The 115,343-nt window shown below is 68.3% G+C and carries 90 protein-coding genes and 1 tRNA gene (1 of these 91 cut by a window edge); 46 read left to right on the top strand and 45 right to left on the bottom strand.

What is annotated here, in order from left to right:
- The first annotated feature begins 63 nt into the window (after positions 1-63).
- On the top strand, positions 64-429 hold the full coding sequence (locus KRR26_RS19510) for a tetratricopeptide repeat protein (RefSeq protein ID WP_217080514.1): 366 nt from the start codon (positions 64-66) through the stop codon (positions 427-429).
- Positions 430-481: 52 nt separating this feature from the next.
- Here KRR26_RS19510 and KRR26_RS19505 read toward each other — a convergent pair whose 3' ends face one another.
- Positions 482-1,120, bottom strand: a complete 639-nt coding sequence (locus KRR26_RS19505; RefSeq protein WP_217080513.1) for a hypothetical protein — start codon at positions 1,118-1,120, stop codon at positions 482-484.
- 353 nt (positions 1,121-1,473) lie between these two features.
- Here KRR26_RS19505 and KRR26_RS19500 point away from each other — a divergent pair, with 353 nt between their 5' ends.
- Positions 1,474-2,184 (top strand): alpha/beta fold hydrolase, encoded by a 711-nt coding sequence (locus KRR26_RS19500; protein WP_217080512.1) that lies wholly within the window; start codon positions 1,474-1,476, stop codon positions 2,182-2,184.
- A gap of 5 nt (positions 2,185-2,189) precedes the next feature.
- Here the strand turns inward: KRR26_RS19500 and KRR26_RS19495 are convergent, their stop codons facing one another.
- Positions 2,190-3,092, bottom strand: coding sequence for an AraC family transcriptional regulator (locus KRR26_RS19495; RefSeq protein ID WP_217080511.1), 903 nt, complete (start codon positions 3,090-3,092; stop codon positions 2,190-2,192).
- A gap of 186 nt (positions 3,093-3,278) precedes the next feature.
- Here KRR26_RS19495 and KRR26_RS19490 point away from each other — a divergent pair, with 186 nt between their 5' ends.
- Genes KRR26_RS19490 through KRR26_RS19480 form a run of 3 tightly spaced genes read left to right on the top strand, consistent with a single transcriptional unit; the run spans position 3,279 to position 4,657 of the window.
- Complete coding sequence (locus KRR26_RS19490; protein WP_199723668.1) at positions 3,279-3,446, top strand: ribbon-helix-helix domain-containing protein; 168 nt, start codon at positions 3,279-3,281, stop codon at positions 3,444-3,446.
- Positions 3,436-3,792, top strand: coding sequence for a VOC family protein (locus tag KRR26_RS19485; RefSeq protein ID WP_120202444.1), 357 nt, complete (start codon positions 3,436-3,438; stop codon positions 3,790-3,792). Before KRR26_RS19490 ends, KRR26_RS19485 begins: the two co-directional genes overlap by 11 nt.
- 7 nt (positions 3,793-3,799) lie before the next feature.
- The gene (locus KRR26_RS19480) at positions 3,800-4,657 is read left to right on the top strand and encodes a class I SAM-dependent methyltransferase (protein ID WP_217080510.1); all 858 of its coding nucleotides are present in this window, start codon (positions 3,800-3,802) and stop codon (positions 4,655-4,657) included.
- 90 nt (positions 4,658-4,747) lie between these two features.
- Here the strand turns inward: KRR26_RS19480 and KRR26_RS19475 are convergent, their stop codons facing one another.
- Positions 4,748-7,105, bottom strand: coding sequence for a hypothetical protein (locus KRR26_RS19475; RefSeq protein ID WP_217080509.1), 2,358 nt, complete (start codon positions 7,103-7,105; stop codon positions 4,748-4,750).
- 297 nt (positions 7,106-7,402) lie between these two features.
- On the opposite strand from KRR26_RS19475, the gene KRR26_RS19470 reads away from it, so the two are divergent.
- Positions 7,403-8,167, top strand: coding sequence for a hypothetical protein (locus KRR26_RS19470; protein ID WP_120202438.1), 765 nt, complete (start codon positions 7,403-7,405; stop codon positions 8,165-8,167).
- A gap of 44 nt (positions 8,168-8,211) precedes the next feature.
- Here KRR26_RS19470 and gcvA read toward each other — a convergent pair whose 3' ends face one another.
- Positions 8,212-9,162, bottom strand: coding sequence for a transcriptional regulator GcvA (gcvA, locus tag KRR26_RS19465; RefSeq protein ID WP_217080508.1), 951 nt, complete (start codon positions 9,160-9,162; stop codon positions 8,212-8,214).
- A 144-nt stretch (positions 9,163-9,306) separates the two neighbouring features.
- Between gcvA and KRR26_RS19460 the strand changes: the two genes are divergently transcribed.
- Positions 9,307-10,053 (top strand): FMN-dependent NADH-azoreductase, encoded by a 747-nt coding sequence (locus KRR26_RS19460; protein ID WP_217080507.1) that lies wholly within the window; start codon positions 9,307-9,309, stop codon positions 10,051-10,053.
- A gap of 308 nt (positions 10,054-10,361) precedes the next feature.
- On the opposite strand, the gene KRR26_RS19455 is transcribed toward KRR26_RS19460, so the two are convergent.
- Positions 10,362-10,619 (bottom strand): transposase, encoded by a 258-nt coding sequence (locus KRR26_RS19455; protein WP_120202432.1) that lies wholly within the window; start codon positions 10,617-10,619, stop codon positions 10,362-10,364.
- 650 nt (positions 10,620-11,269) lie between these two features.
- On the opposite strand from KRR26_RS19455, the gene KRR26_RS19450 reads away from it, so the two are divergent.
- Positions 11,270-13,081 carry a hypothetical protein gene (locus KRR26_RS19450; RefSeq protein ID WP_217080506.1) on the top strand — a complete coding sequence of 604 codons (1,812 nt, stop codon included), beginning with the start codon at positions 11,270-11,272 and terminating at the stop codon, positions 13,079-13,081.
- A gap of 127 nt (positions 13,082-13,208) precedes the next feature.
- Here KRR26_RS19450 and KRR26_RS19445 read toward each other — a convergent pair whose 3' ends face one another.
- Complete coding sequence (locus KRR26_RS19445; RefSeq protein WP_217080505.1) at positions 13,209-14,840, bottom strand: hypothetical protein; 1,632 nt, start codon at positions 14,838-14,840, stop codon at positions 13,209-13,211.
- Between the two features lie 575 nt (positions 14,841-15,415).
- Here KRR26_RS19445 and KRR26_RS19440 point away from each other — a divergent pair.
- From KRR26_RS19440 to KRR26_RS19430, 3 genes are all read left to right on the top strand, one after another.
- Positions 15,416-15,802 carry a hypothetical protein gene (locus KRR26_RS19440; protein ID WP_217080504.1) on the top strand — a complete coding sequence of 129 codons (387 nt, stop codon included), beginning with the start codon at positions 15,416-15,418 and terminating at the stop codon, positions 15,800-15,802.
- Positions 15,803-15,905: 103 nt separating this feature from the next.
- Positions 15,906-16,502 (top strand): carboxymuconolactone decarboxylase family protein, encoded by a 597-nt coding sequence (locus KRR26_RS19435; RefSeq protein WP_120202425.1) that lies wholly within the window; start codon positions 15,906-15,908, stop codon positions 16,500-16,502.
- On the top strand, positions 16,499-17,473 hold the full coding sequence (locus KRR26_RS19430) for an RNA polymerase sigma-70 factor (protein ID WP_217080503.1): 975 nt from the start codon (positions 16,499-16,501) through the stop codon (positions 17,471-17,473). Before KRR26_RS19435 ends, KRR26_RS19430 begins: the two co-directional genes overlap by 4 nt.
- 132 nt (positions 17,474-17,605) lie before the next feature.
- Here the strand turns inward: KRR26_RS19430 and KRR26_RS19425 are convergent, their stop codons facing one another.
- The 6 genes from KRR26_RS19425 to KRR26_RS19400 form a co-directional block, all read right to left on the bottom strand.
- Positions 17,606-20,755: an efflux RND transporter permease subunit gene (locus KRR26_RS19425; RefSeq protein WP_217080502.1), complete on the bottom strand. Its 3,150-nt coding sequence runs from the start codon at positions 20,753-20,755 to the stop codon at positions 17,606-17,608.
- 22 nt (positions 20,756-20,777) lie between these two features.
- Positions 20,778-21,935, bottom strand: a complete 1,158-nt coding sequence (locus KRR26_RS19420; protein ID WP_236068793.1) for an efflux RND transporter periplasmic adaptor subunit — start codon at positions 21,933-21,935, stop codon at positions 20,778-20,780.
- A 5-nt stretch (positions 21,936-21,940) separates the two neighbouring features.
- Positions 21,941-23,308, bottom strand: coding sequence for a TolC family protein (locus tag KRR26_RS19415; protein ID WP_217080501.1), 1,368 nt, complete (start codon positions 23,306-23,308; stop codon positions 21,941-21,943).
- A 317-nt stretch (positions 23,309-23,625) separates the two neighbouring features.
- Positions 23,626-24,432, bottom strand: coding sequence for a LytR/AlgR family response regulator transcription factor (locus tag KRR26_RS19410; protein ID WP_120202413.1), 807 nt, complete (start codon positions 24,430-24,432; stop codon positions 23,626-23,628).
- On the bottom strand, positions 24,429-25,619 hold the full coding sequence (locus KRR26_RS37665; protein ID WP_217080500.1) for a sensor histidine kinase: 1,191 nt from the start codon (positions 25,617-25,619) through the stop codon (positions 24,429-24,431). Before KRR26_RS37665 ends, KRR26_RS19410 begins: the two co-directional genes overlap by 4 nt.
- A 140-nt stretch (positions 25,620-25,759) precedes the next feature.
- Positions 25,760-26,095, bottom strand: a complete 336-nt coding sequence (locus KRR26_RS19400; RefSeq protein ID WP_217080499.1) for a putative quinol monooxygenase — start codon at positions 26,093-26,095, stop codon at positions 25,760-25,762.
- Positions 26,096-26,267: 172 nt separating this feature from the next.
- Between KRR26_RS19400 and KRR26_RS37660 the strand changes: the two genes are divergently transcribed.
- Positions 26,268-26,846, top strand: a complete 579-nt coding sequence (locus KRR26_RS37660) for a DapH/DapD/GlmU-related protein (RefSeq protein ID WP_120202406.1) — start codon at positions 26,268-26,270, stop codon at positions 26,844-26,846.
- A 112-nt stretch (positions 26,847-26,958) separates the two neighbouring features.
- Here KRR26_RS37660 and KRR26_RS19390 read toward each other — a convergent pair whose 3' ends face one another.
- The 4 genes from KRR26_RS19390 to KRR26_RS19375 form a co-directional block, all read right to left on the bottom strand.
- Entirely contained in the window at positions 26,959-30,039 is a 3,081-nt protein-coding gene (locus tag KRR26_RS19390; RefSeq protein WP_217080498.1) for a hypothetical protein, read from the bottom strand.
- Between the two features lie 587 nt (positions 30,040-30,626).
- Positions 30,627-31,763 carry an FAD-dependent monooxygenase gene (locus KRR26_RS19385; RefSeq protein ID WP_158611388.1) on the bottom strand — a complete coding sequence of 379 codons (1,137 nt, stop codon included), beginning with the start codon at positions 31,761-31,763 and terminating at the stop codon, positions 30,627-30,629.
- A complete protein-coding gene (locus KRR26_RS19380) occupies positions 31,760-32,371 on the bottom strand; it encodes a TetR/AcrR family transcriptional regulator (RefSeq protein ID WP_147422872.1) in 612 nt (203 codons plus the stop codon). The genes KRR26_RS19385 and KRR26_RS19380 overlap by 4 nt, the downstream gene beginning before the upstream one ends.
- 204 nt (positions 32,372-32,575) lie before the next feature.
- Positions 32,576-32,788 carry a cold-shock protein gene (locus KRR26_RS19375; RefSeq protein ID WP_120202399.1) on the bottom strand — a complete coding sequence of 71 codons (213 nt, stop codon included), beginning with the start codon at positions 32,786-32,788 and terminating at the stop codon, positions 32,576-32,578.
- Between the two features lie 244 nt (positions 32,789-33,032).
- Between KRR26_RS19375 and KRR26_RS19370 the strand changes: the two genes are divergently transcribed.
- Entirely contained in the window at positions 33,033-33,695 is a 663-nt protein-coding gene (locus tag KRR26_RS19370; RefSeq protein ID WP_217080497.1) for a glutathione S-transferase family protein, read from the top strand.
- Between the two features lie 55 nt (positions 33,696-33,750).
- Complete coding sequence (locus tag KRR26_RS19365) at positions 33,751-34,263, top strand: hypothetical protein (RefSeq protein WP_217080496.1); 513 nt, start codon at positions 33,751-33,753, stop codon at positions 34,261-34,263.
- A gap of 99 nt (positions 34,264-34,362) precedes the next feature.
- Here the strand turns inward: KRR26_RS19365 and KRR26_RS19360 are convergent, their stop codons facing one another.
- The gene (locus KRR26_RS19360; RefSeq protein ID WP_217080495.1) at positions 34,363-36,789 is read right to left on the bottom strand and encodes an Ig-like domain-containing protein; all 2,427 of its coding nucleotides are present in this window, start codon (positions 36,787-36,789) and stop codon (positions 34,363-34,365) included.
- A 189-nt stretch (positions 36,790-36,978) separates the two neighbouring features.
- Complete coding sequence (locus tag KRR26_RS19355) at positions 36,979-38,295, bottom strand: DUF1254 domain-containing protein (protein WP_217080494.1); 1,317 nt, start codon at positions 38,293-38,295, stop codon at positions 36,979-36,981.
- A 568-nt stretch (positions 38,296-38,863) separates the two neighbouring features.
- On the opposite strand from KRR26_RS19355, the gene KRR26_RS19350 reads away from it, so the two are divergent.
- Together KRR26_RS19350 and KRR26_RS19345 are read left to right on the top strand one after the other, a co-directional pair.
- Entirely contained in the window at positions 38,864-39,385 is a 522-nt protein-coding gene (locus KRR26_RS19350; protein WP_217080493.1) for a hypothetical protein, read from the top strand.
- 178 nt (positions 39,386-39,563) lie between these two features.
- A complete protein-coding gene (locus tag KRR26_RS19345; RefSeq protein WP_147422871.1) occupies positions 39,564-39,917 on the top strand; it encodes a hypothetical protein in 354 nt (117 codons plus the stop codon).
- A 224-nt stretch (positions 39,918-40,141) separates the two neighbouring features.
- On the opposite strand, the gene KRR26_RS19340 is transcribed toward KRR26_RS19345, so the two are convergent.
- Positions 40,142-40,226 (bottom strand) — tRNA-Tyr (locus KRR26_RS19340).
- A 351-nt stretch (positions 40,227-40,577) separates the two neighbouring features.
- Complete coding sequence (locus KRR26_RS19335) at positions 40,578-40,937, bottom strand: hypothetical protein (protein WP_120202389.1); 360 nt, start codon at positions 40,935-40,937, stop codon at positions 40,578-40,580.
- 177 nt (positions 40,938-41,114) lie between these two features.
- Between KRR26_RS19335 and KRR26_RS19330 the strand changes: the two genes are divergently transcribed.
- Both KRR26_RS19330 and rlmN read left to right on the top strand, forming a co-directional pair.
- Positions 41,115-42,353: a radical SAM/SPASM domain-containing protein gene (locus KRR26_RS19330; protein WP_217080492.1), complete on the top strand. Its 1,239-nt coding sequence runs from the start codon at positions 41,115-41,117 to the stop codon at positions 42,351-42,353.
- A gap of 631 nt (positions 42,354-42,984) precedes the next feature.
- Positions 42,985-43,983, top strand: coding sequence for a 23S rRNA (adenine(2503)-C(2))-methyltransferase RlmN (rlmN, locus tag KRR26_RS19325; RefSeq protein WP_217080491.1), 999 nt, complete (start codon positions 42,985-42,987; stop codon positions 43,981-43,983).
- A gap of 146 nt (positions 43,984-44,129) precedes the next feature.
- On the opposite strand, the gene KRR26_RS19320 is transcribed toward rlmN, so the two are convergent.
- Positions 44,130-44,948 carry a class I SAM-dependent methyltransferase gene (locus KRR26_RS19320; protein WP_236068790.1) on the bottom strand — a complete coding sequence of 273 codons (819 nt, stop codon included), beginning with the start codon at positions 44,946-44,948 and terminating at the stop codon, positions 44,130-44,132.
- Entirely contained in the window at positions 44,941-45,402 is a 462-nt protein-coding gene (locus KRR26_RS19315) for a hypothetical protein (protein ID WP_217080523.1), read from the bottom strand. The genes KRR26_RS19320 and KRR26_RS19315 overlap by 8 nt, the downstream gene beginning before the upstream one ends.
- Before the next feature lie 321 nt (positions 45,403-45,723).
- Between KRR26_RS19315 and KRR26_RS19310 the strand changes: the two genes are divergently transcribed.
- A complete protein-coding gene (locus KRR26_RS19310) occupies positions 45,724-47,070 on the top strand; it encodes a hypothetical protein (RefSeq protein WP_328707171.1) in 1,347 nt (448 codons plus the stop codon).
- Here the strand turns inward: KRR26_RS19310 and KRR26_RS19305 are convergent.
- Positions 47,058-50,006 (bottom strand): GON domain-containing protein, encoded by a 2,949-nt coding sequence (locus tag KRR26_RS19305; RefSeq protein ID WP_217080489.1) that lies wholly within the window; start codon positions 50,004-50,006, stop codon positions 47,058-47,060. The two genes, KRR26_RS19310 and KRR26_RS19305, sit on opposite strands and share 13 nt — an antisense overlap.
- 1,118 nt (positions 50,007-51,124) lie before the next feature.
- Between KRR26_RS19305 and KRR26_RS19300 the strand changes: the two genes are divergently transcribed.
- A complete protein-coding gene (locus KRR26_RS19300; RefSeq protein WP_217080488.1) occupies positions 51,125-51,565 on the top strand; it encodes a hypothetical protein in 441 nt (146 codons plus the stop codon).
- Between the two features lie 543 nt (positions 51,566-52,108).
- Here the strand turns inward: KRR26_RS19300 and KRR26_RS19295 are convergent.
- From KRR26_RS19295 to KRR26_RS19280, 4 genes are all read right to left on the bottom strand, one after another.
- On the bottom strand, positions 52,109-53,383 hold the full coding sequence (locus tag KRR26_RS19295) for a hypothetical protein (RefSeq protein WP_233576640.1): 1,275 nt from the start codon (positions 53,381-53,383) through the stop codon (positions 52,109-52,111).
- Positions 53,384-53,726: 343 nt separating this feature from the next.
- Positions 53,727-55,238, bottom strand: a complete 1,512-nt coding sequence (locus KRR26_RS19290; RefSeq protein WP_217080487.1) for an alkaline phosphatase family protein — start codon at positions 55,236-55,238, stop codon at positions 53,727-53,729.
- Positions 55,239-55,394: 156 nt separating this feature from the next.
- Positions 55,395-57,332, bottom strand: a complete 1,938-nt coding sequence (locus KRR26_RS19285) for an amidohydrolase (RefSeq protein ID WP_217080486.1) — start codon at positions 57,330-57,332, stop codon at positions 55,395-55,397.
- 612 nt (positions 57,333-57,944) lie between these two features.
- Complete coding sequence (locus tag KRR26_RS19280; RefSeq protein ID WP_217080485.1) at positions 57,945-59,087, bottom strand: FAD-dependent oxidoreductase; 1,143 nt, start codon at positions 59,085-59,087, stop codon at positions 57,945-57,947.
- A gap of 47 nt (positions 59,088-59,134) precedes the next feature.
- Between KRR26_RS19280 and KRR26_RS19275 the strand changes: the two genes are divergently transcribed.
- Positions 59,135-59,866, top strand: coding sequence for a TetR/AcrR family transcriptional regulator (locus tag KRR26_RS19275; RefSeq protein ID WP_236068788.1), 732 nt, complete (start codon positions 59,135-59,137; stop codon positions 59,864-59,866).
- 223 nt (positions 59,867-60,089) lie between these two features.
- On the opposite strand, the gene pru is transcribed toward KRR26_RS19275, so the two are convergent.
- Complete coding sequence (gene pru, locus KRR26_RS19270) at positions 60,090-60,617, bottom strand: fruiting body development fimbrial-like coat protein PRU (RefSeq protein WP_120202196.1); 528 nt, start codon at positions 60,615-60,617, stop codon at positions 60,090-60,092.
- Positions 60,618-61,280: 663 nt separating this feature from the next.
- On the opposite strand from pru, the gene KRR26_RS19265 reads away from it, so the two are divergent.
- The 4 genes from KRR26_RS19265 (at position 61,281) to ftsZ (ending at position 74,104) form a co-directional block, all read left to right on the top strand.
- A complete protein-coding gene (locus KRR26_RS19265) occupies positions 61,281-62,138 on the top strand; it encodes a cell division protein FtsQ/DivIB (protein ID WP_217080484.1) in 858 nt (285 codons plus the stop codon).
- A 43-nt stretch (positions 62,139-62,181) separates the two neighbouring features.
- Positions 62,182-63,417: a cell division protein FtsA gene (gene ftsA / locus KRR26_RS19260; RefSeq protein WP_120202192.1), complete on the top strand. Its 1,236-nt coding sequence runs from the start codon at positions 62,182-62,184 to the stop codon at positions 63,415-63,417.
- 365 nt (positions 63,418-63,782) lie between these two features.
- Complete coding sequence (agmC, locus tag KRR26_RS19255; RefSeq protein WP_217080483.1) at positions 63,783-72,563, top strand: adventurous gliding motility protein AgmC; 8,781 nt, start codon at positions 63,783-63,785, stop codon at positions 72,561-72,563.
- A gap of 308 nt (positions 72,564-72,871) precedes the next feature.
- Positions 72,872-74,104 (top strand): cell division protein FtsZ, encoded by a 1,233-nt coding sequence (ftsZ, locus tag KRR26_RS19250; RefSeq protein ID WP_120202188.1) that lies wholly within the window; start codon positions 72,872-72,874, stop codon positions 74,102-74,104.
- Between the two features lie 4 nt (positions 74,105-74,108).
- Here the strand turns inward: ftsZ and KRR26_RS19245 are convergent, their stop codons facing one another.
- Positions 74,109-74,504 carry a hypothetical protein gene (locus tag KRR26_RS19245; protein ID WP_233576611.1) on the bottom strand — a complete coding sequence of 132 codons (396 nt, stop codon included), beginning with the start codon at positions 74,502-74,504 and terminating at the stop codon, positions 74,109-74,111.
- 123 nt (positions 74,505-74,627) lie between these two features.
- Between KRR26_RS19245 and KRR26_RS19240 the strand changes: the two genes are divergently transcribed.
- Genes KRR26_RS19240 through KRR26_RS19235 form a run of 3 tightly spaced genes read left to right on the top strand, consistent with a single transcriptional unit; the run spans position 74,628 to position 77,026 of the window.
- A complete protein-coding gene (locus KRR26_RS19240) occupies positions 74,628-75,977 on the top strand; it encodes an acetyl-CoA carboxylase biotin carboxylase subunit (protein WP_120202183.1) in 1,350 nt (449 codons plus the stop codon).
- A 42-nt stretch (positions 75,978-76,019) separates the two neighbouring features.
- Positions 76,020-76,232 (top strand): biotin/lipoyl-binding carrier protein, encoded by a 213-nt coding sequence (locus tag KRR26_RS36895; protein WP_120202181.1) that lies wholly within the window; start codon positions 76,020-76,022, stop codon positions 76,230-76,232.
- A 23-nt stretch (positions 76,233-76,255) separates the two neighbouring features.
- The gene (locus KRR26_RS19235) at positions 76,256-77,026 is read left to right on the top strand and encodes an enoyl-CoA hydratase/isomerase family protein (protein ID WP_120202179.1); all 771 of its coding nucleotides are present in this window, start codon (positions 76,256-76,258) and stop codon (positions 77,024-77,026) included.
- Positions 77,027-77,059: 33 nt separating this feature from the next.
- On the opposite strand, the gene KRR26_RS19230 is transcribed toward KRR26_RS19235, so the two are convergent.
- Complete coding sequence (locus tag KRR26_RS19230; RefSeq protein WP_120202177.1) at positions 77,060-77,653, bottom strand: response regulator; 594 nt, start codon at positions 77,651-77,653, stop codon at positions 77,060-77,062.
- Positions 77,654-77,746: 93 nt separating this feature from the next.
- The gene (locus KRR26_RS19225; protein ID WP_328707170.1) at positions 77,747-79,576 is read right to left on the bottom strand and encodes an FHA domain-containing protein; all 1,830 of its coding nucleotides are present in this window, start codon (positions 79,574-79,576) and stop codon (positions 77,747-77,749) included.
- A 174-nt stretch (positions 79,577-79,750) separates the two neighbouring features.
- Here KRR26_RS19225 and KRR26_RS19220 point away from each other — a divergent pair, with 174 nt between their 5' ends.
- The gene (locus KRR26_RS19220; RefSeq protein WP_233576601.1) at positions 79,751-81,259 is read left to right on the top strand and encodes a rhomboid family intramembrane serine protease; all 1,509 of its coding nucleotides are present in this window, start codon (positions 79,751-79,753) and stop codon (positions 81,257-81,259) included.
- 18 nt (positions 81,260-81,277) lie between these two features.
- On the opposite strand, the gene KRR26_RS19215 is transcribed toward KRR26_RS19220, so the two are convergent.
- Together KRR26_RS19215 and KRR26_RS19210 are read right to left on the bottom strand one after the other, a co-directional pair.
- Positions 81,278-82,141, bottom strand: coding sequence for a hypothetical protein (locus KRR26_RS19215; RefSeq protein ID WP_217080482.1), 864 nt, complete (start codon positions 82,139-82,141; stop codon positions 81,278-81,280).
- Between the two features lie 5 nt (positions 82,142-82,146).
- Positions 82,147-83,457 (bottom strand): hypothetical protein, encoded by a 1,311-nt coding sequence (locus KRR26_RS19210; protein ID WP_217080481.1) that lies wholly within the window; start codon positions 83,455-83,457, stop codon positions 82,147-82,149.
- 265 nt (positions 83,458-83,722) lie between these two features.
- Between KRR26_RS19210 and KRR26_RS19205 the strand changes: the two genes are divergently transcribed.
- The 4 genes from KRR26_RS19205 (at position 83,723) to KRR26_RS19190 (ending at position 89,017) form a co-directional block, all read left to right on the top strand.
- Entirely contained in the window at positions 83,723-86,026 is a 2,304-nt protein-coding gene (locus KRR26_RS19205; RefSeq protein ID WP_120202367.1) for an ArnT family glycosyltransferase, read from the top strand.
- Between the two features lie 65 nt (positions 86,027-86,091).
- Positions 86,092-87,000 carry an ABC transporter ATP-binding protein gene (locus KRR26_RS19200; protein ID WP_407931727.1) on the top strand — a complete coding sequence of 303 codons (909 nt, stop codon included), beginning with the start codon at positions 86,092-86,094 and terminating at the stop codon, positions 86,998-87,000.
- Entirely contained in the window at positions 86,997-87,803 is an 807-nt protein-coding gene (locus KRR26_RS19195; RefSeq protein WP_120202166.1) for an ABC transporter permease subunit, read from the top strand. The genes KRR26_RS19200 and KRR26_RS19195 overlap by 4 nt, the downstream gene beginning before the upstream one ends.
- A 167-nt stretch (positions 87,804-87,970) precedes the next feature.
- Positions 87,971-89,017 carry an SPFH domain-containing protein gene (locus KRR26_RS19190; protein ID WP_120202164.1) on the top strand — a complete coding sequence of 349 codons (1,047 nt, stop codon included), beginning with the start codon at positions 87,971-87,973 and terminating at the stop codon, positions 89,015-89,017.
- Between the two features lie 24 nt (positions 89,018-89,041).
- Here KRR26_RS19190 and KRR26_RS19185 read toward each other — a convergent pair whose 3' ends face one another.
- Together KRR26_RS19185 and KRR26_RS19180 are read right to left on the bottom strand one after the other, a co-directional pair.
- Positions 89,042-89,575, bottom strand: a complete 534-nt coding sequence (locus KRR26_RS19185) for an FHA domain-containing protein (RefSeq protein WP_217080480.1) — start codon at positions 89,573-89,575, stop codon at positions 89,042-89,044.
- Between the two features lie 67 nt (positions 89,576-89,642).
- Positions 89,643-91,412 carry a chromosome segregation protein SMC gene (locus KRR26_RS19180; protein ID WP_236068785.1) on the bottom strand — a complete coding sequence of 590 codons (1,770 nt, stop codon included), beginning with the start codon at positions 91,410-91,412 and terminating at the stop codon, positions 89,643-89,645.
- A 30-nt stretch (positions 91,413-91,442) separates the two neighbouring features.
- Here KRR26_RS19180 and epmA point away from each other — a divergent pair, with 30 nt between their 5' ends.
- The 3 genes from epmA to KRR26_RS19165 are packed head-to-tail and all read left to right on the top strand — an operon-like array spanning position 91,443 to position 93,888.
- Positions 91,443-92,450: an EF-P lysine aminoacylase EpmA gene (gene epmA / locus KRR26_RS19175; RefSeq protein ID WP_120202157.1), complete on the top strand. Its 1,008-nt coding sequence runs from the start codon at positions 91,443-91,445 to the stop codon at positions 92,448-92,450.
- Positions 92,447-93,187 carry a lysophospholipid acyltransferase family protein gene (locus KRR26_RS19170; RefSeq protein ID WP_217080478.1) on the top strand — a complete coding sequence of 247 codons (741 nt, stop codon included), beginning with the start codon at positions 92,447-92,449 and terminating at the stop codon, positions 93,185-93,187. The genes epmA and KRR26_RS19170 overlap by 4 nt, the downstream gene beginning before the upstream one ends.
- The gene (locus tag KRR26_RS19165; RefSeq protein WP_233576594.1) at positions 93,184-93,888 is read left to right on the top strand and encodes an inorganic pyrophosphatase; all 705 of its coding nucleotides are present in this window, start codon (positions 93,184-93,186) and stop codon (positions 93,886-93,888) included. Before KRR26_RS19170 ends, KRR26_RS19165 begins: the two co-directional genes overlap by 4 nt.
- A gap of 57 nt (positions 93,889-93,945) precedes the next feature.
- On the opposite strand, the gene KRR26_RS19160 is transcribed toward KRR26_RS19165, so the two are convergent.
- Complete coding sequence (locus KRR26_RS19160; protein ID WP_120202153.1) at positions 93,946-94,539, bottom strand: MmcQ/YjbR family DNA-binding protein; 594 nt, start codon at positions 94,537-94,539, stop codon at positions 93,946-93,948.
- A gap of 127 nt (positions 94,540-94,666) precedes the next feature.
- On the bottom strand, positions 94,667-95,968 hold the full coding sequence (locus tag KRR26_RS36890; protein ID WP_236068784.1) for an energy transducer TonB family protein: 1,302 nt from the start codon (positions 95,966-95,968) through the stop codon (positions 94,667-94,669).
- A 124-nt stretch (positions 95,969-96,092) separates the two neighbouring features.
- On the opposite strand from KRR26_RS36890, the gene KRR26_RS19150 reads away from it, so the two are divergent.
- Both KRR26_RS19150 and KRR26_RS19145 read left to right on the top strand, forming a co-directional pair.
- A complete protein-coding gene (locus KRR26_RS19150) occupies positions 96,093-97,538 on the top strand; it encodes a nicotinate phosphoribosyltransferase (protein ID WP_120202151.1) in 1,446 nt (481 codons plus the stop codon).
- A gap of 14 nt (positions 97,539-97,552) precedes the next feature.
- The gene (locus KRR26_RS19145) at positions 97,553-98,527 is read left to right on the top strand and encodes a nicotinamidase (protein ID WP_120202149.1); all 975 of its coding nucleotides are present in this window, start codon (positions 97,553-97,555) and stop codon (positions 98,525-98,527) included.
- A gap of 22 nt (positions 98,528-98,549) precedes the next feature.
- Here KRR26_RS19145 and KRR26_RS19140 read toward each other — a convergent pair whose 3' ends face one another.
- From KRR26_RS19140 to KRR26_RS19130, 3 genes are read right to left on the bottom strand one after another with little or no spacing between them, the layout of a single operon-like run.
- Positions 98,550-99,662, bottom strand: coding sequence for a glycerate kinase (locus tag KRR26_RS19140; protein ID WP_120202147.1), 1,113 nt, complete (start codon positions 99,660-99,662; stop codon positions 98,550-98,552).
- A gap of 2 nt (positions 99,663-99,664) precedes the next feature.
- Complete coding sequence (locus tag KRR26_RS19135) at positions 99,665-100,147, bottom strand: YkgJ family cysteine cluster protein (protein WP_120202145.1); 483 nt, start codon at positions 100,145-100,147, stop codon at positions 99,665-99,667.
- Positions 100,148-100,207: 60 nt separating this feature from the next.
- On the bottom strand, positions 100,208-101,494 hold the full coding sequence (locus KRR26_RS19130) for a class I SAM-dependent rRNA methyltransferase (protein ID WP_120202142.1): 1,287 nt from the start codon (positions 101,492-101,494) through the stop codon (positions 100,208-100,210).
- Between the two features lie 104 nt (positions 101,495-101,598).
- On the opposite strand from KRR26_RS19130, the gene KRR26_RS19125 reads away from it, so the two are divergent.
- Together KRR26_RS19125 and KRR26_RS19120 are read left to right on the top strand one after the other, a co-directional pair.
- On the top strand, positions 101,599-102,093 hold the full coding sequence (locus tag KRR26_RS19125; RefSeq protein ID WP_233576590.1) for a hypothetical protein: 495 nt from the start codon (positions 101,599-101,601) through the stop codon (positions 102,091-102,093).
- A gap of 116 nt (positions 102,094-102,209) precedes the next feature.
- A complete protein-coding gene (locus tag KRR26_RS19120; RefSeq protein ID WP_217080477.1) occupies positions 102,210-102,752 on the top strand; it encodes an FxsA family protein in 543 nt (180 codons plus the stop codon).
- On the opposite strand, the gene KRR26_RS19115 is transcribed toward KRR26_RS19120, so the two are convergent.
- Together KRR26_RS19115 and KRR26_RS19110 are read right to left on the bottom strand one after the other, a co-directional pair.
- Positions 102,724-104,415, bottom strand: coding sequence for a FecR domain-containing protein (locus tag KRR26_RS19115; protein WP_217080476.1), 1,692 nt, complete (start codon positions 104,413-104,415; stop codon positions 102,724-102,726). The two genes, KRR26_RS19120 and KRR26_RS19115, sit on opposite strands and share 29 nt — an antisense overlap.
- Positions 104,402-105,154, bottom strand: a complete 753-nt coding sequence (locus KRR26_RS19110) for an RNA polymerase sigma factor (protein WP_328707169.1) — start codon at positions 105,152-105,154, stop codon at positions 104,402-104,404. The genes KRR26_RS19115 and KRR26_RS19110 overlap by 14 nt, the downstream gene beginning before the upstream one ends.
- A gap of 153 nt (positions 105,155-105,307) precedes the next feature.
- Between KRR26_RS19110 and KRR26_RS19105 the strand changes: the two genes are divergently transcribed.
- Entirely contained in the window at positions 105,308-106,492 is a 1,185-nt protein-coding gene (locus KRR26_RS19105) for a DUF7107 domain-containing protein (RefSeq protein ID WP_120202360.1), read from the top strand.
- A gap of 4 nt (positions 106,493-106,496) precedes the next feature.
- Here KRR26_RS19105 and KRR26_RS19100 read toward each other — a convergent pair whose 3' ends face one another.
- Positions 106,497-107,501, bottom strand: a complete 1,005-nt coding sequence (locus KRR26_RS19100; protein ID WP_236068782.1) for a class I SAM-dependent methyltransferase — start codon at positions 107,499-107,501, stop codon at positions 106,497-106,499.
- Positions 107,502-107,624: 123 nt separating this feature from the next.
- On the opposite strand from KRR26_RS19100, the gene KRR26_RS19095 reads away from it, so the two are divergent.
- Genes KRR26_RS19095 through KRR26_RS19085 form a run of 3 tightly spaced genes read left to right on the top strand, consistent with a single transcriptional unit; the run spans position 107,625 to position 110,038 of the window.
- Positions 107,625-108,386: a crotonase/enoyl-CoA hydratase family protein gene (locus tag KRR26_RS19095; protein ID WP_120202132.1), complete on the top strand. Its 762-nt coding sequence runs from the start codon at positions 107,625-107,627 to the stop codon at positions 108,384-108,386.
- 56 nt (positions 108,387-108,442) lie between these two features.
- The gene (locus KRR26_RS19090; RefSeq protein ID WP_120202130.1) at positions 108,443-109,588 is read left to right on the top strand and encodes a cystathionine gamma-synthase; all 1,146 of its coding nucleotides are present in this window, start codon (positions 108,443-108,445) and stop codon (positions 109,586-109,588) included.
- A gap of 3 nt (positions 109,589-109,591) precedes the next feature.
- Positions 109,592-110,038: a MaoC family dehydratase gene (locus tag KRR26_RS19085; RefSeq protein WP_120202128.1), complete on the top strand. Its 447-nt coding sequence runs from the start codon at positions 109,592-109,594 to the stop codon at positions 110,036-110,038.
- Positions 110,039-110,113: 75 nt separating this feature from the next.
- Here the strand turns inward: KRR26_RS19085 and KRR26_RS19080 are convergent, their stop codons facing one another.
- Positions 110,114-111,481, bottom strand: a complete 1,368-nt coding sequence (locus tag KRR26_RS19080) for a pyridoxal-phosphate dependent enzyme (protein WP_120202126.1) — start codon at positions 111,479-111,481, stop codon at positions 110,114-110,116.
- Between the two features lie 280 nt (positions 111,482-111,761).
- Here KRR26_RS19080 and KRR26_RS19075 point away from each other — a divergent pair, with 280 nt between their 5' ends.
- Both KRR26_RS19075 and KRR26_RS19070 read left to right on the top strand, forming a co-directional pair.
- Positions 111,762-112,802 carry an aminoglycoside phosphotransferase family protein gene (locus KRR26_RS19075; RefSeq protein ID WP_217080475.1) on the top strand — a complete coding sequence of 347 codons (1,041 nt, stop codon included), beginning with the start codon at positions 111,762-111,764 and terminating at the stop codon, positions 112,800-112,802.
- 25 nt (positions 112,803-112,827) lie between these two features.
- Entirely contained in the window at positions 112,828-113,862 is a 1,035-nt protein-coding gene (locus KRR26_RS19070) for a nucleotidyltransferase family protein (protein WP_217080474.1), read from the top strand.
- A gap of 7 nt (positions 113,863-113,869) precedes the next feature.
- Here the strand turns inward: KRR26_RS19070 and KRR26_RS19065 are convergent, their stop codons facing one another.
- Positions 113,870-115,343, bottom strand: the 3' portion of a protein-coding gene (locus KRR26_RS19065; RefSeq protein WP_217080473.1) for a hypothetical protein. The gene runs 44 nt beyond the window's last position; only the last 1,474 of its 1,518 coding nucleotides appear in the window; its start codon lies off the right edge, out of view — the gene reads right to left on this strand; it ends in the stop codon at positions 113,870-113,872.

The raw sequence follows: 115,343 nt of genomic DNA, 5'->3' as shown, positions 1-115,343 counted from the left end.
CTCACCTCTGTTCGCCGACTACACACTTATAGGGACACGACCCTTGCCGAGGACCGGGGCGACTTGAAAGGGGTGCTGGTTGGATTCGAGGAGTCGCCACTGGCGCTGGCCTTGACCTTGAAGGATCCGACCGGCGAACGGGAGGCACGCGCCAACCTGGGCCGGCTCCATGTGCGATGCGAGGACTCGGCGGCGGCCCTCCCGTTCCTGGAGCAGGCCCTGGCCAATGCGGGAGCGCACGAGGACTGGCTCACCGTCGTGGAGGTGCTCCTGGACTTGGGGAGGGCCTATGCCTTGCGAGGTGAGCCGGCGCGCGCCGAGGCACCGCTTCACCGCGCTCGGGCGCTGGTCGCGGACCGCGGGATGATGCCTCGCTCTCGCAAGTGGAGCAGGCCGAGCGTGAGCTGGGCGCCAAGGCGCGCGCTCTGAGAGGTTGCCCGGTGGGCCCTCCGGACTCACGCAGGTCCGGAGGGATGTGTCCTCATTCAGTGAGGGAGGGCACCGTCCCCTCCCTGCTCTCGTTCTGGCTCGCCGTCGCCGGTCCCCGGGTGGCGCGGTTGACGGCGCTCCGGGCGACATTCCCGGCGCTATCCTTGTACGTCACGTGGGTTGTGATTGCGTCCGCCGTGAAGGACTCCACCAGGGTCGCCGTTTGATGTCCGGCCGGGCTGATCAGCTTCCAGGTCATCTCCTGTCGGGCCGAATCCCAATGTCCTTCGAATTCGTTGATGAGCCCAATCGACGAGAAGTACCAGCGGCGATAGACGTCCTTGTCCGTGTCATATCCATAGACGATGGAGTACTCCTCGCGCGTTGAGCCGTTCGAGGTCTGGCCGTTGACGCGAATGAACTGGCCATGGAGCTGCTGTTGGCCAACCGCCTGTCCCGTGAAATGAGCGCCCTGCGGGGATTGGGCGCTGGGCGCGACCTGGATATCGAGCGCCCAACTTCCCACCCACGGGGCAATCACCTGCAACTGCACGGGAGGGGGATTGCCCGCGTAGGGGAGCTGTTCTACCGACGCCACATGAGGCGCATGCGCCGCGCAGGACGTGGCTGACGCTGCCAGCGCAATCAGAAAGAGGCTCAGGGGCGACGCTCGAAACGGGGGAAGGCTCACGGGTGCATGTCTCCTGGAACGCATGTCCTGACTCTGCCTCGCGCTCATCGCGCGAGCTGGAGGCACGCCCCCGGGGGGATGCCGCACCCGGTGTGGGTCGTACGCTCCGCGCGCGCAACCCACACCCTGGCCGTGCCATTCCCGTCATCGGAGAGGAGCCGCTCGGCCGCGCTGTTCTCGCGGGCGGTGGGTTGCCTCGAACGATCACGTTTTGTTCGTTTCAGCCACGTTCGAGCGAGGAACGGACGTGGTTCATTGACGGTGTTGAGAGTGATTGTTACGCCAGGGTCGCAGCTGGGATTGCGAGCGGATGTTTGTGTTTTCGGGCAGGGTGACGTTGGAGAGGAGAGCCGATGTCGGGGTCGAACGCGGACGCGGTCAGCATTGTTTTGGTTCACGGTGGGTTCGTTGATGGTTCGGGCTGGGCCGGGGTCTATCGCATCCTGGCGAGCCGGGGCTTTCGGGTCAGCGTCGTTCAGAATCCGACGCTCACCTTGGCGGACGACGTCGCTGTCACGCATCGGGCCATCGCGGCGGCGGGGGGCCCCGTGTTGCTCGTGGGTCACTCCTACGGAGGGGTGGTCATCACGGAAGCCGGCATGCATCCCCAGGTGAAGGGGCTCGTCTATGTCGCCGCGTTCGTGCCTGACCGCGGCGAGTCGGTGTCCAGTCTGATCAAGGATCCACCTCCCGGCGCCGCCGTGCCGCCCATCCTGCCGCCGCGTGACGGGTTCTTGTTCCTCGACAACTCCAAGTTCCACGCCGCGTTCGCGGCCGACCTCGACGCGGAGACGGCTGCGTTCATGGCCGCCTCGCAGGTCCCCTGGGGCGTCGGTGCGCTCTCCGGCGCCGTTTCCGAGCCCGCGTGGCGCCACAAGCCCAGCGACTACCTGGTCGCGACGGATGACCACATGATTCCGCCGCCCGTGCAGCGCATCATGGCCACGCGCGCTGGCTCGACCAAGACGGAGATGCCCGGCAGCCACGCGGTCTATGTCTCTCAGCCCAATGCGGTCGCGGAGGTGATTGGCGCGGCTGCGAAGCGCCTGGGCTCCGGTCGGTAATGGTGTCAGCTCGGGCGCTGGCGCCGCCATGCGCCCGGGCTTGTCCCCACCGCGCGCGTGAAGGTTCGCGTGAAGTGACTTTGATGGGCGAACCCGCAGGTGATGGCGATCTCTTGCAAGGACTGCGTGGACGTCGCGAGCAGGTGTCGGGCCTTCTCCAATCGTCGTTCCATCAGCCAGCGGTGTGGTGGCTGCCCGGTGGTCTCGCGAAAGGCGCGAGCGAAGTGACGCTCCGAGAGGCCGCAGGAGCGGGCCAACTCGGCGAGCGACACCGCGCCGTCCAGTCGTGAGTCGATGAGCTCCTTCACCCGCCGCGCGTGCCGTGGGCTCAGGCCGCCGCGGAGGTTCGTGCGCGCCGCGCGGAAGGCTCCATAGGCGCTCGCCAGATGCGAGACGAGGGCCAGCGCCACGTGGTCGGCGTAGAGCGAGCTGACCTCCTCCGGCGCCGCGAGGGCAGGGCGCAGGGAGAGCAACAGGTGCCGCACGACAGGGTCCGAGAAGCCAACCCCGGGTTCGTGCCGCAGGTCGTCGAGCGAGGGCGCTCCTGCGTCCACGGCGTAGGCCCCGAGCGAGTGCCGTGGCAGGTAGATGCTGACGTAGTGAAACGGCCCCACGTACTCCGAGGTCAGCTTCGAGCGCAGGTCGACGATGCCCGCGTGTCCCGCATGGAAGTTCTCCGGTTGGATCCAGCGGTTCTCCGCGCGCATGGCGCCACGCGGCCGTTCGCGCAGGTGCAGCGTGAGGACGTAGGCCTCGCTGCGTGGCTCCGCGCCAGTGACGAGCTCATTGGGGGCGTCCGAGCGGAACTCGCCCGCGATCAACTTCGAGCGCTGAAGGACTCGGGATTCGAGCTGGGTCGCGAACGTGAAGGGCCGGTCAACCCGTTGCGTCGAGCGTGAGTCCATCATCCCGTGCGTCTCCGCGGAACCCTGCGTGACGGGGAATCCTACCTGTACACGACATCTGCGTAAACGTGGGGTGCCCTTCGACGGCGCGACCAAGGATGGACATGGCGCGCTCCTTGTCCCCTCGAGGGAGGAGCACCTCGCCATTTTTGCTTGATGCTAGAATGCTAGCACCCTAGGTTGATGGGCATGGCAGGGGACGTGAAGCAGTTCAATGTGTATCTACCGAACGAGCTGATTCGCGAGCTCAAGCACCACGCCATCGAGACCGAGCAGTCGCTGTCGGCGCTCGTGGCCGTGGCGCTCCGCGACTATCTCGACACACAGCGCCGCAAGAGGAGACCGCATGGCAACTGACGGCATCGAAGGGCTGCTCATCGAGACGCACAACTGGGGCAAGACCGTCGCGTTCTGGAAGGCGCTGGGCTACGAAATCGAGTTCGAGACCGACCATCACTCGGGCCGGTTGCGCCATCCCGCGGGAGGGCCCTATCTCTTTGTCGCCGAGCGGCCGCTCGACCAGGTGCTCAAGGTGGTTCCGGCGGTCTCCGTGAAGGATGCCTCGCGGTTCTCGCCGCCCAGCTCCGCCACGGTCCTTCATCCATTCGAGCCGCAGCATTGGCCCGCGCTGGAGATGTTGCTCGCCGACCCCGATGGTCGAGATCTCAGCGTTCAGGCCCCACTGCCGGCGTCACGGGGATAGGCACGCCATGTCTCGCAATCCCAAGGTCGATGCCGAGAACACGGCGGTGCGCGTGGCCCTGTGGCGGGCTCTGCACGTCCAGGTGGATTCTCCGCCCCATGTGTTCCATGACGAGCTGGGCCTCTCGCTGGTCGCGCCGGAGCCGGGCTGGCAGGCGCGGCCGGACATGAGTCCGTTCACGCGTCCCTTTCGTGCCTCCATCGTGGCGCGCGCTCGCTTCATCGAGGACCTCGTCGAAGAGCATGCCGCGCGTGGCGTCGAGCAGTACGTCATCCTGGGCGCGGGCCTCGACACCTTCGCCCAGCGAAGCCCCGAACTGGCTGCCCGCCTGCGAGTCTTCGAGATTGACCAACCCGGTCCGCAAGAGTGGAAGCGTCAGCGCCTTCACGCGCTCGGCCTGGGCGTGCCACCGTTCTTGCGCCTCGTGCCGGTCGACTTCGAGGCGGGAGATGATTGGTGGGCGCGGCTCGTGGAGGCGGGCTTCGATGCCGCGAAGCCGGCGGTCGTGGCCTCCGCGGGCGTCAGCATGTACCTGACCCGAGAGACCATCGCGGCCACGCTCCGTCAGGTGGCCACGCTCGCCCCAGGCTCGACGTTCGCGATGACCTTCATGATGCCCATTGAGCAGGTGGCCCCGGACGTGCGCCCCTCGGTCCAGCGCGCGGCGGATGGCGCGCGCGCGAGCGGCACGCCGTTCCTCAGCTTCTTCCTTCCGGAGGAGATGCTCGCGCTGGCTCGTGAGTCCGGCTTCCCGACCGCGCGGCACGTGTCCATGGCGACGCTCGCGGAGCGCTACTTCTCTGGGCGGAGCGATGGCCTGCGTCCGCCGAACAACTCAGAGGAGTTCCTGGTCGCGACGACGTAATCGCAGCCGGCGGAGCGACGAAGGCGGGGCTGCCCATTCCAGCAAGAGACGCCAGCGGGAGGTGGCGGTCCCCGCGAGTCCTCGCCGCTCTCAGTGAGGTGTCTGCAGCGGCTTGCGCTCCTTCACGCAGATCTGGATCAGCTCCAGCACGCTGAGCCGGGTGCCATCGACCTCGAACTTCTGCTCCTTGAAGTCCGGGTAGCGGTTCTCGAGGATGCGTCCCTCCGCGATGCACTCGTTGAGCTTCGTGAGCGCCTCGTCCTTGCGGCCCGAGGAGAGGAGCGGCTTCGCCGAGTCGTAGGCCTTCTTCGGTCCTTCCTGGAACCGGAGCTGCACATCGGCGCGCTTCTGGGGCTCCTGGAGCGCGTCGGCCTTCTGCGCGCATTGCGCCATCACCTCTTGCGGCCGAGCCGGGACACCCGCCACGAGCACGTCAATCGTGGCGAGGCTGACGTTCTCCTTCACCATCCTGGCGCCGTCCTCCTGGCAGGCCTTGAGCTTCTCCAGCGCGCCCGCATACAGCTCCTTGCGCTTGCGCAGGTCCGCGGAGGCTGCGGCGGTCTCCGCGGCCGTGCTGGCGGCGGCCAGGGCCTCGGCGGTCATCCGGCGCAGCGCCCGCGCCTGCCGGGCGAACTCGAGCGACTCCATCAGCTTCTGCACCTCGGTGCGCGCCCGCTCCGCGTAGGACGCGTAGCCCGCGTCCTGGCGCACCAGCTCCGCGCGCGCATCGAACAGCTTCACGACCTCCTCCATGTTCTTCGTGGCGGTCTCGACGTCACCGTCGGTCGAGGAGACCAGCTTCGCGGCGTCGATGGTCTGCTTCGTCGTGGCGATTCGCTCGGTGAGCTGCACGCGGGCGTCCGCGGCGGCCATGACAATCTTCCGCCGGTTGATGCGGTCGCTCAGCTCCGCCATGCGCTCCTTTGTCTCCTTGGCATAGATGGCATAGTCGCGGTCCTTCTTGACGAACGCGACGCCCGCCTCCAGCACCACGCCAATCTGCTGGACTGCCTTCTCGGCCTCTTGGACCTGCGCCTCCGAGGGCTTCGGCTGCTGGACCTGGGCCACCATCGCCGTCGCGTTCTTCCGCGCCTCGTCGACCTTCGCGCGCTGCTGCAGCAGATCGACCTCGTACCGGCGGCGCTCCAGGGTCGCGCGGCCATCCTTCAGGAGCTGGCGCGCCTCGGCGGCGGACGGGCTGATGGCGGGGTTCCGTGGCTGGACCGTCTCCAACGTCTTCTCCAGGACGACGAGCGCCGTCTTCGTCTCTTCGAACTGCTCGGCGGTCGCGGAGCGCTTCTCGATGTTCCGCAGAGCCTGGGTGACCTCGGCGCGCGCCGCATCGAGGCTGCGGACCTGGAGGGCCACCTCCACCTCCGCCAGCGTGTTCTTGACCTCGGCGATGTACTGCCCGATGGGCTGGCTGCGCGAGGCCTGGGGTTCGTACTTCTCCACCAGCTTGCGGACGACGAACGCCGCGGTCTTGGCCTCGGCGAACTGCTCGGGTGTGGGCCGCTTGGCGCGAAGCGCCTTGGCGGTCGTGATGAGCTCTTCGTGCGCGGGACCCATCTCCGCCTTGACCCGCGAGACGCCGGCCTGCACCACGAGGTCATCCATCTTGCGTCGGGCCTGCGCGAGTTCGCCGCGCGCCTTCTCCGCCTCGCCGCGATACGCGCGGTCGCGCTCCTCCAGCGGCTTGCCTTCGTCGAGCTGCTTCTGCAACGCCAGCACCGCCTTGTCCGCGGCGCTGAACTTCTCATCCGACCACGCCGGGGCCAACTCGGTGAGGGCGGTGGACAGGGCCTTGCGGCGCTCGTCCAGGAGGCCGCGCTGCTGCTGGGCGGATTGCTGCAGCCACTTGTCGTCGAGCGTCTTCGTGTGCCGGGCGATGGTCGCATCCACCTCGCCGAGGTAGGTGGCGAACTTGGGATCCTGGCTCGTCAGGGACCGGTTCTCGTCGGCCAGCTTCTTGAGCGAGGCCACCGCGGCGCGGGTCTCATCCATCGACTTGGCGTCGAGGTCCTTGTCGGCGAGCTTCGCCATGCGCTCATTGAGGGGCGCGAGCGCTGCGTCGATGCGTCGGCGGGAATCGAAGATGTGAATCTTGGCGCGGCGCTCTTCGACGTACTCGCGCTGCGTGCGCAATTGCTTGCGTGCGACGAGGACGGCCTTGGCGTAGTCGAGGTCCTGCGTCTCGAAGTCCACGCCTGCGTTGAGCGCGTCCTTGAGGGCCTCCACCGCCGCGACGGCTGCGTCGAGGTCCGCGTTGCTCGGCGGATCCTTCTCGATGCGCTGAACCGCCGTGGCGAGCGTGGAGCGAGCGCTCTCCAGTCGCTTCGATGCGTCCTCGACAGACTTCGCGACACCCGCCTCAGGAGGCGCGGCCACGGCAGCGGCGGAAGCGAAGGTCAGCAACCCAATCAACACCAACACGGGGGGACGTACCATTCGCGGCAACTTACTACGGCGACGGTGATGTGACGGGAGTTCCGTGTGCCTCCCGCACTTTGTGTGGTGCCCATCCATCCACTTCCGGATGGGCGACTGCGCCCGGCAGGCGCGTCGTGGCAGGCGAGGGCGGCAGTGAAGCGAGCGAGCGTTCTTGCTGCCCAGGAGAATTCCGTTCATGGCCTCAAGGGCAGTGGGTGGCTCCTTGCTGCTCAGTCCCGAGGGGTGTTTCTCCGGCGGGGGCGGATCCGCTGTGCTATTCGGCTCGTCGCACGTCATCCTGACCTGGAGTCCGCCATGCGAAGCCTGATTGTCTGGACCCTGCTGTTGTTCTCCACGACTGCGCTGGCGACCGAGACGCGGTTGGTGGTGAGGGCGCGTGCCCGGGATGGCAAGTTCATTGGGACGACGATGGGGGGCGTGCGGGTGGTGTTGAAGGACGCGCAGTCTGGCCAGGTGTTGGCCAGCGGCGTCACCGCCGGCTCGACGGGCAACACCCAGACGCTGATGAAGCAGCCGCAGGCGCGCGGGGCGCCGCTCGCGGACGAGGCCTCCGCGAAGTTCACGGCCACGGTGGACATCACCGAGCCGCTGCTGGTGACGGTGGAGGCTTCGGGGCCGCTCGCGCAGCGGCAGGCGCTCGTCACGAGCACGACGCAGGTGTGGCTGCTGCCCGGAAAGCACATCGAGGGCGATGGTCTCATCCTGGAGCTGCCGGGCTTCGTGGTGGATGTACAGACGCCGTCCGCGCACGAGTTCCTGAAGCTCGGGGCAGACAAGAAGCTCACGGTCCCGGTTCGGACCAACGTGACGCTGATGTGCGGTTGCCCGACCGAGCCCAAGGGACTCTGGGATTCCAGTCGGTATGAGCTGGAGGCGACGGTGAAGTTCAACGGGAAGCCACTCACCCAGTTCCCGATGAAGTTCGCTGGGAAGACCAGCACCTACGAAGGCACGCTGACCGTGCAACAACCCGGAGCCTACGAAGTCACGGTGACCGCCTACGACCCCGCCACGGGCAACGTCGGAGTGGACGCCACGACCTTCATCGTCGAGTCGTAGGCGAGCGATATCGAGGCCGCCATGTCGAGGGGGCTGGTTGGGGCTCAGCTCCGACGGGATGTGTCTGGCTTTGGCTTGCTCGCCGGGCGCTGGGTTCGTGACTCCCGAGCCTCCAGCAGCTTCGCTTCGGCGAGCAGCCACTGGCGCACACGCCCCAGCCGCTCGGCGTTCCGTGGCGTGTCCACGTAGACGAGGTGATACGCGAATCCCTCCAGCTCCGGCCCGAATGGTTGCACGAGCACCCCGCTTGCCAGCTCCTCGGCGACGAGTACGAGGCTGACCATCGCGATGCCTTGTCCGGCAATCGCTGCCTGGATGGCGTGCGACTCCTCGGAGAAGCGCAGCTCGCCGCCGGGGGCACGGTAGCGCCGCCCGATGCTCGCGAACCACCGGCTCCACGTGGGTGTCGCCTCCTCGACGCGACGCCACTCGAAGTGGATGAGCGGGTGTCGGCCAAGGTCCTCCTGGCCGCGCACTCCCAATCGCGGACTGCACACGGGCGCGAAGCGGTCCTGGCACAGCAGCTCCGAGCGCAGGCCCGAATGGGCTCCTCGTCCGTAGCGGATGGCCAGGTCCACGTCTCCGGAACGTAGGTCCACGGCTTCATCGGAGGCGTGAAGTCGCAGGTCCAAGCCGGGACACGCGGCCCGGAACGCGGGCACCCGCGGCACCAGCCACTTCGACATGAACGCGACCGTGGAGGTGAGGGTGAGGACGTCCTGTGCGGGGGGGGCCCTGAGCGCGTCGATGCCACGCACCAGGGTGTCGAAGCCTTCGCGCAGCACCGGGAACAGCGCTCTCCCTGCTCGGGTCAGGGCCACCCGACGAACGTGACGCTCAAAAAGCTGGAGCCCCAGCCACTCCTCCAACTGACGCACCTGGTGACTGATGGCAGTGGGCGTCACCGAGAGTTCCTCGGCGGCCTTCTTGAAACTGAGCTGCCGTGCGGCCGCCTCGAAGGCCCGCAGCGCTGACAGAGGTGGGAGGTCCCTCATGACGCACCAACGGATGAATGTAGTTCAGCCATTGCCTGAGGAATACGCGTTTGTCAGCAATGTGGCCAGCTCCTATTTCCCCGGGTGTCCGGTCCGCTCGATGGATGAGCGGGCCTCAACCGAAACCACCGTTGGAGACATTCCATGGCCACGATTCTTCATCTCGATTCGAGCGCCCGCGCAGGCGGGTCCGAGCAGACGCCCCATGGTTCGCATACGCGTCGCCTGTCCTCCCGCTTCGTCGCGGGCTGGCGAGCGGCCCGTCCAGGCGACACCGTCGTCTACCGGGACGTCGGGCAGGCTCCGCCCTCTCCTGTGACGGGGCGTTGGATTCATTCGGCCTTCACCCCTCCCGCGAAGCGGGAACCGTGGATGACCGATGTGCTCGCCGAGAGCGACGCGCTGGTGGATGAGCTGCTCGACGCGGACCTCATCGTCGCGGGCGTGCCCATGTACAACTTCAACGTGCCCGCGCAGTTCAAGGCATACATCGACAACATCGTCCGCGTGGGACGCACCTTCGGGTTCGACCGCTCGCGAGCCGGCGACCCCTACTGGCCGCTGCTGACCGAGGCGCGCAAGAAGCTCGTCATCCTGAGTTCACGTGGCGACTTCGGCTATGGGCGCGGCGAGCGAATCGAGGCCATGAACCACGTGGAGCCGAGCATCCGCACTGCGTTTGGTTACATGGGCATCACGGACGTGGACTCCGTGGCGATCGAGTACGACGAGTTTGGCGGTGAGCGCCTCAAGCACTCCATCGCCCAGGCGGAGGACCAAGTGGATGCCCTCGTGGCCCGGCTGCTGCGGGAGTGGGCGCCACGCGTGATGCGTCCCGCGGTGCTCGGACAGCTCGAAGCGCGAACGCTTGACGTCTCCAGTCCGTCGTGACGACCGCTCTTGTTCACTTCCGCCGTGCATGGCGCTCCCAGGCAACAGGCTCGAAGGGCCTATGCGCTCTCCGCCCGCGCGGCACGGTGGAAGCTGTCTGAAGACATGCGCTTCGTGAGCTGACTCGATCCTCCTCGACACATTCACTCGGGGCTGCCGAGACTCTGGCGTCCGCATCAAGTTGGAGCGTGCGACGCCCAGCACCCGCGTCACCGCGCTCACCGCATGCACTCCAGCTTGGACAAGGCCGCGGGCGATAGCAGTTTTTCGCGCGCCAAGGCAATCGCGTCCCGCAAGACTTCCACCTCCTACGTCTTCTTGCCCAACAGTCGCTGTAGCTCGCGCACCCGTGCCTTGAGTGTCTGCATCTCGGACTCGGGCACCACGGCCTCGCCGGCCTTCAGCCCCGACACGCTCCCGGCCTCCTTCAGCTGCCTCCAGCGGAACGGCTGGCTGGGATTGACGCCGTGCTTGCATGCCACCACAGACACGCTGCTGCCGGGCCCCTTTGCCTCCGACAGCATCTCCTGTCGAGTAGCGCCGTCGCCGTCCTCCTGGCTCTCCACGCCCCGCCTCCGGCGCCTCTTCTTTCGCCTTCCTCTCCATCATCAGACTCGCTTTCTATCCGAACGAGCCTGTCCGCCTCTTCAGGGGGCTACACCACTCCGATTGCGCGTGCCTGCCTACCTCACTGTCCGCAACGGTCGGCGCTCGGTCAGTCCATCCCTGCGCCGTCATGGCCTCAGGTCCACTGTCTGAGGCCGTGCGGGAATCACGAGCGTTGGTTTAGGATGTCGCGAGGCATTCGAGCAGTCGGGGACGTTTCGTCGTTCTATTGCGGATGTCGGGACGCTATCTGTCGCATCGCAGTCGAGAGGGTACGTCCCGACGCATCCAGTGAGTAGGAGATGCCGTGTCCGGGGTCGCGCCGAACGAAGAAGTCGTGACGAGGGTCGCAGGCCGGCTGTTTCTAGACTGCTCCGTGGCTCCTGGCATTGCGCCACGGACCTCCGCCAGTGAGCGCGCTGGTGGGTGGGGGATGACCGGGGCCGAAGGCGGCGTTCCCGGAGTGCGCCCCTCCAGCGCTCGGGTCATCGCAACCATGCTCGCACTCCTATGTGCCGCCTGTTCGAGTGAGCCATCGGAGCGACCCCCAGCCCGTCCTCCGCTCCTTTCCATGGCCCCATCGCCCGGCGCATCAGCACTTCCTTCGCCCGTGCTCGCCGCGCCGGCGCAGTTCTTGCCAGCGCCCAGCACGCCGCCGAGTCCTTCGCCAGCGCGCCCCCCCGGACTGCTTCTTACCGACCCCGCGGAGTTGATCCTGCTGGAGCAGCAGGGGCTGTCTTTGGGGCGGCAGTTGGGCGCTCCGGGTGAGGACGCACAGAGCCTCCTCAAGTCGCCACGGTATGCGTCCTTTGTCTCGGTCATCGAGCGCGACATGACCGAGTTGTCCAGTCGGGACGGCATCGCCCTCAATCAGTTCCCGCTCGACCCCAAGCGTGTGAACTACGTCTTCAATCCGAAGTGGCTGCGCGCGCCCGGCGCCAGCTTCCAGTTGGTGGGCGTGGTCAACCGACTCGACATGCGCTTTGCGACGCCCAAGGAGTGTGGCCAGCTCCGGCTCATCTATCGCCTCTCTTTGCAGCCGCAGGGCCGGCCTGTCGTCCGCCTCCCATTGACGATCAACGTCATCCGTCCGTTGCCCATGGGGCCGGGCGGGAGTTGCAAGGCGATTGCCCGGCAGTGGCTCGCGCTGCCGGAGAACGCCTCCGAGAGAATCGCCGCGGTGGCGCGGCTGGTGACCCAGCTGCCACCGATGAGTCGCCTCGAGACGAACTTCCAGAACCTGCACGGGCCGGGAACCCCCGATGCGGATGATCATGCGGAGTACGTCCTCAGGTCCTTCGATGTTCGGTCGGATCGCCTCGTGCCGCGGCTGCTGCTCAACACGCCTCGGGCGGATCTCAACCCGATGGAGCAGAAGGCGCTCGCGGACTGGATCGCGAAGAGCTTCTTGGACATCGACTCTGGGCGCGCCGTCATCCCGGACAGGTTCTTGGCCACGCGGGCCATCTCGGTGAGCCCTCGAGGACTCTCCAGGCCCGCCAATCGTGTCTTCAGCGCTCTCTTCAAGGCGGAGCTGGATTCGGGCGCGTTCGCGAGCCTTCCCTATGCCAACGCGAAGCGGGTTCGTTCCCCGCGAGGACTGCTGCGACGGCTGGACGGCTTCACGTGTACGGGCTGCCACCAGAGCCGGTCCGTGGCGGGCTTCCACCTCCCCGGCGAGGAGCGCGATCCGAATCAGACATTCAATGCCCTCGCGGTGGGCGTCTCGCCGCACCTGCACGAGGAGCTCGGCTGGCGCTCCCGGATGCTCGCCAGCGTGGCGGCCGGGACATCCTTCACGGAGCCGCGGCCGTTTCCCGAGCGCGCCTCCTCGGCTGGCATCTACGGCTCGCATTGTGGGCTCGGAGACCCAAGCTTCGCCGACTGGACATGCATGGCCGGGCTCGAGTGCCGCGACAGTCACCACGACGAGGTCGGGTTCTGCGCGCCCACGATGCGGACCGCCGGTGACGCCTGTGAGAACGCGCGGGTGGTGGCACGCCCGGGAGCGAGCGGCGACCAGATCGTCGCCGATTCGCCCGAGGTGTGTCAGGGGCAGCCCCCTGACGCCATTCCGTGCATCGCCAATCATTACGGGTTCCCGCGCGGATTCTGCAGCGTGGCCTGCGCCCGGCCCGGTGCACGCTGGGGGTCCTCGGTGTGCACGTCCATGCTCGTCTCCAGTTATGAGCAGGTGTGCTTTCCCCTGGATGAGCCGATTGAAGAGTGCGTCCGGAAGCGAGGGCTCGTGGCGGGCATGGCTTCGCGCGCCTGCTCTGTCGATGAACCCTGTCGCGACGACTATGGTTGCGGCCGATACCCGGGCAGTGCCCCTGGGACAGGGGCCTGCGTTCCGCCGTACTTCTTGTTCGATTTCAGGGTCGACGGGCCCAGGCCCGATCGCTACCTGGCTTCGCAGTGAAGAGGCTGATAGCTACTGTCTGGCCCTCCGAGCCCGTCTCGGTGGGAGGATGCAGTGGCGCTCCAGCAAACCGTGTGCGTTGTCCTCACGAGTCTCATTGGGCGCGTCCGCACATGGAGCGCGCTTGTTATTCGTAAAGTAGACAGGTTTCACACCAGCGCTCCGAAGTCTTTCGAGGGGGCCAAGGCGCAACGGGTTCTCCTTCCTGGCGGGCCAGGTGATGCCTGAAGTGGTCGTCGAAGGCCTGTCGGATCACTCCCTTCAGTCGCAACCCCAGCAGGCGGGAAAGGTGTTTCTCGTCTCCGCTCCAGGAGAGCGCTTCGAACGCACTCTTGGGCGCGCGTCCATTCTTCGACCTGGGAGGTGTTCCCCCTGGCGTGGCAGGCACCTTTGCGAATCCGTTCAACCACAAGGCGCGCTTGTCCTCGGCATTCAGTCCTGCGAGACACCGCAGGGCCGCATTGCGAATTTTCATGTCGGATTCATCGATGAACAGACGCCAGAAGGCATCCCGTCGCTCTCGCTGGCCAGAACGAAGAAGTCCGGCGATGGCCAGGAGGCGAAGGCCATGAATCTCGGCATTTGACAGTGTCTGGAGTCGATCCACCCATCCTGGCCCACTCTCGCCCAAGGTGAGCAGCCCGGCGAGCGCAGGAAGTTGTACCAACGGGTCCGTTGCTCGAAGTGCCGCCTGGAGCACGGGTTGGTCCTCCGCGGTTGGAGGCTGAACCATGAAGTGCGCGAGGACTCGACGAAGGAGCTCCATATTCTGGGGGTATCGCAAAGCAACGAGCGCCCAACGTGCAGCGGCGGCCGGTTCGTGCTTTCGGAGCTGTTCGTACAGGATGAGTCGCACGTCCAGCGCCATGCCGAAGTCACAGAGATGTCGGTACAACACACGGTGCCGGGCAACTTCCCATTCCCCTAGCAGCTCCACCGCACGCGAGAAGAACATCGGGGGCTCGACTATCCCTCGCGGTGCGATGTGCGGGACATGCGCTGCCTGCACGACACGGTCAAGACGATGCAGCAGTCCTTCTTCTCCCCAATGTGCGAGGAGTTCATTGAAAGGGAGCAAGAGCCCCTCTGCGGCCTCGTGATGGATGGCACTCGAAGTGCGTGCTAGTTGCGCCACCACTTCGCAACCTGCCCAACTGAGTCTTTTCAGCAGAGCCCTCAATCTCTCGTCGCTCAGCCCCTTGCTCCATTCACGGAGCAGTTGCCACGCTTCGGGGCGGCCCCAGTGGACGAGTGCGACACGGGTGTTGATCGTCACGTCCTCGGAGTCGCCTGCATCCGGCGCCTCCATCAGATGTCGGTCGAACTGGTGCCAGTGCTCGAACAGCCACGTCTCCATCTCAAGGGGCTGCGGAACATCGAAAGGAAATCCGAGCAGCCTGCTCCTCTCTTCGGGAGACAGTCGCAGCAGCGCCTCCTTCATGAGGTCGTCGAAGGACTCGAGCTTCGCGAAGTCGAAAAGCATGCTCAAGCTCAATTCCGACGCATCCTGATGGGTAGTCTGCTGACCCAACTGGATGAACTCGTGGCTTGGGAGAGCGAGGCCGAACCTTTTGGCCACACGTAGAGCATTGACACGGACGTGATAGGACTCGAGAGGGTCGAAGATCAGCTCGCGTAGGATCGGAAGCTGCTCAGCGCTCCCGAAGACGTCGAGCAAGGAGAGGTAGCGAACCTTCACCCGGGAGTCAGTGGACTCTGGGGATGAACTCTTGATCAGAGAAACGAGCTGCGCGGCCATGCTCTCGCGCGAGGACCACACCATCTGGGACTGCAGGGGCAATTCCAACGCCGAATTGGGACCGGCTGGCGAGACCGACCGCGAACGCGCGGGATGTTCCCGGCGACCGTAAGGCAGGAAGTCGCTTCGCGCAATCTCATCGGGCGGCACACCGCGGGCCTCGTGTTCCTCAGGGCTCCAATGCCGCCGCACCAGGTCGTGCCTTGGATGGTGGCCGCGCATTCCTCGCTGGCCCCTCGGACACGGCATCGCACCTGCACTGGGCTGCGATGCCGCTGCCGCCGTGTGTCACGGTGGCGGCGGTTCTTCGAGTGAGGCTCCTTCATGCGAACGCAGTGGCTCATTGCGGTGTGGCTCTTCACCTCACATTTTTGTCCGCGTGCCGAAGTGCACCGCCCCTGTCTGACTCGAGTGGGGCTGACGCGCCACTTCCTGAACTCTTTGGCCCCGTGACGTGGGACTCCACGGAAGCCTCGCTGCGGGCCCGCCTCCCCGAAGCCACTATCTACAATCGCGACTTTGATTCCCAAGCGGCCCACACGGTCGGCGTTCTGCGGTGGGGCGGCGCTCGGCTGATGCCCTTCGGAAGTGCCCGCGTGCGCCTGATGCGGCGGGGTGGATTGCCCACGGGCGTGCTCGTCGTCGAGCACATCGACAATCCGGCGGCGACGTGCCCCACGGAGTGGGACGCGTTCGCGGACTGCGCGAAGCGGTTGGAGGAGGAGCGGCGAGCCCTCGTCGACTCCCTCGCGGAGACGCTGCGTCGCCGCTATGGCCCAGGGCGCGTCGATCCTCACTTGGGTTCCGATGAAGTGGAGGGCCAGGACCCCCGGCAGTTCGCCCTGTCGTGGACGCGCCCGGGGTACACGCTGGAACTGGGGACCGGCCAGGAACCCTCGGGGCACTCGGAGTGGACCGTTCGGCTCATGGCCATCCGCGACCCGGAGTGCCCGTTCCTGTGAGCGGGCTGGCCGGAAAATGCGCTTCGAAATGGGGTGTCACAACGTTGGCGCGCCCGGTGTCTTCAGGTCGAAGCAATCCGACGCTGACACCCGGAGACGTGACATGTCCTCGAACAGGATTCCCCCGAAGCAGATCACCGGCCTTTACGGCGCCATCGTGAAGATGTTCGCCCAGCGGATGTTCGGCCTGGTCCCCAAGGCTTTCGGTGTGCTGTGGCACAACCTGCCAGTGCTCAAGGCCCAGATGGGGTTCTCGCAGAAGCTCCATCAGTGGCGCGCATGCGATGAGAGCCTGAAGTCTTATGCGCACATTGCGGTGGCCTCGTTGGTGGGCTGCTCGTTCTGCTTGGACCTCAACTACTTCATGGCCCGCAACAAGGGGCTGGACTTGGACAAGGCGCAGCAAGTCCCGCAGTGGCGGCAGTCCAACGCGTTCAACCTCCTGGAGCAGGAGGTCTTGGAGTATGCCGAGGCGATGAGCCAGACCCCTCCACGAGTGACCGATGAGATGGTCGCGAGCCTGCGCGCGCAGCTCGGTGACTCCGCGCTCATCGAGCTCACCTCCATCATCGGCTTCGCCCAGATGACGACCCGCACCAACACGGCGCTGGGCATCGAGGCCGAGGGCTTCTCCGCGGCCTGCGGCCTGAAGCCCAAGGGCCTGCCGAGCGCACAGTTGGGAGTTGTGTCCGCGTCATGACGGCCTCTGGGCGCCCGCCGTCGCCTGGGGTAGCGCCTCCCGGCGACGCACCCGTCTCGGCCTCCTCGCCTGAGGAGGCCCAGGTTCCACCGAGCGCGGAGGCTCACTTCTCCTCCCATCGCAGCCTGCTCTTCACGGTCGCGTACGAGATGCTCGGCTCCGCGGCCGATGCAGAGGACGTCGTGCAGGAGGCATGGCTGCGATGGGCAGACATCGGGGATGCGGGCCGGGCCGAGGTGCGCGACCCGCGCGTCTATCTGGTTCGAATCGTCACCCGGCAGGCTCTCAACCGACTGCGCACACTGGCGAGGCGCAAGGAGGACTACGTCGGCGAGTGGCTCCCCGAGCCGTTGCTGACCAGCCCCGATGTCTCCGAGGACGTCGAACTCGCGGAGAGCGTCTCGATTGCGATGCTCACCGTGTTGGAGACGCTCACTCCGGCCGAAAGGGTGGTGTTCGTGCTTCGGGAGGTCTTTGACCTGCCATACGACGAGATCGCCCCGATGCTCGACAAGACCCCCGCGGCCATCCGGCAGATCGCCCACCGCGCGCGAGAGCACGTGGCCGCGCGGCGACCGCGGATGCAGGTGGACCGCGCGGAGCAAGAGGTCGTCCTTCAGCGGTTCCAGGCCGCGGTCCATTCGGGCGACTTGCAGAGCCTGCTCGATGTTCTCGCCCCGGACGTGGTGCTGGTCGCCGATGGCGGCGGCGTGGTGGCGGCGGTCCTGCGTCCGCTCGTCGGTGGCGCCCGGGTGGCCGGAGCGCTCTCTCGCTTCTCCAAGGTCGCCGTGGACGCCCAGGTCTCGACGGTATGGATCAACGGTGCGCCCGCGCTGCGGGTCGACGTCGCTGGCGAATTTGACACCGCCATCAGCGTCGTCGTCGAGCGCGGACGGATCTCCCGGATCTACGCCATGCGGAACCCACACAAGATGGGCCGGCTCAATCAGCAGGTATCCCTGAGCCGGTAGCGTGCAGGACGCAGCAGCGCCCGAGCCGTCGAGGGGCTCGGGCGCTGACGCGGAGAGCGCGCAGCCCGTGATGGGGGCGCCTCTCCGAGCGTGCCTTGGGCAGACACTGTCCGGAGAGGCACTGCCCCAGCCTCAGGCCTCCCCCTCCACGGGATGGCGCATGCCCTGTTGTCCGCGGACGAGGCGGCTCGCCAGGTCGCGCAGCTTCTGCATCAGCACGTACAGGCCCGGGATGAAGACGAAGTTCACCCCGGTGGACACGAGCATCCCGCCAAACACCGCCGTCCCCAACGAGTTGCGCGAGGCGGCGCCCGCACCCTGCGCGGTCATCAGCGGCACCACGCCCAGGAGGAAGGCAATCGACGTCATGAGGATGGGGCGCAGCCGCACCTCGGCGGCCTCCACCACGGCGTCCACGGTGCTCTTGCCGCGCCCGCGCAGCTGCTCCGCGAACTCGACGATGAGGATGGCGTTCTTGCTCGCCAGTCCCACCAACATGACGAGCCCCAACTGGCAGAACACGTCATTGGCGAACCCGCGCAGCAGTTGGAGCCCCAGCGCGCCCAGGATGGCCAGGGGCACGGAGAGGATGATGACGAGCGGCAGGCTGAAGCTCTCGTACTGCGCCGCGAGGACCAGGAACACGAACAGCAGGCCCAGTCCAAACATGACCTGCGTCTCCGCGCCGCTCTGCCGTTGCTCCTGGCTGACGCCCGTCCACTCGCCGACCATTCCCTGCGGAAGGGTGCGCGCGGCGAGGGACTCCATCGCCTCCATGGCCTGCTCCGAGGACACGCCCGGTGCCGGCTGGCCGCTCAGGTCCGCCGAGCGAAAGAGATTGTGGTGGCGGATGACCTGCGCGGAGACCGTGGGCACCACCTTCACTAGCGACTCCAGTGGAATCATGTCTCCGCTGTCGCTGCGCACATAGAAGGCGCTGATGTCTGTCGCGCTGTCTCGGAACTGCTGCTCGGCCTGCACATAGACGCGGTAGGCGCGGCTCGCGTAGTTGAAGTCATTGACGTACTGACTGCCCAGGTAGACCTGCATCGTGCTGAAGATCTGCTCGATGGGGACGCCGAGCGCCTTGGCCTTCTGGCGATCCACCTCCACGTCCAGCAGCGGCGTGTCCGCGTTGAAGCCGGAGAAGACGCCGCGGAGCCGTGGCTCCTCACTCCCCTTCGCCATCAGGTCCTGGACCGAGGAGGCCAGCGCATCCAACGAGTAGGTGCCCGTGGTGTCCGTGACGACGAACTGGAATCCACCAACGCCGCCCACCCCCCGGATTGCCGGAGGCTGCAAGGGGATGACGCGCGCGCCACCGATGCGACCGAGCGGTGCCCGCAGTCGCTCCACGAGCGCGGCCACGGACTGGTCTGCTCGTGGTCTCTCCGGCCAGGGCTTCAACGAAACGAAGATGTTGGCCATGTTGGAGCCCGTGCCGAAGGCCGAGAAGCCGCCGTTGGCGAAGATGGCACGCACCTCGGGCTGTGCCTTGAGCACCGCCTCTACCTGCTCCATCACCTTCTCTGTCTGGGTCAGCGACGTCCCCTCCGGACCCAACACGGACACGAGCAGGTAGCCCTGGTCCTCATCGGGGATGAATCCTAGCGGCGTGGCTCGGATGAGCGCGACCATGGCGCCGATGCACAGGAGGAAGGCCACCAGGACGATGACCGGGCGCTTGAGCAGCCAGCGCAGGCTGCGGCCGTAGGCGGCCCGCATCCCATCGAGCACCCGGTCCACCTGGCGGAAGAACGCCCACTTCTCGCCCGACGAGTGCGCGAGCATCCGCGCGCTCAGGGCGGGAGTCAGGGTGAAGGCACAGAAGGTGGAGATCGCCACGGACGCGGCGATGGTCAGCGCGAACTGGCGATAGATGGCGCCGGTGGTACCTGGGAAGAGCGCCACCGGGACGAACACCGCGACCAGCACGATGGAGATGGCGAGAATCGCCCCCGCCACTTCGTGAATGCCCTCGCGAGCGGCGCGGTCCGCGGGCAGCTTCCGTTCCACCATGATGCGCTCGATGTTCTCGATGACCACGATGGCGTCATCCACCACGAGTCCTGTGGCCAGCGTCAGTCCGAAGAGCGTGAGCGTGTTGATGGAGAATCCCATCCACCGCACGAAGACGAAGGTGCCCACCAAGGAGACGGGGAGGGTGAGCGCGGTGATGAGGACGCTGCGCCACCCATGCAGGAACAGGAAGATGACGAGGATGACGAGGAGGATGGCCTCCACCAGCGTCTGCAGCACCTCATGGACGGTGGCGCGCACGGCCAGCGTGGTGTCGGTGCCCGTCTGGAGCTGCAGGCCCGGAGGGAACTGCTTGGACAGCCGCTCCAACTCCGCGAAGACGGAGTCACGCACGTCCAGGGCATTGGCCGTGGGCAACTGGAGGACGGCCATGCCCACCGCCTGCTTTCCACTGAAGCGCAGCAGCGTGCTGTAGTTCTCCGCGCCCATCTCCACGCGCGCCACGTCCTTCACGCGCACGCTCTGGCCGTCAGGCTGGCGCATGAGGACGATGTCGCCGAACTCGGCGGGCTCCACCAGTCGGCCCCGGGCGCGCACCGCGAGCTGATAGGGCTGCTCGTTCGCGGACGGAGGTTGCCCCACCTGTCCCGCTGCCACTTGGAGGTTCTGTTCCTGCAAGGCACGCGTCACGTCCTGAGGGGTGAGCTTGCGCCGAGCCAGCTCCGTGGGGTCCAACCACAACCGCATGGAGAACTTGCGCTCGCCGAAGATGCGCACGTCGCCCACGCCACGCACACGCTTGATGGCGTCCTTCAGGTTCACGTCCGCGTAGTTGCTGAGGAACTTGGTGTCGTAGCGGTCGTCCGGACTGAAGATCGCCACGGACAAGAGAACCTGGTTGGACGCCTTGCTGACGACCACGCCTGTCTGGTTCACCTGGGAAGGCAGGCGCGCTGCGGCTCGGCTGACGCGGTTCTGCACGTCGATGGTGGCCACCTCGATGTCCCGTGTGGGCTCGAAGGTGAGGGTGATCTGGCTGCTGCCGTCATTGCCGCTGCTTGACGCAATGGAGCGCATGCCCTCCACTCCGTTGAGCTCCTGCTCCAACGGAACCGTGACGGCGCTCTCCACGACCTCCGCGCTGGCGCCCACATAGTTTGCGATGACCGTCACCTGCGGTGGGGCCAGGTCTGGGTATTGGGCGATGGGGAGCGTGGTGAGAGCAATGGCTCCTCCTAGCGTGAGCACGATGGAACAGACGCTGGCGAAGACAGGTCGGCGGATGAAGAAATCGATGAACATGGCGCGTTCGAGCTCCCAGGCTTCAGTGCCGGCTTCCGGTCAGGGCGCTGTCTTCAGGAGGGGCCATCCGCGTCGCCTCGGCGCGAGGCGCGGACGGTGAGGTCTTCAGCGTCACGTCCATCCCGTCGCGCAGGGCGTGCAGCGACGAGACGGCCACGAGGTCCCCCGCGTCGAGTCCTCCCTCCACGACATAGGACTGGTCTCCCAGGGGCCCGAGGGTGATGGGGCGGCGCGCCACCACTGTCTTGTCTCCGTTCTCTCGGATCACCAGCGCGAAGGGCTGGCCGCTCTGACGGACCACCGCGAGCGCTGGGACCAGCAAGGCCTTGCGGACGGAATAGACGATGCGAGCGCGCACCAGCTCTCCGGGGCGCAGGCCCAGGGTGTTTCCAAAGGCAGCCTTCACCTCGACCAACTGCGTGCGAGGGTCCGCCTGGGGCGCGATGAAGAACACCGTGCTGGTGAGCAGCACCTGACCCCGAGCGTCGAGCACTTCCAGGGTGGTGTCTGGCTTCATCGCGCGGGCGCGATGGGACGGAATGGCGACGCTCACCTCCAGGAGGTCCGCCTGGGCCACGCTGGTCAGCGGTGTCGAGGCGCTGACGAAGTCACCCACGCGCACCAGCACGTCCCCCATGGTGCCCGCAAAGGGCGCGCGCACCGCATGGAGCTGGAGCTGCACCTGCCGCTGCGCCACCTGTGCGGCGGAGGCCCGCGCGGCCGCTTCAGCGGCCTCCACCTGGGCCTTGGCGCTCTCCAACTCCTGCTTGCTCGCGAGCCCCTCCGCGTGGAGCGCCTCGCTTCGAGCGAGCGTGCGGCGGGTCAGCTCCAGGTTCACTTTCGAGGCGCTGAGCTGGGCTTGCGCGCTCTCGAGCGTGGCCACCTCTTCGCGCGCGTCGACCTCCACCAGCACCGCGCCTTCAGCCACCTTCTCGCCAGGGCGCACGTGGATGCGGCGAACGTACCCCGCCACCTGTGGCAGCACCGTGACGCTCTGCCTCGATATCAGCGAGCCCAGGTACTCGCCCGTATCCCGCACGGGCAGCGGGGCGATGGAGACCACCTCGACTTCGCGCGGCGGGGCCTTGGCTGGAGGGGCCGTTGTCCCTGAGCAGCCAGCCAATGCGACACCCACCACCCCAATCCATATCGACTTCATCCGCGCCTCACGGGAATTCATCCACATCACCAATCGCACCGAGCCTCCGTCAGGAATGCGGCCAGGCGTGCCTGGACTCGCTCGAAATCACGCAGCACCAGATTCAGTTCCGCCTGTCGCAGGGCCGCGCCGCTCTGAACCAGGTCGAGACTCCCGCCACGGCCCATCTCAAAGGAGCGGCGAGTCAGCGCATCGGTCCGGCTCGCGAGGTCTCGGGATTCCGCCGCCGTCTGGCTCAGCGCCTCGGCGACGTCCACCGCGCGACGGGCCTGCGTCACCTCCAGCGAGGCGTCGCGACGGGCTCGCTCCAGCGCCATCTCCGCCTGCGTCACCACGCCCGTCCGCTCGCGCATCAGCCCGCCTCTTGCTCCTCCCTCCCAAAGCGGCACCGCCAACACGGCGGCGACGTTCCAGGTGGAGAACCGGCCGAAGCCGGGGTCGGTGGTGAGTCCGTAGAGGGTGCTGGTGATTCCGAGCGTGGGCAGATACCCCGCGGATGCCTGACGCCGGCTGTCGCGCGCGGACTCCACCTGGGCCCGCGCCGCCACGAGGTCCGGCCTCGCGTCCAACTGCGCCAGCGGTGCGCACTCCTGCCGTGTCTGCTCCACCAGTCCCTGGAGATTGAAGGTCGGGGCGACGCCCACGGCATGGTCGAGGCCCAACGTGAGCCCCAGCGCCTCGCGCGCCCGACGCAGCTGCTCGTCACCCGAGATGAGCGTGCCGCGCGCGACCGCGACGTCCTGGCTCACTCGCACCTCGTCCAGGGAGTTGCCCGTGCCAAGCTCGACGATGCGTCGCGTGAGGGCCTCGCGCTCCAGGGCCTGTTGAAGGCCCACGCGGTTGATCTCCGCGGCGCGCTCGGCGGCCACCGTGGCCACCAAGGCCTGCGCCAGTCCCAACGTGAGGCGACGTTGAGCGTCGTGGAGGCTCGCGGTCGCGCCCACCTCCGCGGCCCGCGCCGCGGACAGCCCGCGCCACGCCCCCACATCCACCACGGTTTGCGTCAACGTCGCGGTGACGGTGCCCAGTGGCGACGAGGGGGCTCGCGTGCTCGTGCCAGTGTTGGCGCCCACGGGCGTGTCTGGGTGGAGCACGTCCGTGGCCACGCTGGCTTGGACACGCGCGTTGGGCAGCAAGACAGACAGGGCTTGTCGCCATCGGCCACTGGCACGCTCGACCTCGGCCTCCGTGCTCCGGAGGTCCGTGGAGCGCTCGCGAAGGAGTGCCAGCGCCTCGCCCCACGTCGTCACCGAGCGGGCCGCTGGGGGCACGGGCGCGAGCATCGCGTCCTCCACCCGGGGCTGGGCGAAGTCCGGTGGATGCGCGGAAGGGGAGGGCTCGGATGGCGTCGACGCGGCGACGAGGGCGAGGAGAAGGACGGTAGGAGTGGCCATGCGCCAGACGTGGAGAGAGGAAGGTCGCCACGGAGGAGACGGGTGACATGCGCGGCATGGCGGCCTCCGTGTTCGGCTGAGACGGGAGGGACAGTGCCTTCGTGGGCGTCACGTGGGCGGAGTGTTCAGCCAGTGAGGCGGGGCGCGCGGTGAACCGGCACCCGCGTGCGGCGAATGGGCCAATGGCTCCGCGCACCTGGGCCGCGATGATCGCGACGCATGGGCCGCACGGAGGCCCAGGGACTCAGGAAGAAGTGTCTCCCCGCCCCATCGGGAACCTCCGTTCACGATAGGTGACGTGGCCCGGCCCGCGCGGCTCAGCGCAGGTTCTGGAACTTCTCTCGGTGACTGCGCGCCACGCGCAGCTCCGCGCCACCCGTGAGCACCACCACGAGGTCCCTGCGTCCCTCGCTGCGCAGCTCGCGGATGCGCCGCGAGTTGACGATGGCCGACCGGTGGATGCGCATGAAGCGCTCCGGATCCAGGCGCGCCTCCAGGCTCTGCATCGTCTCGCGGTGGAGGTACGCCTTCCCGCCCGCGTGAATCTGCACGTAGTAGTCGGCGGCCTCGATGTACTCGATTTCATCCACGTCGAGGAACACCACGCGCCCCGTGTCGCGGATGGCGAGGCGCCGCACCCAGGGCTCGGTGGGGGCGGGAGGCGGGGCCGGAACGGACGTGTTCTCGCGCTCGCCATAGGTGGAGAGCACGGACATCAGCCGCTGGCTGAGGTCGGACATCCGCGCGAGGCGAATCTGGGCCTTGGCGCGACCGACGGCGTCGTGGAAGCGATCGTCGCGAAAGGGCTTGAGGAGGTAGTCGAGCGCGTGGATGTCGAAGGCGCGCAGCGCATAGCGGTCATACGCGGTGACGAAGATGACGGCCGGAACCTCACCCGGGTCGAGCCGGGCCAGCACCTCGAAGCCGTTGAACTCCGGCATCTGCACGTCCAGCAGGACGAGGTCCGGCCGTTGCTCGCGGATGAGGCGCACGGCCTCCTGTCCATGGCCCGCCTCGCCCACCACCGTGACGTCCGGATCCGTGGCGAGCAACAGGCGCAAGCCCTCGCGAGCCAGCGGCTCGTCGTCCACCACGAGCGTCCGAATGGCGGCGGCCACGTTCATGTGCCGCGCGCCTTGGGCGAAGCGACCAGGAAGGGCAGCTCCAGGCGGGCCCGTACTCCACCCTCGACGCGATTCTCCATCGTGAGGGTGTGGCGCTCCCCGTGGAGTTGGAGCAGCCGGGCTCGCACGTTGGCGACGCCGATGCAGCCTTCTTTGTGCTCCCAGCCGGGCGCCAGCCCGGGGCCATCATCGAGGACCTCCAGGACGAGCCATGTGCCCTCGCGCGACGCACGCAGCTCCACGCGGCCGGGCCCGGAGCGCGGCGCGAGCCCATGCTTGATGGCGTTCTCCACCAGGGGTTGGAGGATGAGGCTGGGCACGAGCGCGCCGAGCGTCACCGGCTCGATGGCACGGACCACCTGGAGTCGGTCCTGGAAGCGGGTCTGCTCGATGTCGAGGTAGCGCTCCAGGAAGTCGAGGTCCTCATGGAAGGGGACGTGCTGGCGCCCTGTCGTGTTGAGGGCCATGCGCAGCAGCTCGCTGACGCCGGTGAGCATGCGGATGGAGCCCGCGGTGTCCTGCTTGCGCACGAGGACGGAGATGGCGTTGAGCGTGTTGAAGAGGAAGTGCGGATGGAGCTGCGCGCGCAGGGTGTCGAGCTGGGCGTGGACCAGGCGCGTCTCCAACTGGGCCTGGGCCAGCTCGCCTTCCCGGTAACGGCGGTGGTACTCGACGGCGTACCCGACGGAGAGGATGCCGCCGTAGATGAGCAAGCTGATGATGCAATACTTGGCCATCATCAGCGGCAGGAGCTGGCTCAGGGGGTTCTCGAGGTACCACTTCTCGCCCGCGGAGCGAGAGGCGCAGTAGACGAGCGAGACGTAGGGGACCAAGAGCGACAAGAGGGCGCTCAGGTGGACCGCGAGGCTCCGAGGCCAGACGTCGCGCTCCAACTGGAAGCGCCGCCCGAGCGTGAGGATCAACGGTGTGGCGAACGCCCAGAACTGCCAGGGCGGCACCTGCATCAACAGGGCGCGCGCGAACGTGTAGCTGGGGTCCTTGCTCTGCGCGAAGGCCCAGGCATGCGTCGAGGAGATGAGGCCGGGCACCGCGAAGATGAGCATCATCATCGGCAGGCGGCGCAGGTGGGTACGCAGCGCGGACGACGCCGATGTTCCGGACTCCGACCGGAGGTTCGCGACGGAGGGCAGCGAGACGGAGCGCACGGTGGGAGAAGTGGATTCCACGGCCCGCGGATTCTAGCCGCGAACTGGAGCCGCGCCTGGCCCCGTGCAGCCAAGGGGCTCCAGGATGCAGCCAACGGGTTCGCTTGCCTCCCCCAAGAGGGAGCAGGTTGCGCCAAGCGGCGGGTGCGCGCCGCGCGACATCACAAGGGCATGTTGACCGCGACGCCCTCGCGGCCGGTCGCCCACTCGCGAATGTAGGCGTTGAGCGCCCCGAAGAAGGTGATCGACACCAGCTCCGCCGCCGCGAACAGCTCACCGAGCAGGGGCGCGACATGATTGTTGTGTGTTTCGGCCGCGTCCGCGTCGACGTACTCCTCGATGATCGAATAGTGGCCCGGCTTCTGCGTGACGAACCACTGGTAGCGCAGCGTCCCTGGCTCGGTCGTGACGGCGGCGGCCAAGGCCCGGGCTACCCGCACGAACTCTGCCTCGCTGCTGGTCCGGGCTTTGAACTCGCAAATCACCGTCAGGCTCATCCGGTTCTCCCGCGCGGGCCGCGCATGATGGAAGGGCGGCCGAGTCGTAACACCCGGCATGTACGAAGTCGCTGAATAACGCAGGCGCGGGCCGTTGCTCCTCGGCGCACGTCGTGGCGCGAGCCCGTTTTCTGCGCTGGACGTGGCTGCGGGCGATGGAGAAGCTCGCGGCATGCCCATCGACCGCCTCATGCGCATCCACAGCCCCGAGTCCCTCGCGAGAGGGGAGCGGGCCTTCAGCCCCGAGTTCAAAGCGATGAGCGAGCGGGTGCTGCGGGCCACCGAGCTGACGTCGCGCCTCAACGTCCTGCCGTTCGAAGACGAGGCGGGCAAGGCCGAGCTGTTCGAGAAGATCCTGGGCCGCCCGCTCCCGAAGCGCGTCACCATCTATCCGCCGTTCTACACGGACCACGGCCTGAATCTGGAGCTCGCCGAGCGGGTGTTCATCAATCAGGGCTGCACGTTCCTCGACTACGCCGGCATCCGACTGGGCGAGGGCGTGATGATTGGCCCGAAGGTCACCTTCATCACCGTCAGCCACCCCGTGGACCCAGGGGACCGGCGGTTGTACCTCACGGGCGCACCCATCGAGGTCGCGGAGAACGCGTGGATTGGCGCGGGCGCGACCCTCTTGCCCGGCGTCAAGATCGGGCGCGACGCCGTGGTGGCGGCCGGCGCGGTCGTCACCGACGACGTGCCCGCCGCGAGCCTGGTGGCCGGCACCAAGGCGACCGTGCGGCGACGGTGGTGATGCGCCATCGCCTCGGGTGAGCACCCAGGCTCGTCAGGAGTCACCCGAGACAGATGGCTGGCTTTGCCATGGCAAACCCGGTGTCGAGGCCGTCACCGGGGCCACGTGGCGGCTACTTGTTCAGGACCCGAAGCTCCTTGGTGCTCCCCACGGCCGGATCTCCAAACACAGCGTCCGAGGCGGTGACGTTCCCTGTCTTCCCTCCCACGACGTTCCAGTTCTGGCCGATTCCGAAGGCCACCGTCACGGGCTCAGTGCCCACATCATACGAGTGGCCTTCGTCGCAGACATGGGTGAAGTCCTGCGAGACATTGTATGCCTTGCGATTGGGATAGCCGACTTGCCGGTAGTAGCCTTTGTTCGTGGTCCCCGAGCCCGGGTTTCCGAACGTGGCCTGGTTGAACGTGATGGCGCCCGTCACCCCAGGGATGAAGCGGAAGCAGCCATTCGCGCCATAGGCGACGTCGCAGGGCCCCGGCAGATTGAACGTCGTGCCGTCCCCAATGCCAGAATTGAAGGTGGTGATGTCGTATCCACCCGGAAGGTCCTTGGGCACATTGATGGGCGTGTATTGCTGCGGTCCCTGGTCCCAGGTCGTGACGACGAACAGGAAGCGCGTGGGCAGCGACTCGTCGTAGAGCAGGACGTTGTCCGCGGACGTGGTGCCAGCGAGCATGTCCAGGTTCGGCTCATCCGTGGGAGAGGAGATCTCCCCGCTGGTCTTCGCGTTGCGAAGGGCTTGGATGTACCAGTCCCGCGCGATGGTCGGGAAGTATTGCAACTCCAGCGCCCACAGATACGCTTCCTTGAGGATGTACAGCCGCGCCGACATGGATTGGGTCGGTGCCAGCGTATTCAGATAGGTGTAGACCCCCACGCCCTGCGAGTTGGTGGTCGTCGAGTCGTTCTTGTAGGAGAACGAGAAGTCCAGCGTTCCCCCGATGTAGCTTTCGCCCGAGACTCCGATGCCCATGGCCTGGCCCTCGGCGGTTTGGACGAAGCCTGCATAGGCGCTGATCTCCAGGTGGACGCCGAAGCCGGACGTCTCGCTGTTCGACACCCGGTACTGGCCGTCGCAGACCGAGCTGCCGCTCATGGCGAACTTGAGGTACTTCTGGCCATCGAGACTGGTCTCCGTGCCGTACTTCGCGATGACGGCCGCGACGTAGTTCTTGCCGGTGTAGAACGTGCTGAGGTCGGTGCCGTCCGGGGCCGTGAAGATCTGCTTGATCTGCGCCTGCGTCTTGCCGGCGGTCAACATCCGGTTCACGCACTCGGTATACAGGTTGTACATCCGGGCGTTGATGGCCGCCTCGGTATAGGAGTCCACCACGCCGGGGGTGCAGGCGTAGCTGAAGAAGTCGCCCGCCGCGGTCTCATCGGAGTCCTTCGAGGCGACAGGCCAGTGGGCCACGATCAACGGCGCCGGAGTGAACGGGGTGTCCTGGTTGAAGGCGAGGTTCGCCGCGGTCCCGTATTGGGAGCGCAACCAGAAGAGGGACCGCCCGAAGTAGCACCCGTAGGGGCGGACCAGGTAGGGAGACCCGTCATCGAGGGGGAAGTAGGGATGACGGTAGGCCTTCGTCTGCACCTTGATGCTCTGGGCCGTGTACTTGCTGTCCTGCCAGGCGAAGCGCCCGGAAGCCCCGACTTTCACCGAGCCTCCGCCTCTCCCGCCCTTCTGGACCCCAAGTGCCCCCGCCTTGGCCTCCACGGAGAACTGGACGCCGACGCTCCCGGAGAAGTTGATCTCGTTGAGGACCACGTCCTCCTGGGTCGTGTTCATCTCATAATCGAACATGTTCCAGTCAGCCATGCCATCGGGGCTGGCATTGCCCCAGACCTCCTGCGCGGGGAGCGGCATGGGGAATGGATCGCAGACCGCGGTGAGCAGCCGACTGCCCGAGTTCTGTTGCTTCGGCGGATGGAGGGCGGTCTGCAGGATGAAATCGCCATACTTCAGCGAGGACATCTGAACGGGCGAGCCCATGGAACTCGAGTTACGGACCCAGGCCATCCCCAGGATGATGGGCAAGGTGGTCGTATCCTGCCCCGTCGACTGCGGGTTGATTCCCACCGAGAAGGTCATCGACAGGGGCCCCGTCGTGTCCTCTTCCGCGCTCGCGAAGACCTTCCCATACTCCTTCCAGGTGGGCGCGGCGACGGATGGGCTGAGCTGCCGCAGGGGCCGGATGTCTTGAATCACAGCGAGCGAGATCGCATTGCTATGATTGTTGTCCGCGAACAGGGCGACGAGTCTTCCCGCGGGGTCCACGGCCAGGCTCGTGCCCAGGGCCTTGCGGCTCTTGCCCACACTGGGCCAGGGAAGGAGCATGGGCGCTGGCGCGGAGGGGGCGCTGGCATGGCATGCGGCGTCCAACGTCCAGGAGAAGGTCGTCGTGGTGCTGTGCGCGTCATCCCACAACGCCGCGATGAGGAAGTTGATGGGAGGGTTGGTGGCGGTGTCCGCCGGCTGCGAGACGAGAATGGTGCGGACATCGAGATGCGAGATGTTCGACGAGGACTGGCTCGGATTGGTGATGGGCGCCTTCACGGACCAGCGAGGAATCTGGCAAACCCAGTCATTGGTGAGCGAGTTGTACCCGATCGTATCCATGACCAGGTGGTAGATCACCGCTGAGTTGCTGCTGGAGTCCCATGCGGCGTAGTTGAGGAGGATCTCGGTATCCCCCTTGCCCGCGCAGGCCGACACTCCCTTTGCGGAGATCGCCACGGGGGTCGGGCTGCCTCCTGGCGTCGAGGCGGGCAGGCTGATCTGGCACCAGTCCGTCGTGGTGCGCGTGGCGCCTGCGGCGACCCGGGCCGCGCACAGGCCGTTGTTCGCGCTGTCAATCCAGAAGACGTAGACCAGGCCTCCTCGCGCGACCACGCCAATGCGCTTCGAGGTCTCGAAGTTGAGCGTGGACTCCGTCGAGTCTTTCTCGATGGTGAACCCCGTCCAGGGGTCCAATCGCTTCGGATTGCCCTTGGGGCGGCTGAGGTATGCGGCGGTCGAGTCGCTGAAGTAGCCCTGAATCATGTCGTCGTCGTTGACGCCAACGAGGACCATGGAGGAGCCGGTCTGGACGAGCCGGAACTCGCCGTTGTCTCCGTCGACGTCGAGTGGCTCGGAGACGGGGATGCTGATGATGCCGGTCGGGGTGGGATTCGGCGGAGGTGTCGAAGTGGGCACGGACGGTCCCTTCTGGGATGGGGGTGACGACGGAGTGCCGGCGTTTCTGCCCAAGCGCCCGCGCGTGACGACGCTGGTGAGACGCGTCACGCGGAGGTGCCTGGGCTTGACGTCAGCCGAGACATCAATCGGAGAGGGAATGCGGTGCTGTTGCCTGCGGCGAGCCCCTGGAGTCACTCCAGGGGAATGTCGGCATCAACCTGCTCGCGACCTGTCCTGCGGGGGATGTGACGCTGTCGTCGGATGGGTTCGAGTGGACGTCTGGGGTCGTGTCGAGACGCGAGCGGGCTGATGACGATCATCACGCGGCCGGATTAGCAATCGCAGGGCCACTCGCGGATCCGAGGCCGCTGCGAGGGAGCGGCGCGGAGATGCTCACTCCGCGTCTCGGTGAATGCGTCCCTTGCGGACGCACGTGCGTTCCGCCGCAGTCGCCGGGCTCCAACGGCAAACGGCCGGGTGGTTTCAATTCGGTGTATCAACGCTCGGTCGGGGAGCCCGCTCCCAGGGACTCTGACTCGCGGCGGCCTCGGGCCGACCTGTAGGGTCCATCCGTCGGATCCGCCTCGACAGGGCGTCACCGCGGATCAGCCGATGGGAACGCCGGGCATGTCGCGGACCACCTTCTCGAGTTGCGCGCGCGTCACGGACGCTGGCGTCCAACTCAGCAGGGCGTCCCGGAGTCCCCGCGCGAACCGGTTCTCCCACTGCGCGATCCGCCCTATCGACCACGAGCGGTCGAGGATCCGCTCCGCGCGCGGGCGCCGCAGGCTCTCATAGCGGGCCAGCGCCGAATCCGTGGGGCCCATCGTCGTCAGGAGCTGGGCGAGCGCCGCGGCGTCCTCGATGGCGAGCCCCGCCCCCTGGCCCAGGTTGGGCGTCACCGCATGGGCCGCGTCCCCGAGGAGCACGACGCCGGGGCTCCACCATCGCGGCGCGGGGCAGTCCTCGATGTCGTTGTGCAGCAGGGCCTCCAGTCGCTCGACAGCGGCCAGCGCGGCGCGGGCCGTGGCGCCCGAGAACTCGGCGTACGCGGCGCGGAACTCCGCGACGTTCGTCCACGGAGGTGGCGCGCGGCGCGGCGCATTGAGTGTGGCATAGAGGTAGGTCCGGCCCTCGCCCAGCGGCACCACACCCAGGCGCCTGCCTCGGCCCCACATCTCGACCACGGACTCGCCGAAGTGGCCGTCCACCACCACGCGCCAGCATGTGTAGCCGGAGTAGCGAGGGAGCACCTCTTCGCCGCAGATGAAGGTCCGCACCCTGGAGCGAATGCCATCCGCGCCGACCACGACGTCGTAGCTCCCCGTCGCCCCATCGGAGAAGTCCACCTCCACGCCGTCGCCCACGCGCCTCAGCTCCAGGACAGACACGCCGAAGCGTGGGGTGGGCGACGCGGAGCCCAGGACCCTCATGAGGTGATTGCGGTGCAGGGCCGTCGCGGGCAGTGGCAGGCCAGACACGGAGTAGGGCGTTTCTTGAAGCACGCGCCCGGTTGCAGCCGTGATGCGAGCCGCGTCCACGGGATGCCCAGCCGCGAGGATGGCTTCATGCAACGCGAGGCCCTTCATCACGGCCATCACGTTCGGTCCGAGCACGATTCCGGCCCCCTCGTCACCTGGACGCGGCTTTCGCTCGATGAGGTCGGCAATCACGCCTCGGCGAGTCAGGGCCGCACCCAGCGCGAGCCCACCAATCCCTCCACCCACGATCAGCACCTTCACGATGAACTCCTTGCGCCCAGCCCCGTCAACAGGGCCGCCAGCCCCAGGCGGAGGCCCTCGCGCGCCTCGGCCAGTGTCGCGTTCGTCAGCGGGGAGAGCAGGCGCAGGACGGCCGAGTGGTACACGGCGAAGACCAGCTCCGCCGCCAGCTCGCGCTTCAGCGTCGCGCGCAGTTCGCCCTTCGCCTTCGCTTCATCCACCAGTTGAGCCAGGGCGCCCAAGAGCCGCGCCAGCGCGGGACGCTGGGCCTCCTCGGCCGCTCCCGTGAGCCACGGCAGCTCCTTCACCACCACCCGCGCCAGCTCCGGCTGCGAGGCGTAGTGCGTCAACAGGGGCGTGAACAGGTGCATGCACCGATTCACGAACGGCCCCGCGCGCACCGAAGACACCGCCTGCTCCACCAGGGGCATCGCCTCGGCGCGCCACACCTCGTGCAGCAGGGCGTCCTTCGTCTCGCCATAGACGAGCACCGTGCCCGTCGCGACGCCCGCCTCCTCCGCGATGGCGCGAATCGTCGTTCCTTCGTAGCCGCGCTCCACGAACAGCCGCTTCGCCGCGGCCTGGATGCGCTCCCACTTTTCGTTCTTGGCTTGCTCTCGGCGGGACATATTGAACACGTTCAAAATTGAACGCGTTCATAATTCTCGCGCGGGTCCACGTCAATCTCATCGGGCCCGGCATCGGAGCGAGCAGGCTGGCGCCGCATGGCGCACGGCCGCTGGCTTTGGGGGCGGGCGTCTTGGGCCAAGCGCTGCCTCACGCGGCGCAGCGCCGGTTTCGGTAAGGGGCCGCGCCTCGGGGACTGCAATGGGTCACGCGACGACTTGGACCTTGTCTGCTTGCGGGCCCTTCTGTCCTTGAACCGCCTCGAACGTCACGCGCTGCCCTTCCTTCAGGCTCTTGAATCCATTCCCCTCGATTGCCCTGAAATGGACGAAGAGATCCGGGCCGCTCTCAGGCGTGATGAAGCCGTAGCCCTTCTCGTCATTGAACCACTTCACCGTTCCGTTCTGTCGCTCGGCCATGCGCGTTCCCGTTCACCCGCTGGACTGCGTTCGTTCGCTGCGGGAACTCACCGCTCCCCGCGGTCCGGACTGTGGCGGGACGCAGGAGAAGTTGCACGGACGGGGTGGCGCTGGCGCGGAGAACTGTTCCATGGCGGAGGGCTCCGACGCGGAGCGTTGCCCGCTGGAATTGAAAACCGGACAGGGCCTGGTGGGCCCATCTCTCCGCTCCTCAGCGGGAGGGGTGTGCTCTAATGCCGCGGGCATGTTCACGCTCTATGGCTTCGGCCGAGTCACCTCGAAGGTAGTGGGTATCACGCGAGATCTGCGAGTCCTGTGGGCGCTGGAGGAACTCGGCGTGCCCTATCGGGTGCACGGTGTGGATCATCCCTCGGGCGAGCTCCGGACCGAGGCGTTCCACGAACTGAACCCCTTCTGCCAGGTGCCGGTGCTCGACGATGACGGCTTCGTGCTCACCGAGTCGGGGGCAATCCTGCTGTACCTGGCGGAGAAGACGGGCCGGTTGATCCCCGCGGATCTCCCGGGTCGTGCCCAGGTGACGCGCTGGTCCTTCGCCGCGCTCACCAGCCTGGAGCCACCCTTGGGGCAGATTCTGATGATCGACCTGCTCGGCGCGGCGGATCCCACCGGCGCGCAGCGGCGTCCCGAATTGGTCAAGCACGCTGAGCGCGTGCTGGGCGCGTTGGAGGACTGGCTGGGAGGCCGGCCATATCTCGCGGGCGAGGTGTTCACCGTGGCGGACATCTTGATGGTCACGGTGCTGCGCGAAGTGCGCAACGCGGGCGTGCTGGAGGGCTTCCCGCGGGTCTCCGCCTATCGCGAGCGCTGTGAAGAACGGCCCGCCTGGCTCCGAACGTTGGATGCGTATGAGCAGCGCCTCGCGGCTCCCTCGGGCAGTGCGCGCTGACCTGTCGAGGCCGCGCGGCGGCCGATCGATGAGGGCCTCGGGTTAGATTGGGCGGATGGCTCTTCCTCCCCATGATTATGCCCGTGCGGCGCTGGATGCGGAGCTTCACGTGCAGGTCACGGTGGAGCGTGTCGAGCTGCCGCCCACCACTCCGGGCGACGCGGTGGTGACGGGGCGCATCGCGCGCGTGTTCCGAGGCTCGCCCGCGCTGTGCTCCACGCCCGTGTCGTTCACGGTCCCCGTGTGCCGTGAGGCCGATGACTGTCCCCTCGACGGGACCATCTGGACGCTGATCGAGATGCTGGAGACAGCCCGAGTGATGGAGGTCTTCCTCGATGCGCACGGGGAGGGCTTCCGCAATGCTTCCTATGACAATCACGTGCTCCCTGCGCCGACGGACACCCCGATGCGGGTCTACACCGAGGAGATGGCCCGTGCGCCCATCCAACGTCGTACGGGCGGACGGTATGACCCGCGAGCGGAGCGCCGCGAGCTGCTCCTCTTCGGGGCGCTGAGCATCATCGGTCTGGCGGTGTTCTGCTGGGCCCTGGTGCGGTGGTCGTCGTAGCCTGCGGCATTTCCAACCATGACGAGCCGCGACCCACGGTGACCTGGGGCGCGCGCCCCCCCGCCTGAGCTGGGAGGCGCGCATCAGGGCCTCGTGACTTCAGTACACGACGACGGAGGCGTAAACGCTGGTTCCGTTCGTGTAGGCGACCAGGGCGCCGCCGTTCGACGGGAGCGCCGCGACCGCGGGCGTGGTGCCGGGTCCCACCGTCCTGGCGTCCGCGGCCAGGATCAACGTGGCCCCCACGAGCATCCGGTCCAACTGGATGTCGCCCGTACCGCGTTGGGTCGCGATGTAGCCATTGCCGAGCGCGTCCGCGTCAATCGTCCGGAGGGGGCCAGGACCCACATCCGTGGGGAGTCCCGTCACCTGGGTGCTTGTCCCTGGCGCGGATACAGGGATGACGTCCACGTTGTCATCGCCGAAGGTGCCCGTGACGTAGATGAATCCGTTGGAGCCCGTCCAGTCCGAGTAGAACGCCTGCCCCGGCGGGGAACTCTGCGGGCCGAAGGTGGTTCCCTGGTCGCTGCTGCGGAGGATGTGGAACGTGGGGTCGTCGCTCACCGAGAAGACATCTCCGCTGATCTTGTCCACGACCACATCGAAGAAGGCGTTGTTCTGAGTCACGTCCGTCACGGTGAAGTCGTTGGCCCCTCGTGCGAAGTTCCGGAGGACGCGGAGCCCTGTGCTGCCTCGCGAGACGGAGATGTAGAGGGCATCGCCTCTCGAATCCAAGCTGAGGTTGGGGTTGGCCGCCGTGGTGAGGGTGCGCGGCGTCTCCCAGCTCGCGCCCGCGTCGACGGTCCGCGTGAAGATCAGTGAGCCCGCGCTGGTGGCCGCGACATACGCGGTCCCCGTGGGGCCGCCTTCAATCGCGACCTCCGCTGTGTTGGTGATGCCCAGGGGAGTGGGCCCCATCCAGGTGTGGCCACGGTCCACGCTCACGCTGACGTAGGCCGCGCCATCGCATCGCATGACGACGTAGAAGCGCCCCAGCGCATCCACCGCGGTCTTCCGCCCCGTGTTCGAGTTTGCCGTAGTGCAGTTCAGCGCCCCGCTGACGAGCGTGGGTGGCACATTCGAGAAGGCATCCAGTTGGCACATGGCATCGCAGCCGTCTCCGGGGACCGTGCCACCATCGTCGCACTGCTCTCCCTTCACGCTGTCGAGTTGCCCGTCACCGCACACCTCTACGCCCTGGCAGTCCGCGCGACAGCCGTCCCCCGCGACGCGATTGCCGTCGTCACACACCTCACCCGGATCGAGGTAGCCGTCACCGCAGACTGGCGGACCCCTGACGGTGAGCGTGACGGTCGCGGTATTGGAGGTCAGCGCGCCATCATTGGCCGTGAAGGTGAACTGGTCTGGCCCATGGAAGTCGGCATCGGGCGTATAGAGCAACTGCGCGCCGGTCCCGGACAGGGTTCCGTGAGCAGGCGCCGTCGCGGTGAACGTGAGCGCATCACCGTCCACATCCGTGGCCACCAACGTGATGGGCGTCGACGTGTTGTAATTCACCGTCACCGCGGCGGAGGAGGCCACGGGCGCGTCGTTGACCGGACTCACCGTGACGGACACCGTGGCGACTGCCTGCTTCTTGCCGTCGGAGACCGTGACTTGGAACAAGTCCTCTCCGTTGAAGTTCGCATTCGGCGTGTACGTGACCGAGGTCGCCGAGCCCGACAGCGCGAGCGTGCCGTGGCTGGGCGTGCTGTAGGAGAAGGTCAGCGCGTCACCATCTGGATCCGACGCGGAGAGGGTAATGTTGACCGGAGTGTCCTCGGGGGTGGTTGCGTGGACGTTCCCGACCGTGGGGGCCGAGTTGTTGTCGCAAACACTCGGTGAGCCTGTGCACGTGTAGCCCGGCTCTACCTGGCAGATGCTGTTGCAGCCATCTCCCGAGGCTTGATTGGCGTCATCGCAAGTCTCGAGCCCGCCCAGGATGCCATCTCCACAGAAGGCCCGCAGCGAGGTCTCCACCGCATCCACCAGGTAGAGCGCGAGCACCGAGCCCCTCAACCGCACGTAGCGGTAGGGCCCGTTCGCCGGGTAGGTCACCACCGCCACATGGGTTCCCAGGCCCAGCTCCACCAGATGCAAAGGACTGGAGCAGATGACGGTCCCATCCGCTTTCAAGAAGTCCACCGTGGCCACCAACGCGACCGACAGCCCCTGGTAGTAGACGCGGAGGTCGCCCGTGCCTTCCTCGCCTTGGCCCAGGTCCAGGACGAGCGCTGTATTGAGCAAGCCCAGCATCGTCGCGGCCTGTCCATCGGGAGCACCCAGCGCCGCGCTCGCGTTGAGGACCGTCGCCGTGGTGCCTGGCGCCACCGCGTCCGCGTATGGGTCCCACGCCAACGCCGCTGCTGGACGCTCACGCGCCAAGGTTGTGCCCGCCTCTTGCCATACTCCATCCTGCACAGGCTGGGTCTTCTCCTCCGGGGATTCCATGCCACACGCCGCCAGAGACAAGGCCAACATCGCGCCCAGTCTCGACAGCCACTGCGTCGCAGAACGACTTCGCATTGAACGTCTCCCCCTGCGGCGCAGGATGAAGCCCGAAATGGACCCTCTCTTGCGCGAAATGAGTGACAGCTTTCCTTGCTTCCGCCGGCTCCGCGCGCAACTCGCGGATGGCCAGCGTCCTCCGGTCACCAGCCGACAGGCATTCGAGTCCCATGGACACCCAGCCCCGGTCGCTCAGGTGGATGGCCGTCACGCGCCAGCGCTACCGACCTGCACCAGTCCTGGCGGGAGGTAGGACGTACTCTGGGGACCGTAGACGCGGAGCACGACGTAGAACGAGCCTGTCGCTGGCGAAGGCAACCAGTTCGGTGTCTGGGCAGAAGTGGGGGCGGTGGCCTGGATATAGATGGTCACGGACCCGTCGGCGGCGACGGTCAAATCCGACTGAGTCCCGAGCGAGTAGCGATTGATGCTGTTGGGGACCAGGAATTGATTCGCCCCATACATGGTCAACGACCAGAACGCTGATGCAGGGGGCAGCTGGCCCGCGGGGAACGTCACTGTGTACGAGGTGGTGCCGGAGAGGGGCACCGCGCTCGTATCCTGATAGGCGCGGTAATAGAGCGCCTCCGAGGGGGAGTTCGCGTAGAGCCCCGCCCGCGCGGTGGTCGACCGGAACTCATAGTCAGTCCACCAGTTCGTGCCGAAGTAGGGGAGGTTCACCACCGGCAGATTCCAGCCATTCTTGACAGTGCCCTCCTGCGTCTTGTGGGTGATGGCATTGCTCGACTCGAGGATCCCGCGCTGGAGCGCACCCGCCAGTTCCGGCTCGAGGGTGGCGGGATTGAAGGGCAGGCCGGGGCCCACGCCAATTCGCGCGAAGCGCTCAAGGAGTGGGGCATCCCCAGCCGGTGGAGTCTGGAAGGTGAGCGCCAGGTTGAGATACTGGAAGAACGCCAGCGTCGTGATGAACGAAGGGGCAACCGGAAGGAAAGGAGTGGCGGGCGCGGGAGGAGGCGCCGGCTGCCCCAGGAACTTGGACAGGGGGACCAGCGCGTATTGGTTCATGATCGCCTGGGCCGCTGGGATGTCATTGGGCCCTAGAATCTGCGTGCGCCCGAGCAGGAAGATGTAGCGCCCCGGCACCGGGATGACCGTCGCGTTCGGGGCGCTGCTCGGCACCATGCCGGGGGGCGCGAGCACGTAATTGCCCGCCGCCGTGCCGGTCGTGAGCGAACCGACGTATCCAACGTTGTTGGTGCAGGCGTCGATGATCTGAAAGCTATAGTAGCGCGGTGGGTCCTGGGGCACCGCCGGTACCTGCAACACGAGCGGCTCGGCGCCCAGGTCGAGCCAGCCCTGCGAGTACGCCGTGTCATTGTTGGGCGTGACGACGGTGGTGTCACTGGGACCGTAGAGCTGCGCCTTGCCGTAGAATGTATTGAATTGCTGTTGGACGGCGAGGGTGCTCTGCCAAAGGATGGAGTAGTTCTCGGCGAGCGGGTAGCCGTACATGAAGGCCTGATAGGCGATCGCCTGCGCTTCTTTGAGAGGCAGATGTTTCATGGCGTCTTGGACTCGCGAGGGTGGGGCGGATGGGGACGGACTCACGTCAGCCAGCGTTCAGGAGATGCCGGCAAGCCTGACCGTTGACCCTTGCAGTCCTGGAATTGTCAGACAATGGCCGATGGTGCCGGGTCATTTTCGCCTGCAAGGCATCTCTGCGATTGGGGCGGAGATGCCAGGGCGGAAAATTGCAGCACGCGCTGCTGCTCTGAACTCTGCTCACGCCACGAGATGCCAGCGGCTCGTTGGCGGTCGAGTTGTCTCGCGAAGGCTGGGGCGCGCGCGCCGGCTCCGCGCGGAGGCGAGGGGGCTCGATGACGGGCGGGGTGGCGGTGCTCAGCCCCAGCGTCCGGGGTGGACCAATCCAATCCTCCGCGCGCCCAAGTCTGGGACCGCCTGACGCGTCCCTGCGTGGCACCAGTGCGCTGGGGCATTCTGCGTCGGGGGCCTCGTCCCAGTTGCTGGCGCCGAGTGGGCCGTTCCTCGAGAGGGACTCCTGGGGCGGAGAGAATGGGTCCCTGAATCCTCCTGGGCTCGACGTGACTTCTCCCGGGACAAGGAGGGCGTCATGAAGCGAAATGTCGGGAATCAGGAGTGGGTGTTCAGGGCGTTGGTCGGGCTGGCGCCGGCAACGTGTGCGGTCATGACACCGCTACCGCTGGCCGTTCGGCGCGGGGCCTTCTACGGGGGCGGTACCCGGCCCAGCCTCCTCGCGGCGCTCGTGACAGGGCGCGCGCGCAAGGTGTTCCAGCCCGAGCTGCCCCAGTCCTTCCGGCGGTGGATGCAGGCGCTTTCCTCCCTGCTGACAGAGACCGGAGTCAGCGCGGTCACCGCGCGCGAACTCTTTGCGGACCTTGTGATTGCAGTGCAGGGCGCATTCATCGTCTCGCGCGGCACCGATGGCCCGGACCTCTTCAGCGACACGCTGAGGCGCCAGCATGCACGCCTGAAGTCGGCCCTGGACGCCGCGCGGCGCTGCCCCGCGCTCCCTATCTCGGAAGGTGCGAGTGGATTCAGACGATGGCCCGTAGGGCAGGGCCGAGTTCGAGCATCGCGGGCAGACGACACGATTCCAACATTCGGGAGGTAGACTCTTCGCTCCCATGGAGCAAATCCCCTCTGCACCTCCTGCTGCGCGCGTCTCATCGCTCCGGTTGACCCGGGCGACCGCCGCTGCCTTGTCGGCGATCCTCTTTGTCCTGGCCTGCGCTCAGCCCGCCCTCATTCTGTACAACACAGGGGCGCGCCAGGAGGATTCGATGTGGGGCGTGACGCTTCTCCTCTGCGGCTGGTTGGGCGCAGTCGAGATGCAGTGGGGTTGGTTCGCCAATCCGCTGCTGCTGCTCACGCTCATCTTGCTGTTGATGGGCAGGTACCGAGGGGCCTTCTGGGTAGGCGTCGTGGCGGTGCTCGTCGGACTCTCGACCTTGTCCTGGTACCAGCACTCCATCCCTGCGGACGAGGGGGGAAGCCCGGACCGCCAGCTTGAGTTGCTCTATCCGACCCTCGGCTTCTTCTTCTGGCTGGGCAGTCTGGTCGCAGGACCCGCCTGTGCGTCCATCCTCGCGAAGCGCGAGGTCGAAGCGAAAGCCGCCGCATCCCGTGACTCGGTGGTTGTCTGAATGCACGCCTCAGCAGGAGTGCGCTGTGCGAGCGCGGTCGCTGCCCCCTCTGCGAGAGGGAGCCGCCCCTCTGCGCTGTGCTGTTGATTCAGATACCTCCGGAGGGGGTCGAACCCTCGCCGTCCGCTTAATCCTACAGTCGTAGATTGAGACGAGCGACCTACCCTTGTGCGATGCCCCGAGATGCGGTGCGGCCTCGCGTGGTGGGCTACGCGGATGATGCATGGGGACGCTGGGAGTTGAACCCAGCGGGCCCTTTCGGGCTCGGGCTCTACAGGCCCGCGCGTCTCCGTAACGCTCTACGTCCCCGGAGGAGGGTGGGGCCCCAAAAGCCGAGAGGCCGGGTCCCCTGGATGGGAAGCCCGGCCTCTGCGTGGCTTGGCGCACCCGTGATAGGGCGCGAGCGTCAGCAGGGCACGGGCGGATAGCCACCCATTCGGTAAGCTCCCACGATGCACTTTGAGTCGAAGCTCAGCAGGGCGCAGGAGGCGGCGACGAACGGGGTCCCAATGCTGTGACGATAGCTACGCTTCATCAGATTCGTCTGCACTGTCAACGTCGTCATGGTCGCCGCTCCTTTCGCTCTGGACCTACGATGATTGATTTTCGCTCCTGACACGACTCGATTTCCCAGGGCGCAGGTGACTCGGCCGCAAGGATTCAGCCCGTGGTGCCTGCATCGGCCGTCGTGCCTGCATCGGTCGTCGTGCCGGCGTCCAAGGGCGTGCAGCGTGTGTCACCCGCGTCCGGGTTCCCCTCGTGCAAGCCCGCGTCCGTCAAGTCGCAGTCCGGCGGCAGGTCGTAGCAACGAAATGTTCCGTCGTCGCAGGGGGGCATTCCATAGCAGGCCATGAGCGTGAGCGCCGCTGCGCTCGCGCCCGCGATCGTCCAGAGAGAGGCCACCCACGACGGCGCCATGCGCGCCTTCGCGGTGTCGAGCGGGTGCTGGCAGTTCAGACACGCGGTGACGGAGGGCGGGTTGAAGCCTTGGCACGACGGACAGTCGGACAGCTGGGGCATGTGGACATCCTTCTCGGAGGGGGACGCGGAGCGGGGGGCACACAGCAAGCCCTGTGCCGGGGGCAAGTGCCTGGAGTCTCATGCCAGACCTCGTGCTGTGACGGCCGCCTCCGCGCCGGGCAGGACGCAGATGTCGCAGCTGCCGGTATCGAGGACGCTTCCGATAGGCTGTCGCCCATGGTGAACCGGCGCATGGACGTGGGCCCGACGGACTACCACCCGGCCTACGTGGTTTGGGAGCTGACCCTCGCGTGTGATCAGCCCTGCACGCACTGCGGCTCGCGGGCCGGTACCGCGCGCGCAGGTGAGTTGAGTACGCAGGAGGCCCTCGGCGTGGTGACGCAACTTGCGGCCATGCGCGCTCGGGAGGTGGTGCTCATTGGTGGCGAGGCGTACCTCCACCCAGGGTTCCTCGACATCATCCAGGCATTGAAGGCCGCGGGGATCCGGCCTGGGCTGACAACAGGTGGTCGGGGCGTGACCGCGGAGCTGGCTCGGGAGATGGCTCGGGCGGGGCTCTATGCGGCGTCGGTGAGCCTGGATGGGTTGGAGCCCACGCATGACATCATGCGCGCGGCGAGAGGCAGCTTTGCCTCCGCCACCGCGGCCCTGGGGTATCTGAAGGCCGCTGGCGTGCGAACTGCCGCCAACACGAATCTCAATCGACTCAACCAGGGGGACTTGGAGGGGCTTTACGCGCACCTGAAGGAGCAAGGCATTGGCGCGTGGCAGGTTCAGGTGACGGCGCCGCTCGGGCGCGCGGCGGATCGTCCGGACTTGCTGTTGCAGCCGTGGGACCTGGTGGACTTGATGCCCCGCATCGCACGGCTGAAAGAGCGGGCGCGCCAGGAGCGCATCACTGTGATGCCAGGGAACAACCTGGGCTATTTCGGGCCAGAGGAGGCGCTGCTGCGCTCGGTGCACGCGGGCGGGCGAGACCACTGGCGGGGCTGTCAGGCGGGCCGGTACGTGATGGGCATCGAGTCCAATGGCGCCGTGAAGGGGTGTCCCTCCCTCCAAACGGCGCATTACGTGGGAGGCAATCTGCGCGAGCAGTCTCTCGAGCGCATCTGGAACGACACGCCAGAACTCGCATTCACGCGGATTCGGACGGTCGATGACCTCTGGGGCTTCTGCCGCACGTGTCCGTTCGCGGAGAGCTGCATGGCCGGGTGCAGCTTCACGGCCCATGCCTTGTTCGGGCGCCCAGGGAACAACCCCTACTGTCACTACCGCGCGAAGGCTCAGGCTGCGGCGGGCCGCCGCGAGCGGCTCGTCCCGAAGGCGCCAGCTCCGGGCAGGCCGTTTGACCATGGCCTGTATGAAATCATCGAGGAGCCCCTCGACGCGCCGGATCCGAAGCCAGAGCTCAAGCGTGAGTATGTGAAGACGAAACGCTGGCCAAAGTCAGGCTGACGCGCTTCTCCAGGCGTGCCTGGGGGGCACTCTGTGTGCGGCACCTGAACGGGGCTGCAATCGAGTGGCGCGCGTGCTACACCACGCGTGCGCTGGTCTTGCCAGCGCCACCATGGCCTAAGTCACCCGAACCCCATCCGCTTCGAGGATGCACAGCGTCCTCTCGAACGAGCCGCGCACGGATGCCGTGCGCCCTTGGGTTTTGGAGTGATTCATGCCCGTGCTGCGATGGCACGGAGTCGGCGCCACTGGGTCGGCGTCTGCTCCCATCTTCGATTCATACTCCCTCACGCGGGAACGCGGCTTCTGTGGGGCCGTTGACGCCAAGGGGGCCGATCCGCCCTCTCGGCGCCTCCGTGCTGGATCCGTCACGCGGATCCCTCCGGCGATTCACCGGATTGCGGGGCGACGACGCCCCACCTGTGCCGTCCTCGACGCGCTCGCCTCGGTCGGTTTGGGCGTTCGTCCTGGACGCGCCGAAGAACCCCATTGAAACAACGTTCCTTCAGGAGTCATTGCCATGCGTCGCAGCACTCTCCACGAGCTGTCGCTCCCGCCTCCGGGGATCCTCGCCGAGGTCCACACGTTCCTGCGCGGGCTCCATGTCCCGTCGTATCGCTACCACCAGTTGGTGACAGCATTTCAGCGCGGTGCGCAGACCTTCCACGACGTCCGAGACCTGCCGAGCGATCTCCGGCAGCAACTCATCTCTCGCTTCGGACTGACCGTCCTCCCCCTCGAGGTGGAGGCCGTGCGGACCGGAGAGCAGGTCGAGAAGGTGCTCTTCCGCACGCGCTCGGGGGCGCGTGTCGAGACGGTTCTCTCACGCTATCGCGCGGGCTGGTCGTCGGTTTGCGTTTCCACTCAGGCCGGCTGTGGTCTCGCTTGCTCGTTCTGCGCCACGGGGGCCTTGGGACTCGAGCGAAATCTGAGTGTCGATGAGATTTGTGCTCAAGTCGTGCACCGCCGCTGGAGTGCGGAGCCAGGTGGCGCTCCCAAAAGCGTCGCGTTCATGGGGATGGGCGAAGCGCTCGCAAACCCAAACGTGCTCACAGCGCTGAACGTGCTCACGACGCCGGGCTATGGTGGGCTGTCGCCGCGTCGAATCACGGTCTCGACGGTGGGGCTCGCACCAGCGCTCACAGCGCTCACCGAGGCACACCCGCAGGTGACCCTGACGCTCTCGGTTCATTCGCCGTTCCCCGAGCAACGCGCACAGCTCATCCCGCTCGAGCGTCGGTTCCCGCTCGAGGAGAACCTCGCGATCCTGGATCGACATGTGCTGCGCGCGCGGCGGAAGACCTATCTGGCGTACCTTTTGATTGAAGGCATCAATGACTCCGAGGCGCATCTCGGTGCGCTCGCGCGACTCGTGCAGCGGCGGTCCAGGCCCGAACTCTTTCATGTGAGTGTCATCCGCTACAACGCGGCCTTCGGGGCGGACCCCTCGTTCCGAGCCCCGGCGCCCTCGAAGGTCGACGACTTCGTGGCGCGATTGAATCGCCAGGGCATCGGGGCGACGCGACGACAGCAATTCGGGGCCGACATCGATGCTGCGTGCGGTCAGTTGCGCGCTGAATCGCTGGGGCGCCTCGGTCGGCGACGACCCGCTGGTGACCCACAGGCGTGACTCCAGTCCAGAGAGGGGCCGCACGTGCGGGTGATTGCGGCACCAGGATGGGGACGCTCCGCGTCGCGCGTCGCGGTCTCTCTCTCAGGGCCGCACCGCTGCGGGTGGTCGTGACGCAGCGACTGGGGTTTGGGTTGGCGCAGCCCTCAACCCACGCCTCCGGCGAGAGCAGTCCCCAGGGTGAGCCGCGTCACGCCTCCCAGGGAGAGGGTATCTCCTGTTCGGCGGCGTTCGAGTTCAGAGAGGAACTCCGCCTCCCATGCTCGTTGCTGCGGCTCTGGGAGTTCGCCCGCTAGCTTCACGATGGGGCCGCCGAGTTGACGGATCCAAGTCAGGAGGCCGTGCGCATCGCTGGCCTCCACGACGGGGACATCCCACTCTTCGGACGCCACCACCGAGAATCCGGTCCTCGTGAGGGCTGTCTCCAGAACGGCCGGATCCGCGTGGCGGAACACCCCAGGCTCATCGGCCCGCGGAAGGGGAGGGACCTCGCGATAGCGCTCGAGCGTCTGGCGGGCAAGCGATGCCCAGGGAACCCGCGCCGGCTCGACCCATGAAGCGATGACAAGCGCCCCATCTGGCTTCAGCGCGCGATGGATGGACGCGAGAGCCCGCTCGGGTGCTCGCATGTACATCAGCCCCCAGCGCACGGTGGCCGCGTCGAATGTCCGCGCTCCCACTTGCAGTGCCTCTGCATCGGCCACCTGGAACGAGATGTTCTCCAGTCCCTCTCGCCGCGCACGCTCCCGGGCGATCTCCAGCACGCCGTCCACCAGGTCGATTCCGAGCACCCGCCCCTGGGGACCCACGCGATGGGCCGCAGGAACGGCGGGCTCGCCTCGGCCACAGGCCACATCCAGGACGTGCATCCGCGGCGAGACACGTGCCAGGTCGAGCATCCGCTCAGTCAGGGGGCGCGAGAGCCGCGCCTCCATCGCGTCGTGGCGACGCCAGAATTCAACCATTCGTGCACGGGAGTCCTCCTGTTGCTCTCGTGAGGTGTCGCTCATGTCCGCACGCCTCGAATCGCAAGGGCTCACTGGAAAGTCTCCATGAGGGGAGGGCGGGAACACCACCCATTTCTCGGAGCCTCTTGTGCCACCTCCACATGCGCCACGAACGTCGTTGCCCAACTGCCTCGCGACAGCTCTTGTGCCCTGGCTCCGCGCGAGCGATGTCCGCGCCAAACCAGCGCACGAACTCCTCGTGGATGACACGGGCGACATCGGCCTCCGACGTTCGGTCCTCCAGCCTTGGCAGGATCGCGCCTGCCTCGGGCTCGTATTCGTCGGTGTTTGTCTCGGCGTCGATGCCGATCGGGTCCTTGCGAAAGAGCGCCTCCGACACCTCATCAAACCGTGCGCCGAACTGCTCGCGGAGGACCGCACGTTCTCGGAGGACCCGTTCTCGCTGGGCCATGCCATCAATCTCTACCACGATTGGGTTCGCGGCCCCACGCACCGGGCCCGTGCGGTCCTCATTCGTGACGCGCGGGTCGAGGTGCTCCTGGGTGCGGCGCTCGCCCCGTGCGCGCGCGGGGCACCGTGGACCGCGTTCTGGCTGGATGTGGGTTCTGGGCTCGCGATGCGGCGCTGTGCGGCTTCCAGCTCAGGCCCAGGACACGGTGCTCGTGCTGAATCGCCTCGGCGGTGTCCTGGCTGTGCCCGCGCTTGGAGAGGGAGAAGAAGCGGCGTAGAAGACGACGCAGACCCGAACCCAATTGCAGGACAACCACCCATCGTGACTCAGTTCGACCTTCGGTGGTGCGTTCGCTCAGGTCAGTCTTCTTGCACTGCGCTGGTCAAGAGCGCTGACCCGTCGCTGCCTTCTGCTGCCATTGAGCCGCTTCGCGAATTGGATGCGCATGCTCGCAGCGCGACCGCCTTCTTTGCCGACCTCGGCCTTGGAGCCGTCACCGCTCATTCCGACATCCTTCTCATCGCGAACCTCGCCGAGACGAACGCGCGCAGCATCACCTCCGCGGACGAACTTGGAGGGTGCGGAGGCGCGCTCCGCGATTCGTCGCTCTGCCATGAACGAGGAGCAATCCTGTTCGGCGTGCGAGCCATCCAGCTCTGCCTCGATGCGGACGTGGTCACTCACGAACTCGCGCATGAATGGATGCGGCCGATGCTCGGCGAGGGCCGCTGGGCGCTCGACGCCGCGGGCAGCTCCGACGACCCCGCGCTCATCAAGGAGGGCCTCGCTGACTTTCTCGCTGCGCTGAAGAGCGGCGATCCAGTTTGGGGCAAGCGCTCGGCGTTCCCCTCGGAGGCTGCCCGTTCTCTCCGTGTGAAAGTCTCGTTTCCGGAGGCGCGCACGGGCGTCCCCCACAGCGATTCGCTTGTCCTCTCCAGCGCGTTGTGGAGCGCGTACACGACCGGGAAGGCTCGTTTCGTCCAAGGTCTCACGCGCTACCTCGCTCAGCGCGCTTCGCCCCCGAAGGACCTCGCCTCCTGGGCTCGCGGGCTCGCTGTCGAACTCAAGGCAACCGACCCGGCGCTCGGCGAGGCGTGGCTCCGCACCGCGGAGGGGCATGGGCTGTTGCTGGAGCAGCGACTGCTCGACATTGACTTCGGCGCGATGACGCGAGCCTACGCGGACGCGTTCTTGGTTCCTGGGCGGCGTGAGGTGCCGGAGGCGTCGATGCCGCGGTCCGTCCTCCAGTTCCGTGGGGAGTCACCGGCCGCGGGGAAGGGGATCCTCTCGCTGCGAGCCGGGGCCGGCGCCGAGCGTGACCTGGAGGCGGTCGTTCGTCCCGGAGCGCCCGTGGACGATGCAACGGCGCTCGGGGCACGCGCTCACTTCGCACAAGTAGGGGGGCGATTCGAGGCGCCGGTGGAGCTTCCACGAGGGAGTTATTACGTACAGATCACCAATCGAGGGGAGGAGTCCGCCTGGTTTGATGATCTCTCCATCCGCATGGTGGAGGCTCCCCCCGAATCTGCTCCGCCCCAAGGGAGTTCACCCTCGGGCGTGATGGCCGTCAGCGCCGGCCTCCTGGCGGCGAGCGCACTGGCGCTCGCCGCCCTGCGATGGTGCCGTGGACAGAGGGCGGTTGGAGCCCGTCCGCGTCAAGGGGTGTAGACGAGCTGGAGACCCTTGTTGGGGTTGGCGAGCGGGTTCGAGCCATTCACCGCGTTCCAGCCGCAATAGCCGCCGCCGGTGAGGTCCACGGTGCGCCCGCCCCCGCCATAAGTGGTCGTTCCGTTCGACTGAAACCCGTTGACGGCGAACTGGTCAGGCGCGGCGACGAACGGCAGCCCTGTGAAGTCGAGGTTCGCGACGCCGGCGGTGCTCCCCGAGGTCAAGCAGTCCATGGCGGCCCCGTAGGGCAACGACGCGATGGTCGTCTGGCTGTGGGCGACGCTGCCGGTCGACGTCGCGAACGTCCTGTCGCCGGGGTCGATCTGGAGCGTCACTGGATCGATCCGAACCTTCGCGAAGCTCGTCCGCAGGTTGGTCCCAGGGGAGGCTCCGCCAGCGGTGTACTGCGAGAAGTTGGCGTTCGTCGTGTTCTGGAGCGTGAGGTACTCCTTGGGAGTGCCTGCCATGTCCACGCAGTAGGCCGTCCATCGCTTCTGCGGGTCGCTGCCCACGTAGAGCACGGAGTCTCCGTCGGGCTGTGCTGGGTCAGCGGCGTGGCGCTCGGCGCAGCTCGAGAACCACTGGTTTTTGCAGACGCCTGCAACGCAGCTTCCGGTACCGCAGTCCGCGTCCACGAAACACTTCTGGCCCTGGGCACAGCCGGTGAAACAGGCGGTCCCGCAGTCAATGTCAGACTCGCCGGGGCTGAGCTTGAGGTCCTTGCACGATGCGCTCACGCATTGATACCCGTTGCTGGCCCCGCTCGCGCATTGCGCGTCATTGTCACAATAAGTGCCCAGGTTGCAGGCATTGCAACTGCCGCCGCAGTCGGCCGCGCACTCGCCGTTGTCCTTGACGTTGTCCTGGCACGGGTCGGCCACGCAGAACCCCATCGCGGAGCCACTCTGGGGGAGCAGCTTGCAGGCGTTGCTCTTGCAATCGCTGTGCTGATAGCACGCGCGCCCCACGGAGCACTTGCCGCAGAGTGCTCCACCACAGTCCGTGGCGGTCTCGTCCCCGTCAATGATCCCGTTCTTGCAGTGGTCGGTGTTCGAGCACTTCCCCTCCGCGCAGAAGCCAACCGCGCAATCGCTGTTCTTCGCGCACTTCTTGCCTTCCGCACACCCACCGCACTGGCCGCCGCCGCAGTCGACATCCGTCTCGAGCGCGTCCTTCGCCAGGTTCGTGCACTTGGGCGTGCAGTAGCCGAGTCCCGGCGAGACGTCCCACGTGTTCTCGTACAGCGCGAACTCCTTGCTGAAGAGCTCCGGCGGATACCAGGTCGCTCCGAGTTGGGTTCCAGAGGTCCCGAGGAAGCTCGAGCCGGGGAGCTGCCCTCGCGCTCCGACCTTGAGGCCAATGCCAAGTGAAAGTCCAAGCTTCACGGTCCCCTTGGGCTGCCACTGGGTCGCGTTGTCCTTGCAGGACGTTTCGTACGACGCTCGCCCGATGACCGAGGCCCGGACCCCCGCGTTCATGCCCACGGTGTCGTAGATGAACGCGTTGATGCGCGGAATGAGCCCGCACGTGGCGACGAGCGCGCCGCCGCCGAGCACCTGGACGTCGAACTTCTTCGCACTCCCGACCGTCGGCCCGGTGTGCGTGAGCTTTCCCTTTTCATAGCGTGCCGAGTACTTGAACGTCAGCGACTGCTCCAGCTCGAGCTTCGCTTCAATGGCTGCCTTCGCCTCGAAGCCGCACTCGAGGTCGAGCTGGAACGTCTCGGTGAAGACCACGGGGATGGGGCCCGCCGCGACTGTCTGGGTGCTGGGTTTGGAGATGAAGAGCGTCTTCTTCCACGCCGTGCCCGGTTTGAGATCCGGGTGGTTCATGAAGAAGTCCTTGGTGTGCGTCGCGACCTCTTCCCGCGTCGTGGGGGCTTTCTTGAACATCTCTTCCAGGGCTGCTCCCGACTTGTCTCCGACTGAAGTCAAGGATGCGTTGAGCTTGACGTCCAAGCGCTCGTTGGCGCGCAAGTAGCTGTCGGCGTTGACCCAGAGCGCGAAGGGCTTCTCGCCCACGATGGAGCCCAGGCCCGGGACCGTGAATCCCACCTGCAGCTTGGGGTTGAAGGCCAGCGTCGATGAGACGGTTCCCTTGCCCGCGAGGGCGAGCTCCATCGGCAGCTTGCCCGAGGGATTGAACTGCTTCTTGAAGTTGGCGGAGAAGAGTTCGTTCGAGAAGGTCTTCTTGATCTCCTTATCCAGCGGGATGCTCTTGTCGAAGCTCTTCGCGGTGACCTTCTCCCACACACTCTTGGCGGCTTTGACGAGCCAACCGAACGCCGGGTCGCCGGGCATCGCCGGAGGCAGGGGGCTGCCGTCCTCTCCGATGTCACCGCCCTCACTCGGGTAGCTATCGGTCAGCAGATTGGGGAGCTCGCTCGAGAAATCCACATCCGAGTACAGGTTCTCCGCGGCCCAATCCAAGTCGAGCTTGTCCAGGTCGACAGGCTGGGCCTTGTCGGGATCGAACGTCATCTGGACGTCGCCCTCGAGGATCTCTTGCAGGACGGGGCTCTCCGTCGTGACGACAAGGGTCGTGTCCCGCTCGGCGACGCTCACGACGCGACGAGCGAAGCCCATGGGGTTCTTGCCCGCGCCCGCTCCCGGCCCCGCGACGATGATGCGCCCCGGCTTCCAGGCGAGGACTTCCGTGTGCGTCGCCTTGGGGAAGATGAGCTCCGTAGGCGTCACGGTGACGTCGTCGGTTTGCTCCTTCGTCGCGGCCTCGACTCCTGGCCTGGGCTTGAGGGTGTTGTAATCGGGCTCAAAAGAGGGCTGCCAGTTCGTCTTGACGGCGTCGAGGGCCTCCGGCGTGTCCCCCCCGGAGATGTCCGTCCCCCCCGAGAGCGGTGCCGGTGACTTGCTGCAACTCGCGGCGATAACAGCGCTTAGACATATGAGGAACAGCGGAACTGTGCGTCGGGTGGTCATGGGGTCCTGTTCGAGCGTGACTCAGGGGCTGTCGGCGCGCTGTCTTGTCCTGGTGGGTGGCGACAGGCCGAATGTGTTTGAGGTCGTGGAAGAAGCACTTCGCCCGGCAACGCGGCAGGCGCCGCGTGCGGCCCGAAGAGATTCACTGACGTTGGAAACGGGCTGGGGTTTCAGTGCTCTGCAGGCCGGATGCCACTGTCAGGGCTGAGGAACGTGTCGGCTCTTCCTCGGATATGAATCAGATTTCGGGTGGCCTTGACGCGTCAGCCTTGGTCGCTGACGCGTCAACGCTCCGTCTGTCCGCTCGAGTCTGTCGCTGAGTCCCGACGATTGTGTCGCGGGTCGGTAGTCCGCGCCGATGCGGAGGGAGGGGCCCATTGCTTCGACGGCGGAAATAGCCCGCCTGGCGAGCCGTGGACCACGCCACCGGAGGCTCCCGAGGCGTCTTGCCACCAGGCCCCACCGCACACGTGCGCGCCCCCGCCACGTTCCCTCTCGTGCGCTGACGGAAGGACTCGGCAGCGACTCGGCGGAGCCAAGGGTTACAGCTCGGGTCCCGTACGCCAGTGGGCGAGCGCCGGCCACGGCTGTGCAGCCCTTCGCGTTGCGCGGGACCCGCTCTCTGCAATGGGCGGTGCTGGGCGCGATTTGACCCAGGCCTTCGACCGGCTGCGCAGCGCGGTCGCGGCCGGCGGTGCCAAGAGGCGCGGCGCACGAGGCCCGTGACAGCCCAGACACATGGCATTGAGGTGCACAATCACCCTCCGGCGCCATCGAGCGCCAATCCCAGTACGCCTTCAGGCCGCGTCTTCTGCCGGGCCGTGGCGCTGGGTTTGCAAACCCAGCGCGATTCCCAGGCGTAGAGAAGATGAGAGTGGGCAAATCTCAATGCGATGAATTGAGCAGGTGGTACGGTGCTTTCGCAGCATTCACTAACAAGGGGCTGTCACGTCATGGGTTTGTTCAAACGTGCTGTCTGTTTTGGTGCGATGTCGGTCCTTCCCGCCTGTGGTGGAGCGGCTCTCGAGGGTGGGAGCGACGCGGTCCTGGCTGCCCAGGAATCCGCTTTGGCCACGGCGACGTCCAGGGGCTGCTCATTCGAGGTGACCGCGGCGGTCGTGACGCCACCACCTGCGCCAGCCGTCTACAACCTCACTCTGCGCCGGCTCGCGTCCTCCACGTGTGCCTGGCCCGCGGCGAGTCTGGCGTTGCCCTCGTCCTACGGCTCCAGCGCGCCCTCGGTCCTGGTGGCCGCGAACGAACTGGGTGTGGCGGTGGGCTACGCAGTGAAGGGCAGCTCTAGCGGTGGGCCCTACCGCACGCTGGGTTTCAGTCACGTGGATCCAGAGTCGATGGCGATCGTCCGGAATGCTGGCCTTCTGTCGAGCAACACGGTGAGCCTGACGTCCGTGGCGATCGATCTCGACGGCACGACGCTGAAGTCCTACGGGATCAAGTCGGGCACCATCGCAGGCGAGACGGGCAGCGGAGGCGAGTTCGTGGTCTCGTTCCCTGATTTCTTCACCAGCACCACGCCAGGCACCGTCGTCGCGTTCTGAGCGGCCGTCTCAACGTCTCTGGGTGGAGGGCCGGCTCCGGCGGGCCTTCCACCCCGCTGCCGCGCGCTTCACTTCCGCGATCGCACGGAGCCCCCGATAGCGCCTGTGCCTTCAGGCGCACCTGCTCCATTCAAAGCTCTGGGAGCGGTGCTCGGGCGGCCGTCACATGAGCAGCCGTCCGCAAGCATTCCATCAGGCGATAGTTGCGGACGAACGCGTCAAATGGCTCGCCACGGCTGGAGTGAAGTGTGGGAGCAGGCGCCGAACTCAATGTCAATCAGGAATGAGAGGACAGCACGCAGCGCCAGTCCGTGCTCGGTCTCACTCGACAGGAGACGGTGGTCCTCGACAATCCATGTCGCCGTAGGTGAAGCGCGGCCCGAGAATCGCCCGTGCCGTTCCTCGACTTCGTCGAGGTGTCCGTCCATTCGAACCTACGTCCTTCACCCACCTCGCGGTCTTTGCCGTCGGCGCCGTGAGATGAAGGCGAGCGGTCCGGCTCGAGGAGCCGGACCGCATTGCCGGGTTGAGTCGGTCTGCTCGCTACTTCGAGCAGGCGGTCACCCGGAACTCATCTTCAATCCCCGAGGAGTACGTGAGCGGGGCGTAAGAGCCTCCGCCCTTGTAGGTCCCCTTGAAGCCCAGGTCCTCGTAGAGCCGGCAGAACCCGCCGTCGCTCGCGACGCGCACGAGCGCCGCGCCACGCGTCGACTGCGCGAGTGGGATGCCGAGGTCGTTCTTCTCGATCATCGTCGCGCCAGAGGTGCGGAGCTTCACCAGCGTCCCGCCGAAAGCCTTGACCTGCGCGGCGACCGGGCCGTTGAGCTTCGCGTCGCTCGTCGACCAATCCTTGGGGAAGCGGTCCACCCGGCTCGCGGCGGCCAGTGCCTCCTTGAACTTCTTTGCCTGCACCTCGAGCGGCTTGAAGTGATCCGCGCCGATGGTCACGCCCGACGAAGTGGTGACCTCGGCGAACTCAGCGGTGACCTGCTTGACGTGCGTGGCGGGGTCCTTGAATCGCGCGAGCCAGACATTGGAGAGCACACCGTCCTTCTCGAGCGAGGTGAGCGCCTCCAGGTCGACCTTGAGCTGATCCTCGAGGCGCGCCTTCGCCGCGAGCGCCACGTAGGTCTCGGCGATCTTCTTGTGGCTCGCGGCGAGTTCGCAGACCACCTTCGGCTGCTTCGCACGGTCTTCCTTCTCGTAGCGGCTCTGAATGGTCAGATACTGCTGCTCGTCGCACTCCTCGGCGAGAGCGGGGAGTGCGAGGATTGCACGCATGTCCTCGTAAACCTGCCCGAGCACGCCTCGCGCCTTCCCGTCGAGGACCATGAGGCCGGCCTGGATGGCGGCGCCGTGGCGATCCCCGATGCTCGTGAACCGGCCACGTCGCTCCAGGTCGAGCTCCATCTCATCGTGGGCCGCGTTCACCTCGTCGCTCGCCTTCTTCCACTTCGCGCTGGACTCCGTGAAGAAGGTCTCGAAGTTCGAGGTGTCCCAGTTCTTGTCCTTCTCCTTGATACGCGCGATGCGGGTCTCGACGTCATCGAGCATCTTCGCGATCTCGTCGAGCGTGTTGGAGTTCTTCCAGTCCGAGCGCTCGAACTTCTTGGTGATGCTCTTCATTTTGACTTCGACCGTCTGGATATCGACCATGGCGGGGCTCTTGGTCGCGAGCGAAGGCGCGGCCAACGCCGTGTTGGCGGTCGCCAACTGCATGACGGCGGCAAGCAGAAGGGCGGCGCGGGCGCTTCGGCTGGCGTTGAGCTGCTTGGAGGACGAACGGACGTTGGTTCGCTCACGCGACTGGGTCGACAAGGAGAGACTCCTGCTGGCTGGGATGGCGAGGGGCCCGGGACAGCGAACCCGCGCTTTCGCGCTGACTTCGTCGCTGTGGCGCAGTCGTACGAACCCGGTGCTGGCCGTGGTGGAGATTAGTCATTGGCGGCCCGCGCGCCAGCGAAATCCGTACGCTGAGTGCAGAAAAATGCGCCCGCCCCCCTGTCCGGCGCTCCTCCCAGGGATGAACACGCCCTCCGATACATCTCGAAGTTATCGGGAGACACCTCTTGAGCCTCGCCGCGCGAGATTCCGTGCGCGGCGAGGTGCGGCGACACCCGGGAGGCTACACGCCTGAACGAGGGGCGCTCGGCGACAAGGCCTATGGCTTGGCCTTGTGGGCTGCGCGGAAGGCTTCGAGCCTGGATTGGATCTCCCGCATGTACTGCTCGGCATCCGCGCGTGTCTGAATCGCCTTCACCCGCGCGAGGCGGGCTTTCCGCTCCGAGGCGGGCGACAGCTCCAGGTCGGTGCGCAGCGCGAGATGCAGGAAGCCAGGAAGGTGGCCCTCCGTCACCGAGTCTGTCGGCGACGGAAGCCTCGCGGATGTTTGCTCAGCGGGCTGCCTGTCATTGACGCGCGCGGGCGAGGGCAGGGTCTCGGGACAGTCCGTCCTGGGTTTTGACAGGGATGCGAGCGACAGCACATTGCTCGCGGTCGCGTCACGCCGGGTCATGGGTGGCAGGTCGAAGGCGGCCTCGACCGTCGCCGGGACCGAGGCGTGGTCATATCGCCGGTGGTCGATGACATTCCGGGCGATCCACGGTGAGACGACCACGGCGGGGACGCGGACACCGAACTGCTGGAAGGTGAAGCCATACTTGTTGACCGACGCGGGCATCTGCCGAGCGTCCCCTGGGGAGGGCGCCGCCGGCGGCGTAACGTGGTCGTAGAATCCGCCGTGCTCGTCCCAGGTGATGATGAGCAGGCTCTCGTTCCAGACGGGGGAGTTGCGGAGGGCCTCGTAGGTCTCCTTGATCAGCCTCTCTCCATTCCGAACATCGTCTCTTGGGTGTTGCGAGTTGCCACCCGCATACGAGTCATTCACCACGTCGCCGTAGTCCGGCTCGATGAAGGTGTACTGGGCGACGGGGTGCTCGTGGAGGTCTCGCTTGAAGTCCACGAAGGCGCGGACGTGCCGGGCCTGGACACCTTGCATGGCTTGGGTGATGCAAAGCCCTCCCGCCGAGTAGACGGCCCACTCGAGGCGGGGTTGGGTGAAGAGTGTGCCGCCCTGGAACCTGAAACCCGTCCCCAGGCCCGACTCCCATTCAACGACCTCGGCCATGCTGGGGCTATGGTCGAGGCCACCCGAGGTCGCGGCGTTCACGAAGAACCGATTGGGCCAGGTGGGACCCGGGAGGGAGGAGAACCACTGGTCACACACGGCGAACTCCCGCGCGAGCGTGGTGAGCACTGGGAGTTGCTCGGGGGTGTAGCACTTCATCAGCTCTCCCGGAGCGAAGTCCTTCACCTTCGCTTCCTGGGCCGCGGCGACATAGCTGTCGACGAAGCCTGTCTTGTTGATGGCGGGATAGGCGGTGATCGGTGGCTGGATGCTTGGATTGGGCGCGGACAGGTCCACTCCCGTGAGCTGCAGGAGCACATCCGCGAAGTCGTGATGCGGCCCCACGGGCATGGAGTTGTCCGCGGAGCGCGTCACGGGGTACCGGATGCCCCGATAGGTATTGAACTCGTTGCCCGTCAGCCCGTCGAGCTGCGTGGGCAATCCGGTGGTCGCGCTCGTCCCCGTGAGGCCTGAGAAGCCCAGCATGTGGTCGAAGGAGCGGTTCTCCATCATCAGGACGAAGATGTGTCGAATGGGAGTCGTCACGGCAGGCGTCTCTTGGGGTGGTGGGGGAGTTCTTCCAATGGCTGGTCAAAGCCCCCGGAGTCCCTCGTCGAGGCGCTCCGGGGGCTGAAACCCATGGACAGGCTGCTCGGAAGCATGGCCCCGGCCGGAGGCAGTCCGGCCAGAACCGAGCCGGGCTCAGGACTTCGCCGCGTAGACCTTCACGCCACCCTTCCAGGTGGACAGCACCTTGATGGCGCGCATTCGCTGGTAGACGGCCTCCCGGAGAGGGGGCTGCTCCCCACCATTCCCATGGCCGCGCCCAGGCAGTTGCTTGCCCAGGGACAGCGGATCCTGCTCAAGGATGACGAAGTCCGCGTGATGGCCGGCTTTCAGCGACCCGAACCAGTGCTCGGCCCGGCAATGCCAGGCGGCATCATGGGTGATGGCTCGAAGGGCCTGCTCCGGCGTCAGGCACTCGTCCTCGTTCAGGGCATTCAGCGATGGGTCTGCCTCCATGATGCGAGTGATCGCCTGCTCCATCTCCCGCAGCGGTCCAAGCGGGGTGACGGCATAATCGCAGTGCAGGCTGATGCGCAGGCCATGGTCCAGCGCTGACTTGCAGAGGGTGAGGCTCTGGGCTCGCTCCTTCCCGAGAATCGCCTCGTTGAAGGCGAAGCCCCAGTACCCGACGTGACCAATCAGGAAGCTGGGGGTGATGCCCCACCTGGCCATGGTGCCCAGTTGGGTGGAGTTGACCAGCGAGCAATGCTCAATCCGGTCGCGGCGATTCAGCAGCTCCTCGGGCGTCAGCCTCTTCAGCGCGGCGGTGTAGGCCTGCGTCGTGAACTCCACGGCTGTGTCACCGTTGGCGTGGATCATCATCGACCAGTTCTGGCTGACCGCCGTCTGGACCAGTTCCGCGAACTCTGAAGGGAGGGTGGCCGGTTGCGAGTCCCCCACCTTGGGGTAGTTGAAGTTGCCGCGGTTGTCGGGCGGTTCGCAGCAATAGGGGGTGCTCTGATATCCGGTCAGGCCTTGGTTCGACCCGTCGGAGATCACCTTGAGGTGGCCGATATAGAGATCGTCGTACTCGAGCGGCGCCTCGTACCGCCCGAGCGACTCCCTGACGTCCTTTGCGGTCTCGACCGCCAGCGCCCCGCCGATGCGGACTCCGGGTTTGTGGAGCTTCAGGTAGGCCTTCAGGATGTCGAGCTGCGTCGTGGTGAGCCCCGCGTCATAGAGCATGGTCACGCCTCGCTCCACCGCGGTGTCGAACAGCCGCGTCAGGTTCGGCTCGAGCTCCGCCTTGATGTCATCCACCTGGTGTTTGGGAATGGCCTCCAGGGCTGGCCGCATCGCTGGGATTTCCTGAAGCTGACCGTGGTTGGATTCCTTGTACGCGTCGAACGTGGTGAAGAGCGCCTGCAAGGTCGGGGTGTTCTCGTAGGTGAGTTTCAGGGCCGGCGTGTTCAGGTAGGCGGTGTGCAGCGACGCGCTCATCAGCAGGACCGGGATGTCGGAGACGCACTGGTCGAGGAAGTCGGAGTCGATGAGCTGCAAGTGATTCAACTGGCCCGGAGGGTTGACGGTGAAGGGCATCATCGCCGGATCGACTTCGCGCCCCAGGACCCAGTCATTCCGCCTGGGGTCGGTTCGGATCTCGGCTGCCTTTGACTGGATCAATTCAGTCAGCCACTGCGCGTTGTAGTCTGGCCGCAGGGACTGCCCAACGAGGGCGCCCATGTCCGTGAATCCCGCCATCATCGCCGAGGCGACAATATGCACGTGCGGTTCAATCAACCCTGGCAAGAGGGTCTCGGTGGGCTTCAGCTGGACCGGTAGATACGAGATGCGAAGACGCTGCATCGCTTCCTCCACCTTCTCTCTCTTTCCGGTGGCGACGACCCTGCCGCCATGAAGGCCGATGGCTTCCACCATCTCCGTCGAGCCATCGATCATCGGGCGGATGATGCCGCCGTGAATCAGCAGGCCTTGCGCAAGCTGCGGACCCGACTCGACGGGTATGCCGGTGACGGTGCCGAAGTGTCGGGTGGCCAGCAACTCCTTGCCAAGCCGCTCCATCAGGGGATTGTTGCAACCGCAATGCGTGCAGGTGGGCCGCGTGTGATGCATGGTGTAGGTCTCCTTCCCGAGGTGCGAGAGGCACCGCTGCGTGTTGCGGTGCTTGGGGATTGGCGAGTGCAGCGAAGATGCCAAGGTCCTGCGTGAATGATTGCGAGGGATTCGGAGAAGAGGGGCGTGTCTTTCGCCCTTCATGACCTGTCTATTCGCGCGCTGACGTGTCAGGCCTTCCCCTGACGTGCCAGTTCTTCCGATAGGGGAATTTGACGGTTGCATGCGCAGGGTGCGCGCATGGTCCCTCTGCGCCCCTGCGGCGCGGGTGTTCGCTTTGACCCGCACAGGAGGCTCTCCCGATGTCTTGGGTTGAGATGGGGAGGTGTTGTCGGGTGTGTGTGATTGCGGCCACAGGGGCGATCCGAGCGGCCAAGGACCGACGATGCGAGGAGTGCGGAGGCGGCCAGCTCAGATGGACAGCGCACTCCAACGGAGCCATGTGGCGCCCCAATGGACTGGCGCGGGCGGGTCGTGTTTGTTTTACGGGCTCGCCACCCGCGAGGCCTGATGTCTTGTCTTGATTTCGGGAGTCAGCGAGCAACGTGTTCGGTCAGGCAGGGGCTGGCGGGTGCACGTTGTGATTCCAGTCGGGGGCGCTGTTGCCCGGATTCAGCTGGCTGGGGTTGGCGCGGCTCCTCCGGTCAACAGGTTCAGCAGCCCGTGTGGCGCGTTGGCGTCGTTGAAGCAGAGCGCGTGGATCCTCGCGGCCTCCATGGCGGCGTCCGCGCTGCGGATGAACATGGCGTCTTCGTACTCGAGGAGCGCGGCTTCACTGTCGCCTCGGTGCGCGGCCAGGATTCTGCCGAGTTCGGCGCCGTCATACATCGCGAGGTTGGCCCCCTCTCCGTCGGGAGGGTTCAGGTGCGCGGCGTCGCCGAGGAGCGTCACGCCGGGCACGTGCTCCCACCGATGCCCAGGCGGGAGCGCATGGATCTTCCGGAGGACGGGGGCCGCCTCGCCGTCGGTGATCAGCGCGAGGAGCTCCGGCGCCCAGCCGTCGAACTCCGCCGCGACTCGGACCCTGGCTGTCTTCAGGTCCGCGAAGTCGAGGCCGGCAATCCACTCCATCGGGCGGGTGAGCGCGACGTAGGTGTGCAGGACACCGTGGGGCTCGCGGTGGGCGACAATTCCCTTGCCGGGCGCGAGGGCGTAGAGGGCTCCACCCCCGACGAGCTTCGCGCTGGCTGGGTGTCGCTCATCGGCGTCGAGCAGGTAGGTCTCGACGAACGAGGTGCCGACGTACTCGGGCTTCGCAGCGGACAGCCGCGGACGGATCCTCGACCACGCGCCGTCCGCACCGACCACGAGGCTCGCCGGCACCGTCGCTCCGTTCGCGAAGGCCAGTTCATGCCGCCCGCCGCCGAGTGGGCGGACGGCCGTGAGCTGATGGCCCCACTGGACGGTGCCTTCGGGCAGTGCGTCGAGCAGGAGGCGTCGCAGCGCGCCGCGATGCACCTCCGGGCGTAGCCCGTTGCCGTCATCGGGCTGGTCGAGAAGAACCGTACCGCGAGGGTCGAGCACCCGCGTGGCCTCGCCGCCTGGATGGATGAGCTGTCGGAACGCGTCGAACAGTCCGGCGGCCTTGAGCGCAAGCTGTCCGTTGTTCTCATGGATGTCGAGCATGCCGCCCTGGGGGCGGGCATCCGCGGAGGCCTCGGCTTCGTAGACAGTGGAGGCGATGCCGTGGACGTGCAGGACGCGAGCGAGCGTCAACCCCCCGAGTCCGGCGCCGATGATGGTGATGGGAGTCATGGTGATTCCTCGCGAGGGAGGCCGCCCGGGAACGTGTCGGCGGGGCAATGGAACGGCGTTCCATAGGTCATGCTGGAACGCTGTTCCAGGCCTGTCAAGATGACGCCATGAGAACGGCAAAGCGGGGGACGGAGCGGCGTGAGGACGCGCTCTCACGCGAGCGCATCGTCGAAGCGGCCATCGCGCTCCTCGATGAAGAGGGGGAGAGCGGGTTGACCTTTCGTGCGCTTGCCACGCGGCTCGCTACGGGGGCGGGCGCGCTCTACTGGCACATCGCGAACAAGGGCGAACTGCTCATTGCGGCCACCGAATCAGTCGTTTCCCGGTCATTGGCCGAGACGCCGGCCAGCGCCACGCCCCACGAAGCGATCCGGGGGATTGCCAGGAAGGTGTTCGAGACCATCGACGCGCATCCATGGGTCGGCACCCAACTTTCTCGTGCGCCGTGGGAATCACCGACGCAGCAGCTCTTCGAGTGCCTCGGGCGTCAGGTCCAGGCCCTGGGGGTTCGGGGGGGCGCTCAGTTCACGTCGGCGTCTGCGCTGCTGAGCTACATCGTCGGTGCGAGCATCCAGAACGCCACGAACGCCCGCCTGTTCGAGCCGTCGGTGGACCGCGTTGAGTTCCTCGAAGCGGTGTCAGCGCGGTGGAAGGCGCTCGACGCCCGCACGTATCCCTTCCTGCGGAAGGTCGCGGCACAGTTGCCCACGCACGACGACCTCGCCGAGTTCCTCGCCGGCATCGATCTCATCCTGACGGGGCTCGACGCGTCGCTCTAACGAGTCGCGGGGAGGTCTCCGTGGGTCCTCGCGGGCAGTCCACTGGACGGCGACTGCGAGACACCCTCCCTCCGACATGGATCCGACGAGGCTGCCGGCGCGCTGGAGTTACAGGGCCAGTCCTGAAAGGGCTCGATGCCTCCAGGCGCCATGGCGTGCCCGGAAGGGACAGAGGAGCGTCTCGCGGGTGTCATGCGACACGTCCTCCTCTCGCGTCCCTCCCTCAGAAGGTGATGGTGGCGACGACGACGTCGCTGTAGCTGCCCGAGGGCACATTCTGTCCCTTGGGGACGGTGCCGTAGATGGACACAGGGACGGACAAGCCCGTGCCCACGTAGGCCAGTCCGGTGCCCGCGGTGTTGCCCCACGTCACGAGGCGCGCGGCGTCCTGGTACAGCGAGTAGGACAAATAGTTCGCCGAGGTCGTGTTCAACATCCGACGCAGGGGCGCGGCATCCGTGGAGCCCGTGTTGGCGTTGGCGCCCTGGCCCAGCGTGACGACGGCCGTCCCGAGCAGCGTGCACTGCACGTTCATGGTGCCGGAGCCGAGCAGGTCCACGCCGGTGCTCGCGTTGAGGATGACCGGGTCATAGCTCCCGAAGTTGAGGGTGCCTGAGCTGATGGTGCATGCCGAGCCGACCGTGGCCGTCACCGTCAGGTTCGCGGTGGCCGTGGCAGCCTCCGCAGGGGAGAAAGAGGCGAATGCAGTGGCGACGCCAATGACAGCAGCAACACGCGTGGTGGCTCTCATGGGCAATACTCCAGCAACGGGCCGGGAGGTTCCGGCGTGGCCTTCGCCAATGCAAATTGAGCGCCGCGCTCCGCTGCCTCTGGTACCTCGCTGTCCCGGTGGTCGGGGGCCACTCGGCGCCCCTCGCATCGGCCGGGTTCACTCACCGCGGTGTCGGGCGATGCGGTCGAACCTGTTTCCTGCTCAAGGACCGGATCGATTCCCGTTCTTTCTCCGGATGCATGTCCACGGGCCGCAGCCGGGCAGGGACGTTGACGCGGCGCGGTGCGGGCTGCTGCGCTGTCGCAGAGCCGGAGAGCCCTGCGCACTCAGGAAAAGATGACCCGAAATCCACCAGGGGGTGCTAAACACCCCAGACTCTCTCCTCCCTCCTGGTCCGAGACGAACCGCGTGACGAGCCCCGTGCGGCAGCGACGAAGGAAGCCGGTCCCGATCGGCGAGCAGGAGCGTCGACAGGTTGCGTGCCCGAGTGGCGCGCGAAAAGCCCTTGAAGTTCGGCGGCTTGAAGCCGAGTGTCCGCGGCCCTCAGCGCGCCCCCCTGGGTGGCGCGCGGGTCCTTCCTGGCGACACGGGGCGCGCGGGCTACAGCCACGTGCCTCAACGGGCCTGTAGCCAAAAACTGGCGTGGAGATCCGACCGCGCGCAGCATGCGCACTCCCGATCATGGCCTTTGGACGAACCAAGAACCGGCGTCGCCAAGACACCGCCCAGCGCACCGAGGTGGTGAAGGGCGCGGTGCGCTCGCACGGGCCGACGGTGGCCAAGGCGCTGGGGCTGGCGGTGGCGACGGCGGCGCTCATCTGGGGAAGCCTCGAGCTGCGGAGCTGGGCGCTTGCCTCGCCGCGCTTCGCGCTGGAGTCGGTGACCATCACCGGCTTGCAGCGTGCGTCGCGAAGCGAACTGCTGAAGCTGTCCGGCCTGACCGCTGGACAGAACCTCTGGTCGCTGGAGCCGTCCGCCCTGGAGCGCGCCATGCTCCAGCACCCCTGGGTTCAGTCCGTGGAAGTGACGCGCCGTTTTCCGCGCGCGGTCTCCGTGACGGTCTCCGAGCATGCGCCTGCCGCGCTCGCGGTGCTGGGCGACTTGTACGTTCTGGACGAGGCCGGAGACCCCTTCAAGCGCGTGACGCCCGGGGACGGGCTGGACCTGCCGCTCGTCACCGGCGTGGTTCGCGAGGACTACGTGGCGGACGCCGACAAGGTCCGCCTGCGTCTGCGCGAGGCCCTGGAGGTGGCGCGCGCGTACACGCGGCTGCTGCCGGGCCGCACCGAGCGGCTGTCCGAGGTGCGTTTGGGTGACGCCGGGCTTGCGTTGGTGACCGCGACGGGGCAGGAGGTGCGCCTCGGCGCGGGCGACACGGAAGTCAAGCTCGAGCGGCTCGCCCGCGTTCGGCGCGAACTGAGCGCGAGAGGGCTTGCGGCCGAGATCATTCATTTGGATAACCGTGCCCGACCCGGTTGGGTGGCGGTGAAGCTTTCGAGCGGGTCCGTCTCCGAGAGGAGCGGGGGCTCGACGCGGTAAGAGGACGCCCCCTCACGAGAGTGGGGGGCCTGGGAGGGTAGTCATGGCGAAGCAGAAGTCGGGGGAGATCATTGTCGGCCTCGACATCGGCACGACGAAGATCTGCGCCATCGTCGGGGAGCTGACCGACAACGGGATCGACATCATCGGCATCGGGACGCACCCGTCCAAGGGGCTCCGCAAGGGCGTGGTGGTCAACATCGAGGCCACTGTGTCGTCGATCCGTCGCGCGGTGGAGGAAGCCGAGCTGATGGCCGGGGCGGAGATCTCCCACGTCTACACGGGGATCGCCGGCGGCCACATCAAGGGCTTCAACTCCCAGGGCATCGTGGCAGTGAAGGACAAGGAGGTGCGCGAGGCGGACATCGCCCGTGTCATCGACGCGGCCAAGGCGGTGGCCATCCCGTTGGACCGGGAGGTCATCCACGTCCTGCCCCAGGAGTTCATCATCGACGACCAGGGCGGCATCAAGGAGCCGCTCGGCATGGCCGGCGTGCGCCTGGAGGCCAAGGTGCACATCGTCACCGGGGCCGTCTCCAGCGCGCAGAACATCGTCAAGTGCGCCAACCGCACGGGGCTCAACGTCTCGGACATCGTGCTGCAGCCGCTGGCCAGCGCCGAGGCGGTGCTGAGCGAGGACGAGAAGGAGCTGGGCGTCTGCCTCGTCGACATCGGCGGCGGGACCACCGACATCGCAATCTTCTCGGGCGGCTCCATCGTCCACACGGCGGTCATCGCCCTGGGCGGCAACAACCTCACGAGCGACATCGCCATCGGGCTGCGCACGCCCGCGCATGAGGCCGAGCGCATCAAGCAGAAGTACGGCTGCGCGCTGGCGTCGCTCATCAACAAGGACGAGACCATCGAGGTCCCCAGCGTGGGCGGCCGTCAGCCGCGCGTGCTCGGGCGCCAGATTCTCTGCGAGATTCTCGAGCCGCGCGTGGAGGAGATCTTCCAGCTCGTCCACCGCGAGATCCAGAAGTGCGGCTACGAGGACCTGCTCGCCTCGGGCATCGTCATCACCGGTGGATCCACGCTGCTGGCGGGAATGCCGGAGCTGGCCGAGGAAGTGCTCGGACTGCCGGTTCGCCGGGGCATGCCGCGCGGCATTGGCGGCCTGGTGGACGTGGTGAAGAGCCCCATGTACGCGACCGGCGTGGGCCTGGTCGTCTACGGTGCCAAGCACCTGGATCGCCGCCTGTTCCGGATCCGCGAGGACGGCAACGTGTACAAGAAGGTCAAGGGCCGGATGCGGGAGTGGCTCGAGGAGATTTTCTAGGCCGCTGTCCCCGCGTTGCTGCGGTGCGCAAAGGGCTCCCTTCGGGGGGCCCTTTTGCGTTGGAGACGGACGCAGCGCGTTGGTTCAGCACGCAACACCTGGGTCATCCGCGATCCGGTTTCTGGAAATCAGATCCGTGATTCGGATCCGCGAGCCCTTCCAGGTTGGGAACGGGCGTGGAAGCCCTTGAATTGGCGGAGGATGGCCAAGGAGTGGACACTGGCGCCGCGCTTGCTATGCGCGCCCTTCGCGGTGGGGGGGCCCATTCCCTTTCGGCCGCAGACCTTATGCACACACCCCAGTCACTTCCTCCCCCACGGCGGACGACTCGCGACGCGAGCGGTCCGCGGACCGCGGCAGGTCTGTTGGCCCTGCTGTGCGTCGCGCTGCTCGCGCCGTCCGCCCACGCCGAGCCGGACACCATCGGCTTGGGGGCGGGCACCGTTCCGCTGAACGTCACGGCCGCCAATACCCTGAGCGCCAACCGCTACGCGTTGGTGACGGCCAACATCGCGGCGGGGCAGAGCACCGCCACGGTGGATAGCTCCACGGGCTTCGCCGCGAACAACCTGGTGATGGTGTTCCAGGCCACGGGTATCAGCACGGTGCCTCCCTCGGGCAGCCAGGCGGACATCGACCTGACGGGCAACGTCGTGGGGCGCTGGGAGTTCGCGTACATCCAGACCATCACGGGCACGGCGCCCAACATCACGGTCACCTTCAAGAAGCCGATGAAGGCCGCGTTCGCCGCCAATGTCACGCAGCTGGTGCTCGTGCCTCAGTACACCACGGTCACCATCAACGCAGGCGCGAGCCTCGTCCCGCGGCAGGTCTGGAACGGTTCGACGGGTGGCGTGCTCGCCCTCCTCGCCACCGGAGCGGTCACCAACAACGGCACCATCAGCGCGGCGAACGCGGGCTTCCGCGCCGGCATCTTCCGCAACGGCGAGGGTGATGGATGCGTGGGCATTGATGAGCCGTACCCGGGCGGTACGTCGAAGGGCGAGGGCGTGGCGCCTTCGCGCTTCAGCATCGAGCCGGATCCAGACCTGTTGCCGGCGGGTACGACGGGCTACGGAAACATCGCCAATGGTGGTGGTGGCGGCATCTGCCACAACTCGGGTGGTGGCGGCGGTGGCAGCGCTGGACCGGGTGGCAAGGGTGGGCGGACGTGGACGGGCGATGACGGTGGAGCGCAGCCCTCGCGTGATGTGGGCGGGCGCGGTGGTGTGCGCATGATCTTCACCCCGTTGGATCACCTGCTCTTCGGTGGTGGTGGTGGCGCGGGTCACGCGAACGACGACCTGGGTGGCGCGGGTGGCGCGGGTGGCGGCATCGTGTTCATCCGTGGTGCGTCGCTGACCGGTAACGGAGCCATCACCGCGAACGGCGCGAGTGGCGCCAACTCGCGCGGCGCGGGCAACGACGCCGCAGGCGGCGCGGGCGCGGGTGGCACGGTGTCGCTGCGGTTCACCGGGAACATGACGTGCTCGGCGAACACCGTCACGGCGAATGGTGGCAACGGCGGCAGCACGATCTTCAACACGCACGGCACGGGCGGTGGCGGTGGTGGTGGCCGCATCCTGATTCAGGGCAGCACCGCGACCTGTACGCCAATCGTGACGGGCGGCAACGCGGGCACCCAGCCGGATGCGACCGCCATCGATGGCCGGACGTACGGCGCGGTGAACGGGTCGCTGGGCGTCATCACGGTGCTGACGAGCGCTTTCCCGACGAGCGTGGCGGCTCCGGTGGTGGTGACCCCGGCAAACGGGTCTACGACCTTCTCGCCCACGCCGGTCATCTCAGGCACGGCGCCGGCGAACTCCACCGTCATCATCTCGGTGGACGGCGTGGAACTGGGGCGTGTCACGGCCGATACCACCGGCAACTTCACCTTCACGCCGAGCACCGCGCTGACCTCGGGGGCCCACACGGTCAACGCGACCGCCGAGGTCCAGGGCGTCAGCAGCCCGCAGAGCAACACGAACACTTTCACCGTCGTGGTGGACACCACGCCTCCGGATACGAGCTTCACGTCGACGCCGCCCGCGGTGTCGAACTCGTCCAGCGGCACGTTCGACTTCAACTCGAATGAGACGGGCGTGACGTACGAGTGCAAGCTCGACGGCGCGGCGACGTTCACCCCGTGCACGGACCCCGTGACCTTCACGGGCCTCACGGACGGCAGCCACACGCTTCAGGTTCGCGCGCGGGATGCAGCGGGCAACGTGGACCCCACGCCGGCCAGCTACACGTGGACGGTGGACACGACGCCTCCGGACACGAGCTTCACGTCGACGCCGCCCGCGGTGTCGAACTCGTCCAGCGGCACGTTCGACTTCAACTCGAATGAGACGGGCGTGACGTACCAGTGCAAGCTCGACGGCGCGGCGACGTTCACCGCGTGCGCGGATCCGTCGACGTTCACGGGCCTCGCGGACGGCAGCCACACGCTTCAGGTTCGCGCCGTGGATGCGGCGGGCAACGTGGACCCCACGCCGGCCAGCTACACGTGGACGGTGGATACGACGGCCCCGGATACGAGCTTCACCTCCACGCCTCCGGCGGTGTCGAACTCGTCCAGCGGCACGTTCGACTTCAACTCGAACGAGACGGGCGTGACGTACGAGTGCAAGCTCGACGGCGCGGCGACGTTCACCGCGTGCGCGGACCCGTCGACGTTCACGGGCCTCGCGGACGGCAGCCACACGCTTCAGGTTCGCGCGCGGGATGCAGCGGGCAACGTGGACCCCACGCCGGCCAGCTACACCTGGAAGGTGGACACGACGCCTCCGGACACGAGCTTCACCTCGACTCCGGCGCAGAACTCCAACTCGAACGTGGCGGTCTTCGACTTCAGCTCGAACGAGACGAACGTTACGTACGAGTGCCAGCTGGACGGCGCGGTGCTCTTCACCCCGTGCGCGGACCCGTCGACCTTCACGGGGCTGGCGCAGGGCAGCCACACGCTGCTGGTTCGCGCCGTGGACGCAGCGGGCAACGTGGACCCCACGCCGGCCGTGTACACGTGGAACGTCGACACGCTGGCTCCCGATACGTTCATCGTGAGCAAGCCCGCGGCGACCACGAGCAGCACGTCCGCGACGTTCGACTTCGACTCGAACGAGACGAACGTGACGTACGAGTGCAAGCTGGATGGCGCGGCGTCGTTCTCCGCGTGCACGGACCCTGTGACCTTCACGGGCCTCGCGCAGGGTGACCACACGCTGCAGGTTCGCGCTCGCGATGCGGCGGGCAACGTGGACCCGACCCCGGCCAGCTACACGTGGCACATCGATACGCAGATTCCGGACACGTTCATCGTGAGCGGCCCGGCCTCGATGACCAACGCCACCTCGGCGACGTTCGACCTCAACAGCGACAAGCCGAATGTCACGTATGAGTGCTCGCTGGATGGCGCGGCGTTCGTGGCATGCACGGACCCCATGTCGTACAGCGGCCTGGCGCAGGGCAACCACACGTTCAGGGCCCGCGCTCGCGATGCGGCGGGGAACGTGGACCCGACCCCGGCGACCTACTCGTGGACCATCGACACCACCGTCCCCGCGAGCCCGGTCATCACGGGCCCGACGGACGGACAGGTGATTGCCACCCAGCGTCCCGGCTTCACCGGTACGGCCGAGCCCGGCACCACCGTCACCGTGGTGGTGGATGGCGTGACGCTCGGCACGGCCCTGGTGGATGCCACGGGCCACTGGACCTTCCCGAGCCCCGTGGACGTGGGCCCGGGCGCGCACGTCGTGACGGCGACGTCGACGGACAGCGCGGGCAACACCAGCCCGTCCACTCCGCCGACGCACTTCACCGTGGACGTGGTTCCTCCTACGGCGCCGACCATCACCTCGCCCGCGGACGGCTCGGTGGTGAACTCCAAGCGGCCCGACTTCACGGGCACCGGTGAGGCCGGCAGCGTCATCACCGTGGTGGTGGATGGCACGACGCTCGGCACGGTGACGGTGGACCCGACGGGTCACTGGTCGTTCCCGTGCACCGTGGACCTGACCCCGGGCGCGCACGTGGTGGATGCCACCGCGCATGACGAGGCGGGCAACACGAGCCCCACGGCCACCTCCCACTTCACGGTGGACCTGACCGGTCCCGACACGCTCATCGTCCAGGGCCCCCCCTCGCTGACGAACGTGCCGAACGCGACGTTCGACTTCGACACGACGAACGGCGGCGTCAGCTACGAGTGCAGCCTGGATGGCGCGGCCTACACCGCGTGCACCGACCCGGTGACGTTCTCGGGCCTCGCGGACGGCACGCACGTCCTGCACGTTCGCGCGGTGGACGCGTTTGGCAACAAGGACCCGTCTCCGGCCACGCACACGTGGACGGTGGACACGATTGCTCCCGCCGCGCCGCTCATCACCTCGCCCGCCGATGGGACGTCGGTGGGTGACACGACGCCGGACATCTCCGGGACGGGTGAGCCGGGCAGCTCCATCATCGTGACGGTCAATGGCCACACCTACGGCCCTGTCACGGTGGACCCCACGGGCCACTGGACCGTCCCCGTGACGGATCCGCTCCCCGAGGGCCCGTACACCGCGACGGCCACCAGCACCGACCCGGCGGGCAACACGAGCCCGCCCACGCAGACCTCGTTCATCGTGGACCTGTCCGAGCCGGAGACCCTCATCGTCTCGGGCCCGGCCTCGGTGACCCGGAACACCAGCGCGACGTTCGACTTCGACACGGTGGGCGGGGTGTCCTACGAGTGCCGCCTGGATGGCGGTGGCTGGACGTCCTGCACCGACCCCGTGACGTTCACGGGGCTGTCCGAGGGGAACCACTCGCTGGCGGTTCGCGCCCGCAACGCGGCGGGTATTGTGGACTCGACCCCGGCCACCTACGCGTGGACCGTGGACCTGACGCCGCCCGACACCGCCATCACGAGCGGCCCTCCCGCGACGACGAACTCCACCACGGGCACGTTCGACTTCGAGTCGAGCGAGCCGGGCAGCACCTTCGAGTGCAGCGTGGACGGCGGACCGTACGTCGCCTGCTCCAACCCGTACGTCCTCACGGGCGTGACGGATGGGACGCACACGCTGGATGTCCGCGCGGTGGATGGCGCGGGCAACGTGGACCCCACGCCGGAGCACTATGAGTGGACGGTGGACACGACGCCCCCCGTGGCGCCGACCATCGTCACGCCGGCGGATGGCGCCGTGCTGTCCAACCCCGTGGTGGAGATGACGGGCACGGCGGTGGGCTCGACCTCCGTCATGGTGACGCTCAACGATGGCGTGACGTACGGCCCCATCCCCGTGGACAGCAGCGGCAACTGGACGTTCACGCCGCCGGTGTCGCTGACCGAGGGCCCGTACAAGGTCGTCGTGGTGGGGCATGACGCGGCCGGGAACGAGAGCCCGTCCGTCACGTCTCACTTCACGCTGGACTTCACCGCGCCGGACACGGTCATCGACAGTGGCCCGCCCGCGATGACGAACCAGACGAGCGCGACGTTCGCGTTCTCCTCGAACGAGAATCCGGTCACCTACGAGTGCAGCCTGGATGGCGCGGCGTATGTGGCGTGCACCACCCCCACGTCCTTCAGCGGACTGGCGGATGGCGAGCACACCCTGCTCGTTCGCGCGACGGACGCCGCGAACAACACGGACGCGACGCCTGCTTCGTACACCTGGACGGTGGATGCGACGCCCCCCGCGGCGCCGGTCATCGTCACGCCGGCCAATGGCCAGGTGTTCACGGTGCCCGTGGTGACCTACTCCGGCACCGCCGAGCCGAACAGCCAGGTCACGGTGACGGTGGATGGTGTCCAGGTGGCGGTCGTGCCGACGGATGCCTCGGGTCACTGGACCTATGGTCCGGGCCAGCCGCTGACGGATGGCGCGCACTCGGTCACCGTGACGGCCACGGATGGCGCGGGCAACACCGGCCCGTCCGCCACGAGCCCGTTCAGCGTGAACGCGCACGTGCCGGATACCTTCATCACGCAGTCGCCCCCGGCCGTCTCCGCGAGCAACGCGGCGCACTTCGAGTTCGGCTCGGATGAGGCGAACGTCACGTTCGAGTGCAAGCTCGACGCGGCGGCGTTCGTCCCGTGCTCCGCCACGCTCAACCTGACGGCGCTCGCCGATGGTCCGCACACCCTGTTGGTGCGCGCCATCGACAGCGACCTCAACGTGGATGCGACCCCCGCCGCCTACACGTGGACGGTCGCGCTGGACACGGATGGCGACGGTCTGTCCGACGCGGACGAGGCGATTCACGGCACCGACCCCACCAACCCGGACACGGACGGCGACGGTCTGCCGGACGGCCTCGAGGTGAAGGTCAGCCACACGGATCCGCTCGACGACGACACGGACGATGACGGTCTGCTCGATGGCAACGAGGACGCCAACCATGACGGCCTCGTGAGCGCCGGAGAGACGGACCCGAACAAGGCGGACACGGACGGCGACGGGCTGACGGACGGCCTGGAGCTGGGCCTCACGCAGCCGCAGGGCACGGGCACCAACCCGGCGAAGTTCGTCGCGGACGCGGACCCGAGCACCCACACGGATCCGCTCAACAAGGACACGGACGGCGGCAGCGTGTTCGACGGCATCGAGGACGCCAACCACAACGGCAGGGTGGACGCCGGCGAGACGAACCCGCTCGTCAAGTCGGACGACATCGACGCGGATGGTGACGGCATCGACAACGCCACCGAGCTGGCGCTCGGGTTGGATCCGTTCGACAACGACACGGATGACGACGGCGTGATCGACGGCGTCGACGGCATCACGGACACGGATGGCGACGGCATCATCGACGCGCTCGATCCGGACAGCGACAACGACGGCCTGACGGACGGCCTGGAGAGCGGCATCACGGCGGAGACCGCGCCCTCGGGCACGGACCGCAATTCTCCCCACTTCCATCCGGACCTGGACCCGTCCACCAAGACGGACCCGAAGCAGGCGGACACCGACAAGGACGGCCTGACGGACGGTGAGGAGGACGCGGACCGCAACGGCCGCGTGGGCGCCGAGGAGACCGACCCCAACAACAAGGACACGGACGGGGACGGGCTGCTCGACGGCACCGAGGTCAAGGGCTCCAACGCCACCAACCCGCTCAAGGCCGACACCGACGAGGACGGCCTGACGGATGGTCAGGAGGACAAGAACCACAACGGCGGGCTCGACGACGGCGAGACGGATCCGCGGCAGGCGGACACGGACCACGGCGGCGTGCTGGACGGTGAGGAAGTGGCGGGCGGCACCAACCCGCTCGACGCCAACGACGACTTCCTCGTCGTGGGCCGTGGCTGCAGCACGGGTGGGGCGGGCTCGCTCGCGCCGCTGGCGCTGCTGCTCCTCGCGCTGCCGATGATGGGGCGCCGCGCTCGCCGCTCGGGTGCGCGGGGGAACCTGTCCGGGGCGCTCCTGGGGTTGGCGCTGACGGTGGCCCTGGTGGCTCCGGCGGCGCGGGCCCAGGCTCCGGCCGCCTCGCAGGCCATCGACGTGCAGCAGTACAAGCCGGGTCCGGCCGCTGGGGACATCCTCGGCGTGCATGGGGCCAAGGTGATGCGCCACCTGGGCTGGAACGTGGGGTTGTCGTTCAACTACGCGGACAAGCCCCTCAACTTCTTCGACCCTCGCTCGGAGAAGTTCCTCACCTCGCTGGTGCGCAGCCAGGTGGGGTTGGACCTGATGGGTGCGATCGGTCTGTTCGATCGGCTGGAGCTGGGCGTCGTCCTCCCGGTGACGCTTCAACAGTCCCAGCCTGCCCCAAACGTGGATGCCTCCTTCGCGCAGGGCGTGAGCTCGGGCGGAATCGGGGACCTGCGGCTCGTTCCCAAGGCGCGGCTGCTGGAAGGGGATGACTACGGCCTGGCGCTCACGGTTCCGGTGTCATTGCCCACGGGCGGTGCCTCGGACTTCCTGGGGGGCTCGGGCGTGTCGGTGAACCCCCGGCTGGTGGCGGAGTATGGGCGCCGCGTGCGGTTGGCGGCGAACATCGGCGTGGACTTCCGCCGCGAGCAGCAACTGCGCAACCTGCGCGCGGGCAACGCGCTGGCGTACGGGCTGGGCCTGGAGGTGCCCTTCACCGTGGGCCGCACGCCGCTGTCCGCCGAAGCCACGCTCGTGGGGGCCATGGGCCTGAAGGAGCACGACGTGGAGGAGCGTCCGCTGGAGATCCTCGCCGCGCTGAAGTACCGCGCGGCGGGGGGCCTCACCGCGCACGTGGGCGCCGGTCCGGGCATCACCCGGGGGTATGGCACGCCTGGGTACCGCGTCCTCGCGGGCCTGAGCTACAGCGCCGAGCCGTCTCCCGCGCCGAAGCCGGCCCCCAAGCCGGTCTGCGCCTTCGGTCCCGAAGACCTGGACGGCTTCCAGGACGATGACGGCTGCGCGGATCCGGACAACGACAACGACGGCATCCCGGACGTGGCGGACAAGTGCCCGAACGAGCCGGAGACGGTGAACGGCTTCGAGGACCAGGACGGCTGCCCGGACACGGTGCCCGTGAAGGTCGAGCCCAAGCCCGCGCCCCCGGTGGACTCGGACGGCGATGGCATCGTGGACTCGCTGGACAAGTGCCCCAACCAGCCCGAGGACAAGGACGGCTTCCAGGATGAGGACGGCTGCCCGGATCCGGACAACGACCACGACGGCATCCCGGACGTGGCGGACAAGTGCCCGAACGAGCCCGAGACCATCAACGGCGTCGAGGACGAGGACGGCTGCCCGGACAAGGGCAAGGTGAAGGTGCTCGTCGAGGGTGAGCGCATCCTCATCCTCGAGAAGGTCTACTTCGCCACCAACAAGGACATCATCCTCCCGCGCTCGTTCCCGCTGCTGAAGCAGGTGGCGTCGGTGCTGCGCGCCAACCCGCAGGTGGAGCTGCTGCGAGTGGAGGGACACACGGACAGCCAGGGCGACGACGGAAAGAACCTGGACCTGTCACGTCGCCGCGCCGCCAACGTGCGCACGTTCCTCGTGAAGGATGGCATCGCCCCCGAGCGCCTGGAGTCCGTGGGGTATGGCGAGTCCAAGCCGGTGGACACCAACAAGACGGCGGCGGGCCGCGAGAACAACCGCCGCGTCGAGTTCCACATCCTCCGCATGGGCAAGGTGGAGGTCGAGCGCGACGCCCCCTGAGCCCGCTCGACTGAGGTGAACGGGCCCGTCTCCCTCGGGGGGACGGGCCCGTTGCATTTCTGGCGCAGGCCTGGACTGGCCGAGCTTGCCCGGAGAACTGGACTCCGCGAGTCAAGAGGGGGCAGGCATCCGGCAGGTCTTCCTGGGCAGGCACGGCGCTGGCGTGTAAGTGGGCGTCAGGACTCGGCCCCGCAGCAGGCCGCTACAGGCGCGTAGCGGAATACTTGCCAAACCCCCTCACTTGCTGATGATTGTTGAGGTTGGAAGCGCGCGGGCGGCGCCGCGGTGCATCCGCCAAGAGGACCATCATGGACCAGTTCGAGCAGAACAAGCAGGCCGCCAAGATTCGGGTCGTCGGGGCGGGCGGGGCCGGCTGCAACGCGGTCAACACGATGATTCTCGCCAAGCTGGACCGCGTGGACTTCATCGCCGCCAACACCGATGTCCAGGCTCTGGCCGCCAGCAAGGCGCCCACGCGCCTCCAGCTCGGACAGGCGCTGACCAAGGGCCTGGGCGCGGGTGCCAACCCGGAGATGGGCCGCGAGGCCGCGCTGGAGTCGAAGGATCAGATCGCCGCCGTGCTCGAGGGCGCGGACATGGTCTTCGTCACCGCGGGCATGGGCGGTGGCACCGGCACGGGCGCCGCGCCCATCATCGCGGACATCGCCAAGAGCCTGGGCTGCCTGACGGTGGGCGTGGTCACCAAGCCGTTCCTCTTCGAGGGCAACCGGCGCCGCAAGCAGGCCGAGCAGGGCATCGTGGAGCTCAAGGCCGCGGTGGACACCCTCATCACCATCCCCAACCAGCGCCTGCTGTCGCTCTCCAACGAGCCGATGCCGCTGCTGGAGACCTTCAAGCGCGCGGACGAGGTCCTGCTCAACGCCGTGCAGGGCATCAGCGACCTCATCCAGTACCACGGCTACATCAACGTGGACTTCGCGGATGTGAAGACCATCATGAGCGACAAGGGGCTCGCGCTCATGGGCACGGGCAACGCGTCGGGTGACAAGCGCGCGCTGACGGCCATGCAGCAGGCCATCTCCAGCCCGCTGCTCGAGGACGTGTCCATCGACGGGGCCACGGGTCTGCTCATCAACATCACCGGTGGCCGCGACATGACCTTGCAGGAGGTCAACGAGGCCCTCACGCTCGTCCACGACGCCGCGGACAGCGAGGCGGAGATCATCTTCGGCTCGCTCATCGACGATCAGATTCAGGACGAGGTGAAGATCACCATCATCGCCACGGGCTTCGTGCACCGGGACGCGCCGAAGGTGCGCAACATGGCGCCGGTGGTGCAGGTGCCGCTCATCAGCAGCCGCCCCCCGCCGTCCTCCGCGCTGACGGCGGCGCGCGAGGAGGTGGCCAGCCTGGTGCCCAGCAAGGGCGCTCCGCGTCCGACGCTGGCCGCGGTGGAGAACACCAAGCCCGTCGCCAGCTCGCGCACGTCCGTGGTGAAGGACGCGGCGCTGCCCATGGACGAGGACCAGTTCGACATCCCCACCTTCCTGCGGCGGCAGGGCCAGACGGAGCTGCCGTAGTCGACTAGCGAGCGGGGAGGCGCGCCACGCTGGCGGTGCCTCGGCCCGTGAGCCGGTCACACCGCGTGAAGAGCCCATCCACCTCCCCGTAGAGCGCGTCGATGCGCTCCGGGTGACGGGGGGCGGGAATCACGCCCGCGCCCGCCAGCTCGTCCAGGTGGAGCTCCGCGCGCTGGAGCAACTGAAGGGCCTTGAGCAGCGAGCGGCCCTGCTTCGTGCCGTCCGGGGTGAAGAGGTTGCCGCCCTGGTAGAGCGCGACCAGCTCATTGCGCGTGGCGTGGACCCGGTCCGCCACGCGACCCCGGTAGAGGTCCAGGCGCTTCGCGCGGCGAGCACCCAAGAGATCCACCACGCCGTCAGTTCCGTTCGAGGAAGGCATCACGTCGGGCAAGGTACGCATGCTCACGCAACCCCGCAAATTTACAGGGTTGTAGGGTCCTGTTGCGCACGCATGTGCGGCCTTGTCAGGCAGGGGGGCCACGGCTACGGTGGCCGCCCTTCGCGCGAGCTCGAGGTGTCCCGCATGTTCAAGAAGCTGCTCATCGCCAATCGGGGTGAAATCGCGCGCCGCATCGGCGCGGTGGCCCGAGGGATGGGGTTGAAGACCGTGGCCGTGTACTCGGACGCGGACGTGGACCTCCCCTTCGTCAAGGAGGCGGATGAGGCCGTTCGGCTGGGGCCCGCGCCGGCCAAGGACAGCTACCTCAACGTCGCGGCCATCCTCGCCGCGGCGAAGCAGACGGGCGCGGACGCCGTGCATCCCGGCTACGGCTTCGTGTCGGAGAATGGCGAGTTCGCCCAGGCCTGCGCGGACGCGGGGCTGACCTTCGTGGGGCCTCCGCCCGAGGCCATGGCGCGGATGAAGGACAAGAGCCAGGCGCGCAAGCTGGTGGCCGCGGCGGGCGTGCCCGTCGTCCCCGGCAGCGACGGCGTGGTGCCAGACGTGGCGAGCGCGCTGGCCGCCGCGGAGCGCATTGGCTACCCCGTGCTTTGCAAGGCCGCGAGCGGCGGTGGTGGCATTGGCATGGCCGTGGCGAACAACGCCGCGGAGCTGGAGAAGGTCTTCCGCCAGTGCACCGACCGCGCGAAGGCCGCCTTCGGGCGCGAGGGTGTCTACCTGGAGCGCTACTTCCCCGCGCCGCGCCACATCGAGGTGCAGATCCTCGGTGACCACCACGGCCACCTCATCCACTGCCTGGAGCGCGAGTGCTCCATCCAGCGCCGGCACCAGAAGGTGGTGGAGGAGGCCCCGTCGGTGCTCTTCGCGAATGGCCGGAACGCGGCCCTGGCGGAGACGCTCTTCACCGCGGCCGTCACCGCGGCCCGGACGTTCGGCTACGCCAACGCGGGCACGGTCGAGTTCCTGTACTCGGACGGGCAGGTGTACTTCATCGAGATGAATGCCCGCCTCCAGGTGGAGCACCCGGTGACGGAGCTGACCACGGGCCTGGACCTGATTGGCTGGCAGCTGCGCATCGCGGCGGGCGAGAAGCTGACGGTGAAGCAGGAGGACGTGAAGCGGCGCGGGGCCGCGCTGGAGTTCCGCATCTACGCGGAGGACCCCGTGAAGTACTTCCCGTCCCCCGGGCCGCTGAAGGTCTTCCAGCCGCCCACGGGCGAGGGCGTCCGCCTGGACTCGGGCTACGTGGAGGGCAACATCGTCACGCCCAACTACGACCCGATGATTGCCAAGCTCATCGTGTCCGGTGACACGCGCGCGCAGGCGATGGAGCGCTCGGTGGCGGCGCTCCAGTCGTTCAAGATTGAGGGCATCAAGACGAACATCCCGCTCCACCTGCGCATCGTGCAGGACCCGGCCTTCGGCGCGGGTGAGCTGGACACGCATTTCCTGGAGCACCACGCGAAGCCGTGAGCACGGCGTGCGTGACATTCACCCCTGAGGAGGCACTCGGCTATGGCGGACGTGGCGGCGCACATCACGGGCACCGTGTGGAAGATTGAAGTGAAGGTGGGCCAGCAGGTGAACGCGGGCGACGTCCTCGTCATCCTCGAGTCCATGAAGATGGAGATGCCGGTCGAGGCCACCGATGGTGGCACCGTGAAGGAGATCCGGTGCAGTGAGGCCCAGGCCGTCAACGAGGGCGACGTCCTCGTGGTGCTGGGCTAGGACCGCGCGCGGAGGGTCGAGCGGTGGAGCCGTCACTCGAAGTCGAGGACCGCGAGGGCGGCGTGAGGGTGCTGACCCTGCGCAACCCCGCTCGGCGCAACGCGCTGGATGACGCGCTGCTGGCCCGTCTGGACGCGGCGCTGGAGCCCGCGCCGCACGTCAGAGCGCTCCTCGTGCGAGGCGCGGGCGAGCACTTCTGCGCGGGCTATGACTTGTCCCACCTGGGCCCGCCCGGAGCGGATGGGCGGCTCCCGGACGACGCGCTGGTGGCGTGCCTGCTCAAGCTGGAGCGTCACCCGGCGCCCTCCGTGGCGCTGGTGCGAGGCGCGGCGGTGGGGGCGGGGTTCGACCTGGCCGTGGCCTGCGACTTTCGCATCGGCGGTCCGGATGCCTTCTTCATCATGCCTCCGGCGAGGTTGGGCATCGTCTACTCGCCCGAGGGACTCGCTCGCGCGGCGAGGCTGGTGGGCTTCGCGCACGCCAAGCAGCTCTTCCTCACGGCCCGCCGGCTGGACTGCCAGGACGCGCTGAGCTGGGGGCTGCTCGACGAGTGCCTCGAGGCCGAGGCGGCCGAGGCCCGCGCGCTCGCGCTGTGCGCCACGCTGGCGGGGCACGCGCCCAAGGCGGTGTCCGGGATGAAGGCGGTATTTGGATTGCTGGCGCGCTCGCCGCTGTCCGCCGAGGACCTGGGGCACGTGCGCGCCCTGCGCAGCGAGGCCTTCGCCAGCGAGGATGCGAAAGAGGGACGGGCGTCGTTCCTGGAGAAGCGAGCGCCGCGCTTCACCGGCCGCTGATACCGCCAGCCGGTGAAGGGCGCTTCGCCCTGCTCAGGTATCGCCGAACAGCTCGCCCATGCGCAGTTGCAGGGCGGAGGCAATCTTGTAGAGCGAGGAGATGGACGCGGACGACTCCGCGCGCTCGATCTGCGACAGCAGGGACACGGACAGGCCGGTACGGCGGGCGAGCTGCTTGAGCGTGAGCTCCTGAGTCTTGCGCGCGTCGCGGATGGTCCGGCCGATGGCGCGGTGGAGGTCCGCCTCCGGGTCCTGCGACAGGCCCTTCTTCTGGAGGGCGTTGCGCACGGCCGCGGTGAACTGGTCCGGCTCCATGGGCTTCTTGACGTAGTCAGAAGCCTGCGCCTTCAGCGACGCCACCGCGGTGTCCACCGTGGGGTAGGCCGTGGCGACGATGACCGCGATGTCCGTGTCGTACTTGCGGATCAGCTCCAGCACCTCGGTGCCGGACATCTGCGGCATCATCATGTCGAGGATGACGAGGTGGAAGTCGGAGCCACGGAGGATGTCCACCGTCTGGGTGGGGTCCGTGGTGGTCACCACCTCGTAGCCCTCACGGGTCAGGACCAGCTTGAGGTAGTCGCAGTTGTCCTGCTCGTCATCAACCACCAGGATGCGAATCTGCACAGCGTCTCCTCGCTGCAGGTTGGAATGGACGTCAGACGCTTCTTCTCTCGGCGCGGCCTCCGAGGAGGAGACCGCGCCACGTCGAGCCGGGACTCACTCCCCCGCTGTCGGCTTGTAGCCCACCATCGCCTTCTCCACGGCGCTTCGCCGTGAATCGCTGGCCGGTGCCATGTCGAGGAATTGGCGGTAGTGCTTCGCGGCAAGGTTCGTCTTGTTCAGACGAACATATGTCACACCCAGAAGGAACTGACATTCCGGATTTTGCGGAGCCAGCTTCTCGCACTGCTTGGCCTGCTCGAGCGCGGCCTCGTAGGCCTCGCGCTGCTTGGTGCGGATGAGGGCCTTGGCCTCGGTGATGAGCGTCTCCACCTGGGCATCCGTCGCCGCCGACGCGACCGGGGTCGGCCTGGCGGCCTCGACGGGCTTCTCCGTCGGCGGGGGGGGCGGCGGAGCCTCGACGGGCTTCGTCTGGGCGGCGGTGACCTGCGCGCTCAGGTCGGCATGGCGATCCGAGAACAGCGTGGTGGCCTTGGTCTCGGCGACCAGCTTGGCGGCCTCGGGGATGCGGTGGTTGTCGAGCGCGGCCTGCGCGAGCGTGAGCTTCTCGTCGTAGCCCCGCTCCGTGGCCACCTGCTGGGCCAGCGCGTTGGCGTCCTTGCTCAGGCCGCCCTTCGGATCGCGCATGGAGTCGAGGATGAGCTGCGCGGCCTGCAGGTCCTTGCGGGCCACCGCGGCGCGAGCCTTCTGGAGCTTCTCCTGCGCCGTCTCGACAGGGGCCGTGGGGGCCTGCTCGTCGGGCTTGGTGTCACCGGGCTCCACCTGCGCCTGCTTGGGAGGCGCGGAGTCCTCGGGCGGCGCGATTGGGGTGCCAGGGTCGGTGGCGGGCTGCGCGACCTCGGGCGGCTGCGTCGGCTGCGTGCCGCCCTGCGACCGCATCACCAGCAGGCCGCCGATGGCACCGCCCGCCAGCAGCACGACGATGGCGGCCACGAGCGGAAGCTTCGAGCGCGGAGCCTCGCCATCCTCTTCGGCGCCATCGGCCATCTCGCCGGGGCCGAGGAAGCGGAACTTCACGTGACCCAGCTCCAGCACGTCGCCGCTGGTCAGCGTGGCCTGGGCGTAGCTCTCACCATTGACGGTGAGGCCGTTGGCCGACTGCATGTCCAGGACGCGCCACTCGCCCGTGTCCTCGCGGACGACCTTGGCGTGGGTGCGCGACAGCGAGCGGTGGTCCAGGGCGATGTCGTTCTCGGAGGTCCGCCCGATGCGCAGCTCGGTGCGCACACAGTCGAACTCCTGGCCCTTGAACTCGGCGGGGGTGAGCACCACCAGCCGCGGTCGCTCGTCCGGGGGAACGACCTCCACCTTGCGCGGCCGGTCCGACTCCATCTGATCCATGCGGATGATGGCGGTGGCGTGGCGGCGGGCCTCGGCGGGAGAGGGCGGCGTGTGCCCAGGCTCGTCGCCCGACTCCTCCTCGTCTTCCTCGGGCTCTTCGTTCCCGGGCTGACGTCCCTCCAGCGCCTCGATGGCGGGAACGGTGGGGCGCATCGCTGCGAGCGCTCCATCCGAATCCGGCCGTCGCGGCGCGGGGACCTTGGCGGTGATGGGGCTGGGCGCGGCGTTGGCGGCGGCCTCGGTCTGCAGGGCCAGATCGTAGTCACCGATCTGGATGAGGTCGCCCTCCTTGAGGGACGACTGTCCCGCGACGCGCTCTCCGTTGATCCGGGTGCCGTTGTAGCTCCCCAGGTCCTCCACCACGACATGGCCGTTGAGGCGCATGAGTCGTGCGTGCTGACGAGACACGTTCCTCTCGGTCAGGCGGATGGTGTTTCCCTCCTGACGTCCGATCGTGATCTCGTCACGCACGAAGGGGACAACGGTCTTGCGCCCCTCGTCGTCTTCGATGATGAGCTTCAGCACGGGTCCAATCCACGTACAGCTATAGCAGAACGGGCTTTCCAGAGACAAGCCATGCATCCCCCCAAAACGACAGGGCTTTTGTCCAAAAGCGTGGGGCGGGCGGGGCCGTTGTCCATCGGTCGGTTGGCCGGGAAGGGGGCCTGGACGGGGCTTCCGTGGGTGACAGTGGCCCTCATGGCGCTCCTTGGCGGGGTGTATGCGGCGACCTCGGACACGGGGCCGGTCCGAGTGGACACGCTGGTGCGCTGGGGCGCGAAGGCGGGGCCGCTGGTGACGGAGGTGGGGCAGGGATGGCGGCTGCTCGTGGCCAATCTGCTCCATCGGGACCTGGCGCACCTGGGGCTCAACCTGTTGGTGCTGGCGGTGGTGGGCACCGCGGCGGAGCGCACGCTGCATCGCGGTGACTACGTGGCCCTGCTGCTCGGCTCGGCGCTGGGCACGATGGCCGGGTCGCTGTGGTGGTCCAGCGTGGTGAGCGTGGGGGCCTCGGGGATGATTTTCGGCTGCGTGGGGGCGCTCCTCGTGTTGGGGCGCAAGCCGCGCGGCGACGGAGAGCGGGGGCGCTACCGCTGGTTCTCTGGAGAGGGCGCGCTCCCCACGGTGCTCGTGTTCCTGTGGCTCGGGTGGACGAGCGCGGGCGTGGACAACGCGGGGCACCTGGGCGGGCTGTTGACCGGGCTGCTGGCGGGCACCGTGTTCTCGCCGCGAGAGCGTGCCGGCGACGTCACGTGGACGTCGCGGTGGCTGCGCCCGGCGGGGGTGGTGGCCCTGTCGCTGGGCGTCGCGGTGGGGGTGACGTGGGAGGGCTCGGGCTGGCACGTGGAGCGAGACGAGGGCTTCGGTGTGGCGGTGAGTCTTCCCTCGGGATGGCGGCGCGAGGAGGACGCGCATGGCCGACGCTCGTTCTCCAACGGGCTGCCAGGGCTGGGGCGGGCGACGTTCTCGGCGGAGGCCATCGAGGCGGGGGAGCCGGGCGATGGCGAGGTGCAGGCTCGCCACTTCCTGGAGGACGAGCTGATCGCCGGGGTGCCGGGGCCTCATGGACAGGTGCGGTCGGTCTCGGGGCCGGAGGCGGCGATGCTGGGGGGCAGGCCAGCCCAGCGCGTGCGCGCGGAGGTGGAGGGCGGCGCGGGCGCCACGTCCCTGCGGGCGTGGTTCGTTCCGCGCGGGGAGTGGGTCTACCGGCTCGTGTTCACCTGGCCCGCGAGCTATCCCGCCTATGCGGCGGTGGTGGACCGGATGGTGGCGGAGCTGCGCCTGGAGGAGCCGGCGGCGCTGCGTGAGGCTCGGGCGCGGGCGCTGCTGGTGCCGGGCGCGGTGGGGCCGCTGCGCGCGTTGGGTTCGCAGCTTCGCCGGTGGGGGTTGGCCCGCGAGGCGGTGGAGCCGCTCGCGTCCGCCATGCGGCTGGCTCCGGCGGATGTTCCGACGCGCGTGGAGCTGGCGCGGGCGCTCTTTGAATCGGGGCAGGTGGAGGAGGGCTGTCACGCGGCGGCGGAGGCGCGGGTGTATGGCCCCTCGGAGACCGCCGCGCTGGAGGCCGGGGTTCGCTGCGAGCTGGCCCGAGGGGACGCGGTGCGCGCGCTGTCTCGGTTGGAGGAGGCCCGTGCGGTGGACCCTCGCGATGCGCGGCTGCGCGCGGCAGAGGCGGCGTTGCGCGCGGCGCTGGATGTGCCTGGGCCGTGAGTGGCTGCGTCTCATGGCTCAGCGAGCGGCGAACGGGCGCAGCACGATGCCCGCGCTCGCGGTCCATTCGTTGCGGCGCGCAAGCCCGGCATCGCCCTGGATGACCGTGCCCGCGAGCCTCACGGCCACGGGCTGGTCGTTGAGCGCGAGGACCACGCGCTCCACGCTGCCCTCGGCGCGCGCGCGGAAGTGCGTTCCCTGCTCGAAGTCGTAGCTCCACCCCGCGAGCCCGGAGGCGTTCACCGTCCACCAGCCGTCCTCGCTCCGCCATCCCAGGTCCAGCCGCAGCGACGTGAACGGAGACACCTCGTGCTCGGTGCCGTTGGGGGTGTGCCGGAGCACGTGGCTCGCCGCCGGTCCCACGGCGAGCCAGCGTCGAGGGGAGTTCGCTCGCAGCGGGTCCACGAGCAAGCCCACCTGGGCCGTCTCCAACACCCAGCCCGGGCCCTCCCACGCGCGCCGCTCCAGGTGCCCGCCCTTCAGCGCCACGGCCACGTCGAACGGGAAGGGGATGCGCAGCGGTCGCGCGGTGGGCACGAGGATGAAGCCATCCTCCAGGTGCCGGCGCAGCAGCCCATCATAGGCCGTGAAGGTGTAGCCGGTGTGCTCGCCCTTCCACGTCTCCGTGAGGAGGAGGCGGTGGCGGTTGTACCAAGGGGTCCCCTTGCTCCGGCTCTCCTCGCCCGTGCTGAGCAGGAGGCCGGCGAGCACCTCGATGGCGGCGGGGCCAGGGCCGAGCCGCAGCCCGGTGCCCACCACCGGCCCGAAGTCTGGCTCGAAGCACGTCGCGAACACCTCCCCGCTCGCTGTCCGGCCCGTGCACGAGGGCCCCGCTCCCAGCGTGGCGGTGAGCAGCAGCGTCGTCAGGCCGAGCGCCAGCATTGAGGCTAGCCCTTCCCGTTCCCAGCGAGTGGCGCCGAGCGACGGACTGGGGCCCACAGCGAGAAGCGCAGGCCCGCCTGGGCGGACCACTCCCACCTCGCTGGCACGTGCGCCAGGTCGTCGCGCCAGGTGCCTCGGCCGTCGAGCACCAGGCTCACGGGCTGGTCGTTGATGGCCAGCAGGATGGCCTCGTAGCCAGCGTGCAGGCGCAGGCGCTCGGGGCGCGCCACGCGTCCCGCCACGGTCTTGGAGAGCAGCACCTTCTCCACCTCGGCCTCCACGCGCAGGTGGTGGAAGCCGTCCCGGTCGAGCGTCAGGTCGCCTTCGAGCGCCGCACCCGGCACAAGGGTGAGCTGGCGGCCCGTCAGGTCCCGCTCGACGGAGGGGCCGGCGCGCACACGGACGTACGACACGAGGTCTCGCGAGTGCCACAGGTCCAGCGAAGCGTGCACCGTGCTCAGGGCCAGGAAATCGGCCCGGGCGCCATCGCGGCGGACCTTCTCCAGGTGCATGGCCTCGGTCCAGACGCCCAGATTCAGGAAGATGTCGTGTCGCGCGGGCTCGCCCAAGAAGGTCGTCACGCGGACCAGCGGCTCGTGCTCCTCGGTGCGGAACTCGTAGCGCAGCATCGTCGCGTCCAGGGCGCTGTCGTCGCCCAGGTAGACCGCCGTGTCGAACAGCGTCAGCCGATGCAGGCGCGAGGGGCCTTGGGGCCACTCGAAGTCCATTCCGAAGTCCGCGCGCACGCGGTTGTCCTTGCCGGCGCCACCCTCGACCCAGCGGGGTGCCCAGGCGCCTCCCAGCCAGATGCGGCGGTGCAGATCGAAGTTGAACTGCATCACCCGACCTTGCTCATCGCGGTACCAGCCCGGCGGCGCGCTGGCGGTGGCGGGGAGCAATCGATACTCCCCCAGCGTGTCGAGGAGCGACTGGCTCACGACGCAGCCCTGGCTGCGCTCCAACGGGCGGTCGGTCTCCGTCCCCGACGCATCCAGTTCATTCAGAGGGGCGACCCGGCACTCGTGCTTCGCGCTGTCGCACTCGGCGGCGTAGTGGCCAGATGGGATCTGCTCGGTGGGCGGGAGATCGACGCAGTAGTGGATGCCCTCCCATTTCTGCGTGGGGAGGACCGGGGCCGCGGACTTCTGAGGCCGTGGCGCGGCCGTGGTCGGCTCGCCACCTGTCTGCGGAAGGGGGGCGGGAGCCGTCTGGTCGGCCTCCGCTTGCAGCGGGGGCGCGGGCGCGGGGGGCATCGTTTCGCCACCTTCCTGCCCGAGCAGGAGGGCACAGGTCAGGGCCGCGATGGAAGGCAGCATGGGTCTCCTCGGTCGGTGCGGCGCCGAGCGAGAGTGCCCGGAACCGTCGGGCGGCCAATACAAGGCCCGTGCCTTCGGCCGGGCCCCGGGCCTGCGCCCGTGGGGGCTGCCCGAGGTGTGCAGGCTTCTGCACAATGGCGCCTCACAGTGGCGCGAAAATGGCGCAACCCACCAAGGTCGACCGGCGGGGAGCGCGGGGATATAAGGCCGCGATCCCGCGCCGAGCGCGGGGCATCCGTCCCGGACGACGAAGGAGCACTTGCCCGTGGCAAGCGACGGCGAACAGCAGCAGCAAGAGCAGACCTTCACCGAGGCGCTTCTCGGCAAGGAGACCGTGTCGGGTGCCTGGGCGGCCAGATGGCGCGCGCTGCCCGCGAGCCTGCGCGTGGTGCTGGCGACGGCCGGCTTCGCCGCGCTGCTCTTCATCCCGTACCTGGGGGCCGTGGGCCTGTGGGACCCCTGGGAGACGCACTACGGCGAAGTGGCGCGGGAGATGATCCAGCGCCAGGACTACGTCTTCCCCTACTGGGAGAACGCGTGGTTCTTCTCCAAGCCGCCGCTCACCATGTGGATGCAGGCGCTGGGCATGCAGGTGGTGGGCACGCTGCGCACCGATGGCGCGCTGGCTCGCTACACGGAGTGGGGCATGCGCATGCCCTTCGCGCTCCTGAGCATCACGGCGGTGGCGCTGCTGTCGCTGGCGGTGTCTCGCGTGGTGAGTCGCCGCGCGGGGCTGGCGACCGGCTTCGTGCTGTGCACCATGCCGCTGTACTTCCTGCTCACGCGCCAGACCGTGACGGACACCCCCTTCGTCACGACGTTCGTGTGCGCCATGGCGTGCGCCATCATCGGGCAGCTCGATGAGACGACACGGCACCGCACCGCGTGGTGGTACGCCTTCTACGTGTTCGCGGGGCTGGCCACGCTGGCCAAGGGCCTCTTGGGCGTGGGGCTGCCCGCGGTCATCCTCGTGCTGTACGCGATCGCCGGCGTCATCCCGTGGGATGGCAAGAGCCTGGAAGCGCACCTGAATTGGCTGCGCGACTCGGAGTTCCGCAAGGACGTGCGTGAGGGGCGCAGGCCCATGCCGGTGCTGTGGGCGCAGATGTACCGGATGCGCCTGGGCACGGGCATCCTGGTGTTCGCCGCGGTCGCGGTGCCCTGGTACCTGACGCTGTGCCTCTTCGACGGCCTGGACGACGAGGGCAAGCTCTTCTGGTACCGCTTCTTCATCCACGACCACCTGAACCGCCTCACCGCGGGCGTGTACACGACGACGCCCGGGGGCTCGTTCGTGTACTTCATCGAGCAGGGTGGCTTCGCCATCTTCCCGTGGGTGGCGCTGGTGCCGGGCGCGTTCGCGGTGGTGTCGCGGCTGCGGCTGCGCTCCGCGTCGAAGGCGGACCACCTGGCGCTCATCGCCGTGCTGTGGGTGGCCTTCGCGTTCTACCTGCTGGGCTCCAGCGCGACGAAGTTCCACCACTATGTGTTCCCCGTCCTCCCGGGGATGGCGGTGCTCATCGCCCTGTTCGTGGACAGGCTCTGGGAAGAGGGCATCTCGGCGCACGCGGTGAGCCTCATCTTCGGGCTCGTCCTGTTCATCCTCGTGGGCAAGGACCTGGCGGAGAACCCCAAGGACTTCACCGACCTGTTCGTCTTCAACTACGACCGGCCCTATCCCACGGACCTGGTCACGAAGCCCCTCTCGCTGTTCTCCTCGCGGCCGCTGTGGTCGGGGGACGTGGTGACGCTGGTGCTGCTGGCGTTCGGCGTCTACCTCTCCATCGATGCGTTCATGGGGCGCTCGCGGCGGTCGCTCGGCGCGCGCGCGGTGGCGCTGCTGCTGCTCACGTGCGGGTTGGCCACGCTGGGCGGCGTGTCCTCGCAGGGGCAGGTATCCGCGATGCTGCTGTTGGGGGCCGCGCTCGCTCTCACGGGAGGCTACGTCTTCCTGACGGTCATGCGGCCGGGCACCGAGGAGAGCCGAGGCGGCTATCAGGTCCTCGCGGCCGGGTTGGTGTTCGTGGGCGTGTCGCTCGCGGCCCGAGGGTTCCGCGTGGCGGGCACGGCGGATCCGCTGTTCCGGTCGCTGTCCGAGCCCATCAACGCGAAGGCCGCCATGGGCTTCGCGTTCGCGGTGGCTGGCATCCTGGCGGCGGTCGCGTCGCTGATGCGCTCGCGCGTCCTGCTGTTCAGCTCGTTCTGGGGCCTGGCCGCCAGCTTCGCGCTCTGGTTCAACTGGGGCCAGTGGGTGGACCTGTCTCACCACTGGACGCAGCGGGACCTCTTCTGGCGCTACTACGGTCAGCGCAACGCGGGCGAGCCCATCGCGGCGTTCATGATGAACTGGCGCGGTGAGACGTTCTACTCGCGCAACACGGTGGAGCAGTTCCGCGCTGGCGACGCGAACATGCGCATGCGCCAGTTCGCCGCGCGCCCCGGACGCGAGTGGGCCTTGGTGGAGCACAACCGCCTGAACCTGCTGCGCAACGCGGTGGGCGCGGACAAGACGGTCACGCTCATCGACCGGGACATCAACAACAAGTTCGTCCTGGTGACCATCGAGTGAGCGCCCGCGCGGTGCCTCGTGTGGGCGGCACGTCCGAGCCCGCATCCGCCGCGGAGCCGGGTGGCATCCGCGTGCAGGGATTGGGCAAGTCCTTCGGTGAGCGCGTCGCGGTGGAGGGCCTCACTTTCGAGGTGAGGCCCGGTGAGGTGTTCGGTCTGCTGGGGCCCAACGGCGCCGGCAAGACGACCACGGTGCGCATGTTGACGGGCCTGCTGCGACCCTCGGCGGGCGAGGCCGTGGTGTGGGGCCATCGCGCGGCGCATGACGGCGAGGCGCTGCGCAAGGTGGTGGGGCTGCTCACCGAGCAGCCCGGCCTCTACGATCGGCTCACCGCGCGCGAGAACCTGCGCTTCTTCATGAAGCTGCACGAACTGGACGAGGCGACGGTGTGGCCTCGGGCACAGCACTACCTGGAGCGCTTCGGGCTGGCGGGGCGCGAGGATGATGCGTGCGGCGGCTTCAGCAAGGGGATGCGCCAGAAGCTGGCCATCATCCGCACGCTCGTCCATGACCCGAAGGTCATCTTCCTCGATGAGCCCACCAGTGGCCTGGATCCGGAGTCCGCGCGCACGGTGCGCGACGCGGTGGCGGAGCTGGCGGCGGAGGGGCGCACCATCATCCTCTGCTCGCACAACCTCGCGGAGGTGGAGCGGCTGTGTGAGCGCGTCGCGGTGGTGAAGCGGCGACTGCTCGCGCTGGGGTCGGTGCGTGAGCTGCGCCGCGCGGGGCAGGCGTTGGAGGTGCGCGTGGAGGGCGAGGCCGAGCGGTTCCGTTCGGTGCTCAGCGCGCTGTCCTTCGCGCCGGGCGTGTTGGCGGAGGGGGGGCGGCTGCGAGTGCTGCTGGCGGACGAGGCGCATGCCCCGGACGTGGTGGCGTGTCTGGTGGGCGCGGGCGCGCGGATTCACAGCGCGGTGCCCGCGCAGCGCCCGCTCGAGGAGGTCTATCTGGATCTGCTGAAGGAGGATGTGACGTGAGTGGAGCGTTCCGTCCCCGGCGCGCGCTGGCGGTGTTTTGGAAGGACTTCCTGGACCTGCGCAAGAACGTGGGCCTGTTGGTGTCCATGGCGGTGCTGCCCGCGGTGATGGTGACGGTGCCCATCGGCGTGGTGTGGACGTACGTGCGTCAGCCGGACCACGCGGACCTGCGCACGGTGGCGCTCTTCTATGACCCCACGCTGCCGCTCAACGTGAGCGCGGCGCGCTTCCTCATCGACAAGTCGCTCACCGACTGGTTCGGCATGTTCCTGGTGATGCCGGTGTTCGTGCCCATCCTCATCGCGTCCCAGAGCGTGGCGGGGGAGAAGGAGCGCCGGACGTTGGAGCCGCTGCTCGCGTCCCCGGTGACGGCGGCCGAGTTGGTGGCGGGCAAGAGTCTGGCGGCGCTGATGCCCGCGGTGGCCATCACCTGGGTGGCGTTCGTGCTGTTCTGCGTGGGCGTGGACGTGGTGGCGTGGCCGCTGGTGAAGGCGCCGCTGATGCCCAACGCGCTCTGGGGCTTCGGGGTGTTCGTGCTCGCGCCGCTGTTCGCCTTCTTCGGCAATGGGGTGGCCGTCATCATCTCCGCGCGGGTGAGCGAGGCGCGCATGGCGCAGCAGCTCGCGGCGCTGGTGGTGTTGCCGCTCGTGGGGCTGGTGGGCGGGCAGGTGGCTGGCGTCCTGAAGGCCGGGGCGGGCTACTACGCGCTGGAGGGCGCGGTGGTGCTGGTGTTGGACGTCGTGCTGCTGGTGGCCAGCATCCGGCTCCTGGACCGCGAGCGCCTGGTGGCTCGCTGGGGCTGAATCACCCGGCGACCGACCGGGCAAACCCTTGTGAAGATGGTATCTTGCGGCACCGGACGCGGGACGAAAGCGGGCGCGCTTTCGTTCTGGTGGTCATGCATTTAGTGGGCGTGGTTGGCGGTGCGAGTTGATGGGCCGCCAGGGCGGCCACGGAGGCGCTGAAAGCAATGGGGATCTTCGACAGCATCAAGGGCGAGGCGAAGCGCAACTTCATCGCTCGGGCGGACGAGGCCAAGGGGCAGATCGTCTACAAGTACCCGGAGAAGAACGTCCGGATGCTCACCCAGGTCACCGTCGCCGCCGACGAGGTGGCGCTGTTCGTCAAGGACGGCAAGGTGGAGGGCAAGCTGGGGCCCGGCCGTCACTCGCTGGACACGAACAACATCCCGTTCCTGTCGCGGCTGCTGGAGGGCTTCACCGGCGGCAACATGTTCATCGCGGAGATCTTCTTCGTCTCCGTGCGCGAGCACACCGGCCTGAAGTTCGGCGGCCCCATCGGTGACGTGCGCGACCCGGAGACGGGCCTGGGCATTGGCACGATGGTGTACGGCGACTTCTCCATCCGCGTGACGGAGCCGGAGAAGCTGGTGGTGGGCCTGGTGGGCATGGGCCGCTCCAGCAACGAGGAGTTCGTCGGCTGGTTCAAGAACCAGGTGCTCAAGGTGATGCGCGATCGCATCGCCGAGCTGCTGGTGAAGAAGAAGTGGCCGCTGCTGGACGTGACGAGCGGCGCGTACACCGAGGAGATCGAGACCGAGGTCATCGCCGGCCTGAAGCCGCACGTGGATGACTACGGCCTCACCGTGGTGCGCATGGGCAACTTCCACGTCAGCATCAAGGACGAGGACGAGGCCACGCTGAAGAAGCTGTCCAAGGACGTGGCGTACTCGCGGCTCGCGGGCGGCTTCCAGCAGTACGCCCAGGGCCAGGCGATGCTCGGCGCGTCCGAGGGCATGGCCAAGGGCGGTGGCGGCTCGGACGGCGCGCTCCAGGGCATGGGGATGGGGATGGGCTTCGGCATGGCCCAGATGTTCTCCAACTCGCAGCAGGCCCAGCAGCGCGTCCCGGCGGCGGAGCCGACGCCCGCGGCCCCTCCGGCCGACACGCGCTCGCCCGCGCAGCGCCTGAAGGAGATCAAGGAGCTGAAGGACGCTGGCGTGCTGACCGACGAGGAGTACAACGCCAAGCGCGCGGAGCTGATGAAGCTCCTGTAGCGCGCTCGCGCGAGCGGCCAGTCCTCAGGGAGGAGACTGGGGGCTGGCCAGCCGCAGGTGCGCGTAGAGCGTGTCCGCGAGCAGGTAGAGGAACGGGGCGTCGCCGAAGGCCAGCGTGTCGCCGTCGTGGAGCACCACCTGGGCGCGGAAGCCCAGCGGCGCGCTGTTGATCCACGTCCCGTTCATCGACTGCGCGTCGCGCACCGTGAAGCCGCCCGTGCTCGCGTTCCAGCGCAGCGTGGCGTGGTGCTGGGAGACGGACGGGTCCGGCACCACGAGGTCGCAGTCGGCTCGGCCGACGGTGAACTCCTGGCCATCCGCGGTGGGCTGGAGGAAGTGGACCTCCAGGTTGTCGAAGTCGCGCAGCATGGCCAGCAGCCGCTCCGTCATGCGGCTGCGGTGGGCCATGCCCACGGTGCGCACCCCCGTCATCTGCGCGGCGATGTTGCGGAACACGGGGTCAACGGGCTGCTGGATGAGGGCCACGGGCCCGGACGCTGCCCTGAACGCATCCAGCGAGGCCCCGGCGAAGGGGCGGAGCTGATTCACGGACACCATGGCGTCCCACCCTACGTGCAAGCGCTGGGGACGCAAAGGATTCCGCGCGCGGCGCGCCCGCTTGCCGTCATGCGCCGGGGGCCGTGTTCGCCGGAGCGGTGAAGTTTTCCAGACCGGGCGCGGGCTTCGCGCCCGTGGGCGGCGGCGAGGCGGGCGTGGGCGGCGTGGTGAAGTTCTCCAGGCCGGGCGCGGGCGGCAGCAGGTCCTCGATGCGCTTGAGGTCCAGCTTCATGGGCACCTGGAGCGTGGTGCCCAGGCGAAGCAGCAGCACGTCCGGCGCGATGCCCTGCTCCCCGAGCGCCTGGGCCACCTCGCGGGTGGACAGGGCATTGCCGCGCGCCCACAGGCCCTTGAGGAAGGCGCCCGCGTCGGGCGTGCGCCACCACGCGGGGCCGAAGCGCGCCTTGAGCTGCCCCTGGAGCTGCCCCGCGAGGAACCACGCGCGGAAGCTGTCCGCGGACTGGAAGAAGTCCTCCTGGTCCACCAGATAGCGCGCGACATCCTCGTCGCTCATGGGCACGTCGTCGGTGCGCGTCATGAGGGTGCGATACAGCTCCTTCGGATCCGCCTCCACGCGCCGGTGCAGCTCCAACTGGTAGAGCAGGCGGCCCGCCGCGTGACGGATGAGGTACAGCTTGTGCGCGCTGGAGGCCGCCAGGTACTGCGCGCGCTGCTCGCCAATCACGCCCGCGTGCTCCTCGAGCCACACCGGGTCCTCCAACAGGTCCTCGAACAGCGCCGAGTACGCCTCGCCCACCGTGGGGTTGCCCAGGCGCGCCAGCTCGAAGCGGGACTCCTGGGTGAAGGCCGCGTGCAGCGTGTGACCGAACTCGTGCAGCACGCGCGCCTGATGCAACACGCCCGTGCCCGGCTTGAAGGACATCCGCACGTCGGCGGGCACCTGCACCGGCAGCGACAGCGGACGCGGGTTCTTCCGGGGCAGGTCGCGCGCGTCGATCTTCACGTTGGGCATGGCGTCCAGGTCGATGCCCATGCCGGCCACGGTGCCGTGCGCCTTGAGCAGCGCCTCGCCCTTGGGGAACGCGTCCTCCACCTCGCGCGCGCGGAACAGGCGCGGGATGTCCGCGCGGGTAATCTGGTTGAAGGGCAGGCCCAGCTCGCGCTGGCTCAGGCGCTCCATCACCACGCGGTACGGCTCCTGCGTCGCCTGGAGAATCTCCTCGGCCAGCTTCGCCAGCCGCTCCAGGTCCGTCTGCCGCAGCTCGCTGCCGAAGGCCTCGTAGGACTCGAAGCCCATCTCGCGCACCAGCTCCTCGGTGCGCAGCTCGCGGCGGCGCAGCGTCTGGTTCAGGCGCTCCAGCGCGGGGGTGGCCGCCGCGTACAGCGCGCGCCGCTTCGTCGCGCTGCGCTCGTTTGCGAGCAGGCGCTCCAGGTCGCGGTAGCGCACCTCGCGCCCGTCCACGCTGAGCGTCAGCGAGGCCTCCAGGTTGGCCGCCGCGTCGTTCAGCTCCGCGAGCGCGTGCGACAGGTACTCGCCCGCGAAGTGGCTGTGCAGCGCCGTCAACGCGCGCAGCTCACGCGGGTCCTTCGTGAGCTGGCGCAGCCGATCGATCTTCCGCAGGTTCTCCAGCGAGAACAGCGCCTCCTTGCCCGCATACGTCCCGGCCACGTCCACGTGCCGGCCCTCCGTCCAGTAGACCCAGACGAGGCGATACTGTTCTTCAAGGAGTTTCTCGGATTCCAGGGACAGCGCTCGGACCTCCTGGGTCAGGCGCTGCGCCTCGCCGACGGGCTGGACCGGTGTCGCGGGAGGTGCCTTGGGACACGCGGTGAGGCAGAGCGCCAGGGCGAGGAGGGCGGGAATCCTTGGGTGCATGCGGGGCCCCATGTTACTTCCGCCGTGCCCATGCCCAACCCCACTCAATGGCGGGCTGCTCGGGGCCGCCAGGCCCTCTACTCCGCCCTGCGCCGCTTTTTCACTGGCCAGGGGTACTTGGAAGTGGACACCCCCCTGCTCGTGCCCGCGCCGGGCATGGAGCCGCACATCACCGTCTTCGAGGCGCCGTTCGTGCCGGAGACGGACGTGGGTCGTGCTCGGACGCTCTACCTGCACAGCAGCCCCGAGTACGCGATGAAGCGCCTGCTCGCCGATGGCGACAGCGGGCCGCTGTTCCAGATCTGCAAGGTGTTCCGCAACGGCGAGGTGTCGCCGACGCACAACCCCGAGTTCACGCTCCTGGAGTTCTACCGGCCCCAGGCGGACTACCACGCCATCATGGCGGACCTGGAGGCGGCGCTGGCGGAGGCAGGTCGCTCGGCGGCGCCCGGGGCACCGGGCGCCGACCCGTCCTTCTTCACGCGCACGCCCTACGAGCGGCTCACGGTGCGCGACGCCGTCCTGCGCGCCACGGGCGTGGACCTGCGCGAGCATCCGGATGGGCGCTCGTTGAAGCGGGCGGCCGAAGCGGTGGGCGTGCGCACGTGGGATGCCGAGTCTTTTGACGACGTGTTCTTCCACCTCTTCCTGCAGCGCGTGGAGCCGGGGCTGGGCCATGAGCGGCCCACGTTCCTCATCGAGTACCCGGCCTCGATGGCCGCGCTGTCGCGGCTGAAGCCGGGCGAGCCCCAGGTGGCCGAGCGCGTGGAGCTGTACGCGAAGGGGCTGGAGCTGGCGAACGGGTTCTCCGAGCTCACGGACGCGGTGGAGCAGCGCGCGCGGCTGGTGGAGGAGCAGGAGCTGCGCCGGCGGTTGGGGCGCTCGGTGTATCCGTTGGATGAGCGGTTCTTGGAAGCGGTCGGACGCATGCCGCCCTCGGCGGGCATCGCGGTGGGGCTCGACCGAATCCTCATGCTGCTGCAGGGGGTCCAGCGCATCGAGGACGTCCTCTTGTTCCCCGCCCACGAGTTCGTGTGATTCGCGCTCTCCTCCAGACGGCTTTCGCTGGGACGTCCGCGGTGGGACTCACCGGCGTGTTCTCCGTGGTGGTTTCGGCGCACTCGCTGCGAGGCGCCCCCGCGTCCGCGGACGCGGCGCTGCACACCTGGGGCAAGGCGGTGCTCGCCTCGGCGGGCGTGCGCCATGAGGCCCACGGGCTGGAGCACATCCCGCGCGAGGGCAACGTCATCTTCGTGTGCAATCACCAGTCGCACTACGACGCGCCCCTCAACTTCGCGTACATCCAGAAGCACACGCGCTACGTGGCCAAGGAGGAGCTGTTCCGCATCCCCGTGTTCGGCCCGGCCCTGCGCATCGCGGGCAACATCCCGGTGCGGCGTACCGGCGGCGAGGAGGACCGCGCTCGGTTGGCGGAAGCCGTCACGGCCGTGCGCGAGCGCGTCAGCGTGTTGTTCTTCGCGGAGGGCACGCGCAGCCCGGATGGGGAGCTGAAGCCGTTCAAGAAGGGCGCGGCGACGCTGGCCATCCAGGCCGGCGTGCCCGTGGTTCCCCTGGCGGTGTCCGGGACGCGGCTCATCCTGCCCAAGGGGAGCCGCGCTGTCCGGTGGGGCCAGCGCGTGGCGCTGGTGGTGGGCGAGCCCATCCCCACCCAGGGGCTCACGATGGAAGGCCGCGACGCGCTCACCCGGCGCCTGGAAGGCGCGGTCGCACAGCTCTACGCCGAGGCGCGCGAGCGCTCGGGAGACATCCCATGAAGAAGACAGCGCAGCAGAGCAGCTATCAGTTGCATCCCTGGCACGGCGTCACGCCGGGCAGCGAGGCACCGGAAGTCGTCACCGCGTACATCGAGATCGTCCCGACGGACGCGGTGAAGTACGAGCTGGACAAGGAGTCCGGCATCCTCAAGTTGGACCGGCCGCAGCGCTTCAGCAGCCAGTGCCCCTCGCTCTACGGCTTCATTCCGCAGACGTACTGCGACGAACTGGTGGCGAAGCGCTGCGCCGAGCGCACGGGCATGCGGGACGTGCACGGCGACCGTGACCCCATCGACATCTGCGTGCTGACGGAGAAGGTCGTCTCCACCGGCAACCTGCTGGTGCGCGCGGTGCCCGTGGGTGGTTTCCGGATGGTCGACGGCAACGAGGCCGACGACAAGATCATCGCGGTGCTGGAGTCCGACCTGGTCTACGGCGAGTTGCAGCACATCGCGCAGCTGCCTCGTCCGCTGCTGGATCGCCTCAAGCACTACTTCCTCACCTACAAGCAGCTGCCAGGCGAGGGAAAGCGCAGCGTCGACATCGCGGAGGTCTACGACCGCCCCGAGGCGCTCGAGGTCATCAAGCGCAGCATGAAGGACTACGAGCGCGTCTTCGGCAACCCGAAGCCCGCGCCCGTCACCAAGCGGCGCGCGAGTCCTCCGCCCGCGCCTGCTCGGCGCAAGAAGAGCGGCAAGTAGCCGTCGCGCGGAGCCGCGCTCCCTCGGCGGACGTCGGGGAGCGCGGAGGACGGGCGATTACGAGCGGCGGGCGCGGCGCGCGGTGGGCGCGGCCTGACGCTTGCCCCGGGCTGGAGCGGCCTTGCGCGCGGGGCGCTTGGGCGGGCTCACCTTCTTGGGGGGGCTGGCCTTCTTCGTCGCGCCGCGCACCTTGGCCACGGCCTTCTTGGCGACCTTCTTCACGCTCGCCACGGCCTTCTTCGCGGCGGCCTTCACTCGGGTGGCGCGGCTCGGGGTGCTCCCGCGCTCCGCCTTCGCGGCCAGCTTCTTGGGCGCGATGGCCTGATAGCTCTCGTCAATCCATGCCTTGAGCACGGACACGGGCGCCTGCGCGCCCGAGTCGAAGCGCGCCGTCACCCAGCCACTCTTGCCCAGGCCGTAGTCGGCGGGCTGCGTGAAGGGGAGCATCAGCGCCGCGCCGCCCGACTCCGGCAGCTTGACGGACAGGCTCAGCTTCGCGCCGTCCACGCTCATGAACAGGAACGTCTTGTCCTTCACCTTGATGGCGCGATGTCCCCACGGGAAGTCCTCGTGAGCGCCGGCATGGCTCATCGCGTGTTCGCGCAGGGTGGCTTCGATCTTCTGAGTCTGGGTGTCTTTATCCGCGGGCATCGGGGCAACCTTGTTTGCCATGGAAGGCATGAATACTAGGAGGAGTAGGACAAGCGGCCTAGCGCTGGAAATGTCATTTCACGGAATCTGAACGCCACTCGGCAAAAGGGTAGGCGTGGACCTGCCGTCAGCGGACTTCCAGCAAGCGGACGTGTTTGTAGATGCGGCGGTCCAGGGGCATGCGCGGGTCGATGAAGCCGAGGGCCTCGTCGAACTCGAAGCTGAACGACGGTACTGGCGGGCTGATGGAGATGACCAGTTCGAACTGCCAGAGGCTGATGATGCGGTCGCGGCCATGGAGGGCTTCGGGTGGAGGCGGAGGCAGCATCCGCGCGGCGGCGCGTACATCCTTCACCGCCTCACGGTCCACTTCGGGCGCGTGACTCGGGGAGACGAGCCGCACGTCGAGCAACGCGCCCTCCGCGTCCTGCTCCACGCGGATGACGGCGGAACGGATGTCTCGGAACCGCGCTTCCCACTGTGCGCGAAGCTCGCGATCCACGTCCAGGTTCGGATGCGTGGGCTCGCCCGAGGCATGGCGTCCCGCGGCGGCGAGTGTCTTCCCGTCAACGGGAGCGCCTGTCGCACCGTAGGCGGCGGCATGGGTCATCCACATCTGGCCGAACGCCCGCGAGTTGTCTCGCTCCTCGGCGAGGAAGCCCTTGAGGCCCTGTCGTGACACCGCGCGGTCCGCGTCCCAGGCCTGCATCAACGTCTTTCCCAGCGCGCGAAAGTAAGGGTCCACGAGGCCGCGCTCCACCCGGCCGCGCCCCATGCTCTCCGCGACCAGGTCCTCCACCACGCGCTGCGCGCCCGGAGGTGGAACGCCCGCGTCCAGCGCCATCACTGGCCCCGAGCCACCCGTGCCGCGCCCCAGGTCCTGACTCACGACGAGCACGCGTGCGCCGGCCTGCGCCGCGGGCTGGGAAGGAAGGCTCAGATTCAGGCGCGGGGGGCTTGCTCGGGGGCTGTCATTCTCCAGGCGCGGCACGTCGCTCGCGGGTGGCGTCCGTGGGGGCGGCGCTGTCGCGAGGGGCGTGTCGCGAGCAGGCGCGGTCGATGCCGGGGGCGCTGTCTCGTGCGCCGGGGTGGGCGGAGTGGACCCAGGGCGTGGCGAGGCGCGCGCGGGCGAGAGCGAAGCGGAGCGAGAGACCTCGGGTGGGGGCTCGGGCGCGGTGGCCGTGTGCCGCGGCGCTGCGTGGGCAGGGGCTTGGGTGGGCTGCGCCAGGGGGCCGGCGGTGGGGGCGGGCGCAGGAGAGACACGCGGTGGGACCGGGGCGCGAATCTCCACGGCGAGCCAACCTGGGGCGGCGGGGCCCGTGGGGCTCAGCAGCCCAGAGGGCGCGGACGGAGCGCGCCGCGCGAGCGCCCAGCCGAGCGCCACGTGCGCCCCGAGGCTCAATCCGAGCGGCAGAAGCAGGCGTCGCATAGGCGCCGGCATCATGGCTGGTGAGGCAAGCGAGGCCGTGTGTCACTCCCGCCGAACGCGGAATGGTGAAACATGCGCCCACCGCGCTTAGTCTCCTGGGCAACGGAAGGGAGCACCCCCAGGAATGGCGACATCGCTGCTCGCGACGGATGGCTACAAGTTCAGCATGGCGGAGGCCGGCTGGCCGCTTCGCCAGGAGACCTTCTATTACGCGCACCGCAAGGGCGGGCTGCAGGTCATGCCGCTGGACGTGGAGGCGTTCGTCCGGGACCTCCTCCCCACGCCCGGGCCCGACGACTACGAGTACCTGGCCCGCTACGACTACGAGATGGGCGTGGGCTTCAAGGCCGCCATCCTCCGCCGCGAGCGGCTCACGGTCCGCGCCATTCCGCGCGGCGCGCTCTTCTATCCGCGCGAGCCCATCTTCACCCTGACGGGCCCCTCGGCCCTGGTGTCATGGGTAGAGCCGTTGCTGTTGCAACTCAACTACCGCGTGCAGGTGGCCACGCAGGCGCTGACGGACCGCGAGGGGCTCGCGCGCGCGTTGTCGGTCGTCACTTGCGAGGAGCAGAAGAGAATCGCGCTGGAGACGCTCGACGCGGTGGGCGTCAAGCCGGTCGCCATCACGGTGGACGCCGAGGGGTACTCGCGCCGGGTTCGCGCGCTGGTGAAGGAGCTGGTGGACGTGGTGGAGGACCCCGCGCGCATCTTCGAGGTGGGCCTGCGCGCGGCCACATGCATGGAGCAGCACGAGCTGGCGCTGCGCGCGTGCAAGGACGCGGGCGTGCAGCGCACGAGCAACGTGGCGATGGCGAGCAAGCTCGGGATGATTCCCGTGGGCACCATGGGCCACGAGCACGTGCAGCGGTACGGCTCGGACGAGGTGGCGTTCCGCGCCATTCGCGAGCGCCGACCGCAGCGCTCCAGCTATCTCCTGGACACCTTCGACACGCTCACCTCGGGCGTGCCCGCGGCCTTCAAGCTCATCAGCGAGGACCCGGGCGCGGGGGACTCCATCCGCTTCGACTCGGGCAACAAGAAGCTCCAGTACCTCTATGCGGTCACGCGCGCGCGCGACCTGGGCATCCGTCCGGTCAACATCCTGGAGGACGGCTTGGATGCGGAGGCCACGCGCGAGTTCGAGGAGCTGCGGCGCCAGGTGGGGTGGGAGCCCTCCGCGCAGTTCTATGGCTACGGCGGTCACATCGTCGCGAAGGCCATGGGGTGCCCGTTCACGCGCGATCGCGTGGCGGCCATCTACAAGCTGTCGCGCACGGGGAGCACGCCGGTGATGAAGTTCGGCAACGAGCTGGCCGAGGGCAAGCAGAGCATCCCGGGCGCGCCGGTGCTGCTGCGTCGTCGGAGCGGCTCGGGGCCCATCGGGCTGGTGGCGCAGGAGGGCGAGGCGGTGCCGGAGGGCTACTTCCCGCTGATGGAGTCCGCGCCCGAGACGCCGTCGCTGGTGGGGGCGCAGAGCGTCGCGCCCGAGGATGCGCGCGTGGGGTACTCCCCCGCGACGCAGGCGCTCGTGCAGGACCTCACGCGCCGCCACTTCCCCTACGGACGCTGAAGGAGGAGGACGCCATGGCCCTGCTGCCCATGCCCCGGTTTCACGACGACGCGCGCGTCAGCCAGCTCTACCTGGAGCGCGCCGCCGAGGTCGCCGAGGAGGCTCGGCGTTATGCGGCCGAGCACCGCATCCGACCCGCGCGCGAAGACGCGGTGCGCATCGCCGCGTTCGGCATCGACGCGCAGGTGGCCTTCTGCACGCCGGGCGCGAGCCTCTTCGTTCCCGGCGCCGTCGAGGACACGCAGCGGACGCTGCGGTGGCTGCATGGCCATCTGGATCGGCTCACGGCGTTGGTGTTCTCGCTCGACACGCACCGCGCCTTTCAAATCTTTCATCCCGCGTGGTGGCGCGACGCTCGGGGGCTTCCGCCTCCGGCGCTGACGGTCATCACCGCGGACGCGGTGCGCTCCGGTGTCTGGACCGCCACGCGTCATCCCGAGGAGAGCCTCGCGTACTGCGAGCGGCTGGAGGCCAGCGGGCGGTACGTCCTCACCATCTGGCCTTACCACGCGCTCTTGGGAGGACAGAGTCACGGGCTCGTCCCCGCGATGTACGAGGCCAGCCTCTTCCACGCCCTCGTGCGCGACACACCCACGCACTTCGAGCTGAAGGGCGAGCATCCGCTCACGGAGAACTACTCCGTGCTGGCGCCCGAGGTGACGGAGGTGCGCGGCCAGAAGGTCGGCGAGTTCAACACGCGCCTCTTCGAGCACCTGATGTCGTTCGAGCGCGTCTACGTCTTCGGACAGGCGAAGTCCCACTGTGTGCTCTCCACGCTGCGGGACCTCCAGCAGCACATCGAGCAGACGGACCCGTCGAAGATGGGGCGCATCCACATCCTCGAAGATGCGATGAGCCCCGTGCCCGCGCCGCCGTTGGAGCCGCTGCCTCCCGCGCTCGACTTCCCCCGCGTGGCGGACGCGGCGGTGCGCGACTTCGCTCGGGCGGGCATGCGCGTGGTGCGCACCACGGACTCGCTGGACCTCTGAGTTTCGCGCCGCCTGCTGGGGCTCAGTGCCCCAGTCGTGCCGCGGCCCACCGTGCCGCGGCTTCGCGCAGGATGCCCGCGGGGGTGTCTGTCGTCGTGGGGGCGGCGGACAGGTCCACGACTTGATGGAACAGGGATGGATTGAGTCCGTCCTCTCGCCGCACCGAGCCCGCGAAGAGCACCACCTGCGTGCCGTGCTCGCGCGCGAGCTGCGCCAGCGCTCCAGGGCCCTTGCCCAGCGAGGTCTGGCGGTCGAACTGCCCTTCGCCCGTCAGCACCACGTCCGCGAGCAGGACGCGCCGCTCCAGGCCCAACGCTCGCGCGACCAGCTCGTAGCCGGACACCAGCCGTCCTCCCGCCAGCGCGGCCAGCCCGTAACCCAGGCCGCCCGCCGCGCCCGCGCCCGCGCGCTGCGCAGGGCCTTCTCCGACGACCGCGGCGAGCCTCGCGAGCGCCGTCTCCAGCTCCTCCACGGCCGCGGCGTCCGCGCCCTTCTGCGGCCCGAACAACCGCGCGGCACCATCAGGGCCCAGCAGCGGCGCGCTCACGTCCGTGGCGACGAGCAGCTCCACGCGCCCGAGCGCCGGATGTCGCCCCGAGGCGTCCACCCGCGACAGGTCCACCAGGGACGCGCCGCCGGGTCGCAGCGTCCGCCCCGAGGCGTCCAGGAAGCGATAGCCCAGCGCCTCCAACGCGCCCTTGCCGCCATCGGTGGTCGCGCTGCCGCCCAGCCCGACGATGAGCCGCTCACAGCCCGAGTCGAGCGCGGTGCGCATCAGCTCGCCCGTCCCATGGGTGCAGGCATGGCGTGCGTCGTGCCCGGACGTGGGCAGGAGGGACAGGCCCGAGGCCGCGGCCATCTCCACCACGGCGGTGCGACCGTCATCCAGCAGGGCCCAGCTCGCCTCGACGGGCGTTCCCATCGGGCCACGCACCACCACGCGGCGACGCTCGCCTCGCGTGCCCTCCAGCAGCGCGTCCACCGTCCCAGGCCCGCCATCCGCCAGCGGCGCGATGTCCAACACCACCTCGGGCGAGACCGAGCGCACGCCCTCGGCCATCGCGTTCGCGGCCTCGGCGGCGCGGAGGGTGCCTTTGAATTCCTGCGGGGCGACGAGCCAGCGGGGACGAATCACGGTCAGGGCGCCTGGGTCTGGGTTCGCGAATACCACTCGAGGATGGGACGCGGTCCGGTGAGCGTGGGCTCCATGCGTCGGGACACCCGCTCCAGCCGCTCCAACATCGCGGCCACGGCCTCCGCGGGCTGCCGCGCGGGGCCCCGGATGCGCTCACAGAAGAACGTGCGACAGCCAAAGGGCCGGTCCGCGTACACCGTGCAGCGGAGACCCGCCGCATCCAGGAAGGGACAGCCGCCGTCGGCTCGGGGCGGCGGAAGCTCTCGGCCCGTCGTCAGCAGCTTCCACTCGGGCGCCCACAGCCAGGGCTGCCGCTGCGTGCGGGACAGCTGGCAGCACTCGCCGCTGGCCGGACACGAGAACGGGGCATAGGCCGCGTCCGCCTGGCGGTACACGGCGCGGACCTCGCGCAGCGCGCGCTCCCACGCCCGTGACCCGCCGGGGGGCGGCTCGCCATCATCCTCGTCCCAGTCTTGCTTCCACATCGCTGGCCCGGTCTCTCACGTCGGGTCCCCGGAGGTCGACTCCATGGGTCGGCCCTGACTTCATAGCACGCGCAGGACGAAACACTTCAGGTAGCGCGTCTCACGCAGATTGAGGAGGACCGGGTGGTCGCGGCCCGCGCCGCGTCGCTCGATGATTTGCACGCGCCGGCGTGCGTCCGCGGCGGCGGAGGCGAGCATGTCCTCGAAGGCCTGCTCATCCACGTGGTACGTGCAGCTCGCGGAGATGAGGATGCCGCCGGGCTTGAGCAACTGGAGCGCGCGGAGGTTGATCTCCTTGTAGCCACGCACCGCCGCCGCGATGGCGTCCTTGTTCTTCGCGAACGAGGGCGGATCCAACACGATGGTGTCGAAGCGCCGGCCCTCGTCCACCGCGTCGCGCAGGAAGTCGAACGCGTTGGCCGTCACCACGTCCAGGTTGGAGAGCTTGTTGGCGGCGGCGTTGTCGCGCAGCTGCGCGCCGGCCGCCTCGGAGATCTCCACGGCGGTGACGTGGCGCGCGCGCGTGGCGAGCTGGAGCGCGAACCCGCCCACGTAGCTGAAGCAGTCCAGCGCGTCGCCCGAGGCGTACTGCGCGGCCATCACGTGGTTCTCGCGCTGGTCCAGGAAGGCGCCCGTCTTCTGTCCCTCCAGCAGGTCCGCGCGCATGCGCACCAGTCCCTCGTCGAAGGAGACGGGGCCCGGGGGCAGGGCGCCGCGCAACAGGCCCTTCTCCTGCGGCAGTCCCTCCAGCGCGCGCACGCCCACGTCCGAGCGGTTCACGATGCCGCGCGGGTGCAGCAGCTCCTCGAGCAGGTCCGCGATGAGCTCCTTGCGCTGCTCCATGGCGGGCACGAGGAACTGCGCGCTGAGGTAGTCGCCGTAGCGGTCCACCACGAGCCCCGGCAGGCCATCCGCCTCGCCGTGCACGAGCCGGTAGGTCTGCTCGCCGGGCAGGGCCTGCTGGCGCAGCGCGTTCGCGGACTGGAGGCGTTGGCGGAAGAAGTCCGCGTCCACGGCCACGTCGTCGTAGCTGAGCCAGCGGAGCGAAATCTTCGAGTGCTTCGAGTAGAGCGCCTTGCCGATGAACCAGCCGCGCCCATCGACGACGCGAACGACCTCGCCGCCCGCGAGGGCCGGGTCGCCATTGAGGTCCGCGCGGTAGATCCACGGGTGACCGGCCTGCCAGCGCTCGACGCCCCGGCGCACGAGGGCGACCTGGGGCGTGCCATCCGGGCCCAGGTCCGGGGTGGTGCGGTCGGGGGCCAGCTTCTCGGGGCGGGGCGGTGGACGGCCCCGGCCGGAGGCGGAAGGCGGGCCTGAGCGGCGATGGGGAGGGGGCTTCGTCACGACGCTCCGGGGGGCGAGAGGGGGGAAGGGGAGGGCATGGGGTGGAACACCTCGCGCGGCGTATACTCGCAACCCGCGTGAGATACGAGTTGCTCCTGCAGACGATGACGCCCGGGACCGCCTACGACGCGGCGCGGGTGGATGCGCTCCTCGCCGAGCGCTCCGTGGTCCTCCGCCCCGACGGCCAGCGCGTGTGGCGCTTGCCCGATGGGGACGTGGAGGTGGGGGTGTTGCGCGAGGCCGGACAGGTGGTCGCGACCGAGCTGCGCGTCCCCTTGTCCGAGCGCAATGAGCTGATGCGCGCGACCGTGGTGGAGGCCGCCGCGCTGGCGGTCGCGGCGGGCGCCCGCTTGTTCGACCCCCAGCTCGGTCGGGCCCTGGAGGCCCGGGACGCGGAGCCGGTGGTGGAGCAGTACGCGCGCACCGCGCGCTACGCGGGCGAGGTGGCCGGATTGCCCGAGGCCATCGGTGCCTCCTACGCCATGCCCGAGCCGCAGGGCTTCTCGCCCGGCACGCGCTTCGTGGCGTTCGCCATCGGCGCCTTCATCGTCCTGTACTTCGTCGTGGGCGCCCTCATCGACCGACTCAACGGCCGATAGGCCGCGCGTCCACCCGGCGTCCAAGCGGGGCGCGCGCCGCCGCTCCACGCGCGCGAGCCCGCTCCGAGGCACGGATGGTGCGAGCACCGCCGCCGTCCTGGCATTAGGGTGGAGGTGTGCTCCGGTTCCTCATCGCCGCCCTCATCCTCGTCCCTGTGCTGGAGCTGTACCTGCTCGTCGTCATCGGGCGGCACATCGGGCTCGTGCCGATGCTCTTCCTGCTCGTGTCCTCGGCGCTGGTCGGGGGCGTCGTCGCGCGGTGGAAGGCCCGTCAGGTCTTCGACGGCTGGCGCGAGGCCGTCGCTCGGGGGCGGATGCCGGAGGAGGGGCTGCTGAGCGGCGCGCTGGTGCTCCTGGGCGGCGCGTTGCTCATCGCTCCCGGAATCCTCACCGACCTCGCGGGCGTGCTGCTCATGTTGCCGCCGGTGCGCCGCTTCGTGTCGAAGCATGCGCGTCGCTCGCTGGAGCGCCGCATGCGGGACGGCTCGCTGCGGGTGACGCAGGTCCGCGTGGGCGTACCCACGGACTTCGAGGGCGACGGGCCCACGTCCTTTCCTGGTGAGCGCCCCACGTCCTTCCCGCGGAGCGAGTCATCCCATCGTGGCGCCTCGGGCGAGGTGGACGCGGAGTTCACCACGGACGACGAGCCCCGGGGTTGACCGCCGGGCGCGGTCCCTCCGGCGTGCGGGGCCACGGCGTGCCGGACGGCGTCACGCGGGGCGGAGTGGTGGCGGGGCGCCGGTCCTCGTTTGAAGGGAGTGGAACCGGGGGAGGCGGAATCGCGGCCCGCGCCTCGGAGGCATGGCGCCCGTTGGGGAACTCGCTCAGGTAGCGCCGGTACTCGTCCTCGGCCGAGGTCGTGTGTTGCCGCACCTTGAAGCAGCGTGCACGCAGGTAGCGCGCCTGTTCGCGATGCTCCTCGCGGGGGCTGTGCTCGGCGATCTCCTGGAGGCCCACGAGGAAGCCCTCGCAGGTGCGGGTGATGGCGTGCACGCGCGCGTACCCGAGGAACCGCTCATCCGCGTCCGAGGCCATCAGGCCGCCAGGAATCAATCCGCCCAAGCCTCGCGACACGGGCGGGGCCCGCGTCAGCGGCGGCGGCTCCGAAGGCGCTGCAACTGGCGTGTTCAAGGCCAGGGCGGCGCTGGCCCCAGGCGAAGCAGTAGAGGCCGCGGGATACGGTTCGAACTCGTCCGCGTCCTCGTGGGCGCGCGGCGCGGAGTCCACCGGAGGGGCGGGAGCCTCCGGCGTGACGGGGACTGTCGGCGGGAGCACCTGGGCCACGGGCTCCGAGGTGGGCTGCGCCCTCTCCGCCGTGGGCTTCGTCGTGAGCGCATGCGCTGGCGGCAGTCCGGCCAGCTCGCGGAAGGCCAGCTGGTCCTCGGCGGACAGCGTGTGCCCTCGGGGCGACTGGCCATCCGCGCGGACCTCGAAGCGCTCCCCGGCGCCGAGGAAGCGCGGCGGCTGGCCCTGGGCTTCCACCCGCACGCGTCCCTCCAGCACCGCGACGGAGACGCCGTGGCGTGAGCGCTCGACGGAGAACACCGTGCCCACCACGTGAACGCGGAGGCCCGCCGATTCGACCGTGAAGCCACTGCGTGGCGCATGCGAGGCCTGTACGGCCAGCCGTCCCTCGCGCACCACGAGATGCACCGCGTGGGGCTCCGCTTGGGCGAGCACGACGTCGCTTCCTCCGGACAAGCGCACGCGGCTCGCGTCCGGCAGGCGCAGCAGCGCGGTGGACTTCCCGGGCGTGCGCACCGCCATGCCCGAGCGCAGCCGCATGCCCGGCGCCAGAGTTTGCTCCGCCGTGGGCGCTTGTCCTGGCGCATTCGCCTCGCGCAGCAGTGCCCCCGTGGCGCTCTCGGTCTCGGTCATCGCGAGGGCGGGAGCGGGCTCCGGCATGCTCGGAGGTGGCGGCGGAGGGCTGAGCGGCAGCGGCGCGGGCAAGGTCTCCGCCACGCGCACCGGCTCGGAAGGGGAGGGCCCTGACGGCGCGCGATGGGGCAGCCACCACACCAGCAGCGCGAGCAGACACGCGGCGCCCAACGCCCCGGAAAGGCTCAGGCTCCGCCAGCCGAAGGAAGGCCTCGCGAGGTGCCGGGCCGCTTCCTCGCGCAGCTTCGCGTCCACTTGGGCCCAGCGCACGGCCGGCACGGCCTCGCGCGTCTGGGCGAGCGCGGCGCGGGCCTCGTGGACCTGGGCGAGTGCCTGGGCGCATTCGGCGCAGTCCGCCACGTGCGCCTGCACACGTGCGCGCTCCTCCGGACGCAGCTCGTCCGCGGCGAGCGCCCACAGCGCCTGCGTCTCATGGCGTCCCATGCGAGCCTCCGCCGCGCCGGTTGTCGAGCTGGTGCTGCATGGCCTGGGTGAACTCCTGTCGGGCGTGGTGCAGGCGGCTGCGCACGGTGTTGACCGAGCTTCCCACGGCCAGGGCAATCTCATCCGGGCTCATGCCGCACAGCTCGTGGTAGACGAAGACGATGCGCTTCTTGGGCTTGAGGCGCTCCAGCGCGGCTTCCACCAACCGCTGGGCCTGTCGGCGCTCCGCGGCGCGCTCGGGACTCTCTCCGGGAGAGATGGACTCGGGAGGTTCGGCGAAGGGGTCCTCGGGACGTCGCCGTTTCCAACGCAGGTGGCTGAGCGCCACGTTGGCGCATACCCGATAGAAGAACGTCTGGAAGCGCGCCTCACCTCGGAAGCCCTTTACCGCGGTGAGCAGCCGCAGGTAGGCCTCCTGCAGCAGGTCCTCCACGTCCACGCGGTTGCCCACCAGGTGGCGCAGGGTGCGCGCGGCGTCCACCCGCGTGTGGGCATACAGCAGCTCGAACGCGGACGTGTCTCCCTCTTGGAGGCGGCGCACCCAGAGCTGGAGCTGGGCCTCATCCGCGCTGGGCGGCGAGGTGGGGTCGTTGAGCCCAGGGCGTGCCTCGGGCCCGCGGGTCGACAGCCGGGCGCGGGCTCCACGCAAGAACACCGGGGTTCCCCCCTCGGGGACGCGCCAGGTCGTGCTCCGGTCCAGGAGCACCCCGCCGTCCGTGTGAATGGTCCAGGTGGGCACACTACCTCCGAGTCCCTGGGTCTCCGGAGCGTGGAAAAGAGATCAAAAATAATTTTGATCAATTCAGGGACTTCCCGCGTCGAAGTAGGGCGAAACCGGAGAACCTGCCCGGTGGCCGGACCGGACCCCTTCTTGCTCCCGGAGTCCCCCTTGATGCGGAACACCGCTGCGCGCGGACCGTGGCTCGTGCCACTGCTCGCGTTGCTCTTTGCCCTTCCTGGCTGCATCGTCGATACCCGAGGCACCGACGATGATTGGTGCCCGGACGACGGCTCGTCCCACACGTGCTTCGACGCCTCGGACTGTCGCGCCGGTCAGTACTGTCGCGCGGGCTCGTGTCGTGACATTCCGCCCAATGCCCAGACATGCACGTTCTCCAAGGACTGTGCCTCGGGCAAGACGTGCATCAATGGCTACTGCAACCAGCCCTGCTCGCGGAGCTCGGACTGCGCCGCTGGCAGCACCTGCAAGGACAATTACTGTGAGCAGTCCCCCGTCATCTATGACGCGGGCACGCCCTCGCGCCCCGACGCGGGCAGCAAGCCGGACGCGGGCACCAGGCCCGACGCAGGCACGCCGACGGACGGGGGCACTCCCGTGGATGCGGGGACTCCCGCGTGCCGCCTGAACACGGATTGTGGCGCGGGCAACTACTGCATCAACAATCAGTGCTTCCAGGGCTGTGACAAGGATTCACAGTGCGCCGCCACGGATATGTGTGTGTATGGCGTGTGCCGCCCGCGTCCGCCGGACCCGAACGCGTGCACGACCGCCGCTCAGTGCCCCGGGGGCAAGGACTGCGTCAATGGCCAGTGCCGCGCGCCGTGCGCCTCCACCACCGAGTGCCCGTCTGACGCGAAGTGCGAAATCGGCTACTGCATGCCCATCCCCGCGAGCGGCACGTGCAAGGCCAACTGCGAGTGCCCGGCGGGCAATGTCTGCACCAACGGCTTCTGCAAGTCGCCCACGCCTCCTCCCGACGAGGGCACGGCGTGCGCCGCGAACTGTGATTGTCCCTCGGGCGCGGTGTGCACCAATGGACACTGCCGCACGCCTCCGGCTCCGGACGCGGGCACGGGCGGAGGCACCAGCTGCGAGGCCAACTGCGATTGTCCGTCGGGACAGGTGTGCGCCAAGGGCTACTGCAAGCCCGCGTCGCAGCCCGTGCCGGATGCGGGCACCGGCACCGTGTGCCGCGTGAACTGCGAGTGCCCTGCCGGCAACGTCTGCGCCAGCGGCTTCTGCGCCCCGGTGAATCAGGGCAGCGGCAAGGCGTGCGTGGCCAACTGCGAGTGCCCGGCGGGCGAGCACTGTCAGGACAAGGTCTGCTGGCTGTAGTGCTTCAGCGCGAGGGGGCCACCATGCGCCAGCAGCGGTGGATCTCCTTGCGCTGGAAGTCCTCGGGGATGGAGCCGGGCGTGAGCTCCTCCACGTGCTGCATGCCGCGCGTGGCGGACTCCTTCAGCTCGAAGCCGAGGTAGTTGGTGGAGAAGTAGAGGACACCTCCGGGAGCCAGCACGGCCCGGAGGTGTTCCAGCATCCGCACGTGGTCGCGCTGCACGTCGAACGAGCCCGCCATCCGCTTGGACGTGGAGAACGACGGGGGATCGCACACCACCAGGTCGAAGCGCTCCGAGCCGTCGCGCGCCTGCGCCTCCAACCACGCCTTCGCGTCGGCGCGGATGAGCACGTGTCGCGCGTCCGCCAGCTTGTTGAGCGCGAGGTTCTCCTCCGCCCAGTCGAGGTACGTGTTGGACAGGTCCACCGTCACCGTGCTCCGCGCGCCACCCGCCGCAGCGTAGACGGTGAAGGCGCCCGTGTACGCGAACAGGTTGAGGACGCGCAGCCCCCGCGCCTCCGAGCGCACGCGCGCGCGCGTGTTGCGGTGGTCCATGAAGAGGCCCGTGTCCAGGTAGTCGCCCAGGTTCACCCAGAACTTCAGGCCCTGCTCCTCCACCGTGAAGCGCTCGCTGCCCTGGCCCACCCGGCCGTACTGCGAGCGACCCCACGGCTGCGGGGTATGCGTCTTCACGCGGATCCGCTCGGCCGGAATGGCCAGCACCGAGGTGACCGCGGCGAGCACTTCCTCGCGCTGCGTCTCGGTGGTCCCGTCGCGCAGGGCCCGGCGGCGCGGATACTCCACGACGTGCGCGTGGTCGCCGTACAGGTCCACCGCGTAGGGGTACTCGGGCACGTCACGGTCGTAGACGCGGAAGGCGGTGAGGCCCTGGGCCTGAGCCCACTTGCGCAGCCGCTTCGCGTTCTTGCGCAGGCGGTTCTCGAACATTCCTCCGGAAGAGGCCGAGGCTCCGGGGGCGGGCTCGCGTGGGTCTGATGGCTGCGTCATGTCCTCGTGTCCTTCCTGTCCGGGCCCCTCATTCCCGACTCGCCGTCATCCGGCAAGCGCCGTGATGCACGGCGCGCGACTTCCCATGGACGCCCAGGGGGCGAGCGAGGGAAAACCCGGGCCATGAGCGTGCGCGTCGAGAAGCAGGGCCCCGTCACCACGGTCATCCTGGAGCGACCCGAGGTCCGCAACGCGGTGGACCGCGACACCGCGCACGCCCTGGCGGAGGCCTTCCGCGCGTTCGACGCGGACCCCGACGCGCGCGTGGGCGTGCTGCACGGCGATGCGGGGACATTCTGTGCGGGCGCGGACCTCAAGGCCGTGGCAGAGGGGCGCCTGCTCCGCCTGGAGCCCGAGGGCGATGGCCCCATGGGGCCTTCACGCATGCTCTTGAGCAAGCCCGTGGTGGCCTCCCTCGCGGGCCATGCCGTCGCGGGGGGCCTGGAGCTGGCGCTCTGGTGCGACCTGCGCGTGGCGGAGGAGGAGGCCGTGCTGGGCGTCTTCTGTCGGCGCTGGGGGGTGCCGCTCATCGACGGGGGCACCGTGCGGCTCCCCCGGCTCATCGGGCTGTCGCGCGCGCTGGACCTCATCCTCACGGGCAGGCCGGTGTCCGCGCAGGAGGCGCTCGGCATGGGCCTGGTCAACCGTGTGGTGCCGAGGGGGCAGGGGCGCGAGGCCGCCGAGGCCCTGGCGCAGCAGCTCGCCGGCTTTCCCCAGGCGTGCATGAACGCGGACCGCCGCTCGGCCTACACCCAGGCGGACCTGTCGCTGGAGGACGCGCTGCGGCACGAGTTCCAGGAGGGCGTGAAGGTCCTGGAGTCCGAGTCGCTGGCGGGCGCGACGCGCTTCGCCCGAGGGGCGGGGCGGCACGGCCGCTTCGAGTAGACACCGCTCGGGCGCGAGCGATGCGCGCGGACGACGAGTGTGTTAGTTCGCGACCCATGCGCTTCGACACGCTCGCGATTCATGCCGGCCAGGAGCCGGACCCCACCACTGGCGCCATCATGACGCCGGTCTACCTGACCTCCACCTACGTCCAGGACGGCCCCGGGGAGCACAAGGGCTACGAGTACAGCCGGACGCAGAACCCCACGCGCAAGGCGCTGCAGGACTGCCTGGCCGCGCTGGAAGGGGCGAAGTACGGCGCCGCGTTCGCCTCGGGGCTCGCGGGCACCGACATGATGATGCACATGCTGGAGGCCGGTGACCACGTCATCGTCTCCGACGATGTGTACGGCGGCACGTTCCGCATCTTCGACAAGGTCTTCAAGCGCTCGGGCCTGCAGTTCTCCTTCGTGGACCTGTCCAAGCCGGAGAACTTCGAGGCGGCCATCACCCCGAAGACGAAGATGGTCTGGGTGGAGTCTCCGACGAACCCGATGCTCAAGCTCATCGACCTGGGCCGCATCGCGGAGGTGGCGAAGAAGCGGGGCATCCTCGCCGTCGCGGACAACACGTTCATGACGCCCTACTTCCAGCGCCCGCTGGACCTGGGCTTCGACGTGGTCGTCCACTCGACCACCAAGTACCTCAACGGCCACAGCGACGTGGTGGGCGGCTTCGTCTGCACCAACCGCGATGACATCGCCGAGCGGATGTACTTCCTGCAGAACGCGGTGGGCGGCGTGTCGGGCGCGTTCGACAGCTTCCTCGTGCTGCGCGGCGTGAAGACGCTGCACGTGCGCATGGACCGCCACGCGCAGAACGCGATGAAGATTTCCCAGTTCCTCACCACCCACCCGAAGGTGAAGAAGGTCACCTACCCGGGCCTGGAGACGCACCCGCAGCACGCGCTCGCGCGCCAGCAGATGAAGGGCTTCGGCGGCATGCTGACGTTCGACATCCACGGCGGGCTGGAGGCCGCGCGCACCTTCCTGAAGACGGTGAAGGTGTTCGCGTGCGCCGAGTCGCTCGGTGGCGTGGAGTCGCTCATCGAGCACCCGGCCATCATGACGCACGCCTCGGTGCCCCGCGAGACGCGCGAGAAGCTGGGCATCGCGGATGGCTTCATCCGCCTGTCCGTCGGCATCGAGGACGCGCAGGACCTCATCGACGACCTGTCCCAGGCGCTCGCCTCGGTGAAGTAGGCCATGCGCTACTTCGAGGACTTCGAGGTCGGCGAGGTGAGCGAGTGCGGACCGCACGTCGTGACGCGCGAGGAGATTCTCGCGTTCGCGAAGCAGTTCGATCCGCAGCCGTTCCACGTGGATGACGAGGCCGCGCGCCAGAGCATCTTCGGCGGCATCATCGCCAGCGGTTGGCACACCGCCGCCATCTGCCACCGGCTGGTGGTGGAGGGGCTGTTGGGCAAGGCCGCCAGCATGGGCTCGCCGGGCGTGGATGAGCTGCGCTGGCTCAAGCCCGTGCGCCCCGGCGATGCGCTGTCGGTGCGCGTGGAGCTCCTCGAGAAGCAGCCCTCGCGCAGCAAGGCGGACCGTGGCTCGTTCAAGTTCCGCTTCCAGGTGAGCAACCAGAAGGGCGAGGTGGTGATGACGGAGATCGCCAACGCCCTGTTCGCGCGTCGCCCACCGGCCTGAAACACCGCGGGCCTCCAGCTCCCCGCATCAGGGAGCCTGGAGGCCCGAGGGACCGCATCGCGCGGGCGCGCGTGACTACGCCGCCGTGCGGTGCAGGAAGTCGATGAGGTCGATCTTCGTCACGATGGCGATGGCCTTCTCGCCCTGCTTCACCACGGCCACGTTGTCCTTGGCGAAGATCTCCCGCAGGCGGGTGATGCTCGTCTCGGGGGCCACGGCGCCCTGGAGCGGCGCGACGATGGGCTCGATGGTGTCGGTGAACTTCACCTTGCCGGCCACCAGCGCGTTGAGCAGGTCCACCTCGTGCACCATGCCGGACACGCGACCGTCGTCCGACACCACGGGCATCTGGCTGATGCCGTGGCCGCGCATGGTCTCCACCACGTGGTCCACGCGGTCACCGCGGCGCGCCGTCTTCAGCTCGCGCGGCTTGTCGCCGATGATGTCGCGCACCGTGCCCGCGCCCTTCTCCTCGGCGAAGCCGTTGTCGCGCATCCACTCATCCGAGTGGAACTTGCTGATGTAGCTGCTGCCCGAGTCCGGCAGGACGACGACGATGGTCTTCCCCTTGCCGACTTCCTTGGCCAGCTGCACCGCCACGTGCACTGCGGCGCCGGAGGAGCCACCCGCGAAGATGCCCTCCTCGCGCGCGAGCCGCCGGGCGGCGATGAAGCACTGGCGGTCATCCACCTGCCGCACGTCGTCCAGGACCTTGAAGTTCATGGCGCCGCACAGCATGTCCTCGCCAATGCCCTCGACCTTGTAGACGTGCGGCTCGGTGAGCTTGCCCGTCTTGAAGTAGCCCTCGTAGACGGAGCCCTCGGGGTCCACGCCCACGTTCTTCAGGCCGGGCATCTTCTCCTTGAGGAACTTGCCCGCGCCGCTCATCGTGCCGCCGGTGCCCAGACCCGACACGAAGTAGTCGAACTTGCCGCCGGTCTGCTCGTAAATCTCGGGGCCCGTCGTGTGGTAGTGGGCCTCGATGTTGTCCGGGTTGTGGTACTGGTTCAGCATGAACGCGCCCGGCGTCTCGCGGTGCAGCCGCTTGGCCGTCTCGTAGTAGCTGCGCGGATCCTCGGCCGGCACGTTCGTCGGCGTCACCACCACCTGCGCGCCGAGCGCCTTCAGGCGGTTGATCTTCTCCAGGGACATCTTGTCCGGCATGGTGAAGATGCACTTGTAGCCCTTGACCGCCGCGGCCAGCGCCACGCCCATGCCGGTGTTGCCGGACGTGTTCTCCACGATGGTTCCGCCCGGCTTGAGCTTCCCCTCTCGCTCGGCCTTCTCGATGATGTAGAGGGCCATGCGGTCCTTGATGGACGCGCCCGGGTTCATGAACTCGCACTTGACGAGCACGGTCGCGTCGTTGGGTCCGACGAGCTTGTTGAGCTTGACCAGCGGCGTGTGGCCAATGGCGGAGAGAATGGTGTCGTGGATGTCCATCAGGGCTTCCGAAAAAGGGGGTTCGCGAGGGCTTATATGCTCCGGGCCTTCCAGGGGAAACATGCCCGTGGGACTTGCCCTTCCTGACGCGTCCGGCCGCGTACGTCCGAGGGCGAGGGGAGGGCCCGTTCGCTCGGCCCTCGCCGCAAGGCCCGTCGCGTAGGAGACAGCCGGCCGGGCCCCTGGGGGCCTCGGAAACGGGGACTTTGACCCGGATCGCCCTGGCTCCCATACTCGGCGCGGACCCTGCAATTTCCTCCGTTTGGAGAACCTTCCTGTGATGGACATCGAGGCCGCCCTGCGCGACCAGGTGGGACTGGCCATGGGCCGTCCCGTGCCGCACGCCCCCGTCAAGAAGCTCAAGGGCGATGCGAGCAACCGCTCCTACTACCGCGTCGGCCAGCCCCCGGAGAGCTGGGTGGTGATGGTGATGCCACTCGACGCGACGAAGAAGAGCGAGGAGGCCACCAAGGGGGAGCCGCCCAAGGAGCTGCCCTTCGTCAACGTGCACCGGTATTTGAAGACGCTGGGGGTGCGCGTGCCGGAGATTGTCCGCTACGACGAGCCCGCCGGGATGATGGTGCTGGAGGACCTGAGCGACATCACCTTCGAGTCCGCGCTGGAGGGCGGCAAGCACCAGGAGGCGCTCTACACCCGCGCGGTGGACCTGCTGGCGCACCTGCGCTTCCAGGCCGAGCAGAGGCCCGACGCGGACTGCCTCGCCTTCACGCGCGCGTTCGACGAGGACCTGTACGACTGGGAGCTGCACCACTTCCGCGAGTGGGGCCTGGAGGCCTGGAGCGGCCAGAAGCCCACGGACGCGGAGCGGGCGCAGCTCGATGCGACGTTCCGGGACATCGCGCGGCAGCTCGCGGCGGCGCCCAAGGGCTTCACGCATCGCGACTACCAGAGCCGCAACATCATGGTGAAGGAGAGCGAGCTGGTCGTCATCGACTTCCAGGACGCGCTCCAGGGCCCGCGCCAGTACGACCTCGTGGCGCTCCTGCGCGACAGCTACGTGGAGCTGGACCGCGACTTCGTGGACGCGATGTTGGACCGCTACATCGCCACGTTCAGCGCGCTGAGCGGAGAGGCCATCGACGCGCCGTCGTTCAAGGCGTTCTTCGACCTGCTCACCATCCAGCGCAAGCTGAAGGATGCGGGCCGCTTCGAGTTCATCCACCGCGTGAAGGGCAACCCGGGCTTCCTGGTGTCCATCCCCGCGAGCCTGCGCTACGTGCGCGCCGCCTTCGCGCGGCGGCCCGAGCTGGCGGGACTCCAGGCGCTGATCGCGAAGTACGTTCCCGAGCTGGCGCCCTGAGCGCCCGCGTCCCCAGGGAGACTCGATGAAGGCGATGGTCCTCTGCGCGGGCCTGGGCACGCGCCTGCGCCCGCTCACCGAGCGCTGGCCCAAGCCGGCGCTGCCCTTCCTGGGGCAGCCGCTGCTTCGCTACCACCTGTCCGTGTTGAAGGCCGCGGGCGTGACGGCGGTGGGCATCAACACACACCACCTGCCGGACACCATGGCGGCGGTGGCTCGCGCCGAGTGCGAGCGCGCGGGCCTTCCGCTGCACATCGTCCACGAGTCCGTCATCCAGGGGACGGGGGGCGGCATTCGCGGCCTGCGGGACTTCCTCCGCGACGATGACTTCCTCGTGTTCAACGGGGACATCCTCTTCCCGGTGGACCTGCGGCCGGTGGTGGCCGCGCATCGCGCGTCGGGCGCGGTGGCGACCATGGTGCTGCTGCCCATGCCGGAAGGAGAGTCCTACGCGGCGGTGGAGCTGGACGCGGGCGGGCAGGTGCGCCGTATCGCGGGCTTCGGCCCTGGGGGCGAAGGTCTGTCGCCCTGGCACTTCACCGGCGTGCACGTGATGTCGCCGCGCGTGTTCGACTTCATGTCCGCCTCCGGGGCCGAGGACATCAACCGTGACGTGTACGTGCGGGTGATGCAGGCCGGGCTGCCCGTGCGCGGAGCGCAGGTGGAGGCGTACTGGTCCGACCTGGGCACGCCTTCGCGCTATCTGGCCACGGTGCGCGATGTGCTCTCGGGCCGTGTGCCGCTGGGCTCTCTGGGCGTGGACTCACCCCTCGCGGGGCTGACGCCCACTGCGGCCCAGGCCTGGGTGCATCCGAAAGCGCGCGTGGCCGCGCCGGCCGAGCTTCAGGGCCCGGCCTTCATTGGCGCGCGCGCGGTCGTGGAGGCGGGCGCGCAGGTGGGCGCCTGCGTGGCGGTGGGCGAGGGCGCGCGAGTGGGGCAGGGCGCTCGGCTCACGCGGTGCGCGGTGTTCGAGGACACCGAGGTGGCTTCCGCGGAGTCGTTGACCGAGGTGCTGGCCTGGGGGCCGCACCGCGTGCCCGCGCCACTGTCGGGCGGCTGAACGAGCGTCAGCGCTTCTTCTTCGGTGGGGGCACGACCTGGGCCGCGATGCCCGTGCCGTCTGGTTTCCAGCGAACGTCCACCGCGACTCCCTCGCCGAAGGACACGCGCACGCGGTCGTTGGGGCTCGCCCAGGTCAGCGACACTTCTGGGGGCGCGTCGGGGTCGCCCGGGCGTTGGGTCAGGGTGTTCGGGCCATACATGATGTATGCGCTGCAACTCCCCCACGTGAGCACGGGGGTTCGCTTGGGGCCGGCTGCCTCCAGCCGCACGAGGCTCAACGTCGTCTCGTCCGTGCCGCCGCACTGGCCGCTGGTGTACTCGCCCATGGTGGGCGCTGTCTCCTCGAGCACGACGCCCGGGGCGCCATCCTTGAATCGGAAGGCCGTGGCCCTTCCTCGGTTCGCGACCCAGAGCGCACGAGGCCCCGAGCCAGTCCTCGTGATGAGCAACGTTCCGGGGTGGCTCCCGTCCGTCACGCTCACCCGGGTGAAGTCCGTGTCGCTCACGGGCTCGGCTTGGCCGAACTCCCAGAGGCTGTGGAGGTGCTGGGCGACGCGCGACAACTCCACCCGGCACACGCGGCGCGAGTCGTTCTGGGGACGAACCGCCTGGGACTCAACGCCTCGCCACGCATCGCCCATGCGCATGAAGAACCTGGGCAGCGGCTCGAAGGCGTCTCGGATGCCCACGGGGAGGGCTCCGGGGGCGTCCAATTCAGGGAGGGACTCGACGCGCTTCACGGTCAGCGGGTGGGCCAGCTTCACCACTTGAAACGTGGAGGGCTCGCCCCACTTGGGCGCGGGGTTTGTCGAGCGCAGCACCTCCTTCGCGCCCGGACCACCCGCGTCAACGGCGTCCACGCGCACGCGCAGGGCCTGGAGCTCGCCCCGAGGGATGAAGACCAGGGCCCCAGGTTGGAGCCAGGCCTTCAGGTGATAGCCGCGCTCGGTCTTCGTGGCTTCATAGCGGATGTCCTGGGCGCCGAGCGCGGGGGCGAGTCCGGCAGCCGCGTAGGCCTCCGCATCGTAGAGCACGGGCGTGCGCCCGTCGGGAAACAGCCCCAGGTGGGCCAGTCCGAAGAAGGCGCGGACACGCCGGGAGGGCGTCTTTCCCAGCTCCGCGCTCGCGGCCTTCCGCTCCGGCTCACAGCCCTCAGAGGCCCCCTCGGAGTCGGTCGCCGGGTCCACCGCCGTGCCCTGGATGAGCGCGTCGAGCGCATCCGCGTCATCCTTGCCGTCCACGGTGAGCAGGTGTCTGCCCCCGACCGGCATCACGAAGCGGGTCGGGCCGATGTCATTCAGGTGCTCCAGCGCGAACCAGACCTCCACGTGGTCCGAGTGCACCGGATCCGCGGAGACCGCGGGCGTGATGTCCACCACCTCCACGTCGAGCAGCAACCGCTGCCCATCCGAGGAGAGGGTCGCCACGGAGGGCGAGCCCTTCTCTCCGCGCACGTGGAGGGACGCGGAGAAGTCCGGC

The organism is Citreicoccus inhibens (genome assembly GCF_019039035.1).
Taxonomy (GTDB): Bacteria; Myxococcota; Myxococcia; order Myxococcales; family Myxococcaceae; genus Citreicoccus; species Citreicoccus inhibens.
The sequence above is the reverse complement of the archived record's forward strand: the minus strand, read 5'-3'. Positions and strand labels throughout refer to the sequence as shown.

Excerpts from the sequence above, each read along its gene's own strand:
- KRR26_RS19500 (WP_217080512.1), top strand. The coding sequence starts at position 1,474 with ATGTCGGGGTCGAACGCGGACGCGGTCAGCATTGTTTTGGTTCACGGT.
- KRR26_RS19495 (WP_217080511.1), bottom strand. The coding sequence starts at position 3,092 with ATGATGGACTCACGCTCGACGCAACGGGTTGACCGGCCCTTCACGTTC.
- KRR26_RS19490 (WP_199723668.1), top strand. The coding sequence starts at position 3,279 with ATGGCAGGGGACGTGAAGCAGTTCAATGTGTATCTACCGAACGAGCTG.
- KRR26_RS19485 (WP_120202444.1), top strand. The coding sequence starts at position 3,436 with ATGGCAACTGACGGCATCGAAGGGCTGCTCATCGAGACGCACAACTGG.
- KRR26_RS19480 (WP_217080510.1), top strand. The coding sequence starts at position 3,800 with ATGTCTCGCAATCCCAAGGTCGATGCCGAGAACACGGCGGTGCGCGTG.
- KRR26_RS19475 (WP_217080509.1), bottom strand. The coding sequence starts at position 7,105 with ATGGTACGTCCCCCCGTGTTGGTGTTGATTGGGTTGCTGACCTTCGCT.
- KRR26_RS19470 (WP_120202438.1), top strand. The coding sequence starts at position 7,403 with ATGCGAAGCCTGATTGTCTGGACCCTGCTGTTGTTCTCCACGACTGCG.
- gcvA (WP_217080508.1), bottom strand. The coding sequence starts at position 9,162 with ATGAGGGACCTCCCACCTCTGTCAGCGCTGCGGGCCTTCGAGGCGGCC.
- KRR26_RS19460 (WP_217080507.1), top strand. The coding sequence starts at position 9,307 with ATGGCCACGATTCTTCATCTCGATTCGAGCGCCCGCGCAGGCGGGTCC.
- KRR26_RS19445 (WP_217080505.1), bottom strand. The coding sequence starts at position 14,840 with ATGGCCGCGCAGCTCGTTTCTCTGATCAAGAGTTCATCCCCAGAGTCC.
- KRR26_RS19440 (WP_217080504.1), top strand. The coding sequence starts at position 15,416 with ATGCCCTTCGGAAGTGCCCGCGTGCGCCTGATGCGGCGGGGTGGATTG.
- KRR26_RS19435 (WP_120202425.1), top strand. The coding sequence starts at position 15,906 with ATGTCCTCGAACAGGATTCCCCCGAAGCAGATCACCGGCCTTTACGGC.
- KRR26_RS19430 (WP_217080503.1), top strand. The coding sequence starts at position 16,499 with ATGACGGCCTCTGGGCGCCCGCCGTCGCCTGGGGTAGCGCCTCCCGGC.
- KRR26_RS19425 (WP_217080502.1), bottom strand. The coding sequence starts at position 20,755 with ATGTTCATCGATTTCTTCATCCGCCGACCTGTCTTCGCCAGCGTCTGT.
- KRR26_RS19420 (WP_236068793.1), bottom strand. The coding sequence starts at position 21,935 with ATGAATTCCCGTGAGGCGCGGATGAAGTCGATATGGATTGGGGTGGTG.
- KRR26_RS19415 (WP_217080501.1), bottom strand. The coding sequence starts at position 23,308 with ATGGCCACTCCTACCGTCCTTCTCCTCGCCCTCGTCGCCGCGTCGACG.
- KRR26_RS19410 (WP_120202413.1), bottom strand. The coding sequence starts at position 24,432 with ATGAACGTGGCCGCCGCCATTCGGACGCTCGTGGTGGACGACGAGCCG.
- KRR26_RS19400 (WP_217080499.1), bottom strand. The coding sequence starts at position 26,095 with ATGAGCCTGACGGTGATTTGCGAGTTCAAAGCCCGGACCAGCAGCGAG.
- KRR26_RS37660 (WP_120202406.1), top strand. The coding sequence starts at position 26,268 with ATGCCCATCGACCGCCTCATGCGCATCCACAGCCCCGAGTCCCTCGCG.
- KRR26_RS19380 (WP_147422872.1), bottom strand. The coding sequence starts at position 32,371 with ATGTCCCGCCGAGAGCAAGCCAAGAACGAAAAGTGGGAGCGCATCCAG.
- KRR26_RS19375 (WP_120202399.1), bottom strand. The coding sequence starts at position 32,788 with ATGGCCGAGCGACAGAACGGAACGGTGAAGTGGTTCAATGACGAGAAG.
- KRR26_RS19370 (WP_217080497.1), top strand. The coding sequence starts at position 33,033 with ATGTTCACGCTCTATGGCTTCGGCCGAGTCACCTCGAAGGTAGTGGGT.
- KRR26_RS19365 (WP_217080496.1), top strand. The coding sequence starts at position 33,751 with ATGGCTCTTCCTCCCCATGATTATGCCCGTGCGGCGCTGGATGCGGAG.
- KRR26_RS19360 (WP_217080495.1), bottom strand. The coding sequence starts at position 36,789 with ATGCGAAGTCGTTCTGCGACGCAGTGGCTGTCGAGACTGGGCGCGATG.
- KRR26_RS19355 (WP_217080494.1), bottom strand. The coding sequence starts at position 38,295 with ATGAAACATCTGCCTCTCAAAGAAGCGCAGGCGATCGCCTATCAGGCC.
- KRR26_RS19350 (WP_217080493.1), top strand. The coding sequence starts at position 38,864 with ATGAAGCGAAATGTCGGGAATCAGGAGTGGGTGTTCAGGGCGTTGGTC.
- KRR26_RS19335 (WP_120202389.1), bottom strand. The coding sequence starts at position 40,937 with ATGCCCCAGCTGTCCGACTGTCCGTCGTGCCAAGGCTTCAACCCGCCC.
- KRR26_RS19330 (WP_217080492.1), top strand. The coding sequence starts at position 41,115 with ATGGTGAACCGGCGCATGGACGTGGGCCCGACGGACTACCACCCGGCC.
- KRR26_RS19320 (WP_236068790.1), bottom strand. The coding sequence starts at position 44,948 with ATGGTTGAATTCTGGCGTCGCCACGACGCGATGGAGGCGCGGCTCTCG.
- KRR26_RS19315 (WP_217080523.1), bottom strand. The coding sequence starts at position 45,402 with ATGGCCCAGCGAGAACGGGTCCTCCGAGAACGTGCGGTCCTCCGCGAG.
- KRR26_RS19305 (WP_217080489.1), bottom strand. The coding sequence starts at position 50,006 with ATGACCACCCGACGCACAGTTCCGCTGTTCCTCATATGTCTAAGCGCT.
- KRR26_RS19285 (WP_217080486.1), bottom strand. The coding sequence starts at position 57,332 with ATGCATCACACGCGGCCCACCTGCACGCATTGCGGTTGCAACAATCCC.
- KRR26_RS19280 (WP_217080485.1), bottom strand. The coding sequence starts at position 59,087 with ATGACTCCCATCACCATCATCGGCGCCGGACTCGGGGGGTTGACGCTC.
- KRR26_RS19275 (WP_236068788.1), top strand. The coding sequence starts at position 59,135 with ATGGAACGGCGTTCCATAGGTCATGCTGGAACGCTGTTCCAGGCCTGT.
- pru (WP_120202196.1), bottom strand. The coding sequence starts at position 60,617 with ATGAGAGCCACCACGCGTGTTGCTGCTGTCATTGGCGTCGCCACTGCA.
- KRR26_RS19265 (WP_217080484.1), top strand. The coding sequence starts at position 61,281 with ATGGCCTTTGGACGAACCAAGAACCGGCGTCGCCAAGACACCGCCCAG.
- ftsA (WP_120202192.1), top strand. The coding sequence starts at position 62,182 with ATGGCGAAGCAGAAGTCGGGGGAGATCATTGTCGGCCTCGACATCGGC.
- ftsZ (WP_120202188.1), top strand. The coding sequence starts at position 72,872 with ATGGACCAGTTCGAGCAGAACAAGCAGGCCGCCAAGATTCGGGTCGTC.
- KRR26_RS19245 (WP_233576611.1), bottom strand. The coding sequence starts at position 74,504 with ATGCGTACCTTGCCCGACGTGATGCCTTCCTCGAACGGAACTGACGGC.
- KRR26_RS19240 (WP_120202183.1), top strand. The coding sequence starts at position 74,628 with ATGTTCAAGAAGCTGCTCATCGCCAATCGGGGTGAAATCGCGCGCCGC.
- KRR26_RS36895 (WP_120202181.1), top strand. The coding sequence starts at position 76,020 with ATGGCGGACGTGGCGGCGCACATCACGGGCACCGTGTGGAAGATTGAA.
- KRR26_RS19220 (WP_233576601.1), top strand. The coding sequence starts at position 79,751 with ATGGCGCTCCTTGGCGGGGTGTATGCGGCGACCTCGGACACGGGGCCG.
- KRR26_RS19215 (WP_217080482.1), bottom strand. The coding sequence starts at position 82,141 with ATGCTGGCGCTCGGCCTGACGACGCTGCTGCTCACCGCCACGCTGGGA.
- KRR26_RS19210 (WP_217080481.1), bottom strand. The coding sequence starts at position 83,457 with ATGCTGCCTTCCATCGCGGCCCTGACCTGTGCCCTCCTGCTCGGGCAG.
- KRR26_RS19190 (WP_120202164.1), top strand. The coding sequence starts at position 87,971 with ATGGGGATCTTCGACAGCATCAAGGGCGAGGCGAAGCGCAACTTCATC.
- KRR26_RS19185 (WP_217080480.1), bottom strand. The coding sequence starts at position 89,575 with ATGGTGTCCGTGAATCAGCTCCGCCCCTTCGCCGGGGCCTCGCTGGAT.
- KRR26_RS19180 (WP_236068785.1), bottom strand. The coding sequence starts at position 91,412 with ATGCACCCAAGGATTCCCGCCCTCCTCGCCCTGGCGCTCTGCCTCACC.
- epmA (WP_120202157.1), top strand. The coding sequence starts at position 91,443 with ATGCCCAACCCCACTCAATGGCGGGCTGCTCGGGGCCGCCAGGCCCTC.
- KRR26_RS19165 (WP_233576594.1), top strand. The coding sequence starts at position 93,184 with ATGAAGAAGACAGCGCAGCAGAGCAGCTATCAGTTGCATCCCTGGCAC.
- KRR26_RS19160 (WP_120202153.1), bottom strand. The coding sequence starts at position 94,539 with ATGCCCGCGGATAAAGACACCCAGACTCAGAAGATCGAAGCCACCCTG.
- KRR26_RS36890 (WP_236068784.1), bottom strand. The coding sequence starts at position 95,968 with ATGCGACGCCTGCTTCTGCCGCTCGGATTGAGCCTCGGGGCGCACGTG.
- KRR26_RS19150 (WP_120202151.1), top strand. The coding sequence starts at position 96,093 with ATGGCGACATCGCTGCTCGCGACGGATGGCTACAAGTTCAGCATGGCG.
- KRR26_RS19145 (WP_120202149.1), top strand. The coding sequence starts at position 97,553 with ATGGCCCTGCTGCCCATGCCCCGGTTTCACGACGACGCGCGCGTCAGC.
- KRR26_RS19135 (WP_120202145.1), bottom strand. The coding sequence starts at position 100,147 with ATGTGGAAGCAAGACTGGGACGAGGATGATGGCGAGCCGCCCCCCGGC.
- KRR26_RS19125 (WP_233576590.1), top strand. The coding sequence starts at position 101,599 with ATGACGCCCGGGACCGCCTACGACGCGGCGCGGGTGGATGCGCTCCTC.
- KRR26_RS19115 (WP_217080476.1), bottom strand. The coding sequence starts at position 104,415 with ATGGGACGCCATGAGACGCAGGCGCTGTGGGCGCTCGCCGCGGACGAG.
- KRR26_RS19105 (WP_120202360.1), top strand. The coding sequence starts at position 105,308 with ATGCGGAACACCGCTGCGCGCGGACCGTGGCTCGTGCCACTGCTCGCG.
- KRR26_RS19100 (WP_236068782.1), bottom strand. The coding sequence starts at position 107,501 with ATGACGCAGCCATCAGACCCACGCGAGCCCGCCCCCGGAGCCTCGGCC.
- KRR26_RS19095 (WP_120202132.1), top strand. The coding sequence starts at position 107,625 with ATGAGCGTGCGCGTCGAGAAGCAGGGCCCCGTCACCACGGTCATCCTG.
- KRR26_RS19090 (WP_120202130.1), top strand. The coding sequence starts at position 108,443 with ATGCGCTTCGACACGCTCGCGATTCATGCCGGCCAGGAGCCGGACCCC.
- KRR26_RS19085 (WP_120202128.1), top strand. The coding sequence starts at position 109,592 with ATGCGCTACTTCGAGGACTTCGAGGTCGGCGAGGTGAGCGAGTGCGGA.
- KRR26_RS19080 (WP_120202126.1), bottom strand. The coding sequence starts at position 111,481 with ATGGACATCCACGACACCATTCTCTCCGCCATTGGCCACACGCCGCTG.
- KRR26_RS19075 (WP_217080475.1), top strand. The coding sequence starts at position 111,762 with ATGGACATCGAGGCCGCCCTGCGCGACCAGGTGGGACTGGCCATGGGC.
- KRR26_RS19070 (WP_217080474.1), top strand. The coding sequence starts at position 112,828 with ATGAAGGCGATGGTCCTCTGCGCGGGCCTGGGCACGCGCCTGCGCCCG.